The organism is Pseudomonas sp. MHK4 (assembly GCF_054600775.1).
This window is the reverse complement of record NZ_BAAIAK010000013.1, coordinates 55,874-158,267: the sequence shown is the minus strand read 5'-3', so window position 1 is coordinate 158,267 and position 102,394 is coordinate 55,874. Positions and strand designations below refer to the sequence as shown.

Sequence of the window (102,394 nt, the reverse complement as noted above, 5' to 3'; positions counted from 1 at the left end):
AGGAAAGTATTAATATCGCGCATAAGAACGCCGGTTTGTTAGATGTGTTTGCTCGCACGAACATCATCAATCAAATCGGCGTTCTTGTTTCTGTGTTTCCCAGGATTCCGTGATGAACCTTTTTTATTGCCTGAATACTCCAGACGCCGTCATTCCCCCTGTGGGAGCGGGCTTGCTCGCGAATGCGTAGTATCAGTCGATACAAATATCGCCTGACATTCCGCATTCGCGAGCAAGCCCTCTCCCACAGGGTTGAGCATGGTCAGACACGTTTGCGCAGGCGAAAAAAAGGGCAACCGAAGTTGCCCAAAATGCCTTGCGTGCTCATTGCATCCAGATAGACCTACGGCTCTTTGCGCTTGTGCGAGTCTTTCCAGATAAAGAATCCGAACCCTGCAAAAAATACAAACATGAGGCTGACAGTCAGCACTCCGGCGATCACCACGTTATCGAAAAACATGACGCGTCTCCTGCAGTTGCCCTGTTGCGATGGAGCCAAGGTAACCAATCGGGCAGGAGAGAATATTGACCGGGATCAATGTTGCCCGGGACCGGGCTTGGAAGGAGGGGGAAAACTGACCTGCATCAATCGATGCTGGAGGGCTCAACGCTTTTTCGGTTTGTTCTTCGGTTTTTTCTTCGCCTTGCCCAACGGCATGGCCTGCTCGAACGCCTGGCGCACTTCATTCAGGCGCTTGTCGTTAAGGTCATGGACACGCTTGGCGCGTTCAGCATTAAGGTCGATCAGTTTGTCATCTTGGCTCATGGCGTCAGTGCATCGCTTGTAATGGAGTTCAATGCCGCATCGCTCGGCAGGATTGTGCCAATAATGCGGTCTGACGACGGCGCTGACCAGCCACGGGCTCAAATCTCGATATCGACCCACAGGCCCTGACGAGGCTGGTCTTCCATCAACGGCGCCACAGGCACGGTGTTGTCAGCATTGAGTTCGTCACCCGGGATGGCCAGGTGCGCTTCAGGGTCCTCGTCGGCTTCACGGCGGCGCCGCTGCTGCTCCTGCCTGCGCCGCTGCTCCTCGCGCAGCAGCAGCGCGGCCTCTTCCGGATCGCGCTTTTGCAGGTCGATGGTGCTGTCGCTGGCGCTTTCCTGCATCGGTACGACAGGCGCGATGTCCGGGCGCGGGCGAACCGGGTCGTGCTGGGAAGTGATCGGCACGGCACTTAAGGGGAGCATCGGTGGCAGCATATTTATCAGTCTCCTGTAGCAGTCTGTCGGCCGTGAAGTCGGCGACTTGAGCCATCGGTCGCAAACTGTGGGCCCATTGGCACGGCGGGAACGTTCGCAGGCTACGATTTCTTCAGTCTGGCAAGATCGAAAGATCGCAGCCCGAGGCAGTTCCGACACAGGTAATCCTTTGGTCTGGAGACCTGATTCCGTTAAGATAGCCCGCTTTTTCAAGGTGGGAGTCAGGCAGCATGGCGCAGCAGTATCAACCGGGGCAACGCTGGATCAGTGACAGCGAAGCGGAGCTGGGTTTGGGCACCGTTCTGGCACAGGACGGCCGCTTGCTGACCGTGCTCTACCCGGCCACTGGCGACACTCGCCAGTACGCGCTAAGGAATGCGCCCCTCACCCGTGTGCGGTTTTCCCCGGGTGACACCATCACTCACTTCGAAGGCTGGAAACTGACCGTACGCGAAGTCGACGACGTCGATGGCCTGCTGGTCTATCACGGCCTCGACGCGCAGAACGAAGTGGTTACCCTGCCGGAAACCCAACTGTCGAACTTCATCCAGTTCCGTCTCGCCAGCGACCGTCTGTTCGCCGGGCAGATTGACCCCCTGGCCTGGTTCGCCCTGCGTTATCACACCCTCGAACACACCAGCCGCCAACTGCAGTCATCGCTGTGGGGCCTGGGTGGCGTGCGTGCGCAACCGATCGCGCACCAGTTGCACATCGCCCGTGAAGTGGCCGACCGCATTGCGCCACGGGTACTGCTGGCCGACGAAGTAGGCCTGGGCAAAACCATCGAAGCCGGTCTGGTGATCCATCGCCAATTGCTCTCGGGCCGCGCCAATCGAGTGCTGATCCTGGTGCCGGAAAACCTCCAGCACCAGTGGCTGGTGGAAATGCGCCGACGCTTCAACCTGCAGGTCGCGCTGTTCGACGAAGAACGCTTCATCGAAAGCGATGCCTCCAACCCGTTCGAAGACACCCAGCTCGCGCTGGTGGCCCTGGAATGGCTGGTGGACGACGAGAAAGCCCAGGACGCGCTGTTCGCGGCTGGCTGGGACCTGCTGGTGGTCGACGAAGCCCACCACCTGGTGTGGCACGAAGACCAGGTCAGCCCGGAATACTCGCTGGTCGAGCAGCTTGCGGAAACGATCCCGGGCGTGTTGCTGTTGACCGCAACCCCGGAACAGCTGGGCCAGGACAGTCACTTCGCGCGTCTGCGCCTGCTTGACCCGAACCGTTTCCATGACCTGGCGGCCTTCCGCGCCGAGAGCGAAAACTATCGCCCGGTGGCCGAAGCCGTTCAGGAGCTGCTGGAAAAAGGTCGCCTGTCGCCGCAAGCCCATGAAACCATTCATGGCTTCCTCGGCAACGAAGGCGAAGCCCTGCTGACCGCCGTCAACGATGGCGACACCGAAGCCAGCGCGCGCCTGGTGCGCGAACTGCTGGACCGCCATGGCACCGGCCGCGTGCTGTTTCGTAATACCCGGGCTGCGGTCCAGGGGTTCCCGGAGCGCAAACTGCACCCTTACCCGCTGCCGTGCCCGGACGAATACCTCGAACTGCCGCTGGGCGATCACGCCGAGCTCTACCCGGAAGTCAGCTTCCAGGCCCAGCCGGACGCCAACGAAGAAGAGCGCTGGTGGAAATTCGACCCGCGTGTCGAGTGGCTGATCGACCAGCTGAAAATGCTCAAGCGCACCAAGGTGCTGGTGATCTGCGCCCACGCCGAAACCGCCATGGACCTGGAAGACGCCCTGCGCGTGCGTTCCGGCATCCCGGCCACGGTGTTCCACGAGGGCATGAACATCCTCGAACGTGACCGCGCCGCCGCCTACTTCGCCGACGAAGAGTTTGGCGCGCAAGTGCTGATCTGCTCGGAAATCGGCAGTGAAGGCCGCAACTTCCAGTTCTCCCACCACCTGGTGCTGTTCGACCTGCCGTCCCATCCGGACCTGCTGGAACAACGTATCGGTCGTCTGGACCGGATCGGCCAGAAGCACACGATCGAACTGCACGTGCCGTACCTGGAAACCAGCCCGCAAGAGCGCCTGTTCCAGTGGTACCACGAAGCACTGAACGCATTCCTCAACACCTGCCCGACCGGCAACGCCCTGCAACATCAGTTCGGCCCGCGCCTGCTGCCGTTGCTGGAAGAAGCCGACGATGGCGAATGGCAAGCGCTGATCGACGAAGCCCGCACCGAGCGTGAGCGCCTGGAAGCCGAACTGCACACCGGCCGCGATCGCCTGCTGGAGCTCAACTCCGGTGGAGCCGGCGAAGGTGAGGCACTGGTCGAGGCCATCCTCGAGCAGGACGACCAGTTCGCCCTGCCGATCTACATGGAAACCCTGTTCGATGCATTCGGCATCGACAGCGAAGACCATTCGGAAAACGCCCTGATCCTCAAGCCGAGCGAAAAAATGCTCGACGCCAGCTTCCCGCTGGGCGACGACGAAGGCGTGACCATCACCTACGACCGCAACCAGGCGCTGTCTCGCGAAGACATGCAGTTCATCACCTGGGAACACCCGATGGTCCAGGGCGGCATGGACCTGGTGTTGTCCGGCTCCATGGGCAACACCGCCGTGGCGCTGATCAAGAACAAGGCACTGAAACCCGGCACCGTGTTGCTGGAACTGCTCTACGTCAGCGAAGTGGTTGCCCCGCGCTCGCTGCAACTGGGCCGCTACCTGCCGCCGGCCGCCCTGCGCTGCCTGCTCGACACCAATGGCAATGACCTGTCGGCCCGGGTGTCGTTCGAGACCTTGAACGATCAACTCGAAAGCGTGCCTCGCGCCAGCGCCAACAAGTTCATCCAGGCCCAGCGCGATCAGCTGACGCCAAGGATCAACGCCGGTGAAGACAAGATCTACCCACGTCACGCCGAACGTGTGGCTGAGGCGCAACGCCGCCTGGCCGCCGACACCGACGAAGAACTGGCACGCCTGACCGCGTTGCAGGCGGTCAACCCGACCGTACGTGACAGCGAACTGGTCGCCCTGCGCAAGCAACGCGAACAAGGCCTGGCCATGCTCGACAAGGCTGCGCTGCGACTGGAGGCAATCCGGGTGTTGGTGGCGGGTTAAGTCCCCTGCTCCATCGCTTTAACAAAGAGGCCCGCAGCGATGCGGGCCTTTTTTTACCTGACTTTTGTGGCGATGCCGGTGGCCTCATCGCTAGCAGGCTAGCTCCCACATTAGATCTCCAGTGTGAACACAAACCCTGTGGGAGCTAGCCTGCTAGCGATGGCGATCAAGCAGTCGCCACAGAACCCTCAGGTTCAACCACCGCAACCAACCCCTCCTTCATTCGCTTGGCATCGCGCACAAAACACCGCGACGCCAGCACCAGGAACACCATGGTGAAGAACAGCGCGACCGGGATCAGGTACATCGCGTCATGCAGGCCCACCGCCTTGAACGCCTCGGTCATCTGTTCGGCACCCGCCGCGAGCATCGCCGTGTGGGCAAAGTGGTCGGACAAGGCGCCGACCACCACTGGCCCCAATCCACCACCCAACAGGTAAAGCCCGGCGAAGAACAGAGCCATGGCGGTGGCTCGCAGGCGCGGCTCGACTACATCCTGAATCGCCGTGTAGACGCAGGTATAGAAGTTGTAGGCGAACAACCAACCCAGGCTGAACACAGCCACGAACACGCCGATTTCTATCCGCCCCGAATGCAGCGCCCAGGCCGTGCACAGGGTTGAAATGATCAGGCTGAACGCGGCGAACAGCAGACGACCGTTGGCAACGCGTTGATGGATCTTGTCCGCCACCCAGCCGCCCAATGTCAGGCCGAACAACCCGGTAACGCCGACGATCACCCCGGTCGCCACTGCGGCCTCCTGTAAAGGCATCAGGAAATATCGTTGCAGCATCGGCACCAGGAAGGAGTTACAGGCATAGGTGGCGAAGTTGAAACAGAGCCCGGCCATCACCAACCACAAGAAGGTCGGCACCGCCAGGACGCGGCGAATCGGCCGGTCCACGCGTTCTTGCGAAACCTGCACACTCTCGGCGGCGCCGCGCTTGGGTTCCTTGATGAAAAACATGAAGATCGCCAGGATCAGCCCCGGTACCGCGGCAATGAAGAACGGGGCACGCCAGCTGTCGAAGGCCTTGACCATCGCGCCGATGGTGAAGAACGCCAACAACAAGCCTAACGGCAGCCCGAGCATGAAGATGCCCATGGCCCGCGCCCGGCGATGCGCCGGGAACAGGTCGCCGATCAGGGAGTTGGCGGCCGGCGCGTAACTGGCTTCGCCGATGCCGATGCCCATGCGTACGATCAGGAAACTCCAGAAGCTGCCGACCATGCCGTTGACCGCGGTCAGGCCGCTCCATGCCGCCAGGCCCCAGCCCATCAACTTGCTGCGAGAGCCCGTATCGGCCATACGTCCCAACGGCAGGCCGGCAATCGCGTAGACGATGGTGAATGCCGTGCCGATGATCCCCAACTGAAAGTCGCTGAGGTGCCACTCCATGCGGATCGGTTCGATGATGATGGCGGGGATGGTGCGGTCGAAGAAGTTGAACAGGTTGGCGAGGAACAGCAGGAACAGAATGCGCCAGGCATTCGCCGCTTGGGTCGAGTTCTGCATGGGTCCGTCTCTTTTTTATTGTTATGGGGGCTTCACTGCCACCCGGAACTTGCAATCTAGTCAGGCGGGCCAGGACTGTCTGTAATTATTCGTAAAGCTGATACCCCCCCATGGAAACCGATGCGTTCCATGCAACATTTTATTTCCAAACGAACTAAGGCCCATTCCAAAATCATTGAGAGACAATGTGCCACTATCCCTTGCGTTCAATGCACGGCCTCTATACTCCAACACATTCGCCAGCGTTGATTGGCGGCCAGGAGACAACCACGGGGCGTGCTATGGAGTGGCTTGGTCTGCATTTCACTACAGAGCTGGCAGACAGCGGACAGGTCATTCTTCATTGCGCACATGACCCTTTCCTGGTGCTGCTGGCTTTTCTGGTCGCCTGCGCCGGCTGTTTTGCCACTCTGGATATGGCCGAACGGGTTGCCCAGGTGCAAAAACCAGCATCCCAACGCCTTTGGCGCTGGATCGGCGCCGGATGCCTGTCCGGCGGAATCTGGGCCATGCACTTCATTGGCATGCTGGCGTTCCAGGCACCGATCGACGTGCATTACCATTTGCCCATCACACTCCTGTCCCTGTTGATCGCCCTCTGTGCGTCATGGCTGGCGATGCACACCCTCAGCCTGCCCGCCTTGAATTTCCGGCAATGCTGCAAGGCGTCGATCATCATCGGCCTGGGCATCGCCACCATGCATTACGTGGGCATGGCCGCCATGCGTTCGCAAGCGACGGCTTTTTACCATCCTGCGCTGTTCATGCTTTCGATCATGATCGCCATCGGCGCCAGTCTGGCGGCGTTGCTGCTGGCAAGCTATCTGCGCACGGGTGAGGGACTGTTCAATCAGTTGCTCAAATGCGGCGGCAGCCTGGTGCTGGGGGCCGGCATCTTCAGCCTGCATTTCACCGGCATGGCCGCCTTCTCCCTGGTACTGCCAAACGGCAGCCTGCTGTCCCAACCCGTTGAAAACAACCATGTGCAACTGGGCCTGACGGTAGCCGTCATGACCCTGCTGATCATCGGCAGTTGCATCAGCGCGGCGCTGGCGGACAAGAAGCTGCAGCGCAAGGACCGTGACCTGCTGCGGGTCAACTCACTGCTCAGCCAACTGGACCAGGCGCGCATGTCCCTGCAACAGGTGGCGCACTACGACGCCCTGACCAACCTGGTCAACCGTCGCGGGTTCAACCAGCTGTTCGCCGAGAAGCTCCTGGAGCGAACTCAGGCAGGCGGCATGCTCGCCGTCCTGTTCCTCGACATCGACCATTTCAAGCGCATCAACGACAGCCTCGGCCACGATGCCGGTGATGAACTGCTCAAAGTGCTCGCCCGGCACATCAAAAGCTCGGTGCGCACCCATGAAGACGTGGTGGCACGCTTTGGTGGCGACGAATTCTGCATCCTCATCGACCTGCATGACCGTGATGAGGCGCGACAGATGGCCCAACGCATCATGCAGAAACTGAAGGAACCCATCGAGCTGTCCGGGCGGCGCATGGTCATGACCACCAGCATCGGCATCAGCGTGTTTCCCGAGGATGGAAGGACCTGTGAAGAACTGCTGAAAAACGCCGACCTGGCGCTGTATCAATCCAAGGACAGCGGCCGTAACGGCCTGAACTTCTTCAGTGCCAACCTCAAGGCGCGCGCCATGCTGGAGCTGCAACTGGAGGAAGAACTGCGCCACGCCTTGCGCGAAGACACCGGCCTGATGCTCTATTACCAACCGATCTATGACCTGAAGACCGGCCTGGTCAGCAAGCTCGAAGCCTTGATCCGCTGGCAACACCCGGTCCATGGATTTCTCGCGCCGGACCGCTTCATTGGCATCGCCGAGGCCAACGGCCTGATCACCGAACTGGACAACTGGGTGCTGCGCAAGGCCTGCGAGGACTTGGGCGATTTGTCGCGCCAGGGCTGCGCGAACCTGAAGATCGCCATCAATTGCTCGCCCCTGACCCTGGCGCGCGAAGAACTGAGCGACGAAATCTCACTCGCGCTGCACAGCGCCGGGGTGGAGCCCCATCGACTGGAACTGGAGGTCACCGAAAATGCGTTGATGGGCAGCATTGCCGATACGCTGGTGTCGCTGCGGCAGGTACGCGCCCTCGGCGTGTCGCTGTCGATCGATGACTTCGGCACTGGTTATTCATCCCTGGCGTACCTCAAGCGCTTGCCGTTGAACACGCTGAAGATCGACCGCTCATTCATCCAGGACATTCCAATAGCCACCCAGGACATGGAGATCGTTCAGGCCATTATCGTCATGGCCCACACCCTGCACCTGGAGGTGGTCACCGAAGGCGTCGAAACCTTCGAGCAGTACCAGTTTCTCGAATGCCACGGCTGCGACTTCGTCCAGGGTTACCTGCTCAGTCGCCCGGTACCGCTGGCCGAACTGCGGCCCGTGCTGAACGAAATCAACCAGCGCCAGCAATCGTACAGCGTCACGCCCCTGAGTCTTGTCCACGGTACATCTGCACTAATGTAGACGGGTCCTTCTCGAGGAAACCCTGGCCCCCATGCAGGCGCATCAATTGCGCGGCCAGGCCGCTGATCGGCGTCGCCGAACCTTGTTCGCGGGAAAACTTCACCGCTGAGTCCAGATCCTTGAGCAAGGTCCGCACGTGCCATTTGACCGGTTCGAAACGGCTCTCGGCCATTTGCGGTGCGAGGAACTGCAAGGGCCTCGAATCGGCGAACCCACCGGCCAGTGCCTCGGCGATCAGGCTGGCATCGACCCCGGAACGCTCCGCCAAAGCCACCACCTCAGCGATGACCAGCGCATTGCAGGCAACGATCATCTGGTTGCACGCCTTGGTCACCTGCCCTGCTCCCACAGCGCCCATATGAGTCACCCGCTGACCGAGACTCAACAAAACCGGTTTGACCCGCTCAAGGTCTTCCACGGTGCCGCCGGCCATGATCGCCAGGCTGCCGGCTTCGGCACCCACCACCCCACCGGACACCGGCGCGTCCAGCCAACCCATGCCGGTCTTGCCGAGTTCTGCCGCCATTTCCCGGGTCGCCGTGGGTTCCAGACTGGAAAAATCCACCAGCAGCTGCCCCTTTTTCGCCCCCCGGGCAATGCCCGACTTGCCGAAAACCACCTCGCGGACCACCGCGGTATCCGCCAGGCACAACATCACCACCCCGGCGTATTGGCACAACTCGGCAGGCGTGGCGACCTGGCGTGCCCCGGCCTCGACCAGCGGCGCGCACTTGGCCGGATTGCGGTTCCACACCGTCAGCGGGTAACCCGCGGCGAGCAAACGCCGGCACATTGGCAGGCCCATCAGACCGATTCCGGCAAAACCCAGGGCCGGTAGCGTTGACATCATTTTGCCTCCTTTTGATTAAAGAACAGCGAATATTGGCCGATTTATCAGGACTCAGGAAAGGATTCCGCCGGGCAACGCGCCAGCTGACTGCGCCGCCCGGGACAAATACGCGCTGATAAAAGACGCGAGTTCTCATTCCGTGATGATCGACGACAGTATGTCGTCCGACCAACCAGCCCAGGTAAATGGCGAACAATGACTTCTAAAAACAACCCGGCCACTGCGCTTTCCGATCTGACGCTGAGCCCGGCGGCGAACAGCCCCGCCCCGTCGAAGCCATTGACGCCGTCGCGCCCGCTGGCGACCCAGCAATACCTGTACTTCACCGAAACCAACACCGATCGCATCCTCGACAACCTCGACGGCCTGCGCGACATGGTGTTCCCGCGCCCACCGCATCTGGAAGGCGACAACGAACAGCACAACGACCAGGAATTCCCGTCGGTGTGCCTGATTGGCCTGGGCCGCTGCGGTTCGAACATTGCGCTGGATGTCGCGGAGCTGGTCTACAACGCCCGCAAGTTCTACCTCAACGAATTCAACAACGAAGATCGCCTGTCGCCGGACAAGCGCTATGCGGAAAAAGGTTATAGCCCGGCACAGTGGATTCGCAACAATTTGCGCCTGGGGTCGAACAAGGCGACCAAACCGGTGTTCCTGGTAGAACCGCTGGTGATGCTGGGCGACCTGGACAAGGACATCGCCGGGCGTATCCGCTTCTCGCGCAAAGGCGAAAAGAGCGGTTTCCTGCGCGACTACAGCAAAATGAAAATCATGGACCTGTCGGAAGTCCACGCCGGGGGTGCCGGTAACGCACCGATCCTCGGTCAGTACCTGGCCAAGATCATCCTGAACAAGGACACCCAGCGTTTCTCCAGCCCGGACTGGAAGATGATCCACTCGTACCTGATCGACAGCTGCGGCATCAAGGCCAACCAGTCGCGCCTGTATTTCTCGATCTTCAGTGCCGGTGGCGGTACCGGTTCGGGCATGGCCTCGGAATTCGGCCTGGCCCAGCAACACTCGTACATGAACAAGACGTTCGACACCAAGCCGATGGACGAGCATGACAGCAAAAGCGGTCACGCCTTCGTCTTCGAACCGATCTTCACCAGTGGCATCTGTGTACTGCCGAACATTACCGATCACCGCAGTGAAATGTCCGAGGCGCTGCACATCAACGCCGGTCGCCTGCTGTGCAAATATCTGTCGGAAGAGTGGGACTTCTCCTACAACTTCGCCAACGAAGACAGCAGCGAAGCCAGTGTCATGGGCCGTATCCGCCCATGGAACGCGATGATGCTGATTTCGAACGACATCATGCGTTATGCCGAAGAAAGCGATGACGGCAACATCCAGAACATCGACGTCAACGCAATGGAAAAACATGCCAACCAGTACATCTCGCAGCAGATCTTCAACATCCTGACGGCGCAAGCTGTCACCACCGACTACGACCAGAACTATTTCCGCCGTGCCGGCATCGACATCGGCGAAACCATTCGCCTGGACGCCAACGACCTGTTCATGAGCCTCGCCGGCCCGGTGGCGATTGCCTATGCCGAATCCGTGGTACCGGAAACCCCGCCGCCGAGCAGCGACAAATTCAAGGTCTTCGACAAAGAACCGCAACGCCTGAACATCGACGACCTGTTCTTCCGCTCGATCGACCTGCCGCACTTCAACAAGATTACCCAGGCCATCGAAGGCATCAGCTTGCTGCCGATCGAGTCCAAGCGCTATCGAGCGGCGCTGGAGCAGTACAAGAACTCGGGGTACGACGCGGCCGCACTGCACGACCTGCACTTCTTCAAGAACTGCTCGTCGGTGGTGTCGATCGTTTCCCTGCCCAAGGACTACAAGCTGTCCTACATGGACCTGAACCGCTTGAAGACCCACCTCAACAGCCTGTTCCCCAACACCACGCTCAAGCGCTATGCGCTGGTGATCGGCGCCTCGGCCAACCTGTCGCTGACCACCCTGATCGCCAAGAGCCCGTGCCTGTCGGACGACTTCCTGACCTTGATCGTGGCGTTTATCAAGCGCTGCTTTGCGCGCACCCCGTACCGCTTCGATGACACCCTGGACAACTCGGTGCTGGACTTCATCATCAACGAACATTTCGATGAAGACCTGATCGACGACCTGCTCAACGAGTTCGAGAACCCGGCAAAAATCCTCGACACCAACTGGTACGCGATCAAGCCGATGTACGAGAAGAAGTATCGCGAGCTGATCAACGACAAGGACAAGTTTGTCTCGATCAACGACATCCGCCTGTCCCGCGATTGCGTGAAGAAAGCGATCAAGTACCTGCGTGAGATCTATCGTCACCGAATTGGCAAAACGAAGGTTATTTCGTTGAATAACCACACAGGCAAGACTTTCTGAGACTGACTGGGTACCGAGTCGCTCCAATCGCTGGCAAGCCAGCTCCTACAGGGTGCGGGGTCGTTCACGAAATATGTGCTCGACATCAATTCCTGTAGGAGCTGGCTTGCCAGCGAAACGATCTCGGATTCAACGGCCTTTCAACATCCAGAAACAATTGATCAGCCGTTCAGCTGTCCTGCCAACTGTTCCCGTTACGTTTACGTCACCGTGAAGCTGTGGCCTTTCTCTACGGCAACCTGCCATCACGCTACTCGGCTACACACTTTCCGCTGCCAAGCCATGGCACCAACATGGTGCAGTCATTCAAGCCTGCGCCCTTTCCTGGATCAGGATCCACGGCGAAACCACCACTGCCCATAGTGGCGGATCACGCTCAAAAAGATCCAGCGCCCGCGTTTCAGACAGCTTGGCGACCTTGTCTTCGGCCAGCCAGGCAGCCACTTTCTCGCCCTCATCAGTCGCTACAGCCTCGGCCGCGGCAATCAAATCCAGGCTCGGGTCGACCCACAATAGGGCACCCTTGGCAAAGAACGGCTCCAGTTCCTTCCAGGAAATAGATGCGGTTTCTCCGAGCAGTTTGGCATAGAGGGTGCTAGGTTCTTCAGTCATGGGTCCGGTCCGGAAAAGAAATCGACGCAATGATAACGTCGGTGGTCAGGCAGAAAAACCCAGAAGCAAATTGCTTTACCGAATGAAATGCGCAGGAAAGCCAAGGAGTGCACCGAATCTGGCTATAAGCCCGTCAAAGCCCCGCCGCAATTCTGACTTTTTCTTTCAAAATAGCGACACCCCCAAGTTTTGCCCCCTGGCGCCAGCTTCCCAGGCTGACAATCGGCGCTCTACACTGTACCGGTACAGTTGCCGGGGGGCTTTTCCGGGGGATGTCGTAGATATCTGACCCGGTTCTGCCGCCTACGGCGCCAGGACTATAAAAATTACAACAGTAAGAGTGGAGCACTATGACTAAGGCTACTAAGCAGATTTCCAAACTGTTTGCCGCTATGGTTCTGGCCGGGGTTGCCAGCCATTCGTTCGCAGCTGACACCATCAAGATCGGCATCGCCGGCCCTAAAACCGGTCCTGTAGCCCAATACGGCGACATGCAGTTCAGCGGCGCCAAAATGGCCATTGAACAGATCAACGCCAAAGGCGGCGTAGACGGCAAGAAACTCGAAGCCGTTGAATACGATGACGCCTGTGATCCAAAACAAGCGGTAGCGGTCGCGAACAAAGTCGTCAACGACGGCGTCAAGTTCGTGGTTGGTCACCTGTGCTCCAGCTCCACTCAACCGGCCTCGGACATCTACGAAGACGAAGGCGTGATCATGATCACCCCGGCTGCCACCAGCCCGGACATCACCAACCGTGGCTACAAAATGGTGTTCCGCACCATCGGCCTGGACAGCGCCCAGGGCCCTGCCGCCGGTAACTACATCGCCGACTTCGTAAAACCGAAAATCGTTGCCGTCCTGCACGACAAACAGCAATACGGTGAAGGCATCGCCACCGCCGTTAAACAGACTCTCGAGAAGAAAGGCACCAAGGTTGCCGTGTTCGAAGGCGTCAACGCCGGCGACAAGGACTTCTCCTCGATCATCGCCAAGCTCAAGCAAGCCAACGTCGACTTCGTCTACTACGGCGGCTACCACCCGGAGCTGGGCCTGATCCTGCGTCAAGCCCAGGAAAAAGGCCTGAAGGCCAAGTTCATGGGTCCGGAAGGCGTGGGTAACGACTCCATTTCGCAGATCGCCAAGGACGCTTCCGAAGGCCTGCTGGTGACCCTGCCGAAATCCTTCGACCAGGATCCAGCCAACGTTGCCCTGGCTGATGCGTTCAAGGCCAAGAAAGAAGACCCGAGCGGTCCGTTCGTGTTCCCGGCCTACTCGGCTGTGACCGTGATTGCCGACGGCATCAAGGCTGCCAAGTCCGAAGACGCAGCCAAAGTGGCGGAAGCCATCCACGCGGGCACCTTCAAGACGCCTACTGGCGACCTGAGCTTCGACGCCAAGGGCGACCTGAAAGACTTTAAATTCGTGGTCTACGAGTGGCACTTCGGCAAACCAAAAACTGAAGCCAAGCCTCAGTAAGGTCTTGCCTGATTGACTGCCAATAAAGCCCACGGCGTGCCGTGGGCTTTGTTTTACGAACGTATTGGGCCGCGCTGGCGTGATCCGCCAGTCTCCCCACCTGAAAATCTCAAAACCGTCATCAGCGGTTCGCTGGCAAACCCCGGATTCGAAGTGGATGCAGATCCACGGGGCCCGGGCGGGAAAATGACTCCACCAGTGAAATGCGTATCAGGTTTTTAGGAGCGCTGTAATGCCTGACATCTATCACTTCTTCCAACAGCTGGTTAATGGCCTGACCATTGGCAGCACGTATGCCTTGATCGCCATCGGCTATACGATGGTTTACGGCATCATTGGAATGATCAACTTCGCCCACGGCGAGGTATACATGATCGGCTCCTACGTGGCGTTCATCGCCATCGCCGGGCTGGCCATGCTGGGACTCGACAGTGTTCCGCTGTTGATGACCGCCGCTTTCCTGGCGACCATCGTCGTCACCAGTGCCTACGGCTACAGCATCGAACGGATCGCCTACCGCCCCTTGCGCGGCAGCAACCGTCTGATCCCGCTGATTTCCGCCATCGGCATGTCGATCTTCCTGCAGAACACGGTTCTGCTGGCGCAAGACTCCAAGGACAAATCCATCCCCAACCTGATTCCGGGCAACATTGCCTTCGGGCCAGGTGGCGCACATGAAGTGCTGATTTCCTACATGCAAATCGTGGTGTTCGTGGTGACACTGGTCGCCATGCTCGGCCTGACGCTGTTCATCTCCCGCTCTCGCCTGGGTCGCGCCTGCCGCGCCTGCGCCGAAGACATCAAGATGGCCAACCTGCTGGGTATCAACACCAACAACATCATCGCCCTGACCTTCGTCATCGGTGCTGCGCTGGCGGCCATCGCGGCCGTGCTGCTGAGCATGCAATACGGCGTGATCAACCCCAACGCCGGTTTCCTGGTCGGCCTCAAGGCCTTCACCGCAGCTGTACTGGGCGGTATCGGCAGCATTCCGGGCGCCATGCTCGGCGGGCTGGTACTGGGTGTGGCGGAAGCCTTCGGTGCCGATGTCTTCGGCGACCAGTACAAGGACGTCGTGGCTTTCGGTCTCTTGGTTTTGGTGTTGTTGTTCCGGCCAACCGGCCTGCTGGGCCGTCCGGAGGTTGAGAAGGTATGACTAGGAATCTTAAACAGGCACTGTTCAGTGCCTTGCTGGTATGGGCCGTTGCCTACCCGGTACTCGGCCTGAAGCTGACCATCGTCGGCATCAACCTCGAAGTTCATGGCACCAGCGACGCCACCCTGATCACCATCGCCGTGTGCTCGGTGCTGATGTTCCTGCGCGTGCTGTTCGACCAGCAGATCAGCTCGGCCTGGCGTTCCTCGCCAAGCATGCCGCTGATCCCGGCCAAGGCCAGTAACTTCCTGACCCTGCCGACCACCCAGCGCTGGATCATCATTGCGTTGATCGCCGGCGCCCTGGTCTGGCCGTTCTTCGGTTCTCGCGGCGCAGTGGATATCGCGACGCTGGTGCTGATCTACGTAATGCTGGGCCTGGGCCTGAACATCGTGGTCGGCCTGGCTGGCCTGCTCGACCTCGGTTACGTCGGCTTCTACGCCGTTGGCGCCTACAGCTACGCGCTGCTGTCGCACTACTACGGCCTGAGCTTCTGGATCTGCCTGCCGATTGCCGGCCTGATGGCTGCCACCTTCGGCTTCCTGCTCGGTTTCCCGGTGCTGCGCCTGCGCGGTGACTACCTGGCGATCGTGACCTTGGGCTTCGGTGAAATCATCCGTCTGTTCCTGCGTAACCTGACCGGCCTCACGGGCGGTCCGAACGGCATCAGCAACATCGAGAAACCGACGTTCTTCGGCCTGACCTTCGAACGTAAAGCCGCGGAAGGCATGCAAACCTTCCACGAGTATTTCGGCCTGGAATACAACTCGATCAACAAGGTGATCTTCCTCTACCTGGTTGCGCTGTTGCTGGCACTGGGTGCGCTGTTCGTCATCAACCGCTTGCTGCGCATGCCGCTCGGCCGCGCGTGGGAAGCCTTGCGTGAAGACGAAATCGCCTGCCGTGCACTGGGTCTGAACCCGACCATCATCAAACTCTCGGCATTCACCCTGGGTGCCAGCTTCGCCGGTTTCGCCGGCAGCTTCTTCGCTGCCCGCCAGGGTCTGGTGACGCCGGAGTCCTTTACCTTCATCGAGTCGGCGATCATCCTCGCCATCGTGGTGCTGGGTGGCATGGGCTCGCAGCTGGGCGTGATCCTGGCCGCGGTGGTGATGATCCTGCTACCGGAAATGATGCGTGAGTTCAGTGAGTACCGCATGTTGATGTTCGGTGCCTTGATGGTACTGATGATGATCTGGCGCCCTCAGGGTCTGCTGCCCATGCAACGTCCTCACATGGAGCTGCGCAAATGAGCCGCGAGATCCTGAAAGTAGAAAACCTGAGCATGCGCTTCGGCGGCTTGCTGGCGGTCAACGGCGTTGCCTTGAGCGTGAAAGAGAAACAAGTGGTTGCCCTGATCGGCCCTAACGGCGCCGGCAAGACCACCGTGTTCAACTGCCTGACCGGCTTCTACAAGCCGAGCGGCGGCAGCATCCTGCTCGATGGCGAGCCGATCGAGGGCCTGCCGGGCCACAAGATCGCCCTCAAGGGCGTAGTGCGTACCTTCCAGAACGTGCGGCTGTTCAAGGACATGACTGCGGTCGAGAACCTCTTGATCGCCCAGCATCGCCACCTGAACACCAACTTCCTGTCCGGCCTGTTCAAGACCCCGGGGTTTCGCAAGAGCGAACGCGAGGCCATGGAGTTCGCCGAATACTGGCTGGAAAAGGTCAACCTCAAGGAGTTCGCCAACCGTCCGGCCGGTACCCTGGCCTACGGTCAGCAACGGCGCCTGGAAATCGCCCGCTGCATGATGACCCGCCCACGGATCCTCATGCTCGACGAACCGGCCGCCGGCCTGAACCCGAAGGAAACCGAAGATCTGAAGGCGCTGATCAGCGTGCTGCGTGAAGAGCACAACGTCACCGTGCTGCTGATCGAGCACGACATGAAACTGGTCATGAGCATTTCCGACCACATCGTCGTGATCAACCAGGGCACGCCCCTGGCCAACGGTACGCCGGAACAAATCCGCGACAATCCTGAAGTGATCAAAGCCTACCTGGGGGAAGCGTAAATGCTGCAGTTCGAAAACGTTTCCACCTTCTACGGCAAGATCCAGGCCCTGCACAGCGTCAACGTCGAAGTCCGCCAGGGTGAGATCGTGACCCTGATCGGCGCCAACGGTGCCGGCAAGTCCACGCTCCTGATGACTCTGTGCGGTTCGCCTCGGGCTCACAGCGGCAGCATCCGCTACATGGGTGAGGAACTGGTCGGCCAGGATTCTTCGCAGATCATGCGCAAGAGCATTGCCGTGGTGCCGGAAGGTCGTCGAGTGTTTTCCCGCCTGACCGTGGAAGAAAACCTTTCCATGGGTGGTTTCTTCACCGCCAAAGGCGACTATCAGGAACAGATGGACAAGGTCCTCGGACTTTTCCCACGCCTGAAAGAACGCTTCGCCCAGCGTGGCGGCACCATGTCCGGCGGTGAACAGCAAATGCTCGCCATCGGCCGTGCGCTGATGAGCAAGCCCAAGCTGTTGCTGCTCGACGAGCCTTCCCTGGGCCTGGCTCCGATCATCATCCAGCAGATCTTCGATATCATCGAACAGCTGCGCAAGGACGGTGTGACGGTGTTCCTGGTCGAGCAGAACGCCAACCAGGCCCTGAAAATCGCCGACCGCGCCTACGTGCTGGAGAACGGCCGGGTAGTGATGACAGGCACAGGTGAAGCGCTGCTGACCGATCCGAAAGTACGTGATGCGTACCTCGGCGGCTAAGCCTTTGCTGTAAATAAAAACGGCCTTTGCGGGCCGTTTTTTTATGCCTGCCACAATCTCCCCAACAACACAGAACCCTGTAGGAGCTGGCTTGCCAGCGATAGCGACCGCCCATCCAACATCTCTGTTGAATGTGATATTGCCATCGCTGGCAAGCCAGCTCCTACAAGGGGCCGTGTGATGGTTTAGAGCCTGTCCAGCGCCTCGCCGCTGCGCTTGAACCAGCCAATCAAATAATCCGCCAGCACCTGCGTACGCCTGGGCAGCCCACCCTGATACGGATGCACCAGGTACATCGGCATGCTGCGGGTCTGATAATCGCGCAGGAGCCAGCGCAAGCGCCCGCCGGCCAATTCCGCCGGCAGCAAGTAGGACGGCAAGCGCGCAATGCCTGCGTCAGCTAAAGCGGCCTTTTTCAGCAAGTTGTAATGGTTACTGGCGAACGGTCCCGAGACTCGCACCCGCACCAATTCGTGTTGCTGGTGATACAGCCATTCTTCGCGACCACTGTAGTGGCTGTTGAGCAGACAGCGATGGTCGGCCAATGCCTGAGGAGTCAGCGGCTCGCCGTACCGTTCAAGATACGCCGGGCTGGCACAGGTCATTTCGTGCCACGCCAGCAAAGGACGCGCCACCAGGCGCTGGTCATTAGCCACATCAGCGCGAACCGCCAAGTCAAAACCATCACGGGACAAGTCGCGATAGTCGTTGCTCAGGTCCAACTCGATCTGCACCTCGGGATACTGGGCGGAGAACTCCAGCAACAAGCCATCGAAGAAAGTTTCCCCAAGCGACACCGGAACCGTCATGCGCACTGGACCCGCCATGTCGTCCTTCAGGCGCGCCAGGGCCTGGCGCGCGCGCTCGACTTGCACCACCAGCGCCTGGGCTTGGGGCAACAACGCAGCGCCCGCCGCCGTCAGGCTCAAGCGCCGCGTGGTGCGCTGCAGCAGGACCACGCAAAACTGCGCTTCCAACTGGCTGATGCGCTTGGACAACTGGCCCTTGCTGCACCCCAATTGCTGCGCCGCCAAGGTAAAACTGCCCGCTTCGATCAACACTGCAAACGCCGCCAGATCATCCATTTCGCTCATGGATTGTTTCCATTTGAAAACCAAAGGTTGCCTATTAGCGCGCTTATCCGTAGAAAAAACCACTCTAAACTGAAGCCTCACTCAACCCATACGAGGATCAGCCAGCATGAAAATTCTTTTGATTGGCGCCAGTGGCACCATCGGTACGGCCGTCGACAAGGAGCTGTCCCAGCGCCACGAGATCGTGCGCATTGGCCGCAGCAGCGGCGATTTTCAGGTGGACATCAGTGACAGCGCGTCGATTCGCCGGCTGTTCGAACAGACCGGCAAATTCGATGCACTGGTGTGCGCCGCCGGTAACGTGACCTTCGCGCCACTGGCCGAAATGAGCGAAGAGAGCTTTGCCCTGGGCCTCAGGGACAAGCTGATGGGCCAGGTCAACCTGGTGCTGATTGGCCGTGAGTTTGCCAATGAGGGTGCATCGTTCACGCTCACCACCGGCGTACTCAGCCACGATCCGATCCGCAGTGGCGCGTCGGCAGCGCTGGTCAATGGAGCGCTGGACAGTTTCGTCCGCGCCGCCGCCATCGAGCTGCCACGCGGCTTGCGAGTGAACTCGATCAGCCCGACCGTCCTGGTCGAAGCCATGGGCAGCTATGCCCCGTATTTCCGTGGCTACAAGCCGGTTCCTGCCGAGGATGTGGCATTGGCCTACGCCAAAAGCGTCGAAGGCTTGCAGACAGGTCAGACCTTTCACGTGGGCTAAAGCCTTGTGATGAACGGTCAGGCTGAGTAACGTGGCGGCACCTGTCAGGAGACCCCAAGATGCGTGTTGCCCGTTCCTTAGTCCTTGTTGCCCTGCTCCCCCTGTTCGCGGCCTGCCAGTTGTTCGACGACCCGCGTGAAAGTGCCTCCCACGTCGGACAGACCCGCATGCAGGGCCAGTTGAGTGCCGCCGACGGCAAACTGCAGTTCCAGCCGTGCGGCGAGCAACGCCGTTACCTGGTCAATGACACGGGCGGCACCAGCGTCCTGCAACAGGCCGCGAGCCTCGCCGATGCCCAGGGCAAGCTGTTTGCCGATGTGCGTGGACGCATCGGTCCGGGTGACGGCGAAGACCGGCTCGATGTGGAAACGTTGTACCGCGTCGAGCGCTCCGCCACCGCCTGCGCTGATCCGAATTTCAAGGCGCTGATCCTGCGCGCCGCCGGCCATGGCCCCGAATGGAGCGTGAGAGTCACCGGCAAAGGCATGGTCGTAGAGCGCGCCGGCCAGCCGCCATTGGCCGTGCCCTACGTCGAAGAGCAACTGGGCGAAGGCCGCTTCAACCTCAGCACCGAAGCCAACAACCAGCACATCGAACTGTGGGTCGCGCCACAACGCTGCATCGACAGCAGCACGGGCAGCCTGCAGCACATGAGTGCCGAACTGCGCATCGATGGCAAGGTACAGCGTGGTTGCGGGTATTTCGGCGGATCGCGCGACGACTGATCGTTTTAGCCTCACGGGCCTGCGCCTTTGGGGCTTATAATCGCCGGTTTCAAACGCCCTGGCGCAGTTGTGCGCCCCGCGAACCGGATCCTGCCATGTTACGAATCACCGAACTCAAGCTGCCGATCGACCATCCCGATGAAGACCTGCGCCCTGCCATCCTGCAGCGCCTGGGCATCTCCAGCGAGGACTTGCTCGATTTCACCTTGTTCAAGCGCAGCTATGACGCGCGCAAAAAGTCCTCCGAGCTGTGCTTCATCTACACCATCGACCTCGATGTTCGCGATGAAGCCTCGGTGCTGCACAAGTTCGCCGATGACCGTAACGTCAACGTGGCACCGGATGTCAGCTACAAAATGGTTGGCCAGGCGCCGGCCGACCTGAGCGCACGCCCTGTCGTCGTCGGCTTCGGGCCATGCGGGATCTTCGCCGGGCTGCTGCTGGCGCAAATGGGTTTCAAGCCGATCATCCTCGAACGCGGCACCGAAGTGCGCCAGCGCACCAAGGACACCTGGGGCCTGTGGCGTAAAAGCGTGCTCAACCCTGAGTCCAACGTGCAATTCGGCGAGGGCGGCGCGGGGACCTTCTCCGACGGCAAGCTCTACAGCCAGATCAAGGATCCGAAGTTCATCGGGCGCAAAGTCCTCAATGAATTCGTCAAGGCCGGTGCCCCGGAAGAAATCCTCTACGTCAGCAAACCACACATCGGTACGTTCCGTCTGACCGGCGTTGTGGAAAACATGCGTGAGCAGATTCGCGCCATGGGCGGCGAAGTGCGCTTCCAGCAGCGGGTGACCGACGTGCTGATCGAGGACGGCCAACTGGTCGGCGTCGAACTCGATGGCGGAGAGCAGATCCACTCGAAACACGTGATCCTGGCCCTTGGCCACAGTGCCCGGGACACCTTCCGCATGCTCCACGGCCGCGGCGTGTACATGGAAGCCAAGCCGTTCTCGGTCGGTTTCCGCATCGAGCACCCGCAGTCGTTGATCGACCGCGCGCGCCTGGGCAAGTATGCCGGTCACCCGAAACTCGGTGCCGCCGACTACAAGCTGGTGCACCACGCCAAGAACGGCCGTTCGGTCTACAGCTTCTGCATGTGCCCGGGTGGTACGGTGGTGGCGGCGACCTCCGAGCCGAACCGAGTGGTCACCAACGGCATGAGCCAGTACTCGCGTAACGAGCGCAACGCCAACTCCGGCATCGTTGTCGGGATTACCCCGGAAGTCGATTATCCGGGCGGCCCGCTGGCCGGTATCGAGCTGCAGGAACGCCTGGAATCCCACGCCTTCGTGCTCGGTGGCAGCAACTACGAAGCACCGGCGCAACTGGTCGGCGACTTTATCGCCGGCAAGCCGTCCACCGCGTTGGGCAGCGTTGAACCGTCCTACAAACCGGGCGTTGCCCTGGGTGACTTGGCGCTGGCCTTGCCGGCTTTCGCCATCGAAGCGATTCGCGAAGCCTTGCCGGCGTTCGAGAAGCAGATTCGTGGTTACTCGCTGCATGACGCGGTGTTGACCGGGATCGAGACCCGTACCTCGTCGCCGCTGCGCATTACCCGTAATGAGTCGATGCAGAGCCTGAACGTCAAGGGCTTGTTCCCGGCGGGTGAAGGCGCGGGTTATGCGGGCGGGATTCTGTCAGCGGGTGTCGACGGGATTCGCATTGCCGAGGCTGTAGCCAGGGACATCCTCGGCCTCGAAGCCTGACGCAAATCCCCTGTGGGAGCGGGCTTGCCCGCTCCCACATTTGATCTTCGGCGTGTCAGATATTGGCGCGCAGCACGCTCGTCGGCAGCGGCTCGCCGCGCTCGACCGTCGCCGCAACCGCATCGATCAACCCGCTCAATTCAAACCCTTCGGCCTTGAGCCACGCCTGATCGTAATAGGTCGTGGCATAGCGCTCGCCACTGTCACACAAAATCGCCACGATCGACCCCGCCTCCCCCGCCGCCGCCATCTGCTGCGCCGCCATCAACGCGCCGATCAGGTTGGTCCCGCTCGATCCGCCGACATGCCGCCCGAGTCGTTCGGCCAGGTAATGCATGGCCGCCAGTGACAACGCGTCTGGCACCTTGACCATCGCATCGATGACCTTGGGCAGGAATGACGCTTCCACCCGGGGCCGACCAATGCCTTCGACCCGCGAACCGTGATCCAGGCGCAGGCTGGCATCGCCGGTCTGGTAGTAATCGAAAAACACCGAGCGTTCGGCATCGGCACACAACACGCGGGTGCTGTGCTGGCGATAACGCACGTAACGCCCCAGGGTCGCCGTCGTGCCCCCGGTACCGGGACTGGACACCAGCCAGCTCGGCTCCGGGTGCTTTTCGAAGCGCATCTGCTGGAAGATCGATTCGGCAATGTTGTTGTTCGCCCGCCAGTCGGTAGCGCGCTCGGCGTAGGTGAACTGGTCGATGAAGTGGCCATCGTGTTCGCGCGCCAGGCGTTCAGACTCGGCGTAGATCTGCGTCGGATCAGCCACCAGGTGCGTCTGCCCGCCATAGAAAGCGATTTGCGCGATCTTCTCCCTGGACGTGCTGGCCGGCACCACGGCAATGAATGGCACCCCCAGCAAACGCGCGAAATACGCCTCGGAAATCGCCGTCGAACCGCTGGATGCCTCGATCACCGGCGCACCGGGCTTGAGCCAGCCATTGCACAGCGCATACAGGAACAGCGATCGCGCCAGGCGGTGTTTGAGGCTGCCGGTGGGATGGCTCGATTCATCCTTGAAGTACAGCTCGATGCCCGGAAAACCTGGCAGTGGCAAAGGGATCAGGTGAGTGTCGGCGCTGCGCTGGAAGTCGGCTTCGATGATCCGGATGGCTTCGCGGGACCACTGTCGGTTGTCGCTCATGGGGATTTTCTCGATGGATCAGACAATAGGCGGCCCTGTTACAAGCCTCAATCCTCAAGCTTAGGAAAAATCCTACATCAGACACAGGCACAGCTGAGTTCCAATACATCCGGCAACTGCTAGGCTCAGGTCCTTGCCCGAAGAATCGCGCTGTAACGACATATAACAAAAAAGAATATAACTTTTGTTTTAACAACTAACGGTACGGGTTAGGGTGTGCCACCTTTTGACCTTATCGATGGAGAGCGACTTTGCCTCTGCGTAGCACGTTCACGCGTTTCTTTCAGCTGGAAGCTGCCAGCGGTCTGTTATTGATCGCCGCGGCTATCCTGGCGCTGATCATCAACAACTCTCCCCTGTCGTGGCTCTACAACGGCCTGCTGGAAACCCCCGTGGTCGCTCAGGTCGGCGCGCTGAAAATCGCCAAGCCGCTGCTGCTGTGGATCAACGACGGCCTGATGGCGCTGTTCTTCCTGCTGATCGGGCTGGAGGTCAAGCGCGAGGTCCTCGACGGGCAATTGTCCAAACCGTCGCAGATCGTCCTGCCCGGTGCGGCGGCCATTGGCGGCATGGTCGTGCCGGCGCTGATCTACTGGTTCCTCAACCGTGACAACCCACCGGCCCTGGACGGCTGGGCGATCCCGACCGCCACCGACATCGCTTTCGCGCTGGGCGTACTGGCGCTGCTGGGCAAACGCGTGCCGGTGTCGCTGAAGTTGTTCCTGATGACCCTGGCGATCATCGACGACCTCGGCGCGATCATCATCATCGCGATTTTCTATTCCGGCGCACTGTCGACCCTGTCCCTGGCACTGGCCGCCGCCTGCATCGCGGCCCTGATCGGGATGAACCGGCTCGGCGTGGTAAAGCTCGGCCCCTACATGATCATCGGCCTGATCCTCTGGGTCTGCGTGCTCAAGAGCGGTGTGCATGCCACCTTGGCCGGCGTGACCCTGGCGTTCTGCATCCCGTTGCGCACGAAAAACGCCGAACCCTCTCCCCTGCTGACACTGGAGCACGCGCTACATCCGTGGGTGGCCTACGGCATCCTGCCGCTGTTCGCCTTCGCCAACGCCGGCCTGTCCCTCAGTGGCGTGACCGCCGAGAGCTTCACCCATGCCGTGCCAATGGGCATCGCGGTTGGCCTGCTGCTGGGCAAGACCGTCGGCGTGTACGGCCTGACCTGGCTGGCGGTGAAAACCGGCATCGCCGCCCTGCCCCAGGGTGCCAATTGGGGTCAGGTGCTGGGCGTGGCGATTCTCTGCGGCATCGGCTTCACCATGAGCCTGTTCGTCGGTTCACTGGCCTTTGAGCCGGGCGTCAGTGACTACGCAGGCATGGACCGCATGGGGATTTTGACCGGTTCGATTCTGGCGGCGTTGATTGGCTATGCCGTGACGGCGGTGGCCAGTCGCAAGCCTGTACTGCAAGCGGCTTAGTCGCCAAAGACTTGATCGTGATAACGAAAAATGAGGGAGCCGACAACTCCTTCATTTTTGTCGGATATTGCCCACAACATTGTCGGATTCGTACTGCGGCCATTTCGGACGCTGCTGGCATCAACCTCTAATTTTCCTCGCTACCTTTGCGTTACGCGCCTTGCTTCACACAAGGCCTGTCAACAGCAAAACTGTGATGGAGAAAGTGATGGAACTACGCCTGGAGCTAATGCCCCCGGAACTCGACGAAATGAGGGTGGTACGACTTGCGGCGCTCGCATCTGAAATCGACGGTGGACGCAGGGATGAGACCGCGAATCAGTTGGCTGAATTTAATCAAGAGGCCATGACCGATTTCACGTTTTTCGACTTTCAAGGCATTTACGGAGGTCAGGATCACGAAACATGGGTTCGCCAAGTACTGGCTGGCCCCTATGAGTGCCGACTGACAGACATTACTCAATCTGAACTGATCGAAATGGCTCGAAGAGTCATGGATGCCGATAGCCCGGAACACGCCACCTGCTACTGGCTGAAAATGCTGGCACTCAATATTCCAGATGCTCGTATTTCCGATCTTTTTTTCTGGCCGGGTGAATATTTTGGTGATGGGGACAACTCTCGAGAACTGTCACCGGAGCAGATAATCGAAACAGCCCTGAAGAATAGCGATTTTTAGCTTGATGCCGGAGACCGGCCCTAACAAGAAAACCCCGACCAGTCACCTGGTCGGGGTTTTCTTTTATCCGTATTCCGGCTTAGTGGGAAACGCGGCTGGTGCCATCAACCGTGGCAATGCGCACGCGCTCGCCAACACGGAACACTTCGTTTTCCTGAACCTGTTGCACGTAGGCGCGCATGCTGCCGTCGTCTTCACGTACGGTGATTTCCACACCCTGGGTGCGGGTCAGGCCTTCTTCAGCGGCCGAACCTACCAGGCCGCCAGCGACTGCACCAATGACCGCAGCGACAATGCTGCCTTTACCGCCGCCAATCGCGCTGCCGCCGACACCGCCGACTACCGCACCCGCCGCGCCGCCAATCGGCGTCTTGGTACCTTCGATTTTCACCGGACGCAGGGCTTCGATGGTGCCCATGCGAATCGTCTGCACGCGACGCGCTTCGTCACGGGAATAGGAGTCACCGGTCAAGCTCGATTGGCAGCCAGTGAGCAACATCGCCATCGTGGAAAAGGAAGCAACCAGCAGAACAGACTTACGCATAGCATCAACTCCAAAGGACAAGTAACCATTAAACTCCGCAGCTAGACGCCTGTCACGGTCTTGCCCGGATAAAAATGTTTCGATTCAGGCTCCGTACAGGCCTGTCCACGCACTCACCACACAGTAGCGGCCTGTTCACAGAACAGCGCCACTGACCAGGGATCCAGATGGATTACTTTATCATTGTCGTCACTACCGTCGCCGGACTGTACTTCCATGGGTGGCTGTACGTGCGCATCAGACGCTGGATGGACCGAGACCTGGCGTTGGCATTGGCCGGCAAGGACGAGCAGAAAAAAGCATTCATGCTCGAACGGTTGGCGAGTGCCCAGGCACAGAAAATCAGGCGTCGAGACCTGCCACAGTGGCTTGAGGCCGCAGCGGCAGACTATCTCGAGCGGTAGACTGCTTAGGGTGCCAGACGTTCAAGAATCCAGCTGGCACCCTGCAGGCGATAGTTGAGCCGGTCGTGCAGACGGCTCGGACGGCCTTGCCAGAACTCGATGCGCTCTGGCAGCAAACGATAACCGCCCCAGTGTTCTGGGCAGTGAGGTTGGGTATCGCTGAAACGTTGCTCGGTATCCTTGAGCAGTGACTCCAGCTCACCACGATCGGCAATCACCCGGCTCTGCGGCGAAGCCCAGGCACCGAGGCGGCTGCCCAGCGGGCGCACCTGATAGTACGCGTCGGACTCCTCGGGAGTGACTTTCACCACCCGACCTTCGATCCGCACCTGACGCTCCAGTGTCGGCCAGAAAAACGTCATGGCCGCGAATGGATTCGCCACCAGTTGCTGGCCTTTGGCGCTGTCGTAGTTGGTGAAGAAGGTGAAGCCCTGGGCATCCAGGCCCTTGAGCAGCAGGATGCGGCAATGCGGCCGCCCCTCCTGGTCGACAGTGGCCAAGGTCATGGCATTGGCCTCCACCGGTGCCTGCTCGGTTTTCACCGCGTCGGCAAACCATTGGTGGAACAGCGCAAACGGCTCGGCCGGGGCTTGCGCCTCGGTCAGGCCATCACGGGTGTAGTCGCGGCGCATATCAGCCAGGGCCTTGGTCATGGCGCATTCCTTTTGGTTGACGAATTACTTCTTTGTAGTATCGGCGGCGGCGACTTTTTTAGTGTCGGCGGCGGCTTTGGCCGGTGCCGTCTTCTTCGCCGGCGTCGCCGTTTTAGCCGGGGTCTTCTTCGCGGCGGCTTTCTTGGCCGGCGCTTTCTTCGCGACCGGTGCAGCCGCTTTCTTCGCATCGGCAGGTGCTGGAGTCACAGGCGTGGCAACCGGCTTGATGTCCTGGGCCGCGACCATCCGCACTGGCGCCGGGGCCGGCATGTTGTACTTGCTCAGCAACGCGACCATGGTGTTTTGCGGCGTTACCAACAGCTCCACTCGACGGTTCAAGGCACGGCCTTCAACGCTGTCGTTGGCGGCACGCGGGGCTTCACCGCCCATGCCACGCAACATCAGGCGATCACGCTGCAGACCGCTGAGACGGAAGATTGCAGCCACGGCTTGCGCACGCTCCTGACTCAGCTTCACGTTAGCCGGCGCTGCGCCCGAGGTATCACTGTGGCCGAGTACCAGCACAGCAGTCTTCGGATCGGCTTCAAGGATTTTTGCAACGCGAGTGAACGGGCCGAGGGTCACTGGCAGCAACATCGCCGGACGGTCCGGGTTGAACGAGCCTTCCACCGGCGCGGTCACCACCAATACGTTTTCACGGCGTTCGAGTTGCAGGTTGCTGTCCTTGATCGCTGTACGCAGGCGCGGCTCGTAGTCGTCAAGCCAGGCTTGGGTGACTTTCGGATCCGGCATCGGCACGGCTTTGGCCGTGCTCTGTTCTTTACCGCCGAACGGCCACCACCACTTGCCGCCGGCATCGGCCTCAGCCTTGGCCACTTCGACCGGCTTGGCCTCAGGCTTGACCTCTGGTTTTTTATCGAGCACTTCCTCGGAGCCGAACGGCCAGTACCAAGGGCTGGAACTTTCAGTCTTGGCCACCGGAGCGGTTGCGGCGGGTTTCAAGGGCGCCGGGGCTGGGGCTGGAATCGGTTCCTTGGCCGCGACTTTGTCGGAAGACCCGAACGGCCACCAGCTGCCGCCGTCTGCATCATTTTTAGGAGTCTGGGCGCAACCGGTAATAGCGAAGCACAGTGCCAAGGCGAGGGTGGGTTTGGTTGACATTGGATATCCACAAAAATGAAGTAATAAAAATCAGGCCGGGTCGGCCCGCATAAACAGACGCTTGGAAACTGAAAAGGCTGTCGGGTTCCAGCTCCGGACCCCTTGAGCGTGATTTACAGACAAGTGGCCAGTACCCGCACAATCTTTTGTGCGCGCGGATCCATCAAGACGTACGGCCCCAGGGTATTTGTCACAAAACCGAATGCCACATCATGTTCCGGGTCAGCGAATCCAACGGAACCGCCAGCGCCCGGATGACCGAAGGCTCGCGCGCCCAGGCCGAACGTCGCATTGGGCACGTCTGGTTGGTCGAGCATACAGCCCAGGCCGAAGCGGGTTCGGGTCAACAGTGTCTTGTCCTCGCCGAGGCTGTGCTCGCGGGTCAGCTCCTCGAGCAACTCGCCTTCCAGCAGGCTGCCATCGAGCAACCCGGCGTAGAACCCGGCCAGGCTGCGGGCATTGCCATGGCCATTGGCCGCCGGCTGCTGCATGCGTCGCCACTCCGGCTTGTTGGTGCTGGTCAGCACCGAGGGAGGATTGGTGAAGGCACGGGTGGTCATGGCCGTTGGCTCGCGCATCGTTACCTGCAGCAAACGCTGGGCCGCGGCATCGCCGACATTGCCCTTGCCGCGGGCGATGTGCGCCACGCGATGAAACTCTTCATCGGCCAGGCCGACGTGAAAATCCAGGCCCAACGGCTTGGCAACCCGCGCCACGATGGATTCACCGGGGCCACGACCGTCAGCACGGCGCAACAACTCGCCGATCAGCCAGCCATAGGTGATTGCCGCATAACCGTGGCCCTCACCCGGCGTCCACCACGGCGCTTCGGCGGCCAGGGCGTCGACCATGGTCTGCCAATCGTAAAGCGCTTCGGGGGCCAGCAACTCGCGCAACGCCGGCAGACCGGCCTGATGGCAAAGCAGCTGGCGCAGGGTGATCGATTCTTTGCCAGCGGCGGCGAATTCAGGCCAGTAGCGGGCCACCGGGGCGTCCAGTTGCAGCTTGCCTTCGGCCACCAGTTGCAGTGCAGTGACGGCGGTGAAGGTCTTGGTGCAGGAGAACAGGTTGGCGATGGTGTCGCTGTGCCAGGCTTCGGCCCCGTCCTTGTCGGCGGTGCCGGACCACAAGTCGACGACGGTTTCGCCGCCGATCTGGATGCACAACGCAGCGCCACGCTCCTGAGGATCGTCGAACAGCGCCGCGAACGCTTCACGCACTGCCTCGAACTTTAGCTCGTAATGACCCTGAATCTGCACCCGCAACTCCCCGGAAAAACGTTGTGTAAAGTGGGCCGCATTGTTCCAGCCCTTGAGGGTTTTGGGAACAGGGGCGGGCTGGGCGGTCGAATCAATACCCAGGGTCAAGATCAAAAGATCGCAGCCTGCGACAGTTCCTACAGGCGTGCGATCCTGGCTCAATGACCTTCGCCGGAATGCCCACCAGCGCCCTTCACCGGCCCTTTGCCGGCTTCGGCCTTACGCCCGCCCTCGGCGTCGTGACTCGCCTTGTCGCCCTCGGCTGCGGCCTTCTGGGCCGCTTTAGCCAATTGATCGACCGTCGCCAGATTGCTCTTGCGCACGCTGTCGACGAAGCCCTGGAATGGCAGATCGGTAATCCCCACCAGTCCAAAGTGACCATTTTCGCCATCCAGCAGGCGCCCGGTCACGGGTTGGTCGAGGTACTGGAACCAGTGCACGCCGACAATCGAGGGTTCGCCCAGCGCCTGTTTCAGGAAGTTCGCGTAGGCCGGGCCACGGTCTTCTTCCTTCGCCAGTTGCGTCACGCCGCCCCAGAACGGGCCGCGATCGGTCGAGCCGAAGTTGAATTCGGTGATCAGCACCGGTTTGTCCAGGCGGCTCAGCTTGGCGAAGTCGTAACCATCCTGGGGTTGCAAGGTGTACATGTTGAAGCTCAGGACGTCGCAGTACTGCGCACAGGCTTCAACGGCTTGCGGGGTGCTGATGGCAAACCGGCCACCGAGCAATAGCTGGTTCGGCGCATGCCACTGCAGTGAATCGGAAATGGTCTTGAAGTAGGTATCGGCGAAAACCTTCTGGAAGTATTTGAAGTCGGCCTCGATTTCCGGGTGTTCGGCGCTTGGCAGCGGCGGCACGAAGCCCGGGTCTTCCATCAATTCCCAGGCTGGCAGATCGATACCCCAGGCTTTCGACAAACCCGCCTGGTTGCGGTATTTGTCGCGCAACTGTTTGAGGAAAGCGCGCTTGGCTGGCACGTCGGTGGTCATTTTCAGGGTGCCGTAAGCCAGCGCATAACGGGCTTTCAGGTCATCGCCGGGACCGGCCCAAGCCAGTTCGTTGTCGGCGAAGTATCCGATCAGCCAGGGATCGTCGCGATGGTCGCGGGCTGCGATGGCCACCGCGCGCTCGGTCGCCATGGCGAAACGCGGGTCGAACGGGTCAGGCATGCCGCCCCACCAGTCGTTGCCGGTGCTGATGCTGGCGTAATCGCCGACAATCGACAGTGGCAAGGTGTACGGCATGCGCTGTGCGTCGCCCAGTGCCGGTGCGCTCCAGTTACCGAGGGTGTTGAACCCCCAGGCTTGCAGTCGCTCCAGGGTGTGGCCGGTCCAGCGCTGCTCATCAAAGGTTGTTTTGCACGGCTCGGCAGGTGTTGGCTCAGCCGCTTTCGCCACCGTCGCATCGACGGCGCCGGCCTTGGCGGCTTCGGCGACACCGGATTCGGCCGTCGATGGCGCAACGGCAGGTTCGGCAGCTTTCTCGGCCGTTGCCTCTACCGCGTCGGCCTTGGCCGCTTCAGCAACGCCGGCCTTGGTATTGCTGCCCAGTGCACAAGGGTCACCGTACAGGCGCTGCAAATTGGCGCCATAGAAGTCGTACCACTTTCCTGAATTAAAGCCCCGACCCTGATCGACACCGTTACCGCCGCGGTTGTCGCCTTCACCGAAGTGATTGGCCAGCGGTTCGTCAGTCTTGGGCAGGGATTCGAACATCCACTCCCGACCGGCGACATACGTCTGGTTGACATCCGCCGTAACGGTGTTGACCCCCAGCGAGTAGAACGGATGCCCTTGCGGCGTCACCAGGTACCAGCGACCGTCGCGCTTCTCGGTGCGGAAAAAGCCGCTGGCCTTGAATGTCGGCCCGTTGGTCCAGCCGCCGAATTTGTCCAGGGAGGACTTTTCGCGCTCAACCAGCCAGGTTTTCAGCTGCTGTTGTTCCTTGGCGGCCGCGCTTTTCAGTTGTTCGTCGCTGCTGACCTTTTCCGGCCATTTGGCCCGGGTCGATTGGCCAAAAGCATCCACCAGACCGCCATAGACCGCTTGGGTCACACCTTCGCCGTCCTGCACGCCAAAGCGCTCCAGCAGGATGCTCTGGGCGACTTTCGGCTGATCCATGGACAAGCTGACCGATACCACCTGGCCGCGGTCCAGCTCACCGGCACTGCTGGCCAGCAAAACGCGCTGACCGTCGACCGTCATCGGCATCGGCGGGCCGGCCTTGAGGCCCTGGCTCAGCGGCGAAGTCGGCTGCAATGGCACCAACAGGGTCTGCGCCGGGCCGGCTGGAAGATCGACGCGACTGACCAACGTCTTGCCGTCGTTGCTCTGGATGGTCACGTACAGGGTCACGGCCCAGTTCATGGCGCTCTGCAGCCGCAGACTCATGACGCCCGACTGCGACCAGTCCCAGGCACCGGTTTGCGGCGACAGGCGCAGGGTTGGCCGGGCGACCGGATTGAACGTCACCCGGCGCAGCACTTCGCCTTCGGGCGTCTGTTCGGCGTTGGACTGCGGCAGGCTGGCGTCCTGGGTAGCCACCTGGACCACGTCGGCGGGGCGCACAAAATTGAACAGCGTCTGCTGCCCGGTGGGCGCCGCCAGCAAGGGTGTGGCGAACATCAGGGCAAGAGCGGCAGGTAGCGAACAGCGAATCATGAGAACGGAATTCTCCCTAGCGACCCAGGTGGGCCAATGGAAAAGCGATGACAGAGAGATAGACAACGCGGCGGGCAAAACTGCCCACCGGTTTATCAGGAAATTTCACGGCGGAAGGGAGGCAACGCATTGAGGATCGCCTTGCCATAGCGCTGGGTGACCAGGCGCCGATCGAGCAAGGTGATGGTGCCGCGGTCCTCTTCGGTGCGCAGCAGGCGCCCGCAGGCCTGGACCAGTTTCAGCGAGGCGTCCGGCACGGAAATCTCCATGAACGGATTGCCGCCACGGGCCTCGATCCATTCGGCCAGCGCCGCTTCAACCGGGTCATCAGGTACCGAGAACGGAATCTTGGCGATCACCACGTGCTCGCAGTACGCGCCGGGCAAGTCGACCCCTTCGGCAAAACTCGCCAGGCCGAACAGCACGCTGGAATCACCGCCATCGACCCGCGCCTTGTGCTTGTTCAGGGTTTCCTGTTTCGACAGGTTGCCTTGAATGAACACTTGCTTGCGCCAGTCGCGATCCAGGCCGTCGAACACGTCCTGCATCTGCTTGCGCGAGGAAAACAGCACCAGCGTGCCCCTTGAGCCTTCGACCAGGTCCGGCAGATCGCGGATGATCGCGGCGGTATGGGCCGCCGCATCCCGCGGGTCGGCGTTCAGGTTCGGCACCCGCAATACGCCCGCATCGGCGTGATGGAACGGGCTTGGCACCACGGCGGTCACGGCCTTTTTCGGCAGGCCGGCGCGCATGCGGAAGCGATCGAAGGTGCCCAAGGCAGTCAAGGTGGCCGACGTCACCAGCGCGCCATAGGCCACGTTCCACAGGTTGCGCCGGAGCATTTCCGCCGCCAGGATCGGGCTTGCGTTGACTTCGATATCGAACAGCGAGCCGCTTTCCGCGAGGGTCAGCCAGCGCGCCATGGGCGGGTTGTCTTCCGGGTCTTCAGCGGTGAACGCGACCCACAACTCCCAGTTGCCGGATGAGCGCGACAACAGGCTGCCGAACAGCGGGTACCACTCCTCGGCCTGGTTGCTGGCGATGCCGATATTGACCTCGCCGTCCATGCCTTCCTTGAGTAGTTCAGTGAGACGGGTAAACAGGTCGGTCAGGCGCGCGTAGCCTTTCTTCAACTCAATGCCCATTTCGCGCATGTGCTCGGGAATCACCCCGCCGACGAAACGGTGGCGCGGGCGTTCGCGGCCTTCGACATCTTCGCCGGGCTTGAAATCGGCGATCTGCTCGCAGGCGGTGAACATGAACTGTTGCTGGGTCTTGATCTCCCGCGCCAGCTCCGGCACCTGCTCGATCAGCTTGCCCAGGTCGCCCGGCAAAGGATGCTGGGCCAGCAGCTTGGTAAGGTTCTTGGCGGTGGTTTCCAGCCAGTCGGCGGTGGAGCGCAGGCGCGTGTAGTGGGCGAAGTGGCCGATGGCCTTGTCCGGCAAGTGATGGCCTTCGTCGAACACGTAGATGGTGTCGCGCGGATCGGGCAGCACGGCACCGCCGCCCAGTGCCAGGTCGGCCAGGACCATGTCATGGTTGGTGACGATCACATCGACCTTGCCCATGCCTTCGCGGGCCTTGTAGAAGGCGCACTGGCCGAAGTTCGGGCAATGACGGTTGGTGCACTGGCTGTGATCGGTGGTCAGGCGCGCCCAGTCGGCGTCCTCCAGCGCTGTGGACCAGCTGTCGCGGTCACCGTCCCACTTATTGCCGGCGAGTTTCTCGATCATGCTGGTGAACAGCTTCTGGCTGGCCTCATCGACCTCGATCTTGAAGCCTTCTTCTTCGAACAACTGGGCAGTGGCGGTTTGCGCGTGACCTTCCTGCAGCAACATGTCGAGCTTGGACAGGCACATGTAGCGCCCACGGCCCTTGGCCAGCGCAAAACTGAAATTCAGCCCGCTGTTGCGCATCAGGTCGGGCAAGTCCTTGTAGACGATCTGCTCTTGCAAGGCGACGGTGGCCGTAGCGATCACCAGGCGCTTGCCGGCGGCCTTGGCCGTGGGGATGGCCGCCAGGCTGTAGGCCACGGTCTTGCCGGTACCGGTGCCGGCTTCCACCGCGACAATCGCGGGGTCGCCACTGCGCCGGCCTTCGTCGTCGGTGTCGATGTCACCGAGGACCTTGGCGATTTCGGCGATCATCAGGCGTTGGCCGTAGCGTGGCTTGAGGCTCTTGGCTTCGAGAAAACGCGAATAGGCGCCCTGGATCGTGGTTTTGAGTTCAGTGCTGATCATGGATTGTCGGGCGCAAAAAACGCTGGATAAATTTTCAGTGGTTCGGTTCGGCCGCTATCATACCCCGCTAACGAATCCCGCGCAGAACGGAGTAACCCGATGACACCTTTTAGCCTCATTTATAGCCTGCATGTACTGGCAGCCCTGGTCTGGGTCGGCGGCATGTTTTTCGCCTGGATGGTCTTGCGCCCCGCGGCATTGAAGGCACTGGAGGGCCCTGCCCGGCTGAAGCTGTGGGTGGAAGTGTTTCAAGGTTTTTTCCGCTGGGTATGGGTTGCGGTGGTGCTGTTACCGATCAGCGGCGTCGGCATGATTCATCTGCAATACACAGGTTTTGAAAGCGCACCGCGTTATGTGCAGGTGATGATGGGGTTGTATGTGGTAATGACCGCGCTGTTCATCCGGATCCAGGCGTTGATGTTGCCCGAATTGCGCACGGCGGTGACGGCCCAGGATTGGCCGGCGGGGGCTGCAGTGCTGGGAAGGATTCGTCGGTTGGTGGGGATCAATTTGATTGTAGGTTTGGTGTTGGTGGCGATTGCAGCGATTCGGCCAGTGTTGTGAGGTGATCGCTCCCACGCGCAGCGGTGGGAACGATCACTCTGCGGGGGTTTACAAACGCTGCACGGTCACCGACCCCGCAGCGCCCTCCACCCCTGGTTGCCCATCAACGCCAGGCTTGCCGCTCTTGCCGCCGTCGGCCTTGTAGACCAGGCAGCCCTTGGCTTTACCGCCCGCCCCTGGCTTGCCGCCAGGCCCGGCCACGCCACCGGCACCGCCGGCCACTTGAACCTTGATCTTGTCTGCCGGGTAATCGTGCGGCACTGCCAGCCTGACCGCCGCGCCAGGCGCACCTGCCTGGCCATCACTGCCGTCGCTGCCATCGGCACCGCGACCCGCCTGGCCCCAGGCGCAACCCGGGGCCTGGCCGTTGGCCCCGTCGAGGCCGACAAACCCCGGCGCACCCGCGCCACCACGAGCATCCACCAGCAGTTGCGGCGCCTTCAGGGCTTTGATCTGCAAGTTCAGATTGCGCCCGGAACGGGCTGCCTTCTGGTAAGTCCCCGGTGCACCGCGCGCGGTGATCTGGCTGCCCTCGGACAGCTCGGCACGATTGACCTTGAGCTCCAGTGCCTGTTCGCCGGGGACGATGGTAATTCGTGCGTCGCGGCCCAGGTGCAGTTCGCCGACGGTGACTTCGGTCACGTTCGAGGGAATCAGCAAGGTGCCGTAATCGGCCACTTCCAGGCGTTCCAGTTGCAAGGTGCTGGCGGTGTTGGGCAGGCGCATCAACGAGTTGGTTTCGACGCTCACCACTTGGGCGCAAGCCAATGGACTGATGAGTGCGGCGAGCAGACAGAGTTTACGCATGGGAAGCCTTAGATACGGTGGGAGCCGGGATGGTTTGCAGGTGGAAAACGCCGAAAAAGAGGATCTTCAGGCGATCGAGCCAGGGGTGGGCGCGGCCCCTTAGCGTACGGAAGCAGAACACCGCCTCCAACAGATGAAGACCCGCCAGCAGGCAGCCGACCAGGTCGACCAGCAGGTGCAGCGGATAGACGAACGGCGTGAGCTGATTAACCAGCACCACCAGCCAGAACACCAGGGTCAACAGCTTCCCCAGCCCCCATATCACCTTCATACGCGCTCCCGATGAGAATTATTATTTGCTCGCACAGTAACGGCTTCCGTGCAGGATAAGCCAGAGGGCAAATGGAAATTCTCCAGGAAGATGGCAAATGGCCGACGGAACGACGTAAATCATCGCCCGACGGCTCTAATGCGCGGCTCAGCGATTGACGTGCAACTCCACGCGGCGGTTTTTCGCGCGCCCTTCTTCGGTCTCATTATCGGCAACAGGCTCACTTTCACCCTTGCCTTCGCTGGTGACCTTGTTCGGTGCAACGCCCTGGCCCAGCAGATATCCTGCGACACTGCTCGCACGTTTCTGCGACAGGTCCAGGTTGTACTCATCCGATCCGACGCTGTCGGTATGACCGACCACCTTGATACTCGCGACGCTGGCATCCTGCAGTTTGCCCATGATCGAATCGAGTTTGCTTTGCATGGAGGGGGTCAAGTCAGCGCTATTGAAGGCAAACAGCACCTCGTCGGCATCGCTCAAGGTGATGACTTCGGCTTGCACAGGTTCGGGTTTCGCGCTGGCCGGGTATTGCGGCAGCGGGCAACCATGGTGTTCCACAGGGGTATTGGCGGGCGTGTCGGGGCAGCGATCGCGACGGTCGAATACACCATCGTCGTCTTCGTCGCCGTCCTGGGCATAACAGATCAAACCACCGGTCAAGACACCAAGCGCCGCTCCACCGGCCGCCCAACCGCTACTTTCGAGAGCGCCCAGACCTCCGCCGACGAGTCCGCCAATGAGGCTGCAGATCGGCCAGGTACGTTGATTGAGGGGGGCAGTGCCATCGCTGTGAGTAGCGCAACCGGTCAACAGGCTGCCAAGCAGCAGAACCGGCAAGACGGTCCGTGTGAGATTGCTCATTTTTGAAAGCTCCTGTGTCACCGGCCGATGCCGGTTACACAGGAGTAAAGACCCGCATCCACGACTGCACAAGCCGTGGATACCAGGGGTTTAGCGGTTGATTTTGATTTCCGTGCGACGGTTCATCGCGCGGCCGTCAGCAGTTTTGTTGTCTGCAACCGGCTGGCTTTCACCGGCCCCGGTGACCGACACGAAGCTGCTGCGTGGCACACCGCTTTCGATCAGATATTCCACCACCGAATGGGCGCGTTTATCCGACAGTTTCTGGTTGTAGGCATCACTGCCCACGCTGTCGGTGTGACCGGTCACGGTCAGTCGGGCACTGGCAGCTTCCTGTTTCAGGCGAGTGGCAATGGTGTTGAGCTTGTCTTTATCGGCGGCGGTCAGCTTGGCCGAGTCGAACTGGAAGTTGACATCGCGAATGACGATGGTTTCTTCCTTGACCACCACGGCTTCTTCAACCACTGGAGCAGGTGCTGGTGGTGGGCAGCCGTCGGCATCGACCCGCACGCCTTTTGGCGTGCCCGGGCACTTGTCGCGGCTGTCGAGCACACCATCACCATCTTCGTCACCATCACCGTGAACCCAGCAATAGGCTGCCGCCGTAGCACCGACTACCAACGCGCCATAACCGGCCCATGATGAACTCTCGGTAGCACCGAGACCCGCACCTACGACACCACCGACCGCCGCACAGGTCGGCCAGTCGGTTTTCTGCAAACCTGCGCAACCAGTCAACACACTGGTTAGCAGAACCAGGGGTAATGCTGTCCGAACTATGCTCATCTAGTTTTCTCCTGAAGGATCGGCTTGGAACCGATTCAGGGAGTAAAGACCGGACTTTTAATCTCCGCCAGCAATAGGCCATAGCAGTTTTGTCTCGTGTTCACGGGGGATCGTGACTTTTGCCGCAAACGCGCTCTAGGATCGAACTGGCGGGCAGGCTAGTCTTGGCAAATCTGATTGAGGATCTTCGATGATTGCAGCTATTTCTTCGCGCACGCCACAGCAGGCGCTGGCCGCTTTGCTCGACCGATACACCCCCGCGCGCCTGTTGTTGATTGGCGCCAGCGAGTTCCCCGCGCTTGAGGCTTTCAAGCTGGCGCATCCGGACAGCAGCGTGGCGCACGCAGCGCCCGGGCCGTTGCCCGCAGACTTGGCGGCGCTGCGCTTTGACCTGGCGCTGGTGGTCGACTGCCTCGAACATCTGCCCAAGCGTGATGGCCTGAACCTGCTCGGCGGCATTCGCAACCTCAACGCCAGCCGCATCGCGGTGCTGGCCGACTTGCCGGCGAGCGGCTGGCAGGAAACGGATTTTTTCTCCCTGGCGCTGCAAGCCAGCGAACGCTTCCAGCGTGACGAGCAGGTGCTGACCCTATTCACCTATGATCTGCTTGACTACAAACAGGTGCCCGACTGGCTCAACTCGCGGTTCTGGGCCAATCCGGAAAATTTCGGGAAATATTGGTGGTAACGCAATGAGTACATCCATTTGCCCTTGCGGCAGCGGCACCCTGCTCGACGCCTGCTGCGGCCATTACCATGCCGGACATCCGGCACCCTGCGCCGAAGCCCTGATGCGCTCGCGCTATAGCGCCTACGTGCTGGGCCTGATCGATTACCTGGTGGCAACCACCCTGCCCGCCCAGCAGGCCGGACTCGACCGTCAATCGATCACTGACTGGAGCGCCCAGAGCACCTGGCTGGGCCTTGAAGTGGAAAGCTCCGAAGTGCTCGGCGGCCAGCCGGAGCATGCCTTCGTCACGTTCACCGCACGCTGGCACGACGGCAGCGGCGAACACAGCCACCGCGAACGCTCGTCGTTCGTACAGAATGCCGGGCGCTGGTACTTCATCGACCCTACCGTGCAACTGGACATCGGGCGCAACGACACCTGCCCTTGCGCCAGCGGGCATAAGTTCAAGAAGTGCTGTTCGGGGTATTTCGGTAGCTGACCCCGATCTGTAGGAGCCGGCTTGCTGGCGATGCATACGACGCGGTGTGCCCATCATACCGCCTTCGCTGGCAAGCCAGCTCCTACAGGGGTCAGGGAGAAACGACCATGATCACCCAGAGACTCGAACGCATCCTGCTCATGCTGGCTCTTTGCCTGTGGCTCGGCGGCTGCGCATCCTGGTTCAGCAGCGATGAGCCGGACCCCGAGGTGCATCTGGTCAGGGTCGAAGTGGTGCGAGCCAAGCTGATGGAGCAACGGTTTGTCCTGCATTTTCGCATCGACAACCGCAACGACAGCGAGCTCACCGTACGTGGCCTGGAGTATCGCATCCACTTGGGCGAGATCCTGCTGGCCGAAGGCGAGCATGAGCACTGGGTCACCGTAAACCCCAAGAGCAGCCGTTTCTACAAGGTCCCGATCCGCACAAACCTGTGGCCCAAGGTCAAGGACCTGGTCAAACAGCTGAAAAACCCCAAGCAGGCCGTTCCCTATCGTCTGGAAGGTGAGATGGAAACCGGTTTATTCATCGCCCACTACGTGCACCTGGCGCGTAATGGCGTGATAATCCCCGCCGATCTAATTCCGGAGTAACCCCGATGACCCAGCAACCCCATGTCCATGGCCCAGACTGCAACCACGATCATGACCACCACCAGCATGATCACGACCATGGCCATGTCCACGGCCCGAACTGCGGCCACGCCCACCAGGAACCGGTGCGCAACGCCTTGAAAGACGTTGGCCGCAACGATCCTTGCCCATGCGGCAACGGCAAGAAGTTCAAGAAGTGCCACGGCGCTTGATTGACTGAAGCCATCTCTCTGTAGACACCGGCATCATTGCCTGTACCGCTCCCATGTTGCATGGGAGCGGTCATCAGCACCCGATCAATGACCGAACACGCCCACCTTCTTGGCTTTCTTTTCCGAGCGCTTTTCGATCGCCGATTTCAGCGGTTTTTTCTTCGCTGCTTTCTTTGAATCCATACCTTTGGACATGATGCGTACTCCACTGACTGGGATGTGAGATCAGGTATACACCTATCGCCGCCGGCGTGTTCTTTTATAATCGCAAGCTTTGCGCACCGACAGTTCCAGACCATGCCCGATATCCAGTACACCCGGCTCGACGAGCCGTTATGGCCGTTGATGAACAAGTTTTATCGCGCCCACCAATCGTCGATGAAGGCGGTCCGCGATGCACAATTGTGGGTGGCGCGGCGCGACGGGATCATCGGTGCGCTGTGTTTGCGGCCGGTGGCCGGCGGGTATTGGCTGACCGGGCTGTTTGTCGACCCGGCCTGTCGCGGGCAGGGTGTCGCCGCTGCCTTGATCGGTGCGGCAGTCATCCAGGTTGAAAGCCCGGTATGGCTGTTCTGTCATCCGCACTTGCGGGATTTTTATCAGCGTCGTGGCTTCGTCTTCGATCCGCCGATGCCTTACGCCATGGTCGAGCGCCTGAGTCGCTACGCGCGCAGCAAGCCGATGATTGCCATGGGCCTGGAGCGCTAGAGATCAGTCGTCCGCGTTGGGATCGAGATCCGGGAACATCACCTCGGTAAACCCGAACTTGCTGAAATCGCTGATGCGCGACGGGTACAACCGACCGATCAGGTGATCGCACTCATGCTGCACCACCCGCGCATGAAAGCCCGAAGCGATGCGCACGATAGGCTCGCCCTTGGGATCGAAGCCTTCGTAGCGGATGTGTTGATAGCGATCCACCGCGCCGCGCAGCCCAGGCACCGACAGGCAACCTTCGAAGCCTTCTTCCAGGATCGGGCTCAGCGGCGTGATCAGCGGATTGATCAGGATGGTCTGCGGCACCGCTTCGGCGTCCGGGTAACGTTCGCTGTGCTCGAAGCCGAAGATCACCAGTTGCAGGTCGACGCCGATCTGGGGCGCGGCCAGGCCAACTCCGCCGACGCTTTCCATGGTCTGGAACATGTCGTCGATCAGTTGCCACAATTCGGGGCTGTCGAACATCTCGGCTTGTACCGGCGGGGCAATGCGCAACAGGCGCTCATCGCCCATCTTCAGAATTTCACGAATCATGGTCAGGTTTCGTCTATGGTCGGTTTCGGTTGTGAATGATCGCGGCCCAGTCCGGACACGTGCTGTTTTTCCTCATGCACTGGGCCATGCTCGCCGGGGACCTTTTCACCAGGGTCCTTGCCCTCTCGCGACATGTGCTCGATCACCGCATTCATCTCCGCGCCCAGCAGCAACACCGCGGCGGAAATATAGAAATACAGCAATAGCACAATGATCGCGCCGATACTGCCATACATGGCGTTGTAGTTGGCGAACTCCTTGACGTACAGACCGAAACCCAGCGACGCGATGATCCACACCACCACCGCAAGGACGGAGCCGGGTGTGATGAAGCGAAACTCTTGCTTGACGTCAGGCATGACGTAATAGATCAGCGCCACGGCGACCATCAGCAGGATCACGATCACCGGCCAGCGTGCGACGGTCCAGAGGGTGACGATGAAGTACTCGAGACCGACTTGCGCGGCGATCCAGCTCATCACTTGCGGGCCGAGCACCATCAGCGCGGCAGCGATCAACAGCATGCCGGCGATGCCGACGGTGTAGATGATCGACAGTGGAAAACGTTTCCACGCCGGACGGCCTTCTACCACATCGTAGGCGGCGTTCATTGCGCTCATCATCAGCCGCACACCGGCCGAAGCGGTCCACAGGGCAATCACGATACCCACCGACAACAGGCCACCCTTGGATTGCTGAAGCTGATCGATCACCGGGTTGACCTGCTCCAGCGCCTGGGGCGGCAACACCAGTTCCGATTGCAGGCGCAGCCAGGAAAAGAAGTCCGGCAGGTGCAGGAAACCAATCAGGGCGATCAGGAACAGAATGAAAGGGAACAGCGAGAACAGCATCTGATAAGCCAGCGCCGAGGCATAGGTCGACATCTCGTCGTCGACGAACTCAGTGACCGTGCGCATCATCACACGGTGCATGGGCAGACCTTTCATGTCCGGAAAAATCATTAGCGTCTCCATTCGCCGCAATCAGGATAAGGTTGAAGTCGTGGCGACTCAGGGGCTGTTTTCTACATCAAAAGTAGATTATCTGGCGACTTTGAAACAATTTCCCTGCTCAAGTTCAGGCTGACACAAAAACGGCCATCCGTAGATGGCCGTCGCTGTCGCCGATCAAAGGCCGAATCAGGCCTTGTCGACGCCTTTTTTGACAGCGTCCTTGGCTTTGCCCACAGCTTGCTGAGCTTCGCCTTTCTTTTCCTGCACCACGCCTTCGGCGCGCATTTTGTCGTTACCGGTTGCTTTACCGACACCTTGCTTGACGTTGCCGGCTGCTTCGTTGGCCATACCTTTGACTTTATCGCCTGTGCTGCTCATGGTGTTTCTCCTGAACATATTGATGAATAAAGTGGTTACAGAAGGTTGACCGGAGGCGTTTGCACGGAGTTTCATTTATTTTCACCGCGACATTTTATCGATCCGCGCAGGTTGGGCTTTATGTTTACCGGCCAACCCTCGAGAATGTGTAACGTATTCAGGCCCTGGCGCTGAAGATCCAATTTTGTAGGAATGTTATGAAACTCGATAAAAAGCAGGCCATTGCCCGCAGAAACCTGGAACTCGGCGGTGCTGTGCTTGGTGTCAACAACTGCCACTTCACCGAACTGAACCGCAACCGCAACATCTGGTGGTTTGATATCCCGGTGTCACGCCTGGCCGTGGGTCAGTACGAGTGGATTCACCTGCTGATGCACAGCCCGGACACCGACCAACTGCTGCACCTCAAAGTACCGACCGTGTTTCTGCGCGAGAAGCTCGAAGGCCTGGTGGTGCGCAACGAAGGCAAGCGCAAGGCGGCGTTGAGCCTGGAACTGAGCGCTGACAAGGACTCGTTCCTGCAGGACATGCGCCCGGCGGGCACCAACGTCAATTTCGCGCCGTTCCGTCAATAAAAATCAAAAGATCGCAGCCTGCGGCAGCTCCTACATTGAAATACGTACCCCTGTAGGAACTGCCGCAGGCTGCGATCTTTTGATCTTAAAAAAAGCCCCGCATCTGCGGGGCTTTTTGTTTTACGCGGCGTTCTTCGCCTTGATCTTCTTCAACTCTTCATCGCGCAATTCACGACGCAGGATCTTGCCGACATTGGTGGTCGGCAGCGCATCGCGGAATTCCACGGAGCGTGGGACCTTGTAGCCGGTGACGTTGGCGCGCATGTGCTCCATCACCTGTTCCTTGGTCAGGGTCACGCCCGGTTTGGCGACGATGAAAATCTTGATCGCCTCTCCCGACTTCTCGTCCGGCACGCCGATGGCTGCGCATTGCAGCACACCCGGCAGGGTCGCCAGTACGTCTTCCAGCTCGTTCGGGTACACGTTGAAACCGGAGACCAGGATCATGTCTTTCTTGCGATCGACGATGCGCATGTAGCCGTCCGCCTGGATCAGCGCGATGTCACCGGTCTTCAACCAGCCTTCGCTGTCGAGGATTTCATCGGTGGCTTCCTGACGTTGCCAGTAACCCTTCATGACTTGCGGGCCTTTGACACAGAGCTCGCCGATTTCGCCCATTGGCTGTTCGACACCAGAATCGTCGACGATTTTGCACAGGGTCGACGGCACCGGGATGCCGATGGTGCCGATCTGGATGTTCTGGATCGGGTTGACCGTGGCCACCGGGCTGGTTTCGGTCATGCCGTAACCTTCGCAGATGGCGCAACCGGTAACCGCTTTCCAGCGCTCCGCCGCTGCCAGTTGCAGGGCCATGCCGCCGGACAGGGTGACTTTCAACGCCGAGAAATCCAGTTTGCGGAAGCCTTCGTTGTTGCACAGGGCCACGAACAGGGTGTTGAGGCCGACGAAACCGCTGAACTTCCACTTCGACAGTTCCTTGACCATCGCCGGCAGGTCGCGCGGGTTGCTGATCAGGATGTTGTGGTTGCCGATCAGCATCATCGCCATGCAATGAAAGGTGAACGCATAGATGTGGTACAGCGGCAGCGGCGTGATCAGGATCTCGCAACCTTCATTGAGGTTGGACCCCATCAGTGCCTTGCACTGCAGCATGTTCGCCACCAGGTTGCGGTGGGTCAGCATCGCGCCCTTGGCCACGCCGGTGGTGCCGCCGGTGTATTGCAGCACCGCGACATCGCTGCTGGCAGGGTTGGCTTCGGTCACGGGTTGGCCATGGCCCTTGCTCAACACGTCGTTGAACTTCACCGCTTTTGGCAAGTGATAGGCCGGCACCATCTTCTTCACGTACTTGATCACGCTGTTGATCAGCAGACGCTTGAGCGGTGGCAACAGGTCCGCCACTTCCGTGACGATGACGTGCTTGACCCCGGTTTTCGGCACCACGGTTTGCGCCAGGTGCGCCATGTTGGCCAGGCAAACCAGGGCCTTGGCACCGGAGTCGTTGAACTGGTGCTCCATTTCCCGCGCGGTGTACAGCGGGTTGGTGTTGACCACGATCAACCCGGCGCGGATGGCACCGAAGACGGCAACCGGGTACTGCAATACGTTCGGCAGTTGCACGGCGATTCGATCGCCCGGCTGCAAATCGGTATGCTGTTGCAGGTACGCGGCAAAGGCACCGGACAATTCGTACAGTTCACCGTAGGTAATGGTCCTGCCCAGGTTGCTGAATGCCGGTTTGTTGGCGAAGCGTTGGCAGGATTGCTTCAACACTGCCTGAATATTCGGGTACTCGTCTGGATTGATGTCGGCAGCAATTCCAGCTGGGTACTTATCCTTCCAAAAGTCTTCGATCATGGAAGCCCACTCCTCAGCAACGCGAATTCAGCACCGCATTTAATGCGATTATTATTGGTGTTTGATTATTGGTGAATCTGGGCTTTCATACAGGCCGAGAAGCACAAAACGCGCCGAGAGTAGCAGCTTTGCCAAGGGTCGCCTAGAGCCAAAAGCGGCCTCTACAGTCACAATCGTGACTCAAGAATGACAAGCGGTCATTTTAGAGCAAAAAACCTATATCACCTTGAAACCCCCGAAAACCGGGACCTGTAGGAGCGAGCTTGCTCGCGAAAAACCCAAGGCCGGCACCGGGCATCTGGTTTATCGCGTCATCGTTCACGACCTTCGCGAGCAAGCTCGCTCCTACAGGATCCGCGCGAAGCGCGGCCATTCACCGATCAGGCGATATCCCGCAACTCCCGCCGCAGGATCTTGCCCACCGGCGTCATCGGCAACGACTCACGCAAGACGATGTGCTTGGGTACTTTGTACGCCGTGAAGTTTTCCTTGCAGTAGGCCTTCAGCTCTTCAAGGCTGACCCCCGTCTCACGGGCCACCACGAACAACTTCACCGCCTCGCCCGAACGCTCGTCCGGCACACCGATCACCGCGCAGTTGGCGACTTTCGGGTGAGCCATGACTACGTCTTCGATTTCGTTCGGGTACACGTTGAAGCCCGAGACGATGATCATGTCTTTCTTGCGATCGACGATGCGCACGAAGCCGTCCGGGTCGATCACCGCGATGTCGCCGGATTTGAACCAGCCCTCGGTATCCAGCACTTCGTTGGTCGCCTCGGGTTTCTGCCAGTAGCCCTTCATGATCTGCGGGCCCTTGATGCACAGCTCGCCGCGTTCGCCCAATGGCTGCTCGACGCCTTCGTCGTTGATCACCTTCAGCGTGGTGCCCGGCACCGGCAGGCCAACCGTGCCAATGCGTGACTGGTCGCCATAGGGGTTGGTGCAGGCCACCGGCGAGGTTTCGGTCAGGCCGTAGCCTTCGGTGATGCGGCAACCGGTCAGTTGCTCCCAGCGCTCGGCCGTGGCCTTGACCAGGGCGGTGCCGCCGGAGTTGGTGAGCTTGAGGCTGGAGAAGTCCAGGGTCTTGAAGTCCGGGTGATCCATCAGCGCGACGAACAACGTGTTGAGCCCCAGCAATGCCGAGAACCGCCAGTTTTTCAGCTCCTTGATGAAAGCGCCGATGTCCCGGGGATTGGTGATCAGCACGTTGTGATTGCCGGTCACCATCATGCACATGCAATTGGCCGTGAACGCATAGATGTGGTACAGCGGCAGCGGCGCGATCATCACTTCCTGGCCTTCGCGCAGCAGCGGCCGGCCGTCGGCCGCGAACTGGCCGAGACAGGCCCGGGCCTGCTGCATGTTCGCCACCAGGTTGCCGTGGGTCAGCATCGCGCCCTTGGCCAGGCCGGTGGTGCCACCGGTGTATTGCAGCACGGCGATGTCATTGAGGCCTGCCTTCAACGCCTTGATGCCCAGGCCTCGGCCCATGCGCAAGGCACTCTTGAAGGAAATCGCCTGGGGCAAGGAATAGGCCGGGACCATTTTCTTCACCTTGCTCACCAGCGTGTTGACCAGCCAGCCCTTGGCGGCCGGCATCAGGTCGCCCATCTTCGCTTCGATCAGGTACTGGATGTCAGTGTCGGGCAGCACTTGCTGGACCTTCTGCCCGAACATGTTCAGGTACACCAGTGCCCGGGCACCGGAATCCTTGAACTGGTGACGCATCTCCCGCGCGGTGTACAGCGGGTTGGTGTTGACCACGATCAGCCCGGCGCGCAAGGCGCCGAACACGGCGATGGGGTATTGCAGGACGTTGGGCATCTGCACCGCGATGCGATCCCCCGGCACCAGGTCGGTATGGGCTTGCAGATAGCCGGCGAACGCTGCGCTGTAGCGTTCCAGTTCAGCGTAGGTCAGGGTCACGCCCATGTTGGTGAAGGCCGGGCGATCAGCGAACTTCTTGCAGGAACGTTCGAACACCTCGATGACCGACTTGTATTCAGCGACATCAATGTCCAGGGGGACGCCGGCCGGGCGTTTGTCATTCCAGAAATCAGGTTGCATTGTTCTTGTCCTCTTTACCTGAACCGATCCGGGCCGCTGATCTGTCATTTCAATAACAGAACGCGGAGCTTCACGGACACTAGCAGCTATGGCGAATCAGGCAAATATGGGCAAAGGCGTCATAGACCGTGTGAATCTTCCCGCCGTGGCGTGGGCTGATGCCAGCGCCGTTATGCGCTATACAATGCAACCACCTCGCGCCCATGCATGGAAAGGAATCGCCATGATCCACGACACGTTCTGGCTGACCACCAGTGACCGCAGCCGCCTTTACGTCAACCAGTGGCTGCCTTCTGGCAGCCCCAGGGCCGTGATCCTGCTGGCCCACGGCATGGCAGAACACAGCGGTCGCTATGCGCGCCTGGCGGAAAAAATCTGCGATCAGGGCTACGGCGTCTACGCGCCGGACCTGCGCGGACATGGCAAAACTGCCGAAAACGGGACGCTCGGCCATTTCGCCGACAGCGACGGTTGGACCAAGGTGGTGGGCGACCTGGCGTGCCTCAACCAGCACATAGGCCAGCAGCACCCCGGGGTGCCCATCGTGTTGCTGGGACACAGCATGGGCAGCTACATCGCCCAGGCCTACCTGTTGCACCATAGCGCCAGCCTGCACGGGGCCATTCTCAGCGGTTCGAACTTCCAGCCCGTGGCCCTGTATCGCGCGGCACGCCAGATCGCCCGTGTCGAATGCCTGCGCCAGGGCCCCAAGGGCCGCAGCGCCCTGATCGAATGGCTGTCGTTCGGCTCGTTCAACAAGAGATTCAAGCCGGCGCGCACCCGCTTCGACTGGCTCAGCCGTGATCCGGCGGAGGTCGACCTGTACGCCAACGATCCGCTGTGCGGCTTTCGCTGCACCAACCAACTGTGGATCGATTTACTCGGCGGCTTGCAGCAAATCAGCAAAGCGTCCAATCTCGCCCAGATCGATCCGGGCCTGCCGTTGCTGGTGATTGGCGGCGAATGTGATCCGGTGAGTGAGGGCAAGCGTCTGAAAGATCTGGCCAACGCGCTGCGCGAGGCTGGCAGCCAGAGCCTGCAACTGACCGTTTACCCGCAGGCACGGCACGAACTGTTCAACGACATCAATCGCGATGAAGTGACGAGCGACGTGTTGGCCTGGATCAGCCAGACGTTGAGCAATCCGCGACCACACCGAACCGAATAGTTTTTTGTGAATTTTTTAATTCGTCACAGGAATCCAGACACATGACCCAAGTTACCAACACCCCTTACGAAGCCCTCGAAATCGGCCAGACCGCCAGCTTCAGCAAAACCGTCGAAGAGCGTGACATCCAGCTGTTCGCCGCAATGTCCGGCGACCACAACCCGGTGCACCTGGACGCCGAATACGCCGCGACCACCATGTTCAAGGAGCGTATCGCCCACGGCATGTTCAGCGGTGCGCTGATCAGTGCCGCGGTCGCCTGCGAGCTGCCTGGGCCGGGCACCATCTACATTGGTCAGCAGATGAGCTTCCAGAAGCCGGTAAAAATTGGCGACACCCTGACGGTACGCCTGGAAATCCTCGAGAAACTGCCAAAGTTTCGTGTGCGCATCGCTACTCGCGTGTTCAACCAGCGCGACGAACTCGTGGTGGATGGCGAGGCGGAGATCCTCGCGCCGCGTAAGCAACAGTCGGTGACGCTGACCGAATTGCCGGCGATCAGTATCGGTTGATTACGTTAAAAGATCGCAGCCTCGTTTCACTCGACAGCTCCTACAAGGCTGCGATCTTTTGCTTTTAAGGTTCCTGCACCTGCACACTCGCCGTCATTCCCGCACTCAGGTTGAGTCCTTCAGGCAACTTGTCCAGTTTGATCCGCACCGGAATCCGTTGCGCCAGCCGAACCCAGTTGAACGTCGGCTCGACCTCCGCCAGCAACTGCCCATCCGGGGTGGTATTGCGGTCGGTAATCCCCCGGCTGATGCTTTCCACCGTCCCCTGCAAGGCATCCCCGGCGCTCATCAACCAGACTTTCACCGGGTCGCCGACGCGAATCCGCGGTAATTTGGTTTCTTCGAAATACGCCTGCACATAGAAGGTCGAGTCGTCGATCAAGGCCATGACTGACTGCCCGGCGTTCACATAATTGCCCTGGGCCAGGCGCAGGTTGGTGATGTGCCCGTTGCGCGGGGCGTGGATCTGGCTGCGGTCCAGATTGATTTGCGCGGCCTTGGCTTCCGCCTGGGCTTCGCGTAACTCGCCCCGGGCGATGCCGGCGTTGATCTGCGCGTTTTCCCGCAGCTCGGCACTGATCGCCTGCGGCCCGAGACTGGCACGCCGGCTGGCTTCGCGCTCACGTAGATTGAGTTGCTGCTGGCGGGTCTGCACCACCGCCTGGGCCTTCTCAAGCGCAGCCTCGAAACGATCGCGGTCGATGCTCAGCAACAGGTCGCCGGCCTTGACCTCCTGGTTGTCGTAGGCCTTGAGTTCGCGCACCCAACCCGACACATCCGGGGAAATCACCACCACATCGGCACGGATGCGTGCGTCGCGGGTCCAGGGGGTCAGCATGTAGTACTGCCACAAATGGACGCCGGCAAAAATCGCCACGGCCACCAGGCACAGGGTTATTGCGACACGTACGGGGGTACGCATGTTCAACTCCTTATAAAGGTCCGAGGACGACAGTGATCACGGTCAATACGCAGACGTACAAGGCGCAATCGAATAACGCTTCATGCCAGATCCAGCGACTCACCGATGTCAGGCGCAACAACAGGCGCAAGGCGCCGGTGACCAGCAGTGCCAGCACCAGGTAAATCAGGAACGGGCTGAGCAGCACGCCGCCCACCGACCACTCACGCAAGCCCATGAATGTCCTCCTGCTGGCGGCACCAGGCGCGCCAGCTGTTTTGCAATTGCAGCACCGCGCCCTGGGCCAGCTTCACCGCATCGCTGGGGGGCAAGGCGTACAGGGTTTGCAGCAATGCATCGCTCGGTTCGGCCAATGCCTCGGCGCGGCTGCCGGCAGGGCCTTGGCGCAGGACATTTTCCAGATTGTCGAGGTAACGCCGTTGCGGCGCCGTGACCGGTACCTGCGCCACCGCCAGGCTCAAGCGCAAGTGCAGCAGTTCGTCGCCGATGTCCAGGCCGAGCAAGCCGTCGTCCCAGCGACTGCGCGCCGGCTCGGGCAGTTCCGGATAGTGCCGCGCCAGTTGCAGCAGACGGTCGGCCATGCGCCCGCCGAACCAGCTTTCAGCGCCGGCCAGATTGCGCCGGGTCAGGCGCACCAGGTCGTCAAGGGTGGCCGCCAGCAGGCGTCGGCCATGCCAGGTCGGGTTGCGCAGGATCAGCAAGTGGAACGCCAGCACGGCCGCACCCACGCCGATTACCATGGCCTGGGCGCTGTTGAAGAAGGTCGCGACACCGAACTGCATCTGGTTCAACGGTGCCACGAGCACAATGAAATGCAGGCAGAACGAAGTGGCCGTGGCGCCGATCTGCGGTTTGGCCATGCCCAGCGCACCAAAAAACAGCGGCACGCCCATGCCCAGGCAGAGCATGGCGAAACTGCTCCATTGCGGCAGCAAGATCTGCCCGACGACAAATGCCGCGGGGATGGCCAGGAAAATACCGCGCATGAAACTCATGCCGATCTGCGCACCGTTCTCACGGCTGGCAAACAGGCTGCAGACCACACAGGTCAACACCAGCGCACCGGCTGCGGCGGGCCAGGCGGTTGCCAGCCAAAAGCACGACACCACCAGGAAGGCCAGGGCGCTGCGGGCACCGAAGACCAGGGCCAGCGAAAGGTCGCGGTGCGGTGTCAGGGTTCTCGGCGGAACCACTGCGTCACGGCCCTCTTCCACCGCTTTCAACGCCGCGTTGGCCGCCATGGCGGTATCCATCAACAAGGTGAAACGGACCAGGCAATAACTCTGCGCAGAACTGATGCGCGGATCATGGGAAGCATCGAGCAAACGCGGGCGCAAGGCTTGCAGGGTCGCGGCATCGGCACTGCCCAGCACCTCCTGCACTTCGTTCATCCAGGGCAATAACTGCTCGGACTCCTGCGGTTCCAACTGCTTCCACTGCCGACGCACCGAACGGGCAATCCGCAACAGCATCAACAGCTTCTGGCTCAAGCCGCTGATGGCCCGCGCGCGCTGCCGACCCCGGCTGCCTTCGAACCAGGCATGTTCACGCTGGGCGTCCACCGCGACGATTCTGCCGAGGATTTCCAGCAGGCCCTTGCGCGCCTGACCGTCGCCGGCCAGGGTCGCCCGCGCGGCATTGATCCCGCTTTGCCAGGCGGCCCGGGCCTGATCGGCCAATTGTCGTTCGACCCGTAGCGGCCAGAGCAAGGCGCTGCTGGCGGTGGCGCAGATAATCCCCAGGCAGATTTCCGTGCAACGCGCCACGGCCTGATCGAACACCGTCAGCGGATGGTTGATGGCCGGCAAGGCAATGATCGCCACCGTGTAACCGGCCAGCACGAATGAATAGGACCAGGCGCTGCGCAACAGCGTTGAACTTGCGGTACACAGCCCGAGCCACAACGCCAGGGCCAGCAGGAACAGCCAGGGTGTCTGGGCGAAGACGCCCATGAACACCACCGACATGACGGTTCCGACCAAAGTCCCCAACAGCCGCGCCAGGCCTTTTTGCAGCACCATCCCGGACAACGGCTGGGCCACGATGAAGGCCGTCATCAACGCCCAGGCCGGTTGCTCCAGGCCCCAGCGCAACGCGAGCCACAGCGCCACTCCCCCGCCGATCAGGGTCTTGATCGCGAATTGCACGGCGCGGCGGTCAGGCGCGAACAAAGCCTGCAGGGTGATAGGCACGAAATGGACTCTTGAAAGGACGGTTTAACGATAGTCGGCTTCGGCCGGGCAACTTGAAAAACAAATTATTAGCTAGCTATCTATCCCGCGTCCAGCAGTAAATCCCCGGCACAAAAAAACGCCAGACTGGCTGGCGTTTTTGACAGCTAGCGAACGCTTACGAGCGTGCGCGAGCCTGGTTTCGCAGGGCTTTCACCTGATCGTGATTGCGCTGTACGCCGTGGTACTGACGCTCAACCACATCACGAATGCTGACCAGGTTGTCCTTGTTGATTTTTTCGATGGCATCCTTGTAAGCCTTCTTCGCATGGTCTTCACCACGCTCGGCTTCGTTCAGCACGGCCTCTTCGTCCTTGCCGGTGAACATCGACTTCACGTCGACCCAGCGACGGTGCAGATCACCGCTGACACTGGTGGAGGTTTCCGGATCGCCACCCATCGAGCGCACGAGGCTCTGCAGTTCAGCAGCAGCGCTCGCGCAATCTGCCGAGCGTTGCACGAACAGGGTTTTGAGTTCAGGGTGCTTGATGTCTTCAGCGCAAGTCTTGAACCCTTCCTGGCCGTCCTTGCAGGTTTCGATCAGGTCGTTGAGTACAGAAATCGCTTCTTTATTCATGTCGGTCATTTTCAATTCCTCGCGGGTTGATGAAAGATGCAATAGCTATTGCACTCGCCATGCCAGCCTGGAACCGACAATTAATTCCTTATTTTTCAACAACTTAATATTTAACCAAAAATCTGTATCCGTTTTATTTGCATGATCTGTCATTTGGCCTGCATGCAGAATGCCTGTATTTTCCTGACTGATTGATTCAAGACGACCGATTGATGAACCCTGAAAAGCTCGAACTACTGATTACTCGCCAAATGCCCTTCGGCAAATACAAGGGCCGTATCATCGCCGACCTGCCGGGCCCCTACCTCAACTGGTTCGCCCGGGAAGGCTTTCCCCACGGCGAACTGGGCGGGCTGCTGGCCCTGATGCAGGAGATCGATCACAACGGCTTGTCCGAGTTGCTCGAACCCTTGCGCGTCAAACATGGCAAACCCGCCCCCCGTCATTGAACCTGAGTAACCCATGCCCGATAACACCCGCCGCGCCCGTGATGAAGCTTTCTGGCGCACCTTTGCCGACCGCTACGCTGTCCAACCCGGCCCGATCAATCTGGAAAACGGCTACTTCGGGCGCATGTCGCGCACGGTGGTCGAGGAATATCAGCGCAACATCGAACTGATCAACCGCAGCAACTCGGTCTATGTGCGCCAGCGTTTCGAACAGGGCGAGAGCCAGAAGATCAGTGCGCAGGTGGCCGGGTTGATCGGCGTTGCCCCGCAAAGCGTCGCCCTCACCCGCAACGCGACGGACGGTTTGCAATCATTGATCCGCAACTACAACCTTCTACAGCCAGGCGACCAGGTACTGTTCAGCGATCTGGAGTACGACACGGTCAAGGGCGCCATGCGCTGGCTGGCACGCCATCGCGGCGTTGAAGTGATCGAGATCGAACACCAGCATCCCGCCAGTTTTGACAGCCTGCTGGGCACCTATCGCGAAGCCTTCACGCGCTATCCGCGACTCAAGCTGATGGCCCTGACCCACGTCACCCACCGCACTGGCCTGGTGATGCCGGTCCAGGCGATTGCCGCCGCCGCCAAAGAACATGGCATCGACGTGATCCTCGACGGTGCCCATGCGCTGGGCCAGTTCGACTTCGACCTCAATGAGCTGGGCATCGACTTCGCCGCCTACAACCTGCACAAGTGGATCGGTGCGCCGCTGACGCTGGGCTTCATCCATATCGCCCCCGAGCGCCTGGCCGACATCGACCCGGACATGGGCGAGATGCACTTCCCGGTCACCGACATCCGCGCCCGCACGCCGTACAGCACGCCCAATATTCCGGCCTTGCTGACCCTGCCGCTGGTCATCGAGGAGCATCATGCGATGGGCGGTTCAGCCGCCAAGGGGGCGCGACTCAACTACTTGCGCAACCTGTGGGTGAAGCCTGCACGCGAGCTGCCGGGCATCGAAGTCATGACGCCGGATGATCCACGGTTGTATTGCGGCATCACGTCGATGCGCTTTACCGCTCACGCCGACCAGCAGCCGATGGTCGAACGCCTGCTCAAGGACTACGACCTGTTTACCGTGGTGCGCAGCGGGGCGGCGAGTGGGCCGTGTATTCGTATCACGCCGGGGCTGACGACTACGGCGGCGGACATGATGGTGTTGACTTCGGCCCTGACTGAATTGCGCTGAAGGCGTGACCGGCAAACAACAACTGTAGGAGCGAGCTTGCTCGCGAAGAACCAGAGAACGACGCGGGGTGCCAGGTAACCCGCGTTTTCGTTAACGTCCTTCGCGAGCAAGCTCGCTCCTACAAGGTTTTTTTTGCGGGCAAAAAAAACGGTGCACCGACCAAGCGCACCGTAAAGCCGTAAAGCACACAACGAAGTGTCAGGTGTAGCTGATCAGTCCAGCAGCGCCAAGGCCTCGGCGGTGCATTCCTGAATGCGGGCCCAGTCGCCGTTCTTGATCCACTCCGGATCAAGCATCCAGCTACCGCCCACGCACATGACGTTTTTCAGCGCCATGTAGCTCTTGATGTTAGCCGGTCCCACGCCGCCGGTCGGGCAGAATTTCACTTCGCCGAACGGGCCGCCCAGGGCCTTGATGGCCGCGACGCCACCGCTGACTTCGGCCGGGAACAGCTTGAAGCGGCGATAGCCCAGGCCGTAGCCTTCCATGATGCCCGAGGCATTGCTGATGCCTGGCAACAGGGGAATCGGGCTGGCGACGCTGGCTTCGAGCAGGTCACGGGTGATGCCGGGGGTGACGATGAACTGCGAACCCGCAGCTGTAGCCGCGGCCAGCATGTGCCGATCCAGCACGGTGCCCGCGCCGGTCACCAGCTCCGGGCGCTGCTCACGCAGGACCTGGATGGCCTTGAGGCCGAACTGCGAGCGAAGGGTCACTTCCAGGGCGGTCAGGCCACCGGCCGCGAGGGCGTCGGCCAGCGGCAGGATGTCCTGCTCACGGGCAATGGTAATGACCGGCAGGATCCGCGCCTTGGCGCAGAGGCTGTCGATCAGGGCAACTTTGTCCGCCATGGAAACGGTCGGGGATGGGTTTGTCATAGCGGCTGTTCCTTGGCTCATGGGCACCAGTAAATCTCTAACGTAGGTTGCAGAAACGCGCGAATCGGCAGTGCGGCGACATCGTCACCGGCCAGTGCGGTATCAAGGGTGGTCAGCTTGGACTGACCGGAAATCGACAGAATCTTGTGTTTGGCCGAGGCCAGCAGCGCCCGGCTCATGGTCAGGCGCTGACGCGGCACGGTCGGCGCCAGCATCGGGTAGCAGCGACGGCTGCCGTCAGCCTGCAAGGCTTCGGCCAGGTTCGGGCTGCCGGGGAACAGCGACGCGGTGTGGCCGTCGTCACCCATGCCCAACACCAGCACGTCGATCACCGGCAGCTCGGAAAGCAAACGGTCGGCGTGATCGGCGGCCTGTTCCAGATTGGCGCTGGCGCTGTACAGACTCAGGAACTGCGCCTTGGCCGCGGGCCCCTGCAACAGATATTTCTTCAGCAAACCGGCATTGCTGTCGGCGTGCTCGACCGGCACCCAGCGCTCATCGGCGAGGCTGACCACCACGTTCGACCAGTCCAGCGGCTGTTTGGCCAGATGCTGGAAAAACGCCACCGGGCTGCGGCCACCGGACACCACCAGGGTCGCAGTGCCCTGGGCGTCGATCGCCTCGCTCAACTGCTTGGCCACATTCATTGCCAGGCTTTCAGCCAGCAGCACCGGGCTCTTGAACGCATGGGCGCTGACGCCCTGCGGCAGTTTCAAATCAGATATCGCCATACCACGACCTCCCATCCCGCGTGATCAGAGCAATGGAGCTCATCGGCCCCCAGGACCCGGCCGCGTACGGCTTGGGCGCATCACCGGATTTTTTCCACCCGGCGATCAACTGGTCACACCACTTCCACGCGGCTTCGATTTCATCTTTACGGACAAACAGGTTCTGATTGCCGCGCATCACTTCCAGCAACAACCGCTCGTAGGCATCGGGGATCCGTGCGCTGCGCCAGGTGTCGGAAAAATTCAGCTGCAACGGACCGCTGCGCAGCTGCATGCCCTTGTCCAGGCCTTGTTCCTTGGTCATCACGCGCAAGGAAATGCCTTCGTCCGGTTGCAGGCGGATAATCAGCTTGTTGCTGATCTGCAGGCGCTGCTCGGGAGCGAAGATGTAGTGCGACGGTTCCTTGAAGTGGATAACGATCTGCGACAGCTTCTGCGGCATGCGCTTGCCTGTACGCAGGTAAAACGGCACGCCCGCCCAACGCCAGTTGCGAATGTCGGCACGCAGGGCGACGAAGGTCTCGGTGTCGCTCTGGGTGTTGGAATTGGGCTCTTCCAGGTAACCGGGTACCGGCTTGCCTTCGCTGTAGCCGGCGATGTACTGGCCACGCACCACCTGGGTGGTCAGGCCTTCCGGGCTGATCGGTGCCAGCGCCTTGAGCACTTTGACTTTCTCGTCACGGATGCTGTCGGCGGACAGGTCGGCCGGCGGGTCCATGGCGATCAGGCAGAGCAGTTGCAGCAGGTGATTCTGGATCATGTCCCGCAGCTGGCCGGCCTTGTCGAAGTAGCCCCAGCGGCCTTCGATGCCGACCTTCTCGGCCACGGTGATTTCCACGTGGGAGATGTAGTTCTGGTTCCACTGGGTTTCGAAAAGGCTGTTGGCAAAACGCAGGGCGATCAGGTTCTGGACGGTCTCTTTACCCAGATAGTGGTCGATGCGGTAGGTGCGATTCTCCGGGAAGAACTGCGCCACGGCGTCATTGACCTTGCGCGAGGATTCCAGGTCCGAGCCGATGGGTTTTTCCAGCACCACGCGGGTGTTTTCCGAAAGTCCGACCTTGGCCAGGTTCTCGCAGATCGCGCCGTAGACCGCTGCCGGCGTGGCGAAATAGGCGATGACCCGTTGCGCGCTGCCGGCCGCTTCGGCCAGGGCCACGTAGTCTTCGGACTTGAGGAAGTCGACGTGCAGGTAGCTCAGGCGTGCGAGGAAGCGCTCGAGCACGGCTTCGTCCAGCTCCTTGGCACCGACGTAGCGGCGCAGTTCGGACGTAATGAACGCCAGGTGCTCCTGCTCGCTGCCAGGCTCCCGGGCCAGCGCGATGATCCGCGTGTGCTCGTGCAAGAGGCCTGCGCTATCGAGTTGATAAAGGGCAGGAAACAGCTTGCGCAGGGCAAGATCGCCCAGGGCGCCGAACAAGGCGAAGGTGCACGGTTCAACCGTAATCGAAGGCATGATGTTTGTTCTTTTATCAAGTTAAGCTACAAATACCTTTTTTCAAGGCATCACTCAAGGGAAAATGTAGTAATAACCACAACATTTTCGCAAAATACAGATTCCGTGTGGTGGTCGGTCGGAGCCATCAGTAGGATAGGCCACCGTTACGGGCCTCACCAAAGGCCCTTTTTGCATTAGCCGTGCGCTTATCGGCGCAGGTGTAAAGGATACTTATATGGACCGCGTGCGAAATTTACTGGAGCAAATCCAGAGTCGCCTTGAAGAGCTGAACAAGGCCGAACGCAAAGTGGCCGAGGTGATCCTGCTCAACCCACAGCAGGCCACCCGCTTCAGCATCGCCGCCCTCGCCCAGGCGGCGTCCGTCAGCGAACCGACGGTCAACCGTTTCTGCCGTTCATTCGGCGTCAGCGGTTACCCCGAGCTCAAGCTTCAGTTGGCCCAGAGCCTGGCCAGTGGCGCGGCCTATGTCAGCCGTGCGGTCGAGGCTGATGACAATCCTGAAGCCTATACCAAGAAGATTTTCGGCAGCGCCATCGCCTCCCTGGACAGTGCCTTGCAGGCGCTGGACCCGAACCTGATCAGCCGCGCCGTCGACCTGTTGATCCAGGCCCGGCAGATCCACTTCTTCGGCCTCGGTGCCTCGGCCCCGGTGGCGCTGGATGCGCAGCACAAATTCTTCCGTTTCAACCTGGCCGTGACCGCCCATGCCGATGTGCTGATGCAGCGCATGATTGCCTCGGTGGCGCACACCGGCGAGTTGTTCGTGATCATTTCCTACACCGGCCGCACCCGCGAACTGGTGGAAGTGGCGCGCATCGCCCGGGAGAACGGTGCTTCAGTGCTGGGCCTGACCGCAGAGAACTCGCCCCTGGCCAAGGCCAGTACCTTGAGCCTGAACATTCCGCTGCCGGAAGACACCGACATCTACATGCCGATGACTTCGCGGATTATCCAGCTGACTGTGCTGGATGTACTCGCCACCGGCATGACCTTGCGTCGCGGGGTGGATTTCCAGCCGCATCTGCGCAAGATCAAGGAGAGCTTGAATGCCAGCCGGTATCCGGTAGGCGACGAGTTCAACTGATCCGTAATCTCGGCTGAGCGGTCCGGCCTCATCGCTGGCAAGCCAGCTCCTACAGGTTCAGCGGCGGTCGCAGTTTTTGTGCTCGACGCGGACACTGTAGGAGCTGGCTTGCCAGCGATGGGGCCAACCCAGCCACCGCAATATCCGGAACTAACCCCCCACCCGCGCCTGCAAACTCAAATGCGCCCGCTCCCCAGGCGCAAGGCACAGGCTGTCGGTCCCCCCACTTGCCGCTTCCACACAAACGAATTCGGATATCTCGCTCCAGCTCACCCCCAGCAACGGCCGCGAACCCGGATGCCAGACAACGGTATCAGCGCTGGCGCCCGTATCGATGCACAACGCGCGCTCCCAGGCGTGATCGTTGAGCTGCAATTCGCCGTCATGCTGGAACACCCGCTGACAGCCGCCTTCGACGCGCAATTCGCCTTCCTGCTGGCAACTCTGCCGATTCAACTGGTCATAACCCTGCGCGCCATCGAGCCCAGACAGCGCTACCTCACCGACATCACCAATACGCCAGTAAGCGTGCAAAGCCTGGCTCAACTGGCATGGCATGTCGTCCTGGTGCTCGGTACTCAGGCGCAAATCCATGCGTTCACCGAGGTGCGCGTGCAGGTCTACCTGCCAGTCGCACAGCTCAAGCTGCCAGTGCAGGTGCACGCCCTCGTCATCACTACGGCTGTCGATCAATTTCCAGTCGAGCAAGCGCGCCCAGCCGTGGGAGGGCCAGGCATTTTCGCTCGGATGACGGCCGTACCATGGCCAGCACACCGGCACGCCACCGCGAATGGCCCCGACCTGCGGCCACTTCGCCGCGCACCACAGCCAGGGTTTCTGGCCCTTGGGCTGGAAGTGCAGCAACTGCGCGCCCTGGCGACTGAACACCGCCTGACACAGCGGATGATCGATCACGAGCACGTCGCGCTTCTGATAGCGCTCCCACGCAAACACCGGCCGTTCACGCAAGGATTTGAAGAAGCGTTGTAGCGGATGCTCAAGCATGTACCACGGTCCTGAAAATCATCTGTTGCCGGGGTGCGCCGCCGGCAAAAAAAAGCGGACAGCCTTGGCCGTCCGCAAAATGCGCACATGGAGAGGAGCTTATCGCAGTCGCGTTAGAACACCGACTGAATTTTCAGGCCGGCGACCAAAGCGTCATCCACTTCATCCACACCGCCCGGGTGAGTGATGTATTGCAGGTTGGGACGCACGGTCAGCCAGTTGGTCACGTGGAAGCCGTAGTTGAGTTCGTAGTTGTATTCGGTGTCGCGCAGCGGCGAGAACAGCGGATCGTTGTAGTCGCTGACGTTATTGGAGGCGTTGACCAATTCGGCATTTTTCTTCACGTCATCGTTGACATGGATGCGGGCGAAACCGATCCCCATGTCATCTTTCGGACGTGCGTCGAACGGCCCTTTGTACACGAACATCAGCGACTGGTAGTTGTCGACGATGTTGGTGTCCTTGTCGTGGAAAGTGGCGTTGGCGGCGATGTTCAGGCCGCGGGTTGCGTCACCGTTATGGCTGGTGAGTTGCTGCTGTGCAACGAACCAGTAGCCGTGCTTGCTGCTGTGGCTGCGATAGGCGTTGCCGCTGGTGGCCGCGTTGTTGCCGTTGTCGTCTTCAAGGACGTCATCGGCGCTGGCCGTGCTTTTGTAGTAACCGACGCGGTATTCGCCCGGCAACTTGCCAGGGTTGGGCAACCACACCAGCTCGACCGGCAGCACGGTGCCTTCGGTACCGCTGCCGCTGAGCTTGAAGCCGTTGCCGTGCTCCAGTTGCGACGGGTTCTGGTTGTACGCGCCGATCTGCGCATACCACTCGGGCGAGAAGTTGTACTTCACCCGGATCGCCGCCTGGCTGACCGGCCAGTTGTACCAGATGTTGGTGGCCCAGTTGCCCACCTGGGACCCGCAGAACGCCAGGTTCTGGAACTCGCACGGGAAGGTATTGAAGTCTTCACCTTCGCCGAAGTAACCGGCCTTGATGTCGAGTTTGTTGTCGAAGAACTGATGCTTGATCCACAGTTGGGTCAGCCGGACCATGTGTCCACGGCCATAGACTTCCTGGGAGGAACTCAAGGTGCCGGCACGCGGGTCGCCGATACGGTCATTGGAGATGTTTTCACCGTTACGGTTGGTGAGCTGGATCTTGGCCTGGGTGTTGTCCCAGCCGAACAACTTCTCCAGGTCCAGCGCCGCGCCCAGGCCAAACTGGTCACTGTAGCGCGCGGTCTTGTCATCGTTGAACCCGCCGTCGAGGTTGCCACCCACTTCACCGACGTAGTCCATCTTGATGTCGATGCCTTGCTCGATCAGCCTGGTTCGCTCGCCACCCCAGTCGCCCGTCATCCATTCGGAATCGGCGCTGAACGCATCAGCCGCGTGCACGCTACCGGCCAGCATCATTGCCGCAATCGCCGATAACTGGCAGATAAGCTGAGCGTTGTTGTTCTTCTTCATCCCTACATCCTCGTCTTATTGTTATTAACTGTTTTTATCTAACGCGGTTACATCCCCTGTGGGAGCGGGCTTTTGTGGGAGCTGGCCTGCCGGCGATAGCATCGACTCGGTTCGAGGTTAAACCGAGTCGTCTGCATCGCCGGCAGGGCCAGCTCCCACATGACCCCATTCCCACATTTGATCTTCAGCGGCCTTTGAATTGGGCCACGTTGGCGCTGTGAGTCTCGGTTTTTGGTTGACCAGCCACCCCCAGGCGTTCACCGGTCTTGGCATCGAACAGCAGCACTTTTGCCGGATCGAATTGCAACGTCAGGGTCTCGCCCACCTGCGGCGCAACGTCCGGCGCCAGGCGGCAGCAGACCTTGGTGTCGTTGAGGTTGACGAAGACCAATGTGTCCGGCCCCGTCGGCTCGGTGACCTGGACTTCAGCGCGAATACTCGGCAAGCCGTTGGGCTCGCCGCTGGCCAGCACGATCTGCTCCGGGCGCATGCCGAGGATCACTTCGCGGTCTTCGAGTCCGGCATCCTGCATGCCCAGCGGCAGCTCGCAACGGGCCTGGCCGCTGTCGAGCAGCGCCAGCAGGCGACCGTCCTTGCGCTGCAGGCGCAGGGGGATGAAGTTCATCGGCGGCGAGCCGATGAAGCTCGCCACGAACAGGTTGGCCGGGTTGTTGTAGATGTCCTTCGGCGTGCCGAACTGCTGGATGATCCCGTCCTTCATCACCGCCACCTTGTCGCCCAGGGTCATGGCCTCGATCTGGTCGTGGGTCACGTACACCGTGGTGGTTTTCAGGCGCTGGTGCATCAGTTTCATTTCGGTGCGCATCTCGACCCGCAGCTTGGCGTCGAGGTTGGACAGCGGCTCGTCGAACAGATAGATCTTCGGCCGCCGCGCCAGTGCACGGCCCATCGCCACACGCTGTTGCTGACCACCGGAGAGTTGCCCGGGCTTACGATTGAGCAGGTGTTCGATCTGCAGCAGCTTGGCAACGCGAGTGACTTCCTCATCGATGGCCGACTGGCTCATCTTGCGGATTTTCAGGCCGAACTCGATGTTCTCGCGCACGCTCATGGTCGGGTACAGCGCGTAGGACTGGAACACCATGGCGATGTCGCGATCCTTGGGGCTCATGCCGCTGACGTCCTGGTCGCCGATCATGATTGCGCCGCCGGTGATGGTCTCGAGACCGGCGATGCAATTCATCAGGGTCGACTTGCCGCAGCCCGACGGGCCGACAAGGATCAGGAACTCACCGTCCTTGATCGACAGTTCGATGTTCTTCAGGGTGTCCGGCAGGCCGGCGCCATAGGTCTTGTTTACATTGCGAAGTTCGAGCGTAGCCATGATTACCCCTTGACTGCGCCGGCCGTCAGCCCGCGCACGAAATACTTGCCTGCGACCACATAGACCAGCAGGGTCGGCAGCCCGGCGATCATCGCCGCGGCCATATCAACGTTGTATTCCTTGGCCCCGGTACTGGTGTTGACCAAGTTGTTCAGCGCCACCGTGATCGGTTGTGAATCCCCGCTGGAGAACACCACCCCGAACAGGAAGTCGTTCCAGATCTGAGTGAACTGCCAGATCAGGCAGACCATGATGATCGGCGTCGACATCGGCAGGATGATCCGGCGGAAGATGGTGAAGAAACCCGCGCCGTCGAGGCGCGCCGCTTTCACCAGCGCATCGGGAATGCTGATGTAGTAGTTACGGAAGAACAGCGTGGTGAACGCCAGGCCATAGACCACGTGCACGAACACCAGGCCCGTGGTGGTGCTCGCCAGGCCCATCTTGCCGAGGGTGAACGAGGCCGGCAGCAGGACGGTCTGGAACGGCAGGAAACAGCCGAACAGCAACAGGCCGAAAAACAGCTGTGAACCACGGAAACGCCACATCGACAGCACGTAGCCGTTCAAGGCACCGATGGCTGTGGAGATCAGCACTGCCGGAACGGTGATCTTGATCGAGTTCCAGAAATAACCGTCGACCGTGGCCCAGGCCTTGACCCAGCCGATGCCGCTGACCACGGTCGGCCAGCTCAACAGGTTGCCGGTGCTGATGTCTTCCGGGGTCTTGAAACTGGTCAACAGCATCACCACCAGCGGAATCAGGTAGAGCATTACGGCGAGGATCAGCACGGCGTAGATCGCGATGCGACTCAAGCTGATGGCAGGTTTGGCAGCGAGACTAGTCATGACGCTTGGTCCTCAGCTCGGAGTACAGGTAAGGCACGATGATTGCGAGAATCGCACCGAGCATCAGAATCGCACTGGCCGAACCCATGCCCATCTGGCCACGACTGAAGGTGAAGGAGTACATGAACATCGCTGGCAGGTCCGAGGAGTAGCCCGGGCCACCGGCGGTCATCGCCGCCACCAGGTCGAAACTCTTGATCGCGATGTGCGCCAGAATCATCACCGCACTGAAGAACACCGGGCGCAGGCTTGGCAGCACCACTTTCCAGTAGATGCGCGGCATGCTCGCCCCATCGATCTGCGCGGCACGGATGATCGATTGATCAACGCCGCGCAGGCCGGCGAGGAACATCGCCATGATAAAACCCGAGGCTTGCCAGACAGCGGCAATCACCAGGCAATAGACCACGCGATCCGGGTCGATCAGCCAGTCCAGGCGCAAGCCTTCCCAGCCCCAGTCACGCAACAATTTGTCCAGGCCCATGCCCGGGTTGAGCAGCCATTTCCATGCAGTACCGGTGACGATCATCGAGAGCGCCATCGGGTACAGGTAAATGGTGCGGATAAAGCCTTCACGACGGATGCGCTGGTCGAGGAAAACCGCCAGCAGCACGCCGATCACCAGGGTGATGCCGATGAACATGCCGCCGAACAGCGCCAGGTTCTTGCTCGCCACCCACCAGCGGTCGTTGTCGAACAGCCGCGCGTACTGCGCCAGGCCCGCCCACTTGTAGTTGGGCAGGAAGGTCGAAGTGGTGAACGACAGCACGAACGTCCACAGGATGTAGCCATAGAAGCCCACCAGAACAATGAACATGCTCGGCGCCAGCACCAGTTTTGGGAGCCAGCGTTGCAATGCATCGAACGGCGAGGCCTTGCTGAACACAGCAACAGAACTCATGGGGAAATCCAGTACGAGGGAATAAAACTACATGCAGATCTCTTGTAGGAGCCGGCTTGCCGGCGAAAGCGCTGTGTCAGGCGGTGGATGAGTCGGCTGACATGACGCCTTCGCTGGCAAGCCAGCTCCTACAAGGGCCGGCGTTGCTTACGGTTATTTGGCCGACTGAACCGCCGCGCCGAGTTTTTTGGCCGCATCAGCCGGGTCGGCTTTCGGGTCGTTGATGTAGTTGGTCACTACGTCGAAGAACGCACCCTGTACCGCCAGCGTGGTCGCCATGTTGTGCGCCATGCTCGGTTGCAGGCCGCCGGACTTGGCGTCAGTCAGGAAATCCTTGGCCGCAGTCTGGGCGCACGCATCGAAACCGTACTTGCCCATGTCCGACAGCATGTCGTTACGCACCGGGATCGAGCCCTTGTTGATGCTGAAGACTTTCTGGAAGTTCTCACCCAATACGATTTTGGCGATGTCCTGCTGACCGGCAGAAGTGCCTTTGTCTTTCTGCTTGAACACTGCCAGCGAGTCGATGTTGTAGGTGAAGGCCTTGTCGGTACCCGGGAACGCTACGCACTCGTAGTCCTTGCCGGCGACTTTCCTGGCGGCGGTCCACTCGGACTTGGCCCAGTCACCCATGATCTGCATGCCGGCCTTGCCGTTGATGACCTTGGCCGCCTCCAGGTTCCAGTCCTGACCTTTGCCGTCGGCGTCCATGTAGGTCGCTACTTTCTTCAGTTCGGTCAGCGCCTTGACCATTTCCGGGCCGGTCAGCGCGCCGTTGTCGAGATCAACCAGGGCTTTCTTGTAACCATCGACGCCCATGACCGAAAGCACAACGGCTTCGAACACGGTGCTGTCCTGCCAAGGCTGGCCGCCGTGGGCGAGCGCAATGAAGCCGGCAGCCTTGAGCTTGTCGCCCGCCGCGTAGAATTCTTCGAGGGTGGTCGGGTTCTTGGTGATACCGGCTTTCTTGAAGACTTCCGGGTTGATCCACAGCCAGTTCACCCGGTGAATGTTCACCGGCACGGCCACGTAATCACCTTCGTACTTCACGGTATCGGAGACTTTCTTGTCGAGCAGGCTGTCCCACTTCTCTTCTTTGGCAACGTCCTTGAGGACGTCGGTGTCGAGCAGACCGGTCGACGCCCATTCCTGAATGTCCGGGCCCTTGATCTGGGCAACGCCTGGCGGGTTACCCGCGACGGCACGGCTTTTCAGCACGGTCATGGCCGTCGCACCGCCACCACCGGCGACTGCGCCGTCCTTCCAGGTGAAGCCGTCTTTTTCGACTTGAGCCTTGAGCACATCGACCGCTGCCTTTTCACCACCCGAGGTCCACCAGTGAACGACTTCCACGGAACCTTTGGATTCGGCGGCAAGCACACTGAGAGGAAGCGCAGACAGGGAGACGAGAGAAATGACAGTAGCGAGGCGAGAAATCGCATTCATCTAGAAGTACCTTTCTTGTTGTTATGCATGCAAGTCTGGTGCTTGCGCTGCAGAGGATTTTAAACAGGGGACGACCCTTCGCAGGTAACGAAGGGACGCGCGAATGTCACTGCATGGTTACATAGAACCGCTCTGGGACGACGCTGCCAGCGCACTGGCCATACTTGGCGCCAGCGGCAGGCGCGGGATCAGCACCGCTTGCCAGGCGTGATAGAGGTCGGGCTTGCCGGCCCAGATATCGCCGCTTGGGCGGTTCAGCGGGTCGAGTTCGTGGTGCCAGCTACCGCCTTCGCGGTCGATGAAATGACCGTCACAGAACTCCCAGAACAGTCGGTACCAGCGTTCGTATTGCGCATCGCCCGTGCGCTTGAGCAAGGCACTGGCAGCGGCGCTGGCTTCGCAGTGGGTCCAGTGCAGGCGATGGCGAACCACCGCCTTGTTATCCCAGTCGAGGGTGTAGACCAGGCCCGGCGCGCCGTCGATGTTCCAGCCGTGACGGCAATTGTGCTCGAAGAGTTTTTGCGCGTCGGTGACCAGCCAGCCCGGCGTAAGCATACCGGCGCGTACTCGCGCCGCCTCGAGATGCAAGAGCAATCGAGCCCATTCGAAACCGTGTCCCGGCGTGGTGCCGTAGGGACGGAAACCGTCGGCCGGGTTGTCGTGGTTGTACTCGCGCAGCGGTTGCCAGTCGCGGTCGAAATGCTCGATCACCAGGTAGTCATTGGCGGCGGCGTGCCCATGAATCACCCGCTCGACGATGCGCTGGGCGCGGTTTAACCAGCGCTTGTCATCGGTGACATCGGCCAGGGCGAGGAAGGCTTCGGTGGCGTGCATGTTGCTGTTGGCGCCTCGGTACGCTTCCTCTTCGCTCCAGTCGCGATTGAAGGATTCGCGCATGGCGCCTTCTTCTTCGTTCCAGAAACAGCTGTCGATGATGTCGATCGCGTCATCGAGCAAGGCCTGCGCGCCGGGCCGTTGCGCGACCACCGCGGAACTGGCGGCCAGGGCCACGAAGGCGTGCAGGTAAGCGTTCTTGCCGGTGTTGCCATCGCGATGTCCGGCGTCCGCGAACCAGCCACCGTGCACGGCATCGCGTAACGGCCCGAGCAAGGCCTGGATGCCGTGATCCACCAGGTCGGCAAATCCTGGCAGGCCCTGGATATGCGCCATGGCGAAGCTGTGGGTCATGCGCGCGGTGTTCATGGTGTGGGCTTGGGCGTTGGCCGGGAGACGACCTTTTTCGTCGAGATTGCCAAAGCCTTCAGGCAGTCTTGATGCCTTGGCGAATGCCAGCAGGCGCAAGCCTTCGGCGGCGAGCCATTGCTGATGGGCCGGTGCGTTCAGCCAGCTGCTGAAGGCGGGTTGAGAGGAGTCCATGGGGTGCCTTTTTTGTTGTTATGACTGAGGGGCAGTCTAAACAACGGGCGGTGGCGGGCTTGTAACGAAGGGGGCGAGTTATGTCACCAACTTGTGACAATGATGCGAAACGCTTTTCCGCAGGAGCCGGCTTGCCGGCGAAGGCGTTCTTGAGGGCGCATTCGCCGGCAAGCCGGCTCCTACAAGGTTGGGTGTTTCAATCGGCAGAGCGGGGTAGTTGCAGGGTCACCCGCAACCCCCCCTCACGCAAATTCTGCAAACTCACTTCACCCCCATGACTATGGGCAATATTGCGCGCGATCCCCAACCCCAACCCATACCCCTGCTGCTGCCCGGCCAGACGAAAGTGCGGCTCGAACACCTGCTCCAGTCGCTGCTCGGGAACCCCTGGCCCTTCATCATCGACATGCAGGACGAACGCGCTGTCGTCGTCATCGATGTGCAGGTGGGCGTTCTGGCCGTACTTGAGGGCGTTGTCGATCAGGTTGCCGATGCACCGCTTGAGCGCCAGCGGTTTGCCCGGATAGGCCGCCAGGGCACGTCCTTGCTGGGTCACGCGACCGTTGCCGGTGGGTGGCAGGTACGGCTCGACCAGGCACTCAAGCACATGATTGAGGTCCACCTGCTCGATGTTCTCGTGGATGTCGGTGTCTTTGACACATTGCAGCGCCCCCTTGACCAGCAGCTCCAGCTCATCCAGGTCACGCCCGAACTTGGCTTGCAGCTTTTCGTCTTCGAGCAATTCGACGCGCAGGCGCAAGCGGGTGATCGGGGTGCGCAAATCGTGGGAAATCGCGCTGAACAACTGGCTGCGTTCGGTCAGGTAACGGCTGATGCGCTCGCGCATGGTGTTGAAGGCCCGGCCGACTTCGACCACTTCGCTGCCGCCGCCTTCGGCCACCGGCTCGACGTCGGCGCCCAGCGACAGGTCTCGCGCCGCCCGCGCCAAGCGCTTGAGCGGCCGGCTTTGCCAGTGCACCAGCAGGCCGATGAACAACAGCAAGAAGCCGCTGGTGAGGACGATGAACCACACTTGCTGCGCCGGCAGGCCCTGTTCTTCAAGACTGGTGTAGGGCTCAGGCAACAGCGAGGCGATGTACAGCCATTCGCCCGGCGCCATCTGGATCTGCGTGACCAGCACCGGCGGGTTCACCGGCTCCAGGGTCAGCGCGTAGTGCGCCCAGGATCGTGGCAGTTCGTCGAGCTTGAGGCCGCCGTTGAAGATGCGCAAATCTTCGGGGCTGACAAAGGTCACCGAGATGTCGGTGTCCTGGCCGAGGGACTGGCGCAGCACCTGATCCACCGCCTTGATCACCGCCTCCTTGCGTGGCGTGATCGGCAACACTTCCATGCCCAGGGGTTTGTCATTGAGCGTCACCACGAACCGCGTACCGCCCATGCTGCGCAGCTGGTCGAGCACCAACGGGCGATACGCCACCGGCAGAGAGCGCAGGTAACTGACGCTGGCGTTCATCGAGTGAGCGAGGCTGCGCGCGCTGGTGACCAGGCCTTCCAGCTGGGTCGCACGCAGTTGGGAAACCCAGATCACGCTCGACAAGGTCTGGGCGAACAACACCGCGAGCAAGGTCAGCAGCAACATGCGCCCGAGCAGCGAGCGCGGCACCGGCACGCGGCCGGCGAGCTTGCGCAAAAAATCAGTGGCCATTGGCGGCAACCACACTGGCTGCCAGCTGATAGCCGCTGCCCCGCACGGTGCGAATCAGTCGCGGTGGTTTTTCCGTATCGCGCAGACGCTGGCGCAAACGACTGACCGCCATGTCGACGATGCGATCGAGAGGCATCAGGTCCCGGCCACGGGTGGCGTTGCCGATGGTGTCGCGGTCGAGGATTTCCTGGGGATGATCGAGGAACAGCTTCAACAGGGCGAAATCGGCACCGGACAGAATCACCTCTTCGCCATCGATGTGAAACAGGCGATGACTGACCATGTCCAGGCGCCAGTCATCGAAGGCCAGCACTTCGCCGCCCGAGCGCTCCTGGCCGAACTGGGCCCGGCGCAGCAAGGCCTTGATGCGCGCCTGCAATTCCCGGGGGCTGAAGGGTTTGCCCAGGTAGTCGTCGGCCCCCAGCTCCAGGCCGATGACCCGGTCGGCCTCGTCGGAGCTGGCAGTGAGCATGATGATCGGTACCTGTGACTGACGCGGGTGCTGGCGAATCCAGCGGCACAGGCTGAAACCGTCTTCGTCCGGCAGCATCACGTCGAGGATCACCAGGTCGCTGGGGGCGTCGTTGAGGGCCTGGCGAAAGCCTGCGCCATCGGGCGTGGTCCGCACCTGGAAACCGGCGCGGGTCAGGTAGGTGTCCAGCAACTCGCGTATCTCTTGATCGTCATCGACCAACAAAATCGACTTGTTGACTGAGCTCACAGGAAGGCGTCCTTGTTATTTGAATTGGGCGGATTATGCCTGATCGTGCGTATATCTATGGTGTCTGTGCGGGCCCAATCGCCGGCAAGCCAGCTCCTACAGGATTGGCGTCGTTCAGAAAAACACCGAAAACCTGTAGGCGCTGGCTTGCCAGCGATGAAGTCGACGCGGTCTCAAGCCTGCTCCAGCGCCACTCCCGCGCCAACAAGGCCGGAATACGGCGCCGTCACCAGCCAAACCGGGATCCCCTTGAAGTAATCGCTCATGCAACCCTTGTCGGCAAAACACCGGGCAAAGCCGCTTTCGAGGAAGAAATCGGCGAAGCGCGGGATCACCCCGCCAACGATGAACACACCACCGCGCGCACCGGTGGTCAGTACGTTATTGCCGGCCACGCGACCGAGCCAGCAGCAAAATTGCTCGAGCACTTCCAGGGCAATCGGGTCCCCCGCCAGGCCGGCAGCCGTGATCGCCTCGGGAGTTTCGAGCACCGGCGTGTGACCGTCCACCGCACAGATAGCCCGATAGACCCGTGGCAAACCACCGCCGCTCAACGCCGTTTCAGCGCTGACATGGCCGATCTCGTTGAAGATGTGCTGCCACAGTTGAGTCTCGCGCGGGCTGCTCAGCGGCAGATCGACGTGACCGCCCTCCCCCGGCAACGCGGCAAAACGCCCCTCGCCCAGATCGAGCAAAGTGCCAACACCCAGCCCCGTACCCGGGCCAATCACCACCGCCGGGCGCAACGGCTCCGGCGTGCCTTCGCACACCACGCGAAACTCGCCGGGTTGCAGGCGGGTCATGCCCAGGGCCATGGCCGAGAAATCGTTGACGAGCAGCAGCTGATCGACCTGCAAGGTCTTGCAGAAACCCTTGCGGCTCAAACGCCAGTGATTGTTGGTGAATTTGAATTCGTCGCCGCTCACCGGGCCGGCCACGGACAGGCATACCGAGCCGATGGAACCCGGCGCCAAGCCGAGTCCGCTCAGGTAGAGGCTGATCGCCTCTTCCGGGCTGGCGTGGTCGGCCGTCGCCAGCACCTGGACGCTTTCCAATTGCTGGTTTTTCCACAACGCGAACCGTGCGTTTGTGCCTCCGATGTCACCGACCAAAGCCAGTTTCAATTAAGCGTCTCCAGGGCAGAAGTGAAGGCGCTGGCCCCCTGCTCCGCCGAGCTGAAGGCCATGCGCATGAAACCAAACAGCTCGCGACCGGTGCCGATGTTGTTGCCCAACAGGCCCTTGGCCGGTGTGCGCGCTGCAAATTCTTCGGCGTCCACCTTAAGCTCCAGGGTGCCTTTGACGCCATCGACGCGGATGATATCGCCCTCTTGCACCCGTGCCAAAGCGCCGCCCACATAAGCTTCGGGGCTGACATGGATCGCCGCCGGGATTTTCCCCGAGGCACCGGACATGCGCCCGTCGGTCACCAGTGCCACCTTGAAGCCGCGATCCTGCAGCACGCCGAGGAACGGCGTCATCTTGTGCAGTTCCGGCATGCCGTTGGAACGCGGCCCCTGGAAGCGCATCACCGCGACAAAATCCTTCTCCAGCAAACCGGCCTTGAACGCGTCGGCCAGGTCCTGCTGATCCTGGAACACCATGGCGGGCGCTTCGACGATCTGGTTTTCCAACGCCACGGCGGAAACTTTCATGACGCCGCGACCGAGGTTGCCTTCCATCACCCGCAAGCCGCCCTCTGGCGAGAATGCACGGGCGACCGGACGCAGGATGCTTTCATCGAGGCTTTCGGTGATGCCTTCGCGCCAGACCAGCTCGCCGTTGTCGAGGAACGGTTCCTGGGTGTAACGGCTCAGGCCATGGCCCAGCACGGTGTTGACGTTTTCGTGGAGCAGCCCGGCCTCCAGCAGCTCGCGGATCAGGAACGACATGCCGCCCGCGGCCTGGAAGTGGTTGATGTCGGCCTTGCCGTTCGGGTAGACGTGGCTCAGGGTCGGCACCACCTCGGAGAGGTCGGCCATGTCCTGCCAGGTCAGCTGGATGCCCGCCGCCATGGCGATCGCCGGCATGTGCAAGGTGTGGTTGGTCGAGCCGCCGGTGGCGTGCAGGGCGACGATGGAGTTGACCAGCGAACGCTCGTCGACGATTTCGCCAATCGGCAGGTAGTCGCCGTTCTGTTTGGTAATGCGCGTCACCTGGTGCGCTGCTTCGCGGGTCAGGGCGTCGCGCAACGGTGTGTTCGGGTTGACGAAGGAAGCGCCAGGCAAGTGCAGGCCCATGACTTCCATCAACAACTGGTTGGTGTTGGCGGTGCCATAGAACGTGCAGGTGCCGGGGCTATGGTAGGAATTCATTTCCGACTCCAGCAGCTCCTCGCGGCTGGCCTTGCCTTCGGCGTAGCGCTGGCGCACGTCGGCTTTCTGCTTGTTGGAAATACCCGACACCATCGGCCCACCCGGCACGAAGATCATCGGCAGATGGCCGAAGCGCAGCGCGCCCATCATCAGTCCCGGGACGATCTTGTCGCAGATGCCGAGCATCAGCGCGCCATCGAACATGTTGTGGGACAGCGCCACGGCGGTGGACAGCGCGATCACTTCACGGCTCGGCAGGCTCAACTCCATGCCCGGCTCGCCCTGGGTCACGCCATCGCACATGGCGGGAGTGCCGCCGGCGAACTGGCCGACGGAGCCGATTTCGCGCAGGGCCTTTTTGATCAGCTCGGGGAAGACTTCGTACGGCTGGTGCGCCGAGAGCATGTCGTTATATGACGAAACTATGGCGATGTTGGCGGAGTTCATCATCCGCAGGCTGTTCTTGTCGTCGCTGCCGCAACCGGCCACGCCGTGGGCAAAGTTGGCGCACTGCAACTTGCCGCGCATCGGACCGTCGCTGGCGGCATCGCGAATCAGTGCAAGGTAAGCCTCACGCGTGGCGCGACTGCGGGCGATAAGCCGTTCGGTGACCTCAAGGACGCGGGGATGCATGTGTAGAACTCCAGGCTAACGGATGTGGCGACCTGATTGTCTATGCTGATCAAAGGCCGGTGTCGATGGGATGACAGACGGTTTTCTTGATCGGTTGGACCAGTTGATTCAGGTCACTCGTTGTAGATTGAATAAAATATTGCCATTAAAAAGGCTTGTTTTCTATTTTTTTGCGAATAATCTTGTAATTCCAACAACAAAACGACGGCGGCGCTGACAAATGACTCTACGAATCGCAATCAATGGTTTTGGCCGCATTGGTCGTAACGTCCTTCGAGCACTCTATACCCAAGGCTATCGCCAGGATTTGCAGATCGTCGCCATCAACGACTTGGGAGACAGCGCTATCAATGCGCATTTGCTCAAGTACGACACGGTTCACGGCACGTTCGAAGCCGATGTCCAGCATGACCAGGAGAGTCTGACCGTCAACGGCGACCGTATTTCGGTCAGCGCCATTCGCAATCCGGCCGACCTGCCCTGGGCTGCGGAAAAGATCGATGTGGTGTTCGAATGCACCGGTCTGTTCACCGACCGCGCCAAAGCCGCCGCGCATATTACGGCCGGCGCGCGCAAAGTGATCATCTCGGCGCCGGCCTCAGGCGCCGACGCCACCGTGGTGTACGGGGTCAACCACGACATCCTGCGCCAGTCGCACCAGATCATTTCCAACGCCTCGTGCACCACCAACTGCCTGGCCCCGGTGGCCCAGGTGCTGCACCGCGAACTGGGCATCGAAAGCGGCCTGATGACCACCATCCATGCCTACACCAACGATCAGAACCTCACCGACGTCTACCACAGCGACCCGTACCGCGCCCGCTCGGCCACCCAGAACATGATCCCGAGCAAGACCGGTGCTGCCGAAGCGGTCGGCCTGGTGCTGCCGGAACTGGCGGGCAAACTGACGGGCATGGCGGTGCGCGTGCCGGTGATCAACGTTTCCCTGGTCGACCTGACGGTGCAGCTGAAAAAGGAAGCCAGTGCAGAAGAGGTCAACGCACTGCTCAAGCAAGCCAGCCAGCACTCGAAAATCCTCGGCTACAACACCTTGCCGCTGGTCTCCAGCGACTTCAACCACAACCCGCTGTCGTCGATCTTCGACGCCAACCACACCAAGTCCAGCGGCAAGCTGCTCAAGGTGCTGGCCTGGTACGACAACGAATGGGGCTTCTCCAACCGCATGCTCGATAACTGCCTGGCGCTGTGCCACGCAGAGTAAGCGAAGCTTACTTGTAGGAGCTGCGATGCGGCGATCCGACTTGCCAGCGAAGGCATCCTCAAGATCGCCATCGCGAGCATGCCAGACGCCACCCGTTGTTTATGGAACAACCCATGATCGGTATCAGCTTTACGCAAAAGACCATCGCGGCGCGCAAACGCATCGCCCTGGTCGCCCACGACCACTGCAAGGTGTTCTTGCTGGACTGGGCAGAGCGCCAGAAAGATCGACTGGCCCAACACGAACTGGTCGCCACCGGCACCACCGGGTTGTTGTTGCAACAACGCCTGGACCTGCCCGTGGAGAGCATGATCAGCGGCCCGCTGGGCGGTGACCAACAGCTCGGCGCGCGCATCGCCGAGCAGCGGGTCGACATGCTGGTGTTCTTCTGGGACCCGTTCGAACCACAGCCCCACGACCCCGATATCAAGGCTTTACTGCGGGTCGCGGCGGTCTGGAACATCCCTGTTGCGTGCAACGAATGCAGCGCCGACTACCTGCTCAGCAGCCCGCTGATGGAGCAGGCGCACGCCCATCGGATTCCCGATTACGCGACGTATTTGCAGGGTCGTGCGTAAACCTTCACAAATCAGGACTTGACCACTCGAGTGGATGATAAGCATTATCATTCGCTCGAAATGGATCAGGTCCTCCCGTGAGTCAATCGCGCTTCAACGACGTCTTCATCACCCAGCGAGTCTCCCTGCTGCGCACGCTGGAGCGGATGGTCAACAATCACAGCACCGCCGAAGACCTCTTGCAGGAGACCTACCTGCGCGTGACCCGAGCGCTTGGCGAGCGGGCCATCGATCACCTGGAACCCTTCGTTTTCCAGACCGCCCGCAACCTGGCGCTGGACCATTTGCGCGCGCGGCGCATCCACTCGCGCACCATGGTCGATGACGTGCCACTGGACGTGGTGGAAAGCGTCGCCGCCCCCGCCAGCAGTGCCGAGGATGCCGCCCATGCCGAACAACTGCTCGAGCGTCTGAACGTGCGCCTCAGTCAACTCAGCGCCCGCCAGCAACAGATCTTCATCCTCAGCCGCCTCCACGGCCACAGCTATCTGGAGATCGCCGAGAAACTCGGCGTCTCGCTCAGTACCGTGCAGAAGGAGCTGAAACTGATCATGACGATCTGCATCGGTGTCGCCGACCGGTTGAACGACCACTGAATCGCCCGTGGCTCGACGACCCTGGTCATCAGGGCTACCCTTGGCCCTCTTTTGAGCTTCACTAAAAAAACAGCCGTGCACAGACACTGCCGAGGAAACACCGTGACGGACACCCACCGCGCCCCTTCGCCTGCCCCGGCGCCGGCCACAGCCGAGGCGATGGACCAGGCCCTGGACTGGCTGATCGTGCTGGACAGCCCGAGCGAAGAACAGACCCGCCAGTTCCACCAATGGCTCGCCGCCGACCCGGCGCACGCCGAGGCATTCGCCAGGGCCCAGGCGATCTGGAACGGTGCGCCAGTCACGCAATGCGCGCAAAGCCTGGCAGCGCAGCCCACGAAAGTCAGTGTGCTGTCGCGCTTGCGTCCGCACTGGAAACCCCTGGCCACGGCCGCCGTGCTGATCCTCGGTTTGTTCAGTTTCAGCAATCTGCCCCTGCGCCTGCAGGCCGATCACCTGACCGTGGTCGGTGAGCGCCAGCGCCTGCAACTGGAGGACGGCTCGCAAGTGCTGCTCAACACCAACTCGGCGTTTTCCAGCACCATCAACGATCAGAAGCGCGTGGCCCGCCTGTATCAGGGCGAGGCGTTTTTCGACGTGCAGCCCCATCGCGGCCTGCCGCTGGAAATCGACGCCGGGCGGGTCACGGCGAGTGTCCGCGATACCGCGTTTGCCGTGCGTTACCTGGACGGTGTGACCCAGGTTCGGGTGCAGCGCGGTGATGTCGACTTGCGCGCCAGCGGCGACAACGCCCTGGTACGCCTGACCGCCGGGGAAAGCATCCGCATCGGCCCCAACGGTTTCGACCGCACGGCCAAACTGGATGCGGCCACCGACCTGGCCTGGGTCCAGGGCCGCCTGGTGTTTGAAAACTGCCCGCTGAGCCAGGTGCTGGCGGAGCTGCGTCGCTACTATCCGGGCTGGATCATCAACAACAACGAGCAATTGGCTGATGTCGCGGTGACCGGAAATTACCGTCTCGACCAGCCGCTGGACGTGGTCCGTTCCCTGGCACACATCACCTCGGCGCAGCTCAAGGAATACCCGGCGCTGGTCATCCTGAACTGAATGAGAATTATTTTTACTCGATAGCCGAAGCTCGTACGTCTCGTTATAGCCAATGCAATTGATTCGCATCCTTGATGCCAATCAGCACCTATAAAGATTCGTGCGACACGGAGCGCTATCGATGTCCTCTCGCCTTACCCGCCCAGCTTCTTCACCTTCCCGCGTTCTGTCGCTGCTGACCGCCGCCATTTTGATGGCCGGTACTGCGCCGGTCATGGCCGCCACTGCCGTCGAGCAGCCGGCGCGCAAAATGGGCGATTACGCGTTCACCATTGCGCCGCAGTCGCTGGTCTCGGCGCTCAATGCCTTTACCGCCGTGACGGGCTGGCAAGTGGGCTTTTCCGCCGAACTGGCGCAAGGCATGAATTCACCGGGCGTGCGCGGCTCGCTGCCGCCGGAGAAAGCCCTGGATCGCCTGTTGGTGGGGACCAACCTGAGCTATCGCATCCTGAGCACCAACAACATCATCCTGGAACCGCGCAGTAATACCGGCACGCTCAACCTGCAGCAGGTGACCATCAGCGCCACGCGTCAGGAGCAGGACGTGAGCAGCGTGCCCAGCACCGTCACCGTCCACACCCGCGAAGAACTCGACCGCAACAACGTCAACAGCATCAAGGATCTGGTGCGCTACGAACCGGGCGTTTCGGTAGGCGGCACTGGTACCCGCGCGGGGCTTTCCGGGTACAACATCCGCGGCATCGACGGCGACCGTGTGTTGACCCAGGTCGACGGTGTGCAAGTACCCGACGGCTTTTTCAACGGTCCGTATGCCCAGACAAACCGCAACTATGTCGACCCGGAAATCGTCAAGCGCGTGGAAATCCTGCGCGGCCCGGCTTCGGTGCTGTACGGCAGCAATGCCATTGGAGGCGCAGTCAGCTACTACACACTGGACCCGGACGACATCATCAAGCCAGGCCAGGACGTTGGTGCACGCCTGAAGACCGGCTACAGCTCGGCCGATGATAGCTGGCTCACCTCAGGCACCGTGGCCGGGCGCACCGGTGACTTCGACGGTCTGTTGCACCTCAGCCAGCGCAACGGCCATGAAACCGAGTCCTACGGCGAGACCGGTGGAACCGGCCTTGACCGCACCGAAGCCAATCCTGAGGACGTGCGCACCACCAACGTGCTGGCCAAGCTGGGCTGGAACTACGCCGACGATGCGCGCTTCGGCTTGACTTACGAGCACTACAAGGACGATCGCGACACCAATCAGCTGAGCGCCGTGGGGGGTCCCTTCAACGCGGGGCGCGGCTTCGGCTTCTACCAATCGCGCACCGGCAACGACACCATCACCCGCGAGCGCTTTGGTTTGGATCACAGCTTCGCCCTGGACAGCCTGCTGGCTGACAACATCAAGTGGACGTTGAATTACCAGATTGCCAAGACTGACCAGAGCACCGAAGAAATCTACGCGCCGTCGCGCACCGTGCTGCGTAACCGCGATACCACCTACAAGGACCGCCAATGGGTATTCGATGCCCAGGCTGACAAGGCGTTTGCCATTGCCGACACGGACCATGTCGTCACTTACGGCACCACCATCAAGCAGGACAAAGTCACCGGCCTGCGTACCGGTAGCGGCACCTGCCTGACCGTGGCCGGTACTTGCCGTGTCGTCGGCGCTGCCAGCCCTGCCGACACCTTGACCCCGGCCAGCGACTTCCCGGATCCGACCATCAACACCTACAGCCTGTTCGCCCAGGACCAGATCGCCTGGAACAACTGGACCTTCGTGCCCGGCCTGCGCTACGACTACACCCAGCTCAAGCCGCACCTGACCGATGAGTTCCTGGTGACGGCCGACCAGAGCGGTAACGGCGAGGTCAACGAGGACACCAAGACCTGGCATCGCCTGTCGCCGAAATTCGGCACCACTTACCGCTTCGACGACAACTACACCTGGTATGGCCAATACGCCGAAGGCTTCCGCACACCGAGTGCCAAGGCCCTGTATGGCCGCTTCGAAAACCTCGCGGGTGGCTATCAGGTCGCGCCCAACCCCGACCTCGAACCGGAAAAGAGCAAAAGCTATGAAACCGGCCTGCGCGGGCAGTTCGACGCCGGCACCTTCGATGTCGCGGTGTTCTACAACAAATACCGAGACTTCATCGACGAGAACGCCATTACCCCCGGCTACACCGAGACCACTTTCCAGAGCAACAACATCAAGCATGCCACCATCAAGGGCCTTGAGCTCAAGGGCCGCTTGAACCTGGATACCTTCGGCGCACCCGGTGGCCTCTACACCCAGGGATCCGTGGCCTACCTGTACGGTCGCAACGATGACAGCGGCGAACCGCTCAACAGCGTCAACCCGCTGACCGGCGTATTCGGCCTGGGTTATGACCAGGACCAATACGGCGCATTGCTGAGCTGGACCCTGGTCAAGCGCAAGACCCGGGTCGACAGCACCAGCTTCAACACCCCGGACGGCACCAGCACCCAGTTCAAGACACCGGGTTACGGCGTGCTCGACCTGGCCGGTTTCTACAAGGTGACCGACGATCTGACCGTCAACGCCGGCCTGTACAACCTGACCGACAAGAAATACTGGCAGTGGGATGACGTACGCGGCTATGACAGCGTCGGCGAAGCCTCGGTAACGCAGCCAGCCAATCTTGATCGCCTGACTCAGCCTGGACGAAACTTCGCGATCAACCTGGTCTGGGATATCTGAACCTGTGCTCACCGGGCGGCGCTGTAACAGCCGCCCAGTGAGGATTTTTTACTGTCATGAACCCGCTCATTCGTCTCGTTACCAAGCGCCTCTTCTTTTCCAAGGATTTGCCATGACCACCCAGGACACCGCCCAACGCCCTACCCTGCGTTCGCAACGCTTGAACCAGGTCACCAACGAACCCCACAGCAAGCTCGATGCACTGGTCAAAGCCCACGCACCTTTTGAAACCCAAGCCAGCTTCGCCCGTTTCGTGGTGGCGCAATACCTGTTCCAGTCGGAACTGGTGGCGCTGTACAACGATGCCCAACTGACTGCCATCGTCCCGGACCTGCCGGCCCGTTGCCGTGCCGACGCGGCCAAGGCCGACCTGGCCGACCTCGACACCGAAGTGCCGGCGCCGGTGGCCGGTGCGCTGCACAACCCGAGCAAGGCCCAGGCCCTGGGCTGGCTCTTCGTTTCCGAAGGTTCGAAGCTGGGCGCGGCGTTTCTGATCAAGCGCGCCGTGGGCCTTGGCCTGAGCGAAACCTTCGGCGCCCGCCACCTTGGCGAACCTGAAGGTGGCCGCGCGCAAGGCTGGAAAAGCTTCATCAAGACCCTCGATGAACTGGAACTTCGCGCAGAGGAAGAAGCCGAGTTGGACAAAGGCGCCATCGACGCCTTCAACCGCTTCACGGTATTGCTGGAACAGGCTTACGCCAGCACCCCGGAAACCGCCTGACCCCCCACCGCCCTTTGTAGGAGCGAGCTTGCTCGCGAAGGTGGCACATTCAACATCAATGTGCCTGACACACCTTCGCGAGCAGGCTCGCTCCTACAGGGGACCGAGTACGCCCGCAAGATCGCCATCTTCTTTTGAGCCCATGCCTGCCTCCTCCAAACTCGCCCGCCTCCTTTTCGGCCTGCTGGCCTACGTCAGCCTCGGCATCGGCCTGGTCGCCATCGTCATACCCGGCCTGCCGACCACCGAATTCATCCTGCTGGCCGCCTGGGCTGCCACCCGAAGCTCGCCGCGCCTGAGTGCCTGGCTGGAAAACCATCGGCTGTTCGGCCCCATTCTCATTAACTGGCGCAACGGCAAAATCATTGCGCGCCGGGCCAAGGTCAGCGCCACCGTCAGCATGCTGCTGTGCGCCACGTTGATGCTGGTAATGCTCGATCACGGCTGGCCGATCTACCTGGCGATTGTCGGCATGGGCCTGGGCAACCTGTGGATCTGGTCGCGACCGGAATCACTGGGGTAACGCCGATAAACTTCCCCGTTTTTCATCCCGTTTTCGGCACATTCCCCCGCGCAAACGTTCAAACATAACCGTTCGTCGGCAGCCCCCTCATGCAATCTGTGCCCCACGCCGATGTGCTGGAATGGCGCTAAATGGATTTGGCGAGTCGAGCCGCAATGGCTCACAGCCGACCCCTCATCCATTCGCGAGTTCGCCCCATGTTCGACTCACTGTCCATCCGCCTGAAAATCGTCCTGCTGTCCGGTCTGTGCCTGCTTGGCGTGGTCGCATCCATCGTGGGCATGAACCTCTACCAGACCAATCAGAACGATGAACTGGTCAGCGCCTCCAGCAGCAAAATGCTCACCGATAGTGTGCAGGACCTGCTCCAGGCCAAGGCCGCCGAGCAGGCGGTGCGGGTGCAGAAGACGTTCGGTGAAACCCTGACGGTGGTGACCGCCCTGGCGGACCAGATCAAGGACCTGCGCACCATGGCCGCCAAGCGTTCGCTGGACGCCGGCTCCCTGCGCGAGGAGCTCAACGCGAGCCTGAAAACCGCCTTCGAGCGCAACAGCAAAGTGCTGGGTATCTGGCTGGCGTTCGAGCCCAATGGCCTGGATGGCAAGGACAGCGAATTCGTCGATGACGCCGCCCGCCAGTCCAACGAAACCGGTCGATTCGCCTCCTACTGGAGCCGTAGCGCAGGGACCGCGCTCAACACGATCATGGTCGAAGAAGACATGACCAAGACCACCCTGAACCTCAGCGGCACTCCCTACAACGTCTGGTACACCTGCCCCCGGGACAGCAAGCGCACCTGCCTGCTGGACCCGTACGCTGACACCGTGGCGGACAAGGAAGTGCTGATGACCACCATTTCCCTGCCGCTGCTGGTGGATGGCAAGGTCATCGGCGTAGTCGGCATCGACATCGCCCTCGACACCCTGCAAGCCGCGTCCGTCGATTCCCAGCGCGCGCTGTTCAACAATGCGGGGCACATGCTGATCGTCTCCGGCAGCGGCGTGCTCGCCGCCTACAGTGTCGACGCCGGCAAAGTCGGCAAAAGCATCGGCGACACCCTGGGCGCAGACGGTAAAGACATCCAGCAATCGCTGGGCAACGGTGCGCCGAAGATTCTTCAACAGGGCGACCTGATCCGCGCGGTGTACCCGGTCAGCCCGATTGCCGACGCCAAGCCCTGGGGCGTGGTGATCGACTTGCCCAGGCAAGTGCTGCTGGCCGATTCGGTGAAGCTGCAAGCGGTGCTCGACGATGCCCGGCAAAGCGGCACGCTCATGGCGCTACTGGTCGCCGTCGTTGCCGGCCTGCTCGGCCTGCTGCTGATGTGGCTGACCGCTTCGGGCGTAACCCGGCCGATCAACAGCGTGGCCGTGATGCTCAAGGCGATTGCCAGTGGCGACGGCGACCTGACCCAGCGCCTGCACTACAGCAAGCGCGACGAGCTGGGCGAACTGGTCAGCTGGTTCAACCGCTTCCTCGACAAGCTGCAGCCGACCATTGCGCAGATCAAGCAGAGCATTACCGATGCCCGCGGCACCGCCGACCAGTCTTCGGAAATCGCCCGCCAGACCAGCGAAGGCATGCAGGTGCAATTTCGCGAGATCGACCAGGTCGCCACCGCATCCAATGAAATGAGCGCCACCGCCCACGACGTCGCCAACAGCGCATCGAACGCCGCCAGTGCGGCCAAGGGCGCCGATCAGTCGGCCCGCGATGGCATGCAGATCATCGAGCGCAGCACCCGCGACATCAATCAACTGGCCGACGAAGTCAGCAAGGCCGTGACGGAAGTCGAGGCATTGGCAGTCAACAGCGAGCAGATCGGCTCGGTATTGGAGGTGATCCGCAGCATCGCCGAACAGACCAACCTGCTGGCGCTGAACGCGGCGATCGAAGCCGCCCGTGCCGGCGAAAGCGGTCGCGGCTTTGCGGTGGTCGCCGACGAAGTGCGCAACCTGGCCAAGCGCACCCAGGACTCGGTGGAAGAAATTCGCCTGGTGATCGAGCGCATCCAGAGCGGCACCCGCGGCGTGGTCGCCACCATGCACTCGAGCCAGACCCAGGCCCACAGCAATGCCGGACAGATCCAGCAAGCGGTCCAGGCCTTGGGCAAAATCAGCGACGCGGTCACAGTGATCAGCGACATGAACCTGCAGATCGCCAGCGCCGCCGAACAGCAAAGCGCCGTGGCCGAAGAGGTCAACCGCAACGTTTCGGCGATCCGTACCGTCACCGAAACCCTGACCGGACAAGCCACCGAATCGGCGCAGATCAGCAGCCAGCTCAATGCCCTGACCACCCAGCAGATGAAACTGATGGACCAGTTCAGGGTGTGATTTCCCCCGCGGGTTTTCATCAGGCCTGACAGTTTTTTGATTTATGCTCGGGCTCTCGTTCCGGAGGGCCCTTCGATGACTGATCTACTCACGTCCATTCAAGCCGAACTCGGCTTGCCGCTCACCCCCATTGCGTTCACCTCCAGCGGCGCCCTGCCCTCGGCGTTTGCCGTCACCGACCTGGCGTGCGCCAGCATCGCCGCCGCCGGCCAGGCTGTCAGCGAATTGCTGCATCAGCAAACAGGACGCTTGCCCGGGCTGGAAGTCGACCGGCGCCTGGCCTCCTTCTGGTTTTCCAGTTCGATCCGCCCGCTGGGCTGGAAGGTCCCGCCGTTGTGGGACCCGATCGCTGGCGACTACGCAGCGAAGGATGGCTGGATTCGTCTGCACACCAATGCGCCCCATCACCGCGCCGCCGCTGAAGCCGTGCTGGGCGCTTGCGTCGACCGCAAGGCGATGGCAGGTAAAGTGGCGCAATGGGCCAAGAGCGATCTGGAGCAGGCCGTGGTCGATGCCGGTGGCTGTGCCGCTGAAATGCGCAGCTGGGAGCAGTGGCAGGCCCATCCACAGGGGCTCGCGGTCAACGCCGAACCGCTGATTCAGTTCACCGCCGGCGGCAACCCGCAGAGCACGGCCTGGCAAGGTTCGGTGGCGCAACCCTTGGCCGGGATCAAGGTGCTGGACTTGACCCGCGTACTCGCAGGCCCCGTGGCCAGCCGCTTCCTCGCGGGCCTTGGCGCCAATGTACTGCGCATCGACCCACCCACCTGGAACGAGCCGGGTGTGGTGCCGGAGATGACGCTGGGCAAGCGTTGCGCACGCCTGGATCTGCACGACAAAACCGATCGCGATGTATTCGAAAGCCTGCTCAAGGACGCCGACATCGTGCTCCACGGTTACCGCGCCGACGCCCTGGAGCGCCTGGGTTATGGTGCCGCTGAACGGCACCGACGGATCCCTGGCCTGATCGACATTTGCCTCAACGCCTACGGCTGGAGCGGCCCGTGGCAAAACCGTCGCGGCTTCGACAGCCTGGTGCAGATGAGCAGCGGCATCGCGCAAGCAGGCATGCACAGCCAGCAGACGGACAAACCGACGCCATTGCCCTTGCAGGCGCTCGATCATGCCACCGGATACCTGATGGCGGCCAGTGCGATCCGCTTGTTGGCAGGACGCTTGGACAACGGCCAGGGTGGTTCGGCGCGGCTCTCATTGGCGCGTACGGCGAAGCTGTTGATCGAACAGGGTCCCGGCAGCGCCGAGCCGCTTCGGGCCGAGAATGAACAGGATCAAGGCATGCTGGTCGAGCAAACTCCATGGGGCCCGGCCCATCGCCTGCACGTGCCGTTGAAGATCACCGGGACGCCCGTGCAGTGGACGATTGCGGCGTCTGAACTGGGCTCACATCGCGCGCAGTGGTAACCCCATGAAATTCGACCTCGCCTATTGCCTCGGTCTCGACGAAAAACTGTCGATCTATGACGTGCGCGATCTGAACTTCGACGAGACGATGGCTTTCGATTCCGCGAAGGAACATTTCCAGTGCCCCAACGATGCCTGTCGCCTGGCGTTTGAAGTGGCGGACGGGTTGGGCACGTTCAACGCCAAGAACCTCAACTACGTGCGCACGCCGCACTTCAAGAACCTGCCGAGTACGCGACATGTCGCGGGTTGTCCTTATGTGAGCCTCAAGACCCCGGCTTCGATCAGTGAGGAAACGGATGACAGTCGCGAGGAACATTTCCCGTCGGAATTGTTGCTGAGTCGGCGTGAGTATGTGCGCAAGCCGTCACACCCGACTGTGGCTGCCGATCTACAAAGGAATGCGCCGGCAGCAGATATGACGGCCAACAACGTCGAGCAGCCCGGCCGCGAGTCGGCGCCAGACAAGACCAGTGTCTTCGCCCATCCGGTGGAATGCTTCGTGTCCAACTTCGAGGACAAGGCGCTGCTCAAGCGCATGCCGCTGAAGATTGGCCAGCACACCGCGCCCTATGCCTCGTTTTTCAAGAAGATCGAGTACCTGCAAGACAACCCAGGGCTGATTTACTGGGGCAGGATCAAGCAGATCAAGGACTACACCCAGAGCTTTCGCATCGACTTCGAGAAGAAGGTCTGGTTCGAGAAGAAGCCCTACTCGGTCAACGTTTACCTGAACAAGAAGCTGATCGACAGCTACCGCAAACGCAAGGCGTTCCTGGAGGAAATCAAGCACGCCATCGAGAGCGGGAAGCCATTGTATTGCTTCTTTTATGGCGTCCAGCCTGCGTTGCAGCAGGTACCCAGCAAGAAAAACCCCGAGCGGACGTTCGATGTATTCAGCGCCAACATCGAGAATCTGGATCACTTTATAGTGCGCGAGGCACCGGGGCTGGATGAGTGATCCAGGCCACAACGGCAGTGACCTTCCGTCTGGCCATGGGGTACGAAACGGCAAAAATCGAAAAATGCATTTGATCCGGCTCAAAAACAACTGTACAAAAACACAGTTAATTTAAAACCAGTACTCTCGAGCCCGGAGAACTCCCATGGCCTCTCAAGCGATGAAAATCACCCTGGAACGTATCGCCCTCTTCCAATTCACCCCGGCCCACTGCGCCCAGGCCCGAGCAATGCTGGGCTGGAGCGTGGAAGTCTTGTCCCGCGAAGCCGGGGTTTCGGTGCAGGCCATCGAGCGCTTCGAGGCGCGCCAGGAGGTGCTGGATGTCACTCGCCTGGCATTGGCCTATCGGCTTGAAGCGCAGGGGCTGGTGTTCTTCCCGGGGTTTGCGCCGGGTAGAGGGATGAACGTGAAAGGCTCTACGCCGAATCCGGTGGCGCGGGCGGATTTTGCGATGGTTGAATGAGGTCGCAGCTCCGGCACTGGAGCCACGACCTGACTTGCACCGATCAGAACCTACGGCCTGAATAAAGGTATTGGCCGCGCATGGGAGGCTTGTTCATAGCCATAGGCCATTGCCAGTAGATTGGCTTCGCTCCAGCGTGCACCGAAGAAAAATGCCGACGTGGGCAGCCCGTCTTCATCCGCTCCGGTAGGCACCATGATGCTGGGATAGCCTGCCAGTGGAACGACGTTCATGCCCGGTGAGCCGACGTCCATGACCACGGCATCCAGTTGGTGCCGCGCCAGGACGTCATCGATGGCAGCCGCGTTTTCAGGCTGGATGGTCTGCCACAGTTGCTCGTAGGTAAGCGGGTCAAACACCACATCGTTGGCCGCAATCAATACGCTTTGCCCATAGCCTTCGACACCGGGAGTCTGTTGATTGAAACGGACAAGGTCTTCCAGATTCCGGATGGCCAGGCCGGTCCGTTTCGCGAGGTATTCAGGCAGGTGTCGTTTGATCCCCATGGACAGGGCCTCGTCCACCTGCGCTGACTGCGGGTCTATGAGCTCAATGGGTATCAACGTTGCGCCGGCGGCCTGCATGACTTCCAGCGCCCGGGAAAACTGCGGATCGATCTGCGCCGCCTCACCGCTCATATCGAACTTGAGTGGATAACCGAGGCGCCGCCCCACCAGCGAACCAGGTCTCAACAATGCCGTGTAGTCCACGTCATCACGCGCTCGGGGTTTGCTGACCGGATCGGTGGCATCATTGCCCGTCATGGCATTGAGCAGCAAGGCCGCGTCGCGAACGGTGCCAGCCATCGGCCCGGGGGTGTCGAGTTTGTATGTCACCGGAACAATGCCACTGCGACTTAACAACCCCACGGTGGGCTTGAGCCCCACCACCCCATTGAGCGATGCCGGGCAGATAATGGAGCCCGCTGTTTCCGTCCCTACGCTCAAGGGTGCAAAACCTGCGGCCACTGCCGCAGCGGAACCTGAACTCGAACCGCAGGGCGTCTGGCTTAACAGATGCGGATTCCTGGTTTGCCCGCCTCGGCCGCTCCAACCGTTGGGGACCGCGGGGTCGCGGAAGTTTGCCCACTCGCTGAGGTTGGTCTTGCCCAGGATGATCGCGCCGGCGGCTCTTAGCCGTTGCACGATAAAGGCATCCCTGGCGGCGGGTTGCCCGATCATGGCCAATGACCCGGCGCTGGTCTGCATCTGGTCAGACGTATCGATGTTGTCTTTCAACAACAGCGGAATACCGTGCAAGGGGCCGCGAACATGCCCGAGTTCGCGCTCCCGATCCAGAGACCTGGCAATCGCCAGCGCATCAGGGTTTAGCTCGATGATCGCATTGATCGTGGGTCCGTTTTTATCGAGCCTGTCGATGCGTTGCTGCAGGTGTTGCACCAGCGCCTCGGCACTCAGTTGGCCGCGCGCCATTTCTCTACTGATTTCATCGACACTCAAGTACTCCAATGGTTGTGCGTTGGCGTAGCTTGCGATCGAAAGCAGAACAACCTGGGCCAGCCGCGTCATGCAGCCTTTCATCCTTACATCCATGTGAATGACATCCTTGTGGTAGCGAGTGAAAGAGCTCACTCGCTTCCTAGCCTACAGACGCGGCCGGAAATGTCCGTCATCACTTGCCCACGGATCACATGGGAAAAATCGCCTCGTCCTGTAGTTGCTTCACACCAGGCTTTGCTGATCCTGGTAGACCTGCTGTTCGACTTCGTACCACCACGCCGTTCCGCGCTGCGCCGCCAGCACATTGAACGCCTCGCCCATCCGTGGCGTGGTGATCGAGACATTGCGCTCCCAGGCCAGGGCCAGGATGCGATCGAACGGTTCGTACCAGGCATGCATCGACAAATCGAAGGTACCGTTGTGAATCGGCAGCAGCCAGCGCCCCTTGAGGTCGAGGTGGGCTTGCAGGGTTTGCTCAGGTTGCATGTGTACATGGGGCCAGTCGACGTTGTAGGCGCCGGTTTCCATGAGCGTCAGGTCGAAAGGGCCGTATTGTTCGCCGATGCGTTTGAAGCCGTCGAAGTAGCCGGTGTCGCCACTGAAGAAGATCCGCGTAGCGCCATCGATCATCACCCACGAGGCCCAGAGGGTGCTGTTGCCATCGAACAGGCCGCGACCGGAAAAGTGCTGCGAGGGAGTGGCGACGAACTGGATGCCCTCGACCTCGGTACCCTGCCACCAGTCCAGTTGGCGGATTTTGCTCGCGTCGATCCCCCACTTGATCAGGGTGTCGCCCACGCCCAGCGGGGTAAGGAAGTACTTGGCCTTGTCGGCAATCTTGAGCACCGCGTGATAATCCAGGTGATCGTAGTGATCGTGAGACAGGATCACCGCTTCAATCGGCGGCAATTGCTCGAGGCTGATCGGCGGCTGGTGAAAACGCTTGGGGCCGGCCCATTGCACAGGGGAAGCGCGTTCGGCGAAGACCGGGTCGGTGATCCAGAATTTGCCCCGCAGCTTGAGCAGTACCGTGGAATGGCCGAGGCGATAGACGCTGTGGTTGGGTGCTGCCAGCAACGCCGCCTGCGTCAGTGGTTGCACCGGCACAGGCGCCGTCGGACGGGTGTTGCGCGGCTTGTGGATCATCGCGTTCCAGAGGATGCGCAGGGTTTTGCCAAGGCTCAGGTGCTGTATCGGCCGATGGTTCTGAAACTTTCCTTGTGCCTGTCGGGAAGCTTCAGGCTGGGAGGCGCTGTTCGCCGCGGAGATTGTTTTGGCCATGGGGCAATGACTCCAGAAAAACCGCAGGCTTCACGATTTTCCGTTTTGGGACGATAAATGGCCAAGGCATGCACGCATCAGCCGAACACTCTATTTTTACCGGGCAGGATTAACAAAACATTACACTGCACAGTGTAGTTTCTAGGTTGCATCAAGGCCGATCACAAGTAAACTACCGAGTGTAATTTTACTTTTTTTACTGCCGAAGCGTATTTATGACAGCTCCACAGCGCCTCACCGACCGTAAACGCGAAGCCATCATCCAGGCGGCGATTGTCGAATTCCGTGCCAATGGATTCGATATCACCAGCATGGACAGGATTGCCGCCAGCGCCGGTGTGTCCAAGCGCACGGTGTACAACCACTTCCCCAGCAAGGAAGAGTTGTTCGCCGAAATCCTCAATCAATTGTGGGTCCGGGTCACGGCGGAACCGGAAGCACCCTACCGCCCCAACCTGCCCCTGCGTGACCAGATGCGTCATATGCTGACGGTGAAGCTTTCGGTATTGAGCGATGAAAATCTGCTCGATCTGGCGCGGGTGGCCATCGCCGCCACCATTCATTCTCCCGAGCGCGCGCAAAGCATGGTGACCCGAATGGGTGAGCGCGAAGAAAACCTGACCATCTGGATTCGCGCCGCCCAGGCCGACGGACGCCTGAAAGCGGTGGACCCGGAATTCGCCGCGCAACAGCTCCATGGCATGCTCAAATCCTTTGCCTTCTGGCCGCAGATTTCCCTGGGGTTGCCGGCTTTGTCGGCCGAGATGCAGGGCACCGTGGTGGAGTCGGCGCTGGACATGTTCCTGGCGTGCTACCAGGTGCAATAAATGACAATCTCGACGGCGGCGTCGAAGAATTGCTCGCTCTGATCTGTACGGCGGAATGTGTTTCAGAATGAAACTCGCACCGGGGCTATAGTGAGTCTCAGTCCCAGCGCCCCGCAGAGAGCATCATGAATTCCACCCGCAACGAAACCACCGCCCCCGTCGATCACCTGCGTTTCCATCGCCGTCATGCCCATCTGGCGCCAACCTTCGGCAATGACAAATTCGCCCTGCGCGCCGAAGCCTTTGCGCGGTTCTTCGGTACACCGACTTTTCTGGGTGCGCAAACGCTGATTGTGGTGGTCTGGGTGTGCCTGAACCTGTTCGGTGTCACCCACTTCGATGCCTACCCGTTCATCCTGCTCAACCTGGCTTTCAGCCTGCAATCGGCCTATGCCGCCCCACTGATCCTGTTGGCCCAGACCCGTCAGGCCGCGCGGGACAAGGCGCAATCCGATGCAGATGCACAGCACCGCGAAGCGCTGGCGATCGCCAACAGTGAACGCCAGGCAGAAGCGGCGAAGAACACCGCGCAACTGATGGCGCTGCTTGAGCAGAACACCCGCCTCACGGAAATGACCAAAGCCCTCACCGAGCGCATCGAAAACCTGACCACGGAAATGCATCAGCACTTCGTGCACAAGGACGAACCGAAGGCCTGAACGGCCTAGCAACTTCAGCGACCGTCCCAACTCCCCTGCAGGAGCAAGCTTGCTCGCGATGGAGGTCAACGATGACGCGGGAAACCTGACACCCCGCGGTGCTCTCAGGTTTTTCGCGAGCAAGCTCGCTCCTGCAAGGCCTCCACTCACACCAGACTGCGCACCGCTGAAATCTCCGGCACTTCCCGCCTGTTCATGTACACCCGCAACGGTTCGGTAATGTTGATCCGCACGTCGACGTTCTGGTCCAGCAACAACTGGATCAACTCGCGCTTGAGCGTCATGGTCTGTTCTGGGCCGGGCACCCAGACGAATTCGCTGGTGGGAATAATGCCGTCGTCAGCCACGTCCATGCCAAAGGAGTCCTCACTGAAACGCACGATGTAGTGCCCGGTCTTGCGATTGAGGCCGACGAAGCCCTGGAGTTGGTCGGCAGCCTGGCAGATGAGCTGGGAAGTAGTGCGCATGGAAACCTCACAAGAAGTGATCGATGGTTTACACGCATGGCCAGCGAATGGTTTTCCCTCTGCCGGGGAAGTTGCCAGGGCCAAGAATAATGCAGACAGGAGCACAAAAACGCTGACCGACATCAGCTTTAAACAGGTTTAGGTCGGTCTCGCGATAGCGCTGGCAACGCTCAGTTGTTAAAAGAGACCTCTTTGAAACCCCTCGCGAAAGGATCTCGACCATGCCGGCCACCTTCACCCAAAGCGCCCTGCTCCTGAGTTTGCTGCTCGGCCTCGGCCAGGCCCAGGCTGCCAGCGAGCCCGGCCCAGCCGCGCTGGCCACCCGCGTGGGCATCCCCCACCCGGCGGTAATCGCCCACCGTGGCGCGTCGTTCGATGCACCGGAATCCACCGCCGCCGCCTACAAATTGGCCCGCGACCTCGGCGCCGATTACCTGGAGCTGGACCTGCAGCGCAGCAAGGATGGCGTGCTGTTCGCCCTGCACGACAATAACCTGCAACGCACCACCGATGTCGCCAGCAAGTTCCCCGAGCGCAAGGACAGCCCGGCCAATGCCTTCACCATGGCCGAGCTGAAAACCCTGGACGCCGGCAGCTGGTTCAACGCGGCTTATCCGGATCGCGCGCGCCCTTCCTTTATCGGTCTGAAAATTCTCACCCTCGATGAAATTATCGACATCGCCCATGGCAATCCGCTGCACAAGCCTGGCCTGTACATCGAAACCAAGGAGCCCAAGCAGTTTCCCGGGATCGAACACGACCTCAAGGAAAAACTCCAGGATCGCGGCTGGCTGAGTTCCGCGGGGTCGAAACTGGCCAAAAGCGAACTGGCCGTTGGCCAGGGCAAAGGCAAGGTGGTGCTGCAAACTTTTGAAAAAAGCAGCCTCGAATTGCTGCACAAGGAAATGCCGCAGGTGCCCAAGGTTCTGTTGCTGTGGGTCGGCGAAGGCAGCATCGAGCCCAAATCGACAGTGACCTTCGCTCAATCCGGCGACGAGGACAAAGCCGCTTACTACGCCAAACAGCAACCCAAGGACAAAGCCGAGTTCCAGCGCTGGGTCGACTACGCCAAGGCCCAGGGTGCGATCGGCACCGGCCCGTCCGCCGCGCTGACCCGGGGTGGCGATCAGAGCTACGCCGACCTGGTGCAACCGTGGATGAACCAGTACACCCACGATCAGGGGCTGCTGGTGCACGTCTACACCATCGATGAGGCGGTGGATTACCAGAAGGTCATGGAGGCCGGGGTCGATGGCATTTTCACCAACCGCGCCAGCGAACTGCTGAAGCTCTACAAGCGCCCGGCGCCTGCGAGCGTGGCGCAGGTGCTGAGCAATAATGGCTATTGATCATTCGATTCAAGGGAATTTAAGCGTGAATTAAGTTGCCACAGTTAATCTGATCCCACTTAAACAGTTCACCCAAGGAAAGAACCCCATGAAAACCCTGACTGCTCTGTTCACCGCTGCCGCCCTGACCCTCACCGCCGGCCTGGCCCAGGCCAAAGACGTGCCCGTCGACCAGATCCCGCAGTTGGTCAAGGATGGCAAGATCAAGCCGCTGGAAGAGCTGAACCAGATCGTGCTGAAGTTGCACCCCGGTGCGACGATTACCGACAGCGACCTGGACAAACACTCCGACATCTACGAGTACGAAGTCGAGTTGCGCGACGCCAAGAATGTTGAATGGGACGTGGACCTGAATGCCGCCACCGGCGAAGTCCTGAAGAACAAGCAAGACGACTGATACACCCGGCAAATAGCCGCACGATGTTGCCCATCGTGCGGCTTTTTTGCGTCTGAGCGACCGATCAAGCCGAGGTCACAAAACCGTCATCCGGCCTTGCGATGATGCGGCTCACGTGAACCTGTAAAACACGCGACAGGCGCCCCCCCATGCGAGCCCTCATGAACCACAGCATCGATCACAGTCATCGCGATCCGGACCTGTTCGGCCTGCTTTACGGTTTCAGTTTTCGCCCCGGTGAGCGCGGCCAGGAAATCGATTCGGCCAGGGCCTTGCGGTACCTGCAAAACCCGCAGGATGCCGAGCAATTTCTCTGGCTGCACCTGAACCTCGCCCATGCCGCGTGCGAGCGCTGGATGAAGAGCCATCTGGAACTGCCCGACGAGTTTTTCGAAGCCCTGCATGAAGGTTCACGGTCGACGCGCATCGAGCATGTCGACTCGGCGTTGCTGGCAGTGGTCAACGACGTGGTGTTCAACCTCAGCAGCATGACCTCCTCCGATGTCTCGACCCTGTGGGTCTGCGCCCGTAGTCGAATGATCATCAGCGCCCGCCTGCAACCGCTGCATTCGGTGGACAAGTTGCGCTCGTCGGTCAAGGCTGGCGAATGCTTCCGCTCGCCGCTGGAGTTGCTGGTGCATCTGCTGCGCGATCAAGGCGAAGTGCTGACCCAGATCGTGCGCAAGACCAGCCTGAGCGTGGATCAGATCGAAGACGAACTGCTGTCCTCGCGCCTGTCGACCAACCGCGCGGAACTGGGGGCCAACCGCCGGGTGCTGGTGCGCCTGCAACGCCTGCTGGCGCTTGAGCCGGGGTCGTTGCTGCGCCTGCTCAATCGCCCGCCACCCTGGCTGCAGAAGGAGGACGTCAAGGAGCTGCGCAAGTCCACCGAGGAGTTTGCGCTGATCATCAACGACCTCACGGCGTTGGGGGAACGGATCAAGCTGCTGCAGGAGGAAATCGCCGCCAACCTCAACGAACAGAGCAACCGTACCCTGTTCACCCTGACGGTGGTGACGGTGCTGGCCCTGCCGATCAACATCATTGCCGGTTTCTTCGGCATGAACGTGGGCGGGGTGCCGCTTTCCCAGGACCCCGAAGGGTTCTGGATTTTGGTGGCGCTGGTCGCGACCTTTACCCTGATTGCGGGGCGTTGGGCCTTTCGCAAGCGCCAGGATTTGTAGGCGCAAACACCCAAACCCTGACCCAAAGCAGTCTCCCTGTAACAATTAGCAACGAATATCAGCGACACTCCTTCCCTCCTCAGGAATGTCCGGCATGGCTACCCCCTCCTTTACCGCCGCCCCGGCGCCCGCCAGCAGCGCCAAACCGCAGTTCGATAAAAAACCCGGCGTGCTCACCCTCGTGGTGTTTTTTGCCGTGCTGGGCATCGGGCTGTTGTTCACTGCCTACAGCCTGATGCATGACATGAACGAACTCGGCACGGTGGTGACCACCTGGACGCCGTTCATCCTGCTGGGTGTGGCCTTGCTGATTGCCCTGGGCTTCGAGTTCGTCAACGGTTTCCATGACACCGCCAACGCCGTCGCCACGGTGATCTATACGCACTCGCTGCCACCGAATTTCGCCGTGGTCTGGTCCGGATTCTTCAACTTCCTCGGGGTGCTGCTGTCCAGTGGCGCGGTGGCGTTCGGCATCATCGCGCTGTTGCCGGTCGAGCTGATCCTGCAAGTCGGTTCATCCGCCGGTTTCGCCATGATCTTCGCCCTGCTGATCGCCGCGATCCTGTGGAACCTCGGCACCTGGTGGCTGGGTTTGCCGGCCTCGTCGTCGCACACCCTGATCGGCTCGATCATCGGTGTCGGCGTGGCCAATGCGCTGATGCACGGGCGTGATGGCACCAGCGGCGTGGACTGGGCGCAGGCGACCAAGGTCGGCTACGCCCTGCTGCTCTCGCCGCTGGTCGGTTTCGGCTGCGCCGCGCTGTTGCTGTTGGCCCTGCGGGCGTTCGTCAAAAATCGTGCGCTGTACAAGGAGCCCAAGGGCAACACCCCGCCGCCATGGTGGATCCGTGGCATGTTGATCCTGACCTGCACCGGCGTGTCCTTCGCCCACGGCTCCAATGACGGTCAGAAAGGCATGGGGCTGATCATGCTGATCCTGGTCGGGACCCTGCCGATGGCCTATGCACTGAACCGCACCATGCCCGCGGACCAGGCATTGCAGTTTGCCGCCGTGGCCGAAGTGACCCAACAGGCGCTGGTCAAGAGTGCGCCGCTGCCGGCACCGGCCGACCCGCGGCCGATCCTGTCCGATTACGTGCGCAGCAAGGAAGTCACGCCGCAACTGATCCCCGCCCTCGCGGCACTGGCCGGCAACATCGGTAACGAGGTGAAGGGATATGGTTCGCTGTCCAAAGTCCCGGCCGAAGCCATGGGCAACGTGCGCAACGACATGTACCTGACCAGCGAAACCATTCGCCTGATGGACAAGAACAAGGTCGGTAACTTCGACGCCGACACCACCGGAAAACTGCAGCTGTTCAAGCAGCAGATCGACAACGCCACGCGCTTCATTCCGTTGTGGGTGAAGATCGCCGTAGCGATTGCGCTGGGCCTGGGCACCATGGTCGGCTGGAAGCGCATCGTGGTGACCGTGGGCGAGAAAATCGGCAAGACCCACCTGACCTACGCCCAAGGCGCCTCGGCGGAAACCGTGGCGATGCTGACCATCGGTGCCGCCGACATGTTCGGCTTGCCGGTCTCGACCACCCACGTGTTGTCGTCAGGAGTGGCCGGGACCATGGTCGCCAACGGCGGTGGCTTGCAGATGAAGACCATCCGCAACCTGCTGATGGCCTGGGTGCTGACCTTGCCGGCGGCGATAGTGCTGTCGGGCAGTTTGTACTGGCTGTTCACCCAGATTTTCTGATACAGCCCTTGTTACGCGTTTGACGTGGTGCGAATGACCAACCGCTCGCGCACCACGTCATACACCCAGTGGTAAACGTAGGTATACGGCAGGAAAAACAGCAGCACGCCGATATCCAGCAGGAACGCTTGCCACAGGCTGACCTTCAGCCACCACGCAATCAACGGTACGCCGAGGGCGACCAGTCCGCCTTCGAACAACAGCGCGTGCACTACGCGGACCCAGGCGTTGTGCGCAATGGCAAAACGTTTGAGCACGCGATCGAACAGACCGTTGAAGACCACGTTCCACGCCAGGGCCAGGATGGCAATGACCACCGTAACAGCGCCCATTTCCAGCATCGGTTTGTCCATGATCCAGGCCAGCAACGGCGTACAGATCAGGATGGCCAGCAGTTCGAAACCAATGGCCTGGAAAATACGTTCGGTAATGGATTTATTAACGCTCATGGCCGGACTCCTTGAGTGACTTTGGTTGTCATCATCCAATTTCCTACCGATACTTCATAACCAATAACCATCGATCAAGGCGATAGTTCATGGCTTCCCAGGAAGTGTTGCAGGCGTTCGTCCAGGCGGCGACCCAAGGCTCGTTTTCCGCGGCGGCGCGCAAGCTGGGCCGCAGTCAATCAACCATCAGCGCCGCCGTGGCCAGCCTGGAAATCGACCTGAACCTGACGCTGTTCGACCGCAGCAGCCGCAAGCCCAGCCTGACCCCCGCCGGGCACGTCATGTTGCAACGGGCCGAAGAGATCCTGGCCGCTACCAGCCGCCTGGAGATGACCGCCAGCCAATTGTCCCAGGGCGTTGAGCCGAAGCTGACCGTGGCGCTGTCCGACACTTACCAGTCCGATCGCTTCGAAGTGGCACTCAGTGCATTCGAGCAGCGTTTTCCAGACCTTGAACTCGAATGCCTGATTGCCGAATGCGAGGACCTGGTGGCCCTGGTGCAAAGCGGTCGGGCCCACGTCGCCTTCGCCGAAATGCAGGACAGCTACCCACCGGACCTGGTCAGCTCGACCGTGGACGAACGCACGGAGTTCGCCCTGTTCGTGTCCCGCCAGCATCCACTGGCCACGCAGAAAGATATTGACCAGGACACGCTGCAACAGCATCGCGAGCTGCGCCTGGCGACCATCGTCAATCCCTACGAAAGCCGCGCCAAGGGACGGGTCTGGTCGGCACCGAGCTACTTGATGCTGCTGGAAATGGCCCAGGGTGGATTCGGTTGGGCGCCATTGCCACGCTGGCTGGTAGGACGTTTTGGCGCGGGTGCGTTGCAGGAATTGGAGGTGCGCGGCTGGCCGAAAACGGTCTCGGTGGATGCCTTGTGGTCGCGCTTGCATCCGCCTGGGCCTGCGGGCAGCTGGTTGCTGGGCAAGATGCTGGAATAGTGGCGCGGCTACTGGCCTCATCGCGAGCAGGCTCGCTCCTACAGTGATTTGTGGTGTTGCGCACTTCTGTGACCGACACAAGTCCTGTGGGAGCGAGCTTGCTCGCGATGGGGCCAGCAAACATCACATCACTCCATCGAGCGCAACCGAGCCTCGATAAACCGCCGCTCCGGCGCCTGCTGCGTCAACTCCAGCGCACGCACATAGGCCTCCCGCGCCTGCTCCACCCTTCCCAACTGCCGACAGAACTCCGCCCGCGCCGAGTGCGCCAGGTGGTAATCGAGTAGATCGCCCCGCACCAGGATCGCCTCGACCAGGGTCAGCCCTGCCAACGGACCATCGCGCCTGGAGATCGCCGCCGCCCGGTTCAACTCGATCACCGGCGACGGCCACGCCCGCAGCAATACGTCATACAGCCCGACGATCTGCACCCAGTCGGTTTCCTCGATCGACGGCGCTTCGGCATGCACCGCGGCAATCGCCGCTTGCAGGCAATACGGGCCGAATCGTCGGGTGCCCAACGCCCGCTCCACCAGCGCACAGCCTTCGGCGATCATCTGCGCGTCCCACAACGTGCGGTCCTGGTCATCCAGCAGGATCAAGTCACCGTCCGCGCAGGTCCTCGCCAGGCGCCGGGACTCGTGCAACAACATCAGCGCCAGCAAGCCCATGACCTCTGGCTCCGGCAGCAACTCCAGTAACAGACGCCCCAAGCGAATCGCTTCGCGGGTCAGGTCTTCGCGGGTCACTTGCGCGCCGCCAGAGGCCGAATAACCTTCGTTGAACACCAGGTAAATCACCCGCAGCACGCTGTCCAGGCGCTCGGGCAGTTCCGCCAGGGACGGCACCAGGTAAGGGATTTTCGCGTCTCTGATTTTCGCCTTGGCGCGCACGATGCGCTGGGCGATGGTGGACGGTGCCGAGAGAAAGGCCCGGGCGATTTCTTCCGTGGTCAGGTCGCAGACTTCGCGTAGCGTCAACGGCACCTGGGCGTCCGCCGCCAGTGCCGGGTGACAACAGGTGAAGATCAGGCGCAGGCGATCGTCTTCCACGTCCTCGTCACTCCAGTCAGCCTGCTCCAGCGCCTCCAGCTGCGCCTGCAACAAGGGCCGCGAAGCATTGAATCGCGCACGCCGGCGCAGCACATCGATGGCCTTGAAGCGCCCGGTAGACACCAGCCAGGTGCGCGGATTGTCCGGCACGCCGTCCTGTTGCCAACGTTCGACCGCAACGAAAAACGCTTCGTGCAAGGCCTCCTCGGCCAGGTCGAAATCGCCGAGCAGGCGAATCAGGGTCGCCAGGATGCGTCGCGACTCCTGGCGATAAACCTGCTCGACCCTGGCCTGTACCGACAGCCCCGGCATCTTAAGGATTCAACTGTCGAACGGGGCGCACTTCGACACTGCCGACCCGCGCCGCCGGGATATTCCCGGCGACCTGCAGGGCTTCGTTGAGGTCCTTGGCATCGATCAGGTAGAAGCCGGCCAACTGCTCCTTGGTTTCGGCGAACGGGCCATCGGTGATCGACAACTTGCCGTTGCGCATGCGCACCGTGGTGGCGGTTTGCACCGACTCCAGCGCCTCGGCGGCGACCATCCGGCCGCTGCCCTGGATCGCCTCGGCATAGGCCATGCACTCCTCGTCCTTGGGGCTCTCCGGCAGCGAATGCAGCAGGCGCTCATCGCTGTAGACCAGGCATAAATACTTCATCGCGCTCTCCCGATTGAACGGATCAACTATGGTCGCAGATGGGCCGTTTCGCACGGCTTGCCGACGATCAGGGCTCCAGGTTGAACAAGGTCGTGCCGCTCATCATGTCGAACGGCGCCGACCAGTGTTCGTGGACGATGCGCCATTGCCCGGCCTCGCGCCGATAGCAGGCGGTCACGCGCATCCAGCAGGCCTGGGTCTCGCCCTTCTCGTTGGTGCCGCCGCAATGGGCCAGCCAATGGGCGAAGGCGATGTGCTCATCGGCGACGATGCTCATGTGGTCGAAGTCGAACTTGTGCTGGCCCTGGCACATTTCCATGCACTCCAGCCAATGCGCGCGGTAGGCCGCCTTGCCGCGAAATTGCAGGGCCTTGACGGCGTCGTAGGAGACGATGTCGTCGGCGTACAGGGCCATGATTCTGTCGACGTTTTTGGAGATGACGGCCTCACGATAGGTGGCGATCAGGGTCTGGATTTCGTGGGTAGCGCTCATGGTGGTTCTCCGTGGTTTTTGTTGGAAGACACCCTTAGTCGTCCGGCGATCCACCAGATCGACAGTCGAAATAAAAAATAATCCACGGGTGCAAACTCGCTAGAATCCGAGGCTCATTTCTATTGGAAAAAGGACACTCCAGTGACAGCCCGACTCGTGCCTTACGAAACCCTGAACGCGCTGCAGCGCCAGCAGGTGGAGGCCATCGAAGTACATCCGGACCAGATCAGGTTTTCCGGCGACATCCACGGTGCATTGCACACCCTGTTATCCAGGCCCGGTCCCGGCGTCAAAGGGTTTGCCCTGCTGGCCGATGCGGTGCCTGTTGCCTTTCTGCTGCTCAAACGTCCACCGGTGTTGCCCGCCTGGGCTGACGAACACAGCGCCACACTGCATGCGTTGCAGGTCGACCAGCGCGCCCAGGGCAAAGGTTATGGCAAGGCTTGCCTGCAAGCGCTACCGGAGGTTGCGCGCCTGGCGTGGCCGGAAATCCGCGGGCTGGAATTGTCGGTGGATGCCGACAACGACGCCGCCATTGCGTTGTATGCCAAATATGGTTTCGTCGACAGTGGCGAGGCGTACAGGGGTCGGATCGGCTACGAGCGGCGGATGGGCCTCGTGTTCTGACTGACACACATGTCCCCTGTAGGAGCGAGCTTGCTCGCGAAGGTCGTCAACGATAACGCGTGCATTCTGGAAAAACGCGGTGTGCCTGGGTTCTTCGCGAGCAAGCTCGCTCCTACACGGGATCTGCGTCGGGTTCAGAGATTGAGCACCATCTCATGCCACGCCATGCCGCCATGGTCCGACGCCGATGGCTTGACGTAGGCAAAACCAAGACCTGCATACAACGGAATATGCCGCTCCTTGCACATCAGGTTGATGCTGGTTTTGCCCATCGCGCGCATGCGCTCGATGAACTCGCCCATCAAGCGCTTCGCCAGGCCCTGCCCCTGATAATCCGGGTGCACCACCACCGACATGATCACCACGTGAGGACCTGCCGGGTCGTGCCCGATCAGCTCCTTGAATGCCTCGTCGGACATTTCCACCTGGAACGCCGCGCCGGAATTGATGAAACCGGCGACCACGCCGTCCACTTGCGCGACGATGAAACCCTCGGGCCAGGTGGCGATGCGGGTGGCGATTTTCTCCCGGGTCGCGGCTTCGTCGCCTTCATAGGCAAGGGTTTCGATGGCGTAGCAGCGGTCCAGGTCAGCAGGCGTGACATTACGAATGAGGGTGTTCATGACGGCTCGGAATCGGCGAGGGAAAGGCCGTGGATGATAAATCAGCCTCGGCACGACATCGAGAGACGAATCGGCTGACCCGTCTCTCGATGCACTTGTCACACCTTGATCGGCAGCCAGAGTTCCAGCGTGCCGGTATTGAGCTTGGGGTTGAAGTCTTCGCTGTAGCGTTCGAATTCAGGGGCGTTCAACAACTCGCGGCCGGACTGCGGCAGCCAGGTGCCATGGATGTACTGGAAGGTTTGCGGCAGGGTGTCCAGCGAACCTTTGTGTTCGAACACCACATATTGCTGCGGCTGGACCTCGACCCATCGGTAGGTATCCGGCAAATCATCGAGCTTGCTGATCTCGACGCCAGCAATGTAATCAAAGCCGCCCTTGCCGTCGAAATTGCAGCAGACGCCGTAGGTCACTTCGCCTTTTTGCCCCGGAACATTGCCGATGTGGGGAATGAATTTTTCCCATAGCTCGGGAATGCCTGTCACGGTTTGCTGGGTAAATTGTCCGCCAAGCCCTGCAATCAGCAGGAAGTGCCCGTGTTCGAAGCGTGGTTCCGTCACTTCGACGCGTGTTTGCTCGTCCATGACTCGACTCCTGGAAGGTAAAAGTGGGTTCGGCTGGGAGTATAGAAGCCAAACCCGATTCGCCCAGTTACAGGGCGTGCAACTGCTCGACGGCACCCGAACCGACAAACTCGTTGTAGCCCGATAGAATCACGTACACCGCGAAATAGCAGAAGATCGCTGCCGATGCCATGTAGGAATAACGCAACAGTTTGTCGCCGAGCAACTTGCCGCCGTGGCTCGCCGCGAAGCACAGGCCTGCGGACCACAGCAGCCCGGCGCAGAGGAATCCACCGAGAAACAAGGCCGAGCTGAGCGCTCCACCGCCGCCGGAACGGGCGATCAGCGTGCCGCCTACCGCGGCGAACCAGAGAATGGCACTGGGCGACGACATGGCGAGAAAAATCCCACGGAAAAATTCCTTGCGATGGGAGTTGTGGCCGACCTCGGCGGTTTCAGCCAACAGCGCCTCATGGTGGATCGCCGAGTAAATCATCTTCGCCGCGAAATACACCAGCAGCGCCGAACCGCCGATCCACAGCACCCAGCGTACGGTTTCATACTGCAGCAGCACGGTCATGCCGGCCAGCGCCAGCACCGCATAGACCAGGTCGCCGACACAGGTGCCCAACCCCAGGGCGAAGCCTTGGAAATAGCCGCGCTGCATGGCCAGGGTGATCATCGCGATATTGGCCACGCCAATGTCCAGGCACAGCGACAGGCTCAGCAAGAAGCCACTGGTAAATTCCATCGAACCCTATCCTTCGCCAAATTTTGTTTACGTTGAGGCTGGACAGTCTGCCACAGCTGCCCTTACATTCCGCCACAGGTCACCGCAGTGACCAGCGTCGCTCGGACGGTTCCGGGCGCTTACGTTATCCGAGGCAACAATGGCCGAACAAGGTTCGCCGCGCCGCTTTGCGCGCATAGATCGACTCCCCCCTTACGTTTTCAACATCACTGCCGAGCTGAAGATGGCCGCCCGTCGTCGTGGCGAAGACATCATCGACTTGAGCATGGGCAACCCCGACGGCGCCACGCCGCCGCACATCGTCGAAAAACTGGTCACCGTCGCCCAGCGCGAAGACACCCATGGCTACTCCACGTCCAAGGGCATTCCGCGCCTGCGCCGGGCCATTTCCAATTGGTACAAGCAACGCTACGAGGTCGACATCGACCCGGAAAGCGAAGCCATCGTCACCATCGGCTCCAAGGAAGGCCTGGCGCACCTGATGCTGGCCACCCTCGACCAGGGCGACACCGTGCTGGTGCCCAACCCGAGCTACCCGATCCACATCTACGGTGCCGTGATTGCCGGCGCCCAGGTGCGTTCGGTGCCGCTGGTGCCAGGCGTGGATTTCTTCGCTGAACTGGAGCGGGCCATTCGCGGCTCGATCCCGAAACCGAAGATGATGATCCTCGGCTTCCCGTCCAACCCCACCGCCCAGTGCGTGGAGCTGGATTTCTTCGAACGGGTGATCGCCCTCGCCAAGCAATACGACGTGCTGGTGGTGCATGACCTGGCCTACGCCGACATCGTCTACGACGGCTGGAAAGCCCCGTCGATCATGCAGGTGCCCGGCGCCAAGGACATTGCGGTGGAGTTTTTCACCCTGTCCAAGAGCTACAACATGGCGGGCTGGCGCATCGGTTTCATGGTCGGCAACCCGGAACTGGTCAACGCCCTGGCGCGGATCAAGAGCTACCACGACTACGGCACCTTCACCCCGCTGCAAGTAGCGGCGATTGCCGCGCTGGAAGGCGATCAGCAATGCGTGCTCGACATCGCCGAGCAGTACCGGCAGCGCCGCAACGTGCTGGTCAAAGGCTTGCATGAACTGGGCTGGATGGTGGAAAACCCGAAAGCATCGATGTACGTCTGGGCCAAGATTCCCGAGGCCTACGCGCACCTGGGCTCGCTGGAGTTCGCCAAGAAACTGCTGGCCGAGGCCAAGGTCTGCGTGTCGCCGGGTGTTGGTTTCGGTGAATACGGCGATGATCACGTGCGCTTCGCGCTGATCGAGAACCAGGACCGGATTCGCCAGGCGGTACGCGGGATTCGCGGGATGTTCCGGGCGGATGGGTTGGTCACCAAATCCAACGCCTGACCGAACCTGTAGGAGCCGGCTTGCTGGCGATCGCATCGACTCGGTTAGACGTTAAACCGAGTCGCCTGCATCGCCAGCAAGCCGGCTCCTACGGAGGTTTGTACCAGACATAAAAAAACCGCATCGCTGCGGTTTTTTTGTGCCTGTCGAATCGCTTAGACGAACAGCGACAACAACAGGATAAAGCCCAGGCCAACCACGGACAGGATGGTTTCCATCGCTGTCCAGGTCTTGAACGTCTCAGCCACGGTCATGTTGAAGTACTGCTTCACCAGCCAGAAACCAGCGTCATTCACGTGGGACAGGATCAGCGAACCGGCACCGGTCGCCAACACCAGTAGCTCACGGTTAACCCCCGGAATCATCCCCACCACCGGCACGACGATGCCCGCGCCGGTAATGGTTGCCACGGTCGCCGACCCGGTCGCGATGCGGATCACCGCCGCCACCAGCCAGGCCAGCAGGATCGGCGAGATCTGTGCATTGACCGCCATGTGGCCGATCACGTCACCCACACCGCTGGTCACCAGCATCTGCTTGAAGCCACCGCCGGCACCAATGATCAGGATGATCGCAGCGGTCGGCGCGAGGCTTGCATCCAGCCATTTCATCATCTGGCTGGAACCGATGCCCTGCTTGTAGCCGAAGGTGTACAGCGACAACAGCAATGCCAGCAGCAACGCCGAGATCGGGTGACCGATCAGGTCCATGAACGAACGGAACATGTTGCCATCCGGCAGCGCTACGTCGGCAAAGGTCTTGAGCAGCATCAGGAACACCGGCAGCAGCACGGTCACCAGGGTGATGCCGAAGCTTGGCAGTTCAGCCGAATCGGTTTCGCGGGCCAGTTGATCCACCAGCTCCTGGTTGGGGTGGCCAGGGATGTGCTTGGCAATGAAGGTACCGTAGATCGGACCGGCAATGATGGCCGTCGGCAGCGCAACGATCAGCCCGTACAGAATGGTTTTACCGATGTCGGCACCGAACACGCCGATGGCCAGCAGCGGACCCGGGTGCGGCGGCACCAGGCCGTGTACCGCGGACAGGCCGGCCAGCAGCGGGATACCGATCTTGATGATCGACACACCGGTGCGACGGGCAACGATGAACACCAGCGGAATCAGCAGCACGAAGCCGATTTCGAAGAACAGCGGGATGCCGACCAGGAAGGCCGCAAACATCATTGCCCACTGCACCTTGTCCTTGCCGAAAGCGCGGATCAGGGTCTGGGCGATCTGGTCTGCCCCGCCCGACTCGGCCATCATTTTGCCGAGCATGGTCCCCAGCGCCAGGATGATGCCGACAAAACCGAGCACGCCACCAAAGCCGTCCTGGAACGCCTTGATGATGGTACCGATCGGCATGCCGGAGGTCAGGCCGAGGAAGGCGGCGGCAATGATCAGGGCGAGGAAGGGGTGCAACTTGAACTTGGTGATCAGGACGATAAGCCCGATCACCGTAACCACTGCATCGAGCAGCAGGAACGTCTCGTGGGACATGCCAAACATTAGGGGTGTCTCCTGGTTGTTGTTGTTATTAAAGCGGGTTAATCAGAAGTCGCGAGGACAGCGCTGTCTTTGAAGGCACGTTCATACCGCCTGCTTCAGGCCGTTGGCCTGCCACCAGGTGTGGGCCTGAGCGGCCAATTCTTCAACGCTGTGGATCGAGGCATTGAGCGCCAGTGTCAGCGGCTCGCCCTTGGGAGACTCGAGGGTGGCGAACTGACTTTCGATCAAGGTGGCCGGCATGAAATGGCCCGGGCGATGGGAGACCCGTTCGGCGGCCACTTCCGGGGTCAACTCCAGGAACACGAAGCCCAGGCCAGGCAAGGCGCTGCGCAGGCGTTCGCG

Annotated in this window: 99 protein-coding genes and 1 pseudogene (1 of these 100 only partly in view); 47 read left to right on the top strand and 53 right to left on the bottom strand. The window is 60.8% G+C overall.

What is annotated here, in order from left to right:
• Positions 1–343: 343 nt before the first annotated feature.
• The 3 genes from ccoM to ACYP2Q_RS26365 all read right to left on the bottom strand — a co-directional run bounded on the left by ccoM (position 344) and on the right by ACYP2Q_RS26365 (position 1,206).
• The gene (gene ccoM / locus ACYP2Q_RS26375) at positions 344–460 is read right to left on the bottom strand and encodes a cytochrome c oxidase subunit CcoM (RefSeq protein ID WP_459733156.1); all 117 of its coding nucleotides are present in this window, start codon (positions 458–460) and stop codon (positions 344–346) included.
• Between the two features lie 144 nt (positions 461–604).
• Positions 605–766 carry a hypothetical protein gene (locus tag ACYP2Q_RS26370; protein ID WP_008016476.1) on the bottom strand — a complete coding sequence of 54 codons (162 nt, stop codon included), beginning with the start codon at positions 764–766 and terminating at the stop codon, positions 605–607.
• Between the two features lie 98 nt (positions 767–864).
• Positions 865–1,206 (bottom strand): aspartate-semialdehyde dehydrogenase, encoded by a 342-nt coding sequence (locus tag ACYP2Q_RS26365; RefSeq protein ID WP_459733155.1) that lies wholly within the window; start codon positions 1,204–1,206, stop codon positions 865–867.
• A gap of 230 nt (positions 1,207–1,436) precedes the next feature.
• Between ACYP2Q_RS26365 and rapA the strand changes: the two genes are divergently transcribed.
• Complete coding sequence (gene rapA / locus ACYP2Q_RS26360; protein ID WP_274073430.1) at positions 1,437–4,283, top strand: RNA polymerase-associated protein RapA; 2,847 nt, start codon at positions 1,437–1,439, stop codon at positions 4,281–4,283.
• Positions 4,284–4,449: 166 nt separating this feature from the next.
• On the opposite strand, the gene ACYP2Q_RS26355 is transcribed toward rapA, so the two are convergent.
• A complete protein-coding gene (locus tag ACYP2Q_RS26355) occupies positions 4,450–5,799 on the bottom strand; it encodes a spinster family MFS transporter (protein ID WP_459733154.1) in 1,350 nt (449 codons plus the stop codon).
• 281 nt (positions 5,800–6,080) lie between these two features.
• On the opposite strand from ACYP2Q_RS26355, the gene ACYP2Q_RS26350 reads away from it, so the two are divergent.
• Entirely contained in the window at positions 6,081–8,297 is a 2,217-nt protein-coding gene (locus ACYP2Q_RS26350) for a putative bifunctional diguanylate cyclase/phosphodiesterase (RefSeq protein ID WP_459733153.1), read from the top strand.
• Here the strand turns inward: ACYP2Q_RS26350 and ACYP2Q_RS26345 are convergent.
• Positions 8,254–9,147: an NAD(P)-dependent oxidoreductase gene (locus ACYP2Q_RS26345; protein ID WP_459733152.1), complete on the bottom strand. Its 894-nt coding sequence runs from the start codon at positions 9,145–9,147 to the stop codon at positions 8,254–8,256. The two genes, ACYP2Q_RS26350 and ACYP2Q_RS26345, sit on opposite strands and share 44 nt — an antisense overlap.
• A gap of 195 nt (positions 9,148–9,342) precedes the next feature.
• Between ACYP2Q_RS26345 and ACYP2Q_RS26340 the strand changes: the two genes are divergently transcribed.
• Positions 9,343–11,538, top strand: coding sequence for a hypothetical protein (locus tag ACYP2Q_RS26340; RefSeq protein ID WP_459733151.1), 2,196 nt, complete (start codon positions 9,343–9,345; stop codon positions 11,536–11,538).
• Positions 11,539–11,844: 306 nt separating this feature from the next.
• Here the strand turns inward: ACYP2Q_RS26340 and ACYP2Q_RS26335 are convergent, their stop codons facing one another.
• Positions 11,845–12,150: a DUF2288 domain-containing protein gene (locus ACYP2Q_RS26335; RefSeq protein ID WP_459733150.1), complete on the bottom strand. Its 306-nt coding sequence runs from the start codon at positions 12,148–12,150 to the stop codon at positions 11,845–11,847.
• Between the two features lie 350 nt (positions 12,151–12,500).
• On the opposite strand from ACYP2Q_RS26335, the gene ACYP2Q_RS26330 reads away from it, so the two are divergent.
• The 5 genes from ACYP2Q_RS26330 to ACYP2Q_RS26310 all read left to right on the top strand — a co-directional run bounded on the left by ACYP2Q_RS26330 (position 12,501) and on the right by ACYP2Q_RS26310 (position 17,503).
• On the top strand, positions 12,501–13,628 hold the full coding sequence (locus ACYP2Q_RS26330; protein ID WP_459733149.1) for a branched-chain amino acid ABC transporter substrate-binding protein: 1,128 nt from the start codon (positions 12,501–12,503) through the stop codon (positions 13,626–13,628).
• 232 nt (positions 13,629–13,860) lie between these two features.
• Complete coding sequence (gene livH, locus ACYP2Q_RS26325) at positions 13,861–14,784, top strand: high-affinity branched-chain amino acid ABC transporter permease LivH (RefSeq protein WP_459733148.1); 924 nt, start codon at positions 13,861–13,863, stop codon at positions 14,782–14,784.
• Positions 14,781–16,037, top strand: coding sequence for a high-affinity branched-chain amino acid ABC transporter permease LivM (locus ACYP2Q_RS26320; RefSeq protein WP_459733147.1), 1,257 nt, complete (start codon positions 14,781–14,783; stop codon positions 16,035–16,037). The genes livH and ACYP2Q_RS26320 overlap by 4 nt, the downstream gene beginning before the upstream one ends.
• A complete protein-coding gene (gene livG, locus ACYP2Q_RS26315) occupies positions 16,034–16,801 on the top strand; it encodes a high-affinity branched-chain amino acid ABC transporter ATP-binding protein LivG (protein WP_046816659.1) in 768 nt (255 codons plus the stop codon). Before ACYP2Q_RS26320 ends, livG begins: the two co-directional genes overlap by 4 nt.
• Positions 16,802–17,503 carry an ABC transporter ATP-binding protein gene (locus ACYP2Q_RS26310; protein WP_008056844.1) on the top strand — a complete coding sequence of 234 codons (702 nt, stop codon included), beginning with the start codon at positions 16,802–16,804 and terminating at the stop codon, positions 17,501–17,503.
• Between the two features lie 185 nt (positions 17,504–17,688).
• Here the strand turns inward: ACYP2Q_RS26310 and ACYP2Q_RS26305 are convergent, their stop codons facing one another.
• A complete protein-coding gene (locus ACYP2Q_RS26305; protein ID WP_459733146.1) occupies positions 17,689–18,597 on the bottom strand; it encodes a LysR family transcriptional regulator in 909 nt (302 codons plus the stop codon).
• Positions 18,598–18,703: 106 nt separating this feature from the next.
• Between ACYP2Q_RS26305 and ACYP2Q_RS26300 the strand changes: the two genes are divergently transcribed.
• The 3 genes from ACYP2Q_RS26300 to ACYP2Q_RS26290 all read left to right on the top strand — a co-directional run bounded on the left by ACYP2Q_RS26300 (position 18,704) and on the right by ACYP2Q_RS26290 (position 21,737).
• On the top strand, positions 18,704–19,303 hold the full coding sequence (locus ACYP2Q_RS26300; RefSeq protein ID WP_459733145.1) for a short chain dehydrogenase: 600 nt from the start codon (positions 18,704–18,706) through the stop codon (positions 19,301–19,303).
• Between the two features lie 59 nt (positions 19,304–19,362).
• Positions 19,363–20,028, top strand: a complete 666-nt coding sequence (locus ACYP2Q_RS26295; protein WP_459733143.1) for a COG3650 family protein — start codon at positions 19,363–19,365, stop codon at positions 20,026–20,028.
• Between the two features lie 95 nt (positions 20,029–20,123).
• On the top strand, positions 20,124–21,737 hold the full coding sequence (locus ACYP2Q_RS26290) for an NAD(P)/FAD-dependent oxidoreductase (protein WP_459733142.1): 1,614 nt from the start codon (positions 20,124–20,126) through the stop codon (positions 21,735–21,737).
• A 55-nt stretch (positions 21,738–21,792) separates the two neighbouring features.
• Here ACYP2Q_RS26290 and ACYP2Q_RS26285 read toward each other — a convergent pair whose 3' ends face one another.
• Positions 21,793–22,887 carry a PLP-dependent cysteine synthase family protein gene (locus ACYP2Q_RS26285; protein ID WP_459733141.1) on the bottom strand — a complete coding sequence of 365 codons (1,095 nt, stop codon included), beginning with the start codon at positions 22,885–22,887 and terminating at the stop codon, positions 21,793–21,795.
• Between the two features lie 251 nt (positions 22,888–23,138).
• On the opposite strand from ACYP2Q_RS26285, the gene nhaA reads away from it, so the two are divergent.
• Positions 23,139–24,326, top strand: a complete 1,188-nt coding sequence (nhaA, locus tag ACYP2Q_RS26280; RefSeq protein WP_459733140.1) for a Na+/H+ antiporter NhaA — start codon at positions 23,139–23,141, stop codon at positions 24,324–24,326.
• A gap of 208 nt (positions 24,327–24,534) precedes the next feature.
• Positions 24,535–25,005, top strand: coding sequence for a hypothetical protein (locus tag ACYP2Q_RS26275; protein ID WP_459733139.1), 471 nt, complete (start codon positions 24,535–24,537; stop codon positions 25,003–25,005).
• 79 nt (positions 25,006–25,084) lie between these two features.
• Here ACYP2Q_RS26275 and ACYP2Q_RS26270 read toward each other — a convergent pair whose 3' ends face one another.
• Positions 25,085–25,549: an outer membrane lipoprotein gene (locus tag ACYP2Q_RS26270; RefSeq protein ID WP_123433764.1), complete on the bottom strand. Its 465-nt coding sequence runs from the start codon at positions 25,547–25,549 to the stop codon at positions 25,085–25,087.
• Between the two features lie 167 nt (positions 25,550–25,716).
• Here ACYP2Q_RS26270 and ACYP2Q_RS26265 point away from each other — a divergent pair, with 167 nt between their 5' ends.
• Entirely contained in the window at positions 25,717–25,953 is a 237-nt protein-coding gene (locus ACYP2Q_RS26265) for a hypothetical protein (RefSeq protein ID WP_459733138.1), read from the top strand.
• A 5-nt stretch (positions 25,954–25,958) separates the two neighbouring features.
• On the opposite strand, the gene pdxH is transcribed toward ACYP2Q_RS26265, so the two are convergent.
• From pdxH to dinG, 5 genes are all read right to left on the bottom strand, one after another.
• On the bottom strand, positions 25,959–26,606 hold the full coding sequence (pdxH, locus tag ACYP2Q_RS26260) for a pyridoxamine 5'-phosphate oxidase (RefSeq protein WP_459733137.1): 648 nt from the start codon (positions 26,604–26,606) through the stop codon (positions 25,959–25,961).
• Positions 26,607–26,630: 24 nt separating this feature from the next.
• Positions 26,631–27,728, bottom strand: a complete 1,098-nt coding sequence (locus tag ACYP2Q_RS26255; RefSeq protein WP_459733136.1) for an OmpA family protein — start codon at positions 27,726–27,728, stop codon at positions 26,631–26,633.
• A 113-nt stretch (positions 27,729–27,841) separates the two neighbouring features.
• Complete coding sequence (locus tag ACYP2Q_RS26250) at positions 27,842–28,987, bottom strand: serine hydrolase domain-containing protein (RefSeq protein ID WP_459733159.1); 1,146 nt, start codon at positions 28,985–28,987, stop codon at positions 27,842–27,844.
• Positions 28,988–29,145: 158 nt separating this feature from the next.
• On the bottom strand, positions 29,146–31,647 hold the full coding sequence (locus ACYP2Q_RS26245) for a beta-agarase (RefSeq protein WP_459733135.1): 2,502 nt from the start codon (positions 31,645–31,647) through the stop codon (positions 29,146–29,148).
• A 95-nt stretch (positions 31,648–31,742) separates the two neighbouring features.
• The gene (dinG, locus tag ACYP2Q_RS26240) at positions 31,743–33,887 is read right to left on the bottom strand and encodes an ATP-dependent DNA helicase DinG (protein WP_459733134.1); all 2,145 of its coding nucleotides are present in this window, start codon (positions 33,885–33,887) and stop codon (positions 31,743–31,745) included.
• Positions 33,888–33,986: 99 nt separating this feature from the next.
• Here dinG and ACYP2Q_RS26235 point away from each other — a divergent pair, with 99 nt between their 5' ends.
• Complete coding sequence (locus tag ACYP2Q_RS26235; RefSeq protein WP_459733133.1) at positions 33,987–34,451, top strand: CopD family protein; 465 nt, start codon at positions 33,987–33,989, stop codon at positions 34,449–34,451.
• Between the two features lie 48 nt (positions 34,452–34,499).
• Here the strand turns inward: ACYP2Q_RS26235 and ACYP2Q_RS26230 are convergent, their stop codons facing one another.
• The 4 genes from ACYP2Q_RS26230 to ACYP2Q_RS26215 all read right to left on the bottom strand — a co-directional run bounded on the left by ACYP2Q_RS26230 (position 34,500) and on the right by ACYP2Q_RS26215 (position 37,179).
• Positions 34,500–35,258: a collagen-like triple helix repeat-containing protein gene (locus ACYP2Q_RS26230; RefSeq protein ID WP_459733132.1), complete on the bottom strand. Its 759-nt coding sequence runs from the start codon at positions 35,256–35,258 to the stop codon at positions 34,500–34,502.
• The gene (locus tag ACYP2Q_RS26225) at positions 35,251–35,529 is read right to left on the bottom strand and encodes a DUF1145 domain-containing protein (protein WP_459733131.1); all 279 of its coding nucleotides are present in this window, start codon (positions 35,527–35,529) and stop codon (positions 35,251–35,253) included. The genes ACYP2Q_RS26230 and ACYP2Q_RS26225 overlap by 8 nt, the downstream gene beginning before the upstream one ends.
• Before the next feature lie 147 nt (positions 35,530–35,676).
• Positions 35,677–36,393, bottom strand: coding sequence for an OmpA family protein (locus tag ACYP2Q_RS26220; protein ID WP_459733130.1), 717 nt, complete (start codon positions 36,391–36,393; stop codon positions 35,677–35,679).
• 90 nt (positions 36,394–36,483) lie between these two features.
• On the bottom strand, positions 36,484–37,179 hold the full coding sequence (locus tag ACYP2Q_RS26215) for an OmpA family protein (RefSeq protein ID WP_459733129.1): 696 nt from the start codon (positions 37,177–37,179) through the stop codon (positions 36,484–36,486).
• A 190-nt stretch (positions 37,180–37,369) separates the two neighbouring features.
• Here ACYP2Q_RS26215 and ACYP2Q_RS26210 point away from each other — a divergent pair, with 190 nt between their 5' ends.
• The 5 genes from ACYP2Q_RS26210 to ACYP2Q_RS26190 all read left to right on the top strand — a co-directional run bounded on the left by ACYP2Q_RS26210 (position 37,370) and on the right by ACYP2Q_RS26190 (position 39,861).
• Entirely contained in the window at positions 37,370–37,867 is a 498-nt protein-coding gene (locus ACYP2Q_RS26210) for a DUF6231 family protein (RefSeq protein WP_459733128.1), read from the top strand.
• 4 nt (positions 37,868–37,871) lie between these two features.
• Positions 37,872–38,348, top strand: a complete 477-nt coding sequence (locus ACYP2Q_RS26205; RefSeq protein ID WP_459733127.1) for a YchJ family protein — start codon at positions 37,872–37,874, stop codon at positions 38,346–38,348.
• A gap of 107 nt (positions 38,349–38,455) precedes the next feature.
• Positions 38,456–38,941: an LEA/WHy family protein gene (locus tag ACYP2Q_RS26200; RefSeq protein WP_459733126.1), complete on the top strand. Its 486-nt coding sequence runs from the start codon at positions 38,456–38,458 to the stop codon at positions 38,939–38,941.
• Between the two features lie 5 nt (positions 38,942–38,946).
• Entirely contained in the window at positions 38,947–39,153 is a 207-nt protein-coding gene (locus ACYP2Q_RS26195; RefSeq protein WP_008056806.1) for an SEC-C metal-binding domain-containing protein, read from the top strand.
• 297 nt (positions 39,154–39,450) lie between these two features.
• Complete coding sequence (locus tag ACYP2Q_RS26190) at positions 39,451–39,861, top strand: GNAT family N-acetyltransferase (protein ID WP_459733125.1); 411 nt, start codon at positions 39,451–39,453, stop codon at positions 39,859–39,861.
• 3 nt (positions 39,862–39,864) lie between these two features.
• Here ACYP2Q_RS26190 and def read toward each other — a convergent pair whose 3' ends face one another.
• From def to ACYP2Q_RS26175, 3 genes are all read right to left on the bottom strand, one after another.
• Positions 39,865–40,404, bottom strand: coding sequence for a peptide deformylase (def, locus tag ACYP2Q_RS26185; protein ID WP_459733124.1), 540 nt, complete (start codon positions 40,402–40,404; stop codon positions 39,865–39,867).
• 2 nt (positions 40,405–40,406) lie between these two features.
• Positions 40,407–41,366 carry a YihY/virulence factor BrkB family protein gene (locus ACYP2Q_RS26180; protein WP_459733123.1) on the bottom strand — a complete coding sequence of 320 codons (960 nt, stop codon included), beginning with the start codon at positions 41,364–41,366 and terminating at the stop codon, positions 40,407–40,409.
• Positions 41,367–41,543: 177 nt separating this feature from the next.
• Positions 41,544–41,735 carry a CsbD family protein gene (locus ACYP2Q_RS26175; RefSeq protein WP_020798093.1) on the bottom strand — a complete coding sequence of 64 codons (192 nt, stop codon included), beginning with the start codon at positions 41,733–41,735 and terminating at the stop codon, positions 41,544–41,546.
• Positions 41,736–41,932: 197 nt separating this feature from the next.
• Between ACYP2Q_RS26175 and ACYP2Q_RS26170 the strand changes: the two genes are divergently transcribed.
• Complete coding sequence (locus ACYP2Q_RS26170) at positions 41,933–42,310, top strand: hypothetical protein (RefSeq protein WP_459733122.1); 378 nt, start codon at positions 41,933–41,935, stop codon at positions 42,308–42,310.
• Between the two features lie 120 nt (positions 42,311–42,430).
• On the opposite strand, the gene fadD1 is transcribed toward ACYP2Q_RS26170, so the two are convergent.
• A complete protein-coding gene (gene fadD1 / locus ACYP2Q_RS26165; RefSeq protein WP_459733121.1) occupies positions 42,431–44,128 on the bottom strand; it encodes a long-chain-fatty-acid--CoA ligase FadD1 in 1,698 nt (565 codons plus the stop codon).
• Positions 44,129–44,508: 380 nt separating this feature from the next.
• Positions 44,509–46,197, bottom strand: a complete 1,689-nt coding sequence (fadD2, locus tag ACYP2Q_RS26160; RefSeq protein ID WP_459733120.1) for a long-chain-fatty-acid--CoA ligase FadD2 — start codon at positions 46,195–46,197, stop codon at positions 44,509–44,511.
• A gap of 223 nt (positions 46,198–46,420) precedes the next feature.
• Here fadD2 and ACYP2Q_RS26155 point away from each other — a divergent pair, with 223 nt between their 5' ends.
• Both ACYP2Q_RS26155 and ACYP2Q_RS26150 read left to right on the top strand, forming a co-directional pair.
• Entirely contained in the window at positions 46,421–47,365 is a 945-nt protein-coding gene (locus ACYP2Q_RS26155) for an alpha/beta hydrolase (RefSeq protein WP_459733119.1), read from the top strand.
• Positions 47,366–47,406: 41 nt separating this feature from the next.
• Positions 47,407–47,877, top strand: a complete 471-nt coding sequence (locus ACYP2Q_RS26150; protein WP_274073393.1) for a MaoC family dehydratase — start codon at positions 47,407–47,409, stop codon at positions 47,875–47,877.
• 64 nt (positions 47,878–47,941) lie between these two features.
• On the opposite strand, the gene ACYP2Q_RS26145 is transcribed toward ACYP2Q_RS26150, so the two are convergent.
• The 4 genes from ACYP2Q_RS26145 to ACYP2Q_RS26130 all read right to left on the bottom strand — a co-directional run bounded on the left by ACYP2Q_RS26145 (position 47,942) and on the right by ACYP2Q_RS26130 (position 51,616).
• Positions 47,942–48,799 carry an efflux RND transporter periplasmic adaptor subunit gene (locus ACYP2Q_RS26145; RefSeq protein WP_459733118.1) on the bottom strand — a complete coding sequence of 286 codons (858 nt, stop codon included), beginning with the start codon at positions 48,797–48,799 and terminating at the stop codon, positions 47,942–47,944.
• A 10-nt stretch (positions 48,800–48,809) separates the two neighbouring features.
• A complete protein-coding gene (locus ACYP2Q_RS26140; RefSeq protein WP_459733117.1) occupies positions 48,810–49,016 on the bottom strand; it encodes a DUF1656 domain-containing protein in 207 nt (68 codons plus the stop codon).
• On the bottom strand, positions 49,003–50,991 hold the full coding sequence (locus ACYP2Q_RS26135) for an FUSC family protein (protein WP_459733116.1): 1,989 nt from the start codon (positions 50,989–50,991) through the stop codon (positions 49,003–49,005). Before ACYP2Q_RS26135 ends, ACYP2Q_RS26140 begins: the two co-directional genes overlap by 14 nt.
• Positions 50,992–51,148: 157 nt before the next feature.
• Complete coding sequence (locus ACYP2Q_RS26130; protein WP_459733115.1) at positions 51,149–51,616, bottom strand: ferritin-like domain-containing protein; 468 nt, start codon at positions 51,614–51,616, stop codon at positions 51,149–51,151.
• A gap of 203 nt (positions 51,617–51,819) precedes the next feature.
• Here ACYP2Q_RS26130 and ACYP2Q_RS26125 point away from each other — a divergent pair, with 203 nt between their 5' ends.
• Both ACYP2Q_RS26125 and ACYP2Q_RS26120 read left to right on the top strand, forming a co-directional pair.
• The gene (locus ACYP2Q_RS26125) at positions 51,820–52,056 is read left to right on the top strand and encodes a DUF3820 family protein (protein ID WP_057704239.1); all 237 of its coding nucleotides are present in this window, start codon (positions 51,820–51,822) and stop codon (positions 52,054–52,056) included.
• A 13-nt stretch (positions 52,057–52,069) separates the two neighbouring features.
• Entirely contained in the window at positions 52,070–53,251 is a 1,182-nt protein-coding gene (locus tag ACYP2Q_RS26120; protein ID WP_459733114.1) for an aminotransferase class V-fold PLP-dependent enzyme, read from the top strand.
• 212 nt (positions 53,252–53,463) lie between these two features.
• Here ACYP2Q_RS26120 and ACYP2Q_RS26115 read toward each other — a convergent pair whose 3' ends face one another.
• Genes ACYP2Q_RS26115 through zwf form a run of 3 tightly spaced genes read right to left on the bottom strand, consistent with a single transcriptional unit; the run spans position 53,464 to position 56,316 of the window.
• A complete protein-coding gene (locus ACYP2Q_RS26115) occupies positions 53,464–54,129 on the bottom strand; it encodes a bifunctional 4-hydroxy-2-oxoglutarate aldolase/2-dehydro-3-deoxy-phosphogluconate aldolase (RefSeq protein ID WP_459733113.1) in 666 nt (221 codons plus the stop codon).
• Positions 54,130–54,146: 17 nt separating this feature from the next.
• Positions 54,147–54,860 carry a 6-phosphogluconolactonase gene (pgl, locus tag ACYP2Q_RS26110; protein WP_459733112.1) on the bottom strand — a complete coding sequence of 238 codons (714 nt, stop codon included), beginning with the start codon at positions 54,858–54,860 and terminating at the stop codon, positions 54,147–54,149.
• Entirely contained in the window at positions 54,847–56,316 is a 1,470-nt protein-coding gene (gene zwf / locus ACYP2Q_RS26105) for a glucose-6-phosphate dehydrogenase (RefSeq protein ID WP_459733111.1), read from the bottom strand. Before zwf ends, pgl begins: the two co-directional genes overlap by 14 nt.
• 226 nt (positions 56,317–56,542) lie before the next feature.
• Between zwf and ACYP2Q_RS26100 the strand changes: the two genes are divergently transcribed.
• Positions 56,543–57,403, top strand: a complete 861-nt coding sequence (locus ACYP2Q_RS26100; protein WP_173668879.1) for a MurR/RpiR family transcriptional regulator — start codon at positions 56,543–56,545, stop codon at positions 57,401–57,403.
• 150 nt (positions 57,404–57,553) lie between these two features.
• Here ACYP2Q_RS26100 and ACYP2Q_RS26095 read toward each other — a convergent pair whose 3' ends face one another.
• The 11 genes from ACYP2Q_RS26095 to edd form a co-directional block, all read right to left on the bottom strand.
• Positions 57,554–58,408, bottom strand: coding sequence for a D-hexose-6-phosphate mutarotase (locus tag ACYP2Q_RS26095; protein WP_459733110.1), 855 nt, complete (start codon positions 58,406–58,408; stop codon positions 57,554–57,556).
• A 113-nt stretch (positions 58,409–58,521) separates the two neighbouring features.
• The gene (locus ACYP2Q_RS26090) at positions 58,522–59,868 is read right to left on the bottom strand and encodes a carbohydrate porin (protein WP_406591733.1); all 1,347 of its coding nucleotides are present in this window, start codon (positions 59,866–59,868) and stop codon (positions 58,522–58,524) included.
• 184 nt (positions 59,869–60,052) lie between these two features.
• Positions 60,053–61,213: an ABC transporter ATP-binding protein gene (locus ACYP2Q_RS26085; protein ID WP_459733109.1), complete on the bottom strand. Its 1,161-nt coding sequence runs from the start codon at positions 61,211–61,213 to the stop codon at positions 60,053–60,055.
• A 2-nt stretch (positions 61,214–61,215) separates the two neighbouring features.
• Complete coding sequence (locus tag ACYP2Q_RS26080; protein ID WP_047532453.1) at positions 61,216–62,061, bottom strand: carbohydrate ABC transporter permease; 846 nt, start codon at positions 62,059–62,061, stop codon at positions 61,216–61,218.
• Complete coding sequence (locus tag ACYP2Q_RS26075; protein ID WP_459733108.1) at positions 62,054–62,962, bottom strand: carbohydrate ABC transporter permease; 909 nt, start codon at positions 62,960–62,962, stop codon at positions 62,054–62,056. Before ACYP2Q_RS26075 ends, ACYP2Q_RS26080 begins: the two co-directional genes overlap by 8 nt.
• A 153-nt stretch (positions 62,963–63,115) precedes the next feature.
• Positions 63,116–64,408, bottom strand: coding sequence for an ABC transporter substrate-binding protein (locus tag ACYP2Q_RS26070; protein WP_459733107.1), 1,293 nt, complete (start codon positions 64,406–64,408; stop codon positions 63,116–63,118).
• Between the two features lie 117 nt (positions 64,409–64,525).
• Positions 64,526–65,785 carry a D-mannose isomerase gene (locus ACYP2Q_RS26065; protein ID WP_459733106.1) on the bottom strand — a complete coding sequence of 420 codons (1,260 nt, stop codon included), beginning with the start codon at positions 65,783–65,785 and terminating at the stop codon, positions 64,526–64,528.
• Positions 65,786–65,981: 196 nt separating this feature from the next.
• Positions 65,982–67,451: an ATP-binding protein gene (locus ACYP2Q_RS26060; RefSeq protein ID WP_459733105.1), complete on the bottom strand. Its 1,470-nt coding sequence runs from the start codon at positions 67,449–67,451 to the stop codon at positions 65,982–65,984.
• On the bottom strand, positions 67,441–68,172 hold the full coding sequence (locus ACYP2Q_RS26055; protein ID WP_408599933.1) for a response regulator: 732 nt from the start codon (positions 68,170–68,172) through the stop codon (positions 67,441–67,443). The genes ACYP2Q_RS26060 and ACYP2Q_RS26055 overlap by 11 nt, the downstream gene beginning before the upstream one ends.
• Before the next feature lie 173 nt (positions 68,173–68,345).
• Positions 68,346–69,296 (bottom strand): glucokinase, encoded by a 951-nt coding sequence (locus tag ACYP2Q_RS26050; protein ID WP_459733104.1) that lies wholly within the window; start codon positions 69,294–69,296, stop codon positions 68,346–68,348.
• Positions 69,293–71,119 carry a phosphogluconate dehydratase gene (gene edd, locus ACYP2Q_RS26045; protein WP_459733103.1) on the bottom strand — a complete coding sequence of 609 codons (1,827 nt, stop codon included), beginning with the start codon at positions 71,117–71,119 and terminating at the stop codon, positions 69,293–69,295. Before edd ends, ACYP2Q_RS26050 begins: the two co-directional genes overlap by 4 nt.
• A 220-nt stretch (positions 71,120–71,339) precedes the next feature.
• Here edd and gap point away from each other — a divergent pair, with 220 nt between their 5' ends.
• The 12 genes and pseudogenes from gap to ACYP2Q_RS25985 all read left to right on the top strand — a co-directional run bounded on the left by gap (position 71,340) and on the right by ACYP2Q_RS25985 (position 83,695).
• Positions 71,340–72,341 (top strand): type I glyceraldehyde-3-phosphate dehydrogenase, encoded by a 1,002-nt coding sequence (gap, locus tag ACYP2Q_RS26040; RefSeq protein WP_459733102.1) that lies wholly within the window; start codon positions 71,340–71,342, stop codon positions 72,339–72,341.
• 113 nt (positions 72,342–72,454) lie between these two features.
• The gene (locus ACYP2Q_RS26035; RefSeq protein ID WP_459733101.1) at positions 72,455–72,919 is read left to right on the top strand and encodes a methylglyoxal synthase; all 465 of its coding nucleotides are present in this window, start codon (positions 72,455–72,457) and stop codon (positions 72,917–72,919) included.
• 77 nt (positions 72,920–72,996) lie between these two features.
• Positions 72,997–73,515: an RNA polymerase sigma factor gene (locus ACYP2Q_RS26030; protein ID WP_459733100.1), complete on the top strand. Its 519-nt coding sequence runs from the start codon at positions 72,997–72,999 to the stop codon at positions 73,513–73,515.
• Positions 73,516–73,617: 102 nt separating this feature from the next.
• Entirely contained in the window at positions 73,618–74,583 is a 966-nt protein-coding gene (locus tag ACYP2Q_RS26025) for a FecR family protein (protein ID WP_459733099.1), read from the top strand.
• A 121-nt stretch (positions 74,584–74,704) separates the two neighbouring features.
• Positions 74,705–77,269 (top strand): TonB-dependent receptor, encoded by a 2,565-nt coding sequence (locus tag ACYP2Q_RS26020; RefSeq protein ID WP_459733098.1) that lies wholly within the window; start codon positions 74,705–74,707, stop codon positions 77,267–77,269.
• 112 nt (positions 77,270–77,381) lie between these two features.
• Positions 77,382–77,990, top strand: a complete 609-nt coding sequence (locus tag ACYP2Q_RS26015; RefSeq protein WP_459733097.1) for a biliverdin-producing heme oxygenase — start codon at positions 77,382–77,384, stop codon at positions 77,988–77,990.
• Between the two features lie 142 nt (positions 77,991–78,132).
• On the top strand, positions 78,133–78,513 hold the full coding sequence (locus tag ACYP2Q_RS26010; protein WP_459733096.1) for a YbaN family protein: 381 nt from the start codon (positions 78,133–78,135) through the stop codon (positions 78,511–78,513).
• Positions 78,514–78,644: 131 nt separating this feature from the next.
• Positions 78,645–79,991: pseudogene (locus tag ACYP2Q_RS26005) on the top strand (methyl-accepting chemotaxis protein); the annotation flags it as partial.
• A gap of 102 nt (positions 79,992–80,093) precedes the next feature.
• Positions 80,094–80,849 carry a methyl-accepting chemotaxis protein gene (locus ACYP2Q_RS26000; protein WP_408601063.1) on the top strand — a complete coding sequence of 252 codons (756 nt, stop codon included), beginning with the start codon at positions 80,094–80,096 and terminating at the stop codon, positions 80,847–80,849.
• A 75-nt stretch (positions 80,850–80,924) separates the two neighbouring features.
• Complete coding sequence (locus tag ACYP2Q_RS25995) at positions 80,925–82,271, top strand: CoA transferase (protein WP_459733095.1); 1,347 nt, start codon at positions 80,925–80,927, stop codon at positions 82,269–82,271.
• 4 nt (positions 82,272–82,275) lie between these two features.
• On the top strand, positions 82,276–83,232 hold the full coding sequence (locus ACYP2Q_RS25990; protein ID WP_459733094.1) for a hypothetical protein: 957 nt from the start codon (positions 82,276–82,278) through the stop codon (positions 83,230–83,232).
• Between the two features lie 145 nt (positions 83,233–83,377).
• Positions 83,378–83,695, top strand: a complete 318-nt coding sequence (locus ACYP2Q_RS25985; RefSeq protein ID WP_459733093.1) for a helix-turn-helix domain-containing protein — start codon at positions 83,378–83,380, stop codon at positions 83,693–83,695.
• Positions 83,696–83,745: 50 nt separating this feature from the next.
• On the opposite strand, the gene ACYP2Q_RS25980 is transcribed toward ACYP2Q_RS25985, so the two are convergent.
• Together ACYP2Q_RS25980 and ACYP2Q_RS25975 are read right to left on the bottom strand one after the other, a co-directional pair.
• Positions 83,746–85,224: an amidase family protein gene (locus tag ACYP2Q_RS25980; RefSeq protein ID WP_459733092.1), complete on the bottom strand. Its 1,479-nt coding sequence runs from the start codon at positions 85,222–85,224 to the stop codon at positions 83,746–83,748.
• A 153-nt stretch (positions 85,225–85,377) separates the two neighbouring features.
• Positions 85,378–86,436 (bottom strand): MBL fold metallo-hydrolase, encoded by a 1,059-nt coding sequence (locus tag ACYP2Q_RS25975; protein WP_459733091.1) that lies wholly within the window; start codon positions 86,434–86,436, stop codon positions 85,378–85,380.
• A gap of 215 nt (positions 86,437–86,651) precedes the next feature.
• Between ACYP2Q_RS25975 and ACYP2Q_RS25970 the strand changes: the two genes are divergently transcribed.
• Together ACYP2Q_RS25970 and ACYP2Q_RS25965 are read left to right on the top strand one after the other, a co-directional pair.
• A complete protein-coding gene (locus ACYP2Q_RS25970) occupies positions 86,652–87,263 on the top strand; it encodes a TetR/AcrR family transcriptional regulator (protein WP_459733090.1) in 612 nt (203 codons plus the stop codon).
• Positions 87,264–87,388: 125 nt separating this feature from the next.
• On the top strand, positions 87,389–87,922 hold the full coding sequence (locus tag ACYP2Q_RS25965) for a DUF1003 domain-containing protein (protein WP_459733089.1): 534 nt from the start codon (positions 87,389–87,391) through the stop codon (positions 87,920–87,922).
• Between the two features lie 146 nt (positions 87,923–88,068).
• On the opposite strand, the gene ACYP2Q_RS25960 is transcribed toward ACYP2Q_RS25965, so the two are convergent.
• A complete protein-coding gene (locus ACYP2Q_RS25960) occupies positions 88,069–88,389 on the bottom strand; it encodes a DUF2025 family protein (RefSeq protein ID WP_459733088.1) in 321 nt (106 codons plus the stop codon).
• 221 nt (positions 88,390–88,610) lie between these two features.
• On the opposite strand from ACYP2Q_RS25960, the gene ACYP2Q_RS25955 reads away from it, so the two are divergent.
• The 4 genes from ACYP2Q_RS25955 to ACYP2Q_RS25940 all read left to right on the top strand — a co-directional run bounded on the left by ACYP2Q_RS25955 (position 88,611) and on the right by ACYP2Q_RS25940 (position 93,027).
• Positions 88,611–89,738 (top strand): glycerophosphodiester phosphodiesterase, encoded by a 1,128-nt coding sequence (locus ACYP2Q_RS25955; protein WP_459733087.1) that lies wholly within the window; start codon positions 88,611–88,613, stop codon positions 89,736–89,738.
• 88 nt (positions 89,739–89,826) lie between these two features.
• Positions 89,827–90,135, top strand: coding sequence for a PepSY domain-containing protein (locus tag ACYP2Q_RS25950; RefSeq protein ID WP_459733086.1), 309 nt, complete (start codon positions 89,827–89,829; stop codon positions 90,133–90,135).
• A 161-nt stretch (positions 90,136–90,296) separates the two neighbouring features.
• Positions 90,297–91,319, top strand: a complete 1,023-nt coding sequence (locus tag ACYP2Q_RS25945) for a transporter (protein ID WP_459733158.1) — start codon at positions 90,297–90,299, stop codon at positions 91,317–91,319.
• A gap of 94 nt (positions 91,320–91,413) precedes the next feature.
• Positions 91,414–93,027, top strand: coding sequence for an inorganic phosphate transporter (locus ACYP2Q_RS25940; protein WP_459733085.1), 1,614 nt, complete (start codon positions 91,414–91,416; stop codon positions 93,025–93,027).
• Positions 93,028–93,038: 11 nt separating this feature from the next.
• Here ACYP2Q_RS25940 and ACYP2Q_RS25935 read toward each other — a convergent pair whose 3' ends face one another.
• Entirely contained in the window at positions 93,039–93,476 is a 438-nt protein-coding gene (locus ACYP2Q_RS25935) for a multidrug/biocide efflux PACE transporter (RefSeq protein ID WP_459733084.1), read from the bottom strand.
• 89 nt (positions 93,477–93,565) lie between these two features.
• Here ACYP2Q_RS25935 and ACYP2Q_RS25930 point away from each other — a divergent pair, with 89 nt between their 5' ends.
• On the top strand, positions 93,566–94,420 hold the full coding sequence (locus ACYP2Q_RS25930) for a LysR family transcriptional regulator (RefSeq protein ID WP_459733083.1): 855 nt from the start codon (positions 93,566–93,568) through the stop codon (positions 94,418–94,420).
• A gap of 128 nt (positions 94,421–94,548) precedes the next feature.
• Here the strand turns inward: ACYP2Q_RS25930 and ACYP2Q_RS25925 are convergent, their stop codons facing one another.
• The 3 genes from ACYP2Q_RS25925 to ACYP2Q_RS25915 all read right to left on the bottom strand — a co-directional run bounded on the left by ACYP2Q_RS25925 (position 94,549) and on the right by ACYP2Q_RS25915 (position 96,623).
• Positions 94,549–95,784, bottom strand: coding sequence for an RNA polymerase sigma factor (locus ACYP2Q_RS25925; RefSeq protein WP_459733082.1), 1,236 nt, complete (start codon positions 95,782–95,784; stop codon positions 94,549–94,551).
• A 1-nt stretch (position 95,785) separates the two neighbouring features.
• On the bottom strand, positions 95,786–96,130 hold the full coding sequence (locus ACYP2Q_RS25920) for a YciI family protein (protein ID WP_323627414.1): 345 nt from the start codon (positions 96,128–96,130) through the stop codon (positions 95,786–95,788).
• A gap of 67 nt (positions 96,131–96,197) precedes the next feature.
• Positions 96,198–96,623 carry a YybH family protein gene (locus ACYP2Q_RS25915; RefSeq protein ID WP_459733081.1) on the bottom strand — a complete coding sequence of 142 codons (426 nt, stop codon included), beginning with the start codon at positions 96,621–96,623 and terminating at the stop codon, positions 96,198–96,200.
• Positions 96,624–96,764: 141 nt separating this feature from the next.
• On the opposite strand from ACYP2Q_RS25915, the gene ACYP2Q_RS25910 reads away from it, so the two are divergent.
• Positions 96,765–97,250 (top strand): GNAT family N-acetyltransferase, encoded by a 486-nt coding sequence (locus tag ACYP2Q_RS25910; RefSeq protein ID WP_459733080.1) that lies wholly within the window; start codon positions 96,765–96,767, stop codon positions 97,248–97,250.
• 134 nt (positions 97,251–97,384) lie between these two features.
• Here ACYP2Q_RS25910 and ACYP2Q_RS25905 read toward each other — a convergent pair whose 3' ends face one another.
• The 3 genes from ACYP2Q_RS25905 to ACYP2Q_RS25895 form a co-directional block, all read right to left on the bottom strand.
• A complete protein-coding gene (locus ACYP2Q_RS25905) occupies positions 97,385–97,873 on the bottom strand; it encodes a GNAT family N-acetyltransferase (protein ID WP_459733079.1) in 489 nt (162 codons plus the stop codon).
• A gap of 98 nt (positions 97,874–97,971) precedes the next feature.
• Complete coding sequence (locus tag ACYP2Q_RS25900; RefSeq protein ID WP_459733078.1) at positions 97,972–98,457, bottom strand: GyrI-like domain-containing protein; 486 nt, start codon at positions 98,455–98,457, stop codon at positions 97,972–97,974.
• Between the two features lie 67 nt (positions 98,458–98,524).
• Positions 98,525–99,187: a LysE family translocator gene (locus tag ACYP2Q_RS25895; protein WP_459733077.1), complete on the bottom strand. Its 663-nt coding sequence runs from the start codon at positions 99,185–99,187 to the stop codon at positions 98,525–98,527.
• Between the two features lie 139 nt (positions 99,188–99,326).
• On the opposite strand from ACYP2Q_RS25895, the gene alaC reads away from it, so the two are divergent.
• Entirely contained in the window at positions 99,327–100,544 is a 1,218-nt protein-coding gene (gene alaC, locus ACYP2Q_RS25890; protein ID WP_274073346.1) for an alanine transaminase, read from the top strand.
• Positions 100,545–100,699: 155 nt separating this feature from the next.
• Here alaC and ACYP2Q_RS25885 read toward each other — a convergent pair whose 3' ends face one another.
• Positions 100,700–102,052, bottom strand: a complete 1,353-nt coding sequence (locus ACYP2Q_RS25885) for a GntP family permease (protein ID WP_459733076.1) — start codon at positions 102,050–102,052, stop codon at positions 100,700–100,702.
• A gap of 81 nt (positions 102,053–102,133) precedes the next feature.
• Positions 102,134–102,394: the 3' end of a gluconokinase gene (locus ACYP2Q_RS25880; RefSeq protein WP_459733075.1), read on the bottom strand. Its footprint extends 273 nt past the window's final position; 261 of the gene's 534 nt are visible here — the last part of the coding sequence; its start codon lies beyond the right edge, outside the window — the gene reads right to left on this strand; the stop codon is at positions 102,134–102,136.

Excerpts from the sequence above, each read along its gene's own strand:
- ccoM (WP_459733156.1), bottom strand. The coding sequence starts at position 460 with ATGTTTTTCGATAACGTGGTGATCGCCGGAGTGCTGACTGTCAGCCTC.
- ACYP2Q_RS26370 (WP_008016476.1), bottom strand. The coding sequence starts at position 766 with ATGAGCCAAGATGACAAACTGATCGACCTTAATGCTGAACGCGCCAAG.
- ACYP2Q_RS26365 (WP_459733155.1), bottom strand. The coding sequence starts at position 1,206 with ATGCTGCCACCGATGCTCCCCTTAAGTGCCGTGCCGATCACTTCCCAG.
- rapA (WP_274073430.1), top strand. The coding sequence starts at position 1,437 with ATGGCGCAGCAGTATCAACCGGGGCAACGCTGGATCAGTGACAGCGAA.
- ACYP2Q_RS26355 (WP_459733154.1), bottom strand. The coding sequence starts at position 5,799 with ATGCAGAACTCGACCCAAGCGGCGAATGCCTGGCGCATTCTGTTCCTG.
- ACYP2Q_RS26350 (WP_459733153.1), top strand. The coding sequence starts at position 6,081 with ATGGAGTGGCTTGGTCTGCATTTCACTACAGAGCTGGCAGACAGCGGA.
- ACYP2Q_RS26345 (WP_459733152.1), bottom strand. The coding sequence starts at position 9,147 with ATGATGTCAACGCTACCGGCCCTGGGTTTTGCCGGAATCGGTCTGATG.
- ACYP2Q_RS26340 (WP_459733151.1), top strand. The coding sequence starts at position 9,343 with ATGACTTCTAAAAACAACCCGGCCACTGCGCTTTCCGATCTGACGCTG.
- ACYP2Q_RS26335 (WP_459733150.1), bottom strand. The coding sequence starts at position 12,150 with ATGACTGAAGAACCTAGCACCCTCTATGCCAAACTGCTCGGAGAAACC.
- ACYP2Q_RS26330 (WP_459733149.1), top strand. The coding sequence starts at position 12,501 with ATGACTAAGGCTACTAAGCAGATTTCCAAACTGTTTGCCGCTATGGTT.
- livH (WP_459733148.1), top strand. The coding sequence starts at position 13,861 with ATGCCTGACATCTATCACTTCTTCCAACAGCTGGTTAATGGCCTGACC.
- ACYP2Q_RS26320 (WP_459733147.1), top strand. The coding sequence starts at position 14,781 with ATGACTAGGAATCTTAAACAGGCACTGTTCAGTGCCTTGCTGGTATGG.
- livG (WP_046816659.1), top strand. The coding sequence starts at position 16,034 with ATGAGCCGCGAGATCCTGAAAGTAGAAAACCTGAGCATGCGCTTCGGC.
- ACYP2Q_RS26310 (WP_008056844.1), top strand. The coding sequence starts at position 16,802 with ATGCTGCAGTTCGAAAACGTTTCCACCTTCTACGGCAAGATCCAGGCC.
- ACYP2Q_RS26305 (WP_459733146.1), bottom strand. The coding sequence starts at position 18,597 with ATGAGCGAAATGGATGATCTGGCGGCGTTTGCAGTGTTGATCGAAGCG.
- ACYP2Q_RS26300 (WP_459733145.1), top strand. The coding sequence starts at position 18,704 with ATGAAAATTCTTTTGATTGGCGCCAGTGGCACCATCGGTACGGCCGTC.
- ACYP2Q_RS26295 (WP_459733143.1), top strand. The coding sequence starts at position 19,363 with ATGCGTGTTGCCCGTTCCTTAGTCCTTGTTGCCCTGCTCCCCCTGTTC.
- ACYP2Q_RS26290 (WP_459733142.1), top strand. The coding sequence starts at position 20,124 with ATGTTACGAATCACCGAACTCAAGCTGCCGATCGACCATCCCGATGAA.
- ACYP2Q_RS26285 (WP_459733141.1), bottom strand. The coding sequence starts at position 22,887 with ATGAGCGACAACCGACAGTGGTCCCGCGAAGCCATCCGGATCATCGAA.
- ACYP2Q_RS26275 (WP_459733139.1), top strand. The coding sequence starts at position 24,535 with ATGGAACTACGCCTGGAGCTAATGCCCCCGGAACTCGACGAAATGAGG.
- ACYP2Q_RS26270 (WP_123433764.1), bottom strand. The coding sequence starts at position 25,549 with ATGCGTAAGTCTGTTCTGCTGGTTGCTTCCTTTTCCACGATGGCGATG.
- ACYP2Q_RS26265 (WP_459733138.1), top strand. The coding sequence starts at position 25,717 with ATGGATTACTTTATCATTGTCGTCACTACCGTCGCCGGACTGTACTTC.
- pdxH (WP_459733137.1), bottom strand. The coding sequence starts at position 26,606 with ATGACCAAGGCCCTGGCTGATATGCGCCGCGACTACACCCGTGATGGC.
- ACYP2Q_RS26255 (WP_459733136.1), bottom strand. The coding sequence starts at position 27,728 with ATGTCAACCAAACCCACCCTCGCCTTGGCACTGTGCTTCGCTATTACC.
- ACYP2Q_RS26245 (WP_459733135.1), bottom strand. The coding sequence starts at position 31,647 with ATGATTCGCTGTTCGCTACCTGCCGCTCTTGCCCTGATGTTCGCCACA.
- dinG (WP_459733134.1), bottom strand. The coding sequence starts at position 33,887 with ATGATCAGCACTGAACTCAAAACCACGATCCAGGGCGCCTATTCGCGT.
- ACYP2Q_RS26235 (WP_459733133.1), top strand. The coding sequence starts at position 33,987 with ATGACACCTTTTAGCCTCATTTATAGCCTGCATGTACTGGCAGCCCTG.
- ACYP2Q_RS26230 (WP_459733132.1), bottom strand. The coding sequence starts at position 35,258 with ATGCGTAAACTCTGTCTGCTCGCCGCACTCATCAGTCCATTGGCTTGC.
- ACYP2Q_RS26225 (WP_459733131.1), bottom strand. The coding sequence starts at position 35,529 with ATGAAGGTGATATGGGGGCTGGGGAAGCTGTTGACCCTGGTGTTCTGG.
- ACYP2Q_RS26220 (WP_459733130.1), bottom strand. The coding sequence starts at position 36,393 with ATGAGCAATCTCACACGGACCGTCTTGCCGGTTCTGCTGCTTGGCAGC.
- ACYP2Q_RS26215 (WP_459733129.1), bottom strand. The coding sequence starts at position 37,179 with ATGAGCATAGTTCGGACAGCATTACCCCTGGTTCTGCTAACCAGTGTG.
- ACYP2Q_RS26210 (WP_459733128.1), top strand. The coding sequence starts at position 37,370 with ATGATTGCAGCTATTTCTTCGCGCACGCCACAGCAGGCGCTGGCCGCT.
- ACYP2Q_RS26205 (WP_459733127.1), top strand. The coding sequence starts at position 37,872 with ATGAGTACATCCATTTGCCCTTGCGGCAGCGGCACCCTGCTCGACGCC.
- ACYP2Q_RS26200 (WP_459733126.1), top strand. The coding sequence starts at position 38,456 with ATGATCACCCAGAGACTCGAACGCATCCTGCTCATGCTGGCTCTTTGC.
- ACYP2Q_RS26195 (WP_008056806.1), top strand. The coding sequence starts at position 38,947 with ATGACCCAGCAACCCCATGTCCATGGCCCAGACTGCAACCACGATCAT.
- ACYP2Q_RS26190 (WP_459733125.1), top strand. The coding sequence starts at position 39,451 with ATGCCCGATATCCAGTACACCCGGCTCGACGAGCCGTTATGGCCGTTG.
- def (WP_459733124.1), bottom strand. The coding sequence starts at position 40,404 with ATGATTCGTGAAATTCTGAAGATGGGCGATGAGCGCCTGTTGCGCATT.
- ACYP2Q_RS26180 (WP_459733123.1), bottom strand. The coding sequence starts at position 41,366 with ATGATTTTTCCGGACATGAAAGGTCTGCCCATGCACCGTGTGATGATG.
- ACYP2Q_RS26175 (WP_020798093.1), bottom strand. The coding sequence starts at position 41,735 with ATGAGCAGCACAGGCGATAAAGTCAAAGGTATGGCCAACGAAGCAGCC.
- ACYP2Q_RS26170 (WP_459733122.1), top strand. The coding sequence starts at position 41,933 with ATGAAACTCGATAAAAAGCAGGCCATTGCCCGCAGAAACCTGGAACTC.
- fadD1 (WP_459733121.1), bottom strand. The coding sequence starts at position 44,128 with ATGATCGAAGACTTTTGGAAGGATAAGTACCCAGCTGGAATTGCTGCC.
- fadD2 (WP_459733120.1), bottom strand. The coding sequence starts at position 46,197 with ATGCAACCTGATTTCTGGAATGACAAACGCCCGGCCGGCGTCCCCCTG.
- ACYP2Q_RS26155 (WP_459733119.1), top strand. The coding sequence starts at position 46,421 with ATGATCCACGACACGTTCTGGCTGACCACCAGTGACCGCAGCCGCCTT.
- ACYP2Q_RS26150 (WP_274073393.1), top strand. The coding sequence starts at position 47,407 with ATGACCCAAGTTACCAACACCCCTTACGAAGCCCTCGAAATCGGCCAG.
- ACYP2Q_RS26145 (WP_459733118.1), bottom strand. The coding sequence starts at position 48,799 with ATGCGTACCCCCGTACGTGTCGCAATAACCCTGTGCCTGGTGGCCGTG.
- ACYP2Q_RS26140 (WP_459733117.1), bottom strand. The coding sequence starts at position 49,016 with ATGGGCTTGCGTGAGTGGTCGGTGGGCGGCGTGCTGCTCAGCCCGTTC.
- ACYP2Q_RS26130 (WP_459733115.1), bottom strand. The coding sequence starts at position 51,616 with ATGACCGACATGAATAAAGAAGCGATTTCTGTACTCAACGACCTGATC.
- ACYP2Q_RS26125 (WP_057704239.1), top strand. The coding sequence starts at position 51,820 with ATGAACCCTGAAAAGCTCGAACTACTGATTACTCGCCAAATGCCCTTC.
- ACYP2Q_RS26120 (WP_459733114.1), top strand. The coding sequence starts at position 52,070 with ATGCCCGATAACACCCGCCGCGCCCGTGATGAAGCTTTCTGGCGCACC.
- ACYP2Q_RS26115 (WP_459733113.1), bottom strand. The coding sequence starts at position 54,129 with ATGACAAACCCATCCCCGACCGTTTCCATGGCGGACAAAGTTGCCCTG.
- pgl (WP_459733112.1), bottom strand. The coding sequence starts at position 54,860 with ATGGCGATATCTGATTTGAAACTGCCGCAGGGCGTCAGCGCCCATGCG.
- zwf (WP_459733111.1), bottom strand. The coding sequence starts at position 56,316 with ATGCCTTCGATTACGGTTGAACCGTGCACCTTCGCCTTGTTCGGCGCC.
- ACYP2Q_RS26095 (WP_459733110.1), bottom strand. The coding sequence starts at position 58,408 with ATGCTTGAGCATCCGCTACAACGCTTCTTCAAATCCTTGCGTGAACGG.
- ACYP2Q_RS26090 (WP_406591733.1), bottom strand. The coding sequence starts at position 59,868 with ATGAAGAAGAACAACAACGCTCAGCTTATCTGCCAGTTATCGGCGATT.
- ACYP2Q_RS26085 (WP_459733109.1), bottom strand. The coding sequence starts at position 61,213 with ATGGCTACGCTCGAACTTCGCAATGTAAACAAGACCTATGGCGCCGGC.
- ACYP2Q_RS26080 (WP_047532453.1), bottom strand. The coding sequence starts at position 62,061 with ATGACTAGTCTCGCTGCCAAACCTGCCATCAGCTTGAGTCGCATCGCG.
- ACYP2Q_RS26075 (WP_459733108.1), bottom strand. The coding sequence starts at position 62,962 with ATGAGTTCTGTTGCTGTGTTCAGCAAGGCCTCGCCGTTCGATGCATTG.
- ACYP2Q_RS26070 (WP_459733107.1), bottom strand. The coding sequence starts at position 64,408 with ATGAATGCGATTTCTCGCCTCGCTACTGTCATTTCTCTCGTCTCCCTG.
- ACYP2Q_RS26065 (WP_459733106.1), bottom strand. The coding sequence starts at position 65,785 with ATGGACTCCTCTCAACCCGCCTTCAGCAGCTGGCTGAACGCACCGGCC.
- ACYP2Q_RS26060 (WP_459733105.1), bottom strand. The coding sequence starts at position 67,451 with ATGGCCACTGATTTTTTGCGCAAGCTCGCCGGCCGCGTGCCGGTGCCG.
- edd (WP_459733103.1), bottom strand. The coding sequence starts at position 71,119 with ATGCATCCCCGCGTCCTTGAGGTCACCGAACGGCTTATCGCCCGCAGT.
- gap (WP_459733102.1), top strand. The coding sequence starts at position 71,340 with ATGACTCTACGAATCGCAATCAATGGTTTTGGCCGCATTGGTCGTAAC.
- ACYP2Q_RS26035 (WP_459733101.1), top strand. The coding sequence starts at position 72,455 with ATGATCGGTATCAGCTTTACGCAAAAGACCATCGCGGCGCGCAAACGC.
- ACYP2Q_RS26020 (WP_459733098.1), top strand. The coding sequence starts at position 74,705 with ATGTCCTCTCGCCTTACCCGCCCAGCTTCTTCACCTTCCCGCGTTCTG.
- ACYP2Q_RS26015 (WP_459733097.1), top strand. The coding sequence starts at position 77,382 with ATGACCACCCAGGACACCGCCCAACGCCCTACCCTGCGTTCGCAACGC.
- ACYP2Q_RS26010 (WP_459733096.1), top strand. The coding sequence starts at position 78,133 with ATGCCTGCCTCCTCCAAACTCGCCCGCCTCCTTTTCGGCCTGCTGGCC.
- ACYP2Q_RS26000 (WP_408601063.1), top strand. The coding sequence starts at position 80,094 with ATGCAGGTGCAATTTCGCGAGATCGACCAGGTCGCCACCGCATCCAAT.
- ACYP2Q_RS25995 (WP_459733095.1), top strand. The coding sequence starts at position 80,925 with ATGACTGATCTACTCACGTCCATTCAAGCCGAACTCGGCTTGCCGCTC.
- ACYP2Q_RS25990 (WP_459733094.1), top strand. The coding sequence starts at position 82,276 with ATGAAATTCGACCTCGCCTATTGCCTCGGTCTCGACGAAAAACTGTCG.
- ACYP2Q_RS25985 (WP_459733093.1), top strand. The coding sequence starts at position 83,378 with ATGGCCTCTCAAGCGATGAAAATCACCCTGGAACGTATCGCCCTCTTC.
- ACYP2Q_RS25980 (WP_459733092.1), bottom strand. The coding sequence starts at position 85,224 with ATGACGCGGCTGGCCCAGGTTGTTCTGCTTTCGATCGCAAGCTACGCC.
- ACYP2Q_RS25975 (WP_459733091.1), bottom strand. The coding sequence starts at position 86,436 with ATGGCCAAAACAATCTCCGCGGCGAACAGCGCCTCCCAGCCTGAAGCT.
- ACYP2Q_RS25970 (WP_459733090.1), top strand. The coding sequence starts at position 86,652 with ATGACAGCTCCACAGCGCCTCACCGACCGTAAACGCGAAGCCATCATC.
- ACYP2Q_RS25965 (WP_459733089.1), top strand. The coding sequence starts at position 87,389 with ATGAATTCCACCCGCAACGAAACCACCGCCCCCGTCGATCACCTGCGT.
- ACYP2Q_RS25960 (WP_459733088.1), bottom strand. The coding sequence starts at position 88,389 with ATGCGCACTACTTCCCAGCTCATCTGCCAGGCTGCCGACCAACTCCAG.
- ACYP2Q_RS25955 (WP_459733087.1), top strand. The coding sequence starts at position 88,611 with ATGCCGGCCACCTTCACCCAAAGCGCCCTGCTCCTGAGTTTGCTGCTC.
- ACYP2Q_RS25950 (WP_459733086.1), top strand. The coding sequence starts at position 89,827 with ATGAAAACCCTGACTGCTCTGTTCACCGCTGCCGCCCTGACCCTCACC.
- ACYP2Q_RS25945 (WP_459733158.1), top strand. The coding sequence starts at position 90,297 with ATGAACCACAGCATCGATCACAGTCATCGCGATCCGGACCTGTTCGGC.
- ACYP2Q_RS25940 (WP_459733085.1), top strand. The coding sequence starts at position 91,414 with ATGGCTACCCCCTCCTTTACCGCCGCCCCGGCGCCCGCCAGCAGCGCC.
- ACYP2Q_RS25935 (WP_459733084.1), bottom strand. The coding sequence starts at position 93,476 with ATGAGCGTTAATAAATCCATTACCGAACGTATTTTCCAGGCCATTGGT.
- ACYP2Q_RS25930 (WP_459733083.1), top strand. The coding sequence starts at position 93,566 with ATGGCTTCCCAGGAAGTGTTGCAGGCGTTCGTCCAGGCGGCGACCCAA.
- ACYP2Q_RS25925 (WP_459733082.1), bottom strand. The coding sequence starts at position 95,784 with ATGCCGGGGCTGTCGGTACAGGCCAGGGTCGAGCAGGTTTATCGCCAG.
- ACYP2Q_RS25920 (WP_323627414.1), bottom strand. The coding sequence starts at position 96,130 with ATGAAGTATTTATGCCTGGTCTACAGCGATGAGCGCCTGCTGCATTCG.
- ACYP2Q_RS25915 (WP_459733081.1), bottom strand. The coding sequence starts at position 96,623 with ATGAGCGCTACCCACGAAATCCAGACCCTGATCGCCACCTATCGTGAG.
- ACYP2Q_RS25905 (WP_459733079.1), bottom strand. The coding sequence starts at position 97,873 with ATGAACACCCTCATTCGTAATGTCACGCCTGCTGACCTGGACCGCTGC.
- ACYP2Q_RS25900 (WP_459733078.1), bottom strand. The coding sequence starts at position 98,457 with ATGGACGAGCAAACACGCGTCGAAGTGACGGAACCACGCTTCGAACAC.
- ACYP2Q_RS25895 (WP_459733077.1), bottom strand. The coding sequence starts at position 99,187 with ATGGAATTTACCAGTGGCTTCTTGCTGAGCCTGTCGCTGTGCCTGGAC.
- alaC (WP_274073346.1), top strand. The coding sequence starts at position 99,327 with ATGGCCGAACAAGGTTCGCCGCGCCGCTTTGCGCGCATAGATCGACTC.
- ACYP2Q_RS25885 (WP_459733076.1), bottom strand. The coding sequence starts at position 102,052 with ATGTTTGGCATGTCCCACGAGACGTTCCTGCTGCTCGATGCAGTGGTT.